The sequence below is a fragment of the Nonomuraea sp. B10E15 genome, assembly GCF_039871615.1.
Lineage (GTDB): Bacteria > Actinomycetota > Actinomycetes > Streptosporangiales > Streptosporangiaceae > Nonomuraea.
Window position 1 is genome coordinate 1 of the sequence record NZ_JBDPMB010000024.1, and the last position, 111787, is coordinate 111787.

A 111787-nucleotide genomic window follows, 5' to 3' on the forward strand; every position below is an offset into this window, starting at 1 on the left:
CCAGCCGGAGTCCCTGTTCGATCATGAGGACAGATGTACCCGCGATGGCCCCATCCGGCCAGCAGGTAGCAAATCACGGCGTGTCGCTGACCTGGGGAAACATAGGTATTGGCCGGTTAAGAGGGAGCAGAAGAAGGCACGGAATCCCTCCCGTGGCAAACATCAGCGGTGTTGCCGGCGGCCTCCATCGTTGGACGCTCGCGTTCGCCCGCGTAAGTGGTCAAATGCTGCCTATGGCATGAAGCGGCCACCCGCGTTGCCGCCCGACGTATAGCGACTTCATAGCCGCCTCATATCGCCTCTCGCTAGACAGGGCGGAACGGAGGAGTCCAGAGCGCAGGGAGGGCTCATGTTCGAGGCGTTGGGCATCAACGATGTCGCCGAAACGGTGTACCTCGCGATGCTCGAACATCCCCAGGCCGGAGTCGAAGACCTGATGCGGAACCTCGGCATGGAGGAACACCAGGTCCGTCAGGCCCTGGACGACCTGGCACGCATGTCCTTGTTGCGCATCTCCGGATCCGCCGGCGAGGTTCTCGTGCCCGTCAACCCCAAGACCGGGCTCGCTGCCCTGCTCGCCCGGCAGCAGACTGAGATCGCCAAGCGGCAGCAGGAGCTCGAGGAGAGCAGGGCCTCGCTCACGGCGCTGCTGGACGTGTACGCGGAGAGCCGAGTGCACACGTCCGCAACCGGGATCGACCGGCTCGAGGGCGTCGACACCGTCAGGGCAAGGCTCCGCGAGCTGTCCGAGACCTGCACATGGGAGGTCGCTTCCTTCATGTACGGCGGCGCCCAGCCGGAAGCGAGCATGGCCGCCAGCAGACCCCTGGACAGGGACGCGATCGACCGTGGGGTCCGGCTTCGCACCATCTATCTGGACAGCGTCCGTAACGACCCGGCGACCTGCGCCTACGCCCAGTGGCTCTGCGACATGGGAAGCGAGGTCCGCACGACCTCCGTGCTCCCCATGCGCATGCTCATCGTGGACCGGCGGATCGCGGTGGTGCCCGTCGACATGGAGAGGCCCTGCGCCGCTGCCGTGGAGGTCGCCAATCCTGGCCTGCTCACAGGGCTGGTCGCGCTGTTCAACTTCGCGTGGAAGAACGCGGTGCCGTTCGGCACACGGCGGCGGCGGCACGACGACGGGCGGACCGCACAGGAGAAGCAGGTCCTGAGACTCCTCGGCCTGGGCCACACGGACGAGATGGTCTCCAGGCGGCTCGGCGTGTCGGTCCGCACGGTCAGGCGCACCGTGTCCGCGCTGCAGGAAAGGCTCGACGCGAAGAGCAGATTCCAGGTCGGCGCGCGAGCCGTCGCCCTGGGCTGGATCGACCAGGACGACCTGGAGTAGGTCACCTGTCAGAGGACGATCGCCGACCGGATCACCCAGAGGACGTCCGGCGGCATGGCGACGGCCATCGTACGACGGCACAGTTGCTCGGCCGTGAAGCGGGCCGCGTACGGGTCCGCGGCGCGGAGATACACGACCAGGACGAGCAGGCCGTCCCGCGCCTCCATGAAGATGTGCTCCGTGCAGTCGTTACCGGCGGCTGAATCGGTGAGGGCGGCACGCAGGCCGGTTTCCGATGCTCGCCGGCCGGGCGTGTCCACCACGATGAGAACGCGGTACATGGTCAGGCTCTCAGAGCCGGTGGGCAACCGCGTCACGCCCTCAAAGAGAACATTCCCCCACCGCCTTCGGCAGTGGTCAATTCCTGCCACAGGCGAATCCTGTCCATGGCCGACCGGCTTGACGAGAAATGGACGGTTGCTGCCAGGCAGACACCTGCCAGTCACAGCACGCTGATTCGGGGGCGAGCTCTGGTAATAGTCAGAATGCGCCAGGAAACGCACGCAACGCCGGGACGACCGGTGAACGTGGTCAGCACGAATGATGCGGCTCGTATGGTGACCGCCCGGCAAAGGAGGTTCTGAATGACGGAGAAAGCTCCCCCTGATGTGGCGGAGAGCCGCCGGTCACTGCAAATTCTCCGGTACGCGTGCGTCCGCCTGCTGGAAATCTCGGCCGGCGCGCTGGTGAGGGTCGCCGACTCCCGGACCAAGGTGGCCCTCTCGCGCGATGTGTGGAGCCTCGCGCAGGCGGCCGACCACCTCGGCCGGCGGTTGCCCGGCCTTCGTTCCTCCGCTGAGGCGATGACGCCTGTCGCCGGATACGCCGAGTTCACCAACGGCTTGATCCGGATCGGCGATCCGGCGGAGCAGTACGACCTCCTGGTGTCGCAGGCGTTTCCCGAGCTGCGCGACGTCGTCTGCCTCTGTCAGGCCCGGCACGACCAGTTGGCGGACGAGGCTTCTGTGTCGTGTCTGAAGAGCGTGGCGGAGCAGTTGGACAAGCTCACCCCGCCGACCGGCGGCGCCACGTCCGGTGGGAGGGGAGAACTGGCGCGCGGCATCGAGGGCCTGGACCGGGACGAGCAGATCCCTCCGCCGCTGTCCGCACTGGAGTCGATTCCCCGCCGGCCGGGCCGGGAGGCCGGACTCGCCGAAGGCGCTTCCTCTGCTTCCGGACTCGTCCGGCACCTGCACGACATGATCTTCGGCATCGAGATCTGCGCTGCCGAGATCTGCGCGGCCCTCATCGCCCATCACCCCGAGGCTCCATGGGGCCTGCGGTACGACCTGGCCAAACAAGTTCGGGACGAAGGGCGTCATTTCGAGCTGATAGCCAACCGCATTTCCGAGCTCGGCGGCCAGATCGGCGACCATCCCATCAAATTCGACGTGTGGGACAAGTTCACCCTCGGCCGTACGCTGCCCGAACGCATCAACATCGAACAGCGCATGGGCGAGGGCATCGGCCTGGACGGCGGCATGGTGATCTACCGCGCCCTCAAGAAGATGGGCGACGAACGCACCGCCCTGCTCTTCGACTACATCAACGCGGACGAGGTCACCCATGTCGGCAACGGCAACCGCTGGCTCCGCGAACTGCTCGGCAGCGACGAAGCCGTCGCCGCCCTCGACGCGGAGACCCGCCGGCTCCTGGCCGCCGCGAACTGGCCCACCGTCAGCCCGATGCCGCTCAACGTCGAGGATCGTGTCCTGGCCGGCTTCACCGAAGCCGAACTGGCCGAGCTACGCCCCGGCACCTGAGTCGTGCGAAACTCCTTGCCCGTGGGCGGCGTGCGGGCACACCGCGCACGCCGACGTCAACGCGGCGATCAACATCCTCAGGGCAGGGCTTGCCCTTCGCAACGCTGCGTAAGCGGCCTAGCGAGAAGCCGCTCTCTTCTGGGAGCGGAGGAGTCACCACCCGACGAACAAGCACAGCCGGCATCGACAGCGACCCGGAAAAGACCGGGGAAGTCGCCCGGGAGCCCGCTAGCCGGCGGTCGGTGGAGCGTCGCGGGCGGGCGGCCGCGTGAGCCGCCCGAGTTCTTCGAGCGCGGTGACCAGGTCGGCGATCTGGTCGAGTGCGGCGAAGGCATGGCCGGCGCCGGCCGGGTCGACGCCTTCGAACAGTTCCAGCCCGACGAACGCGGCGGAGACCGCCCTGGCCAGCCCGGCGACGTCGACGAGTTCCGCGAGCAGGCTCCCGGCCAGCACCCGTACGAGCACCTGCTCGATCTCCTCGGTCCACAGCGCGAGCCCGGCGGCGGTGGCGGGGGCCAGCCGTGGCTGCGTCTGCGCGCCGGCCAGCAGTTGGGCCAGGACGGCGACGTGGCCGCCGTCGCGCTCCGCGGCGTGCAGGTCCCGGCCCAGCGCCAGGAGCTCGCCGAGGGTGCGCACGTCGTTCAGGCGGTCGCGGTGGGCGGCGACCCGCTGCTCGGCGCCGTGGCGGCAGGCGGCGGCCAGCAACTCGTCGACGCTGCCGAAATGGTAGAAGACCAGCGCCTGGTTGACCCCCGCCGCGGCGGCGACGGCACGCGCGGAGGTCTTGGCGATGCCCTGCTCGGTGAGCGTCGCGAGCGCGCCTTCGAGCAGTTTCGTCCGCGTGTCGTTGCTCATGCTCGCGCTTCCTCGCGGACCGGCCGCAGATCGGTGCGTACGCCATGGGCGGCCACGTCGATGTGCTCGGCCGTGAAGGAGCCCTCGTAGCCGAAGAGCGGCCCGAAGTAGCGGTTGGAGACGGTGACCTGGATGCGGAAGCGCCCCGCCTCGTCGTCGTACGATTCCCTGACCACGGCGTCGCCCCTGATCAGGGCCGGCACGCGGGCGTCGACCGGGCCCTCGCGGAAACGCTGCTCGCCGGAGCGGATGACCAGGGCGCCGCTCGGGTCCGCCCGGACGTGCAGGTCGGTGGCGAGGTGCTGGTGCGTGCCGAGGTAGTCGACGACGCAGCCGCGCTCTGGGCTGAAGATCATCGTGGCGTCGAAGCGTTGCGGCCGGCCGGGGAAGGCGAAGGTTCTGACGAAGGTGACCGTCTCGCGACCGAAGGAGTCGCGGTAGGGGACGTTCTCGATGGTGAAGGGGATGTCGCGGCCGCTGCGCGGCACCAGGATGTGCCGTGTGCCGCCCAGCGCCAGGAAGGGCCGCAGCCAGGCGCCTCCGTGCCAGACGCGATCCATCACGCCGCGGCCGACGCAGGCCTCGCCACTGCCGAGGCCGGCGGAGAAGCGCCGCTGGATGCGCGGGTGCAGCCGGTCGAAGCCGGCGCCCAGGGCCTGCTGGAAGATCGAGATCATGACCACCTCAAGGAGTTCAGGAGGGCGGGCGGGGTGGCGGCTCCGCTTCCGGGCGGGCGGCGCAGGCAGCGCCGGGCCGCCGGAGCGTCACGCGACGGCGGCAGCCAGAGCGCGGCGATCGCCACCGGCACGGCGGCCGGCGGCGCCACCGCCGCGGCGACTCCGATGGCCAGCGCGCGTGCCGCCACGCCGGCGAGCGCGTGCCGCAGCGACCGTTCGGGCGTGATGCCGCGCTCGCACCACAACCGCAGCCGGTCGAACGACCAGGCCGTGGCCCACCCCATGAGCGGGCGCAGGACGAGGCGGTCGGCGATCCGGCCGGGGCGCCCCCAGCGCGGCTCGTAGTCGTAGCCGGTGACGAAGCGGATGCCGTCCCCGCCGGGGAGGTAGCGCCAGTAGCCGCGGCCTCGCGCGATCGGTGAGAGGGGGTGCGGGGAGGCGAAGCGGAGAGCCGAGGTGCGGGTGCCGTCGGGGCGTCGCTTCTCTCCCGACGCGATGCCCGTTCCCGAGACGAGCAGGCCCGGCAGGAGGCGGACTCCGTACCTGAACCGCTGCGGCTCCCCCTCCGCGCGGGCCAGGTGGTCGATGTGGGTGAAGCGCAGGTCCCAGCGCTGGTGGTGTGCCGGATCCTGGGTGCGGTGCCAGAGCAGGTCCAGGTCGGCGCGTATGCGTGCCTCGACGTACAGCTGCATGGCCGCCTCCCCCTGTTTGAGCGATCGCTCAAAACCGAAGTGTACGATTTGAGCGCCCGCTCGAACAGGGGCGCGTCGCAAGCGCATGACCTTATCCGCTCGGTATGTGTCCCGATATGACCGAGTATTTCCACTAGTTACCGATCTAACGTGGAGGCCGGTTCCAGGGGGGACCGAACGAATCGGCACATCGAGGAGCAGGTCATGTTCGCAATCTCACGCCGCCCACTGCGGCGGTTCGCCGGCACAGGGGCAGCCGCTTTCCTGCTCTCAGCGGCAGTGGTCGGCTTGGCGCCCGCACCGGCCTCGGCACATTCCCTGTCCGACATCGTGCGCTCGTCGGAGGGATGCGGCTGGTCATCCGGGTCCTACACCAACCAGGACTCCCGCTCCGCCGTCAACCGCAACGGCTCCAGGTATGGCACGGTGTACCTGCTGTGGAGCGGCACGTACGGGGAGAACTGCGTGGTGACCCGCAAGGAGAGCTGGCACGGCACCCTCACCTGGACCAACGCCGAGCTCCACTACCGCAGCTCGGGCAGCGGCGCCGAGGGCGTCGTGCAGGACGAGGGCCAGTACGGCCACTACGCCGCGATCACCCAGAAGACCTCAGGGCACTGCGTACGGTTCCTCGGCTCGATCAGCAGCGGCGGCCACGGCGGCCCACTCGCCACGGGCAGCCGCGACGAGTGGGGCAACTGCGGCTGACGGCGCCGCGCGAACCGGGTCGTGGCTCAGCCGGCGGCGGGGACGAGCCCGACTCGGTAGGCGAGGACGACCGCCTGCACGCGGTCGCGCAGGTCGAGTTTCATCAGGATCCGTGACACGTAGGTTTTCACGGTCTCGACGGTGATGGACAGCTCCGCGGCGATCTCCGCGTTCGACAGGCCGCCGGCGATCTGTACGAGCACCTCGAGCTCGCGGGGGGTCAGCGCGCGTACGACCTCCTGCCTGGCCGGGTTGGCGGTGTCGGCGGGGCGCAGGCGGGCCGCGTAGTGGCCGATGAGGGTGCGGGTGACCGCGGGGGCCAGCAGGGACTCGCCGCGGACGATCATACGCACGCCGTTGACCAGCTCCGCCGGTCTGGCGTCCTTGAGCAGGAAGCCGGCGGCCCCGGCCCTGAGCGCTTCGTAGACGTACTCGTCGACGTTGAACGTGGTGACGACCAGCACCTTCACCGGAGCGGCGATGCCGGGCCCGGCCAGCTGCCTGGTGGCCTCGATGCCGTCGAGGACGGGCATCCGGATGTCCATCACGACGATGTCCGGGCGCAGCCGCCGCGCGGCCTCCACCGCGGCGCGGCCGTCGGCGGCCTCACCGACCACCTCCATGTCGGGCTGGGCGGAGAAGACGGTGACGTAGCCTGCCCGCACGAGCTCCTGGTCCTCGCAGATGAGCACCTTGATCGGGGTGTCGGTCATGCCTGGCTCCTGGTGGGGATGGAGGCGCGGACACGGAAAGCGCCGTCGGGGCCGCCTGCGGCGACCAGATCGCCATCGAGCGTGCGCAACCTCCGGCGCAGCCCGTCGAGACCGCGCCCGCCCGAGGGCAGCGCGGGGGCCGCGCCGGCGGGCCCGTCGCTGGTCACCTCGATCGCGATGCGGTCGGGATCGTGGTGCACCGTGACCCGGGTGGGCCGCCCTGTCGCGTGTTTCATCGCGTTGGTGAGCGCCTCCTGCACCACCCGGTAGGCGGCCAGCTCCACGTCCACGGCCCGGGGGCGCGGCTCGCCGTACTGGAACAGCTCGACGGGCTGGCCGGACGCGCGGGCCCGCTCGACGAGGTCGCCGATCCTGTCCAGCGTCGCCGCGCGGTCGTCCGCGGCGCCCGACTCGCCGGTCGCCTCCAGCACGCCGAGCAGGTGCCGCAGCTCCGTGAGAGCCCGCCGCCCGGTGTCGCCGATGGAGGCGAGCCCGGCCTCGGCCCGGTCGGGCGCCGCTCCGACCACCAGCTGTGCCGCGTCGGCCTGGACCACCATGGCGGTCACATGATGCGTGACCACGTCGTGCAGCTCACGGGCGATGCGTGCCCGCTCGGCGGCCTTGGCCACGTCCGCGGCGAGCCGCCGGCGTTCGGCCTCCTCCGCCTGCCGGCGGCGCATCCCCACGCCGGCCATCCAGATCACCACCAGCGTCAGGTAGAACGCGAGGAAATCCTGGACGCGAGTGGGCGACCCGAGGCTGCTCAGGACGACCGCCAGCGTGGCATAGCCGGCGCTCGCCGCCGCGGCGAGGCCGGGACGGAACCGCTCTTGGTGGGCTCCGGCCGCGTACACCGCCAGATAGAGCCCGATGCTGGCGAACGTCGGCGGGTAGGACAGCGCCTGGTGCGCGGCGAAGGCGGCGCCGATGACCGCCAGGCAGGCCGCGGGCCAGCGACGGCGCACGGCCAGCGGCGCGGACTGGGCCAGGACCAGCGCCACGGCCGGCGCGTCCGCCGGGCGTCGTGGCAGGTCGCCGAGCTGCGCCGCGATAGCGGACAGCGTGGGTACGAACGCCAGCAGCGTGAGCAGCACAGCCAGCGTGCCGTCCTTGGCGAACGTGGAGCGAGCACGCCAGAAGCCCGGCCAGGAGCGGACGGCGCTCGGGACGTTCGCGAACACCCGGCAAGACTAGCTGCGCCCACCGCCACCGGGCGCCAGAGTGCCGCGCCGGCCGTGGCGCCGGGCTCGCCCCGCGGCTCCGGCCCCGCACGCCTTCACGGCGGGTCGAGGGTCTTCGTGAGCCTGGTCAGCGCCTCGGTGATCCGCTCCGGCGTGAGACCGAGCACCGTGCGCTGGTAGCCGTACACCTCGGGGGCGAGGGGGGCGAGCAGGACGTCGGCCAGCGCGTCCATGCAGGGCGTGCCGGCGGCGGCCAGGAGGGCGCGCACGTGGGCGCGCCAGAAGCCGTATGCGCCCGTCTCGAAGCGGGAGCGGCCCACCTCTGAGCCGAGCACCAGGTGAGAGTGGTCCTCCAGCAGGTCCACCATGGCAGCGTAGAAGGCGGCCAGCCGCTCGGCGGGCGGCGCGCCCGGGCCCAGCGGCGGCTCGCCGCGCAGCAGGCGTTGCTGCAGGTCCCGCTCGTGCGCGTCGAGCAGGGCGACGGCGATCGAGGCCCTGTCGGGGTAGCGGCGATAGAGCGTGCCCCGGCCCACCCCGGCCTTCCTGGCGATGTCGTCCATCGTCACGTCCTCCGGGGACCGCTGCGAGAACAGCTGCGCGGCCGCCTCAAGGATCCGCGCCCGGTTTCGCGCGGCGTCGGCTCTCTCCATGCGTTCGATTGTATGTGGACACATCGTCCACTTATACTCAATCGGACACTGTGTCCAGTTCATGAGGAGAGATCATGCTGCTGCACCTGGACTCCAGCGCCCGCCGGGCGTCGTTCTCACGCGAGCTTTCCCGCCGGTACGCCGAGACCTGGCGCGCGGCGCACCCCCAGGCCGCGTACGTCCACCGCGACCTGGCCGCACACCCCGTGCCGCACATCGGCGAGGCGTGGACGGAGCTGTGCGACCACATCCTGAAGCACGAGATCACCGACATCGCGCGCTATCGGGAGGCCGTCCGCACACCCGCCCAGCGCCAGGCGTGGGCCGTCGTGGAGCCGCTGCTCCACGAGGTGGTCGCGGCCGACGTCATCCTCATCGGCACGCCGATGTACAACTACTCGATCCCCTCGACGCTCAAAGCCTGGCTCGACCAGATCACCTTTCCCCGGATGTCACTCGAAGGCCGCTCCTTCGTGGTGACGAGCGCGCGCGGCGGCGCGTACGGCCCCGGCACGCCCCGCGAGCCGTACGACCATCAGGAGCGCTACCTGCGCGACTTCTTCAAAGGCCACTTCCAGGTGGAGAACGCGACCTTCATCCACGCCGAACTGGTCAACGCCCGCCTCGACCCGGCGCTGGCGCACCTGCGCGAGCAGCACGAGAAGTCACTGGCCGCGGCACTCGAGGAGGCGGCCCGATGAACTGGCTGATCCTGATGCTGGCCGGTCTGATCGAAGTGGCCTGGTCACAGAGCATCAAGCCGACGCACAACTTCACCCGGCCACTGCCCACACTCATCTGCCTGGTCCTCATGGCCGCCGCCGTCTGGCTGCTGTCCCAGGCCATGAACACGCTGCCGGTCGGCACCGCGTACGCCGTCTTCACCGGTATCGGCGCCGTGGGGGCGATCACCCTGGGCATCGTCGTCAACGACGACCCCGTGTCGGCGGGAAGGATGGTGGCGCTCGCCCTGATAGTCGGCGGGATAGTGTTGGCCAGGGTCACCACGTGAAGCCGAGCAGGGACCTGGTTGACTGGGGCCGTCACCACGCGGTCGCTCCATACGGGGGATTTCCATGCGCACTGTCGAACCCCAGGTCTTCGTCGTCGCCCGTCCGTCGCTCGACTACGACGAGCTGGCCCGCTATCTCGCGGAGGTCGGCGGGGAGAGCTGGCTGGAGCGGCTCGACCGCGGCGACCTCGACGCACAGAACCTCGCCGAGTTCGCCGGCCGGCTCTGCTACCGCTCCTTCGAGCCAGGGCTCAATCCCAACGTGGTCCGGATCAGGAAAGATCAGGACGACTACCTGCGTAACATCCTGGCCAGCGCGCACGGCTCGGTCCTCGAGCACATCAGCTTCAGCTTCGTGCTGCACAACGTGAGCCGCGTCCTCACCCATGAGCTGGTCAGGCACCGTCCCGGCGTGGCGATCTCCCAGGAGTCGCTGCGGTTCGTACGCCTGGACGAGCTGCCGTTCTGGTTCCCCGAATGGGCGCAGGAGGACGACGAGCTGATGAAGCGGGCCACAGCCGTCCTGGAGCAGCTGGAGCAGTTCCAGCGGTGGATGGCCGGCCACTTCGGGCTCGACGAGGAGGGCGTGCCGTTCTCGGAGAAGAAGCACCGCACGTCGTTCATGCGCAGGTTCGCCCCCGAGGGCCTGGCGACCGGGCTGGTGTGGACCGCCAACGTGCGCACGCTGCGGCACACGATCGAGGCTCGCACCGCCGTCGGCGCGGAGGAGGAGATCCGCCTGCTGTTCCAGCGCATCGGTGAGCTCATGCGCGAGGAGGCGCCCGCCCTCTTCGGCGACTACGTGGTGGAGGACGGAGCCTGGGTGCCGGGCTGGCGCAAGGTCTGACCCGGCGGACGCCCCCCGGCTTCACCGAAGCTTCACGGTCCGGCGGGTACGCGCCACATGATGCTCCGGTTGGCTGTCCGGGTATGGACAACACCGGTGTGGTGCCTGCGGCTCCCCCTAAGGCGCAGATCCGTCCGCTGACCGATGGCAGAGGCAGCATGAGTACACAGCGCATTCTGGTCGTCGACGACGAGCCCAAGATCCGGATGACGCTCCGCGGCTATCTGGAGGCGGACGGCTTCGAAGTCCTGGAGGCTCCGGACGGGCCGCTCGGCCTCGCCTCGGTCGCACGCGAACAGCCCGACCTGGTCGTGCTGGACGTGATGCTGCCCGGCCTCGACGGGTTCGAGGTCCTGCGCCGGATCCGGGCGACCAGCCAGGTGCCGGTGATCCTGCTCACCGCCCGGACGGAGGAGGTCGACCGGATCATCGGCTTCACCGCGGGCAGCGACGACTACGTCACCAAGCCGTTCAGCGCCCGCGAACTCGCGCTGCGGGCGCGGGCCATCCTGCGCCGCGCCGAGATCCCCGATCAGGCCGCCGAGGACCGGGCCCTGCGCTTCGACGGCCTGGTCATCGACCCCGACGCCCGTACGGTCACCGTCGACGCCGGTCACACGCCGGAGCTGTCCGCGCTCGACTTCGACCTGCTGGTGGCGCTGGCCCGAGCCCCGGGCCGGGTGTTCACCCGCCGCGGGCTCATCGAGCACGTGTGGGGCCACGACTTCTTCGGCGACGAGCGCGTGGTGGACGTCCACATCCGCACGCTGCGGCGCGCGCTCGGCGACGACGCGAGCACCCCGCGGTTCGTGGGCACGGTGCGCGCCATCGGCTACCGCTTCCTGGCCCGCCCCGCCGGATGACTCCAGGAGAACCCGCGAGCGCGGGGGCGACACGCTGGGCGGCCCGCCTGGTGCGCCGGCTGCCGCCGCTGCCGCTGACCGTCCGCCTGGTGCTGTCCCACCTGGCGGTCCTGGTCGTGGCGCTCACGGCGATGAACGTCGCCGCCAGCGTCGTCGACGGCACCGGTGGTCAGACCTCCCCCGCCGCCGGGCGTACGGACTTCGAAAGGCTGCTCGCCGCGCTGGCCGCGCGGCGCGAGGGCGAGGTGGACCTCGAACTGCTCTGGCCCGCGCTGGCCGTCGGCATGGCCGCGGCACTCCTGCTGTCCCTCGTCTTCTCCCGGTTCCTGCTCCGGCCGCTGCGCCAGGTCAGGGCCGCGACCCACCGCCTGGCCGGCGGCGACTACGACGGCGTCCTCGACGTCCCCCGCGAGCCGGGGCTCGCCGCGCTGGTCGAGGACGTCAACCGGCTGGCGGCGGCGCTGGCCGACGTCGAACGGCGCCGCGCCCGCCTGGTCTCGGAGATCGCCCACGAGATGCGTACGCCCATCACCATCCTCAGCGGCCAGATCGAGGGCATGGCGGACGGCATCTTCACCCGCGACGACGCCATGTTCGCCTCCCTCACCGACGACCTGGCCCGGTTGCGGCGTCTCGCGGACGACCTGTCCACCCTGTCCAGGGCCGAGGAGGGGGCGTTCGCCCTCCAGGTCGCGCCCACCGACGTGGTCGCCCTGACCGGGCGGACCGCCGAACGGCTGCGCCCGCAGTTCGACGACGGCGGGGTCACGCTCGCCGTCGTGCCCCGTCCGCCGGTCACGGCCGTGCTCGACCCTGGCCGCATCGCCCAGATCCTGGTCAACCTGATGGGCAACGCCCTGCGTGCCTGCGATGCCGGCGACCGGGTGTCGGTCAGCGTGCGCACCGGACAGGCGCCGGCGCCGTACGTCGAGATCGCCGTCGAGGACGGCGGCATCGGCATCGACGAGCACGACCTCACGCGCATCTTCAACCGTTTCGAGCGGGTGGAGCACCCCGGCCGCCCGGCCCCCGCGGGCGGCAGCGGCATCGGCCTGACCATCGCCCGCGGGATCGCCCGCGCCCACGGCGGCGACCTCACCGCCGCCTCCGGGGGACCGGGCCGCGGGGCGACCTTCACCGTCCGTCTTCCCCTGCGGCAGGACGGGCCGGCCGGCCGCGGTTGATCTTCACGGTGGCTTCACGGTCCGCGTCGTACGGGCCACACGGCCCTCCGGTTGCATGCCGGACATGGATGGTCATCACCTCACCAGAGAACACCGTGCAGAAGCGGGGCCGTCGTGAAGGCGGTGGCGGCGCTCCTGTGCTCCCTCGCCGTCGCCTGGGTCATGGCGGCCCCCGCGTTCGCCGACGGAGCGGCCGACGGCGGGGACATCCACGTCGCGCAGTCCCTCGGCGACCGCGAGCTGACGGTGGTGATCCGCCGGATGGAGCCGGTGCCGGGTCCGCTCCACGTCGACGTGGTCGCGCACGCGGGCAGCCCGCCCGGCTCACTGGCGCTGCGGCTCGGTAAGGACGGCCGGCAGACGGGCGCGACCTCCGTACGGCTGGGCGCGCGGCCGGGCTTCTACCGCGCCGGCGCGCTCTCGGTGTCGGGCGCCGGCCTGTGGGAGCTGACGATCGACGACGGCACGCGGATCGCGACGATCCCGTTCGTCGTGCCCGCACAGGTGCTGTCGCCGCTGGAGCAGGCGACGAACGCGGGATTCGTCGGGGCGGGTGTGCTGATGATCGCGACGCTGGTGGTCGCGGTCCGCCGGCCGGGTATGACCGCGCTGGTGCCCGCCTCGGGCGCGGTGGCGGCGCTGGCCGTGGCGGTGACGGCGGTGATCCTTTCGTGGAGCGCACCGCCGCTCCCGCCGCCGGGCTCGCGGCTGGACCCGACCGCCGACAGCATCGCCGACCCGTACGGCGCCGCGCGCCTGGCCCCGGTGGACGGCTCGCGCCCGCCGGTGAACCTGGTCACGGACATGCGTGACGGGGCCCTGCGGCTGGCGCTGACCGACGGCTCGACCGGGCACCCCGTCGACGACCTGCTGCTGCACGACAGCGCGCTGATCCATTTGGTCGTCGTGTCCCCCGCGGGCAAGCTCTGGCATCTTCACCCGGTCCGTGTGGCGCCCGGTGACTACCGGGTGACGTTCGCCGCGCCGGAGAAGGGCCGCTACGCGGTCATAGCCGAGCTCGCCCGGCGCGGGGGCGGCAGGCAACAGCTCCGCACCACGATCACCCTCGATGCGGCGGGCGGCACGGCGCCGGCCACGGAGAACTTCCGCGTGGACCGCAGCATCGCCCCCGCGGGCTCGCCCAGCACCTTCAACGCGAGGTTCGGCACGCGCGACCTGCAGCCGTGGCTGGGGATGGCCGGCCACATGATCGTCGCCGGGCCCGTCGGCCACGGGATCGCGGACGCGCCCATCTGGGCTCACGTGCACGCGATGATTCCGAACCGGCCGGATCAGCCGGACGAGAGCGTCGCCGCGTTCGGACCCGACGTGCCGTTCACCTACACCTTTCCGCTGCCCGGCCGCTACCTCGTGTGGGTGCAGGCCGAGCGCGGCTACGCGGTGCGGACCGCGCCCATGACCGTGGAGGTACCCGAGCCAGGAAGGCCGGCATGATGCGCACGAAGACCAAGTTCGCCCTGGTGGCGGCGGCCGTGGCGATGATCGCGGCAGGCCTGCTGGTGGTCCCGCCCTGGCTGGCCGGCGCCGGTGGCACGACGATGACGGCCGCCACCGCCGCGTACACCGTGCGGTTGTCCACCGACGGGCCACGCGAGGGCCCCAACACGTTCGACCTCGATGTCACGACCAGGGACGGCGCATCCGCCGACCTGGACGACGTCACCCTCCAGCCCGTGATGCCCCAGATGGGCCACGCGTACCCGCCTGTCACGGCCGTACGGACCGGTCCTGGCCGCTACCGCGCGAAGGACACCGTCTTGGCGATGACCGGCTACTGGCGGCTCAACGTCACGCTGCGCAGCGCGAACGACGTTCAGCACGCCGCCTTCACCCTCCTGGTCCCATGAAAGGACGACCTATGGACATCAGCATGACCAGCACTCCAACGACCCGCAGGCCGGAAGCCGGCTCGAAAGGGCTGCCCGCGGCGGCCTTCGTCCTCGGCGGTGCGATGTTGTCGCTGACCGGGATGGTCTGGGACATCCAATGGCACTACGACGTCGGGCCCGACACCTTCTTCACCGCGCCACATCTCGTGCTGTATTCCGGCAGCACGATCGCCGGCATCGCCAGCCTGGTCGTGGTGCTGGCGACCACCATGGCCGAACGGCGTGGACGCCCGGTGGACCCCGCCGTCGGCGGCGCCGCGATCGGCGTGTTCGGCCGTACGTTCGCCGCTCCGATCGGCTACCTGGTCTCGGGCGTCGGCGCCGCGCTGTTCCTGGTCTACGGCCTTCTCGACGAGTGGTGGCATGGCCTGTACGGCTTCGACGCGGTGATCGAATCCCCTCCGCACATCGGGTTCCTGCTGGCCATCACGTTGACCATGGCCGGAGCGGTGATGGTGTCCGCCGCCGCCGTCGGCCGGAGGTGGGGGGCGATCACCGCGGTCATCGGGCTGGCGCTGCTCCTCGGGTTCGGCTCGATCGTGGTCGAAGGGCTGAGCGCCTTCGGCGTGAGCGTGGTCGACCTCCGTACGGCCGGGATGGCCTTCATGTCCGTGCTGATTCTCGTGGTGGGCGCACGCCTGGTCCGACGGGCGGCCGGCGCGATCGGCATCGCTTCGATCCTGGTCGCGCTCCAGGCGGCCTTCTGGTGGTTCTGCCCGTGGGCCACCCGGGTGTACGCGGACGCGATCGCCCAGCCCTTCCGCGACGACCCGAGCGGCGTGCCGGTGGGGCCCGCCCTGATACCGATGATCCTCCTGCCGGTCGCGGCCGTGGTGGGGCCGGTGCTGGCCCGTACCGACGACAGGCGTGCCGTGGGCTCCGCCATGGTTGCGGGTGGCGTGGGAGGGCTGGTCGTCACCGTCGCGGTGGCCGGGCAGTCCGCGCTGCTCCTGGGTGGCGGCACGCTCGACGAGCTCCCCGTGTTGCCGGCGACGGCTGCCGCCGGCACGGCGCTCGGCGTGGCCGCCGGTTTCCTCGGTGTCCGCTTCGCCGAGATCCTGCGGTTCCTCGCCCCGGCCAGGGAAGGGCGGTAGCGCCATGCGGAAGATCGTCATCGTGGTGCTCGGCGTCATCGGGCTCATGCTCACCTTGACAGCAACGGCACAGGCCGAAGAGCCGGTGAAGGCCGTACACACCGAACAGGTTCAGGCCGGGCCCTACCGGGTCACCGTCGGATTCAGCGTGTGGCCGCTGAAAGCCATGCAGTCGCTCGACTTCACGTTCATGCCCGACGGCGGCATCGACGGCAAGAGCGGCACGCTCACCGTGACCGGCCCCGACGGCGTCGGCCACGAGATGCCGCTCGTCCGCCACCCCGGCCGACGCGACGTGTGGGGCCTGGACGTCCAGTCGCTCGACGAGCAGGGCCAGTGGTCGTTCCGGTTCGCCGTCGACGGCCCGAAAGGACGGGGAGCCGGCGAGCTGACGCTCGACCTGCTGGAGCAGCCCGGCCCACCACTGGGCATCAGCTGGACCATCAGCACCGGACCGCTGCTCGGCCTGGTCGCCCTGATCGTCGTCGGATGGCGGCGCGTCCGCCCGCGCGAATCGGCGGCAGCCTGAAAGCGCGCGGTGCACGCGGAACACCGGTCCGCGTGCACCGCGCGCTTCCGGCTGTCAGCCGAGGGAGGTGACGATGCCGGCCAGCACCTCGGGCATGGAGAGGAACGGCGAATGGGAGGCGTCGAGCGTGACGACGGAGGTCGGGTTGCCGGGGAAGGCCGCGTCGGCCTCGGCGACGAACTTCGCCTGCAGGGCTGGAGTGATCGCCCTGTCCCTGGTGCACGTGACGTACGTGCGCCGCACCGAACCCCAGCCGTCGCGGGTCAGGGTGGTCGTGCCGAGCATGATGCCGGCCGGACCATCGGGCGTCAGCAGGCCGGTGGCGGCGTCGGCGAGGGCACGGTCCACGTCACCGTAGAACGCCTCGTAGAGCCGCTGGCGGTAGACCGGGTCGTCCGTGGCGAAGTCCAGCCGGATCGCCCCTGTCCGGGCGGGGTCGCCCTGCACCAACGGCACGGCCAAGCCGTCTGCGGCCTCCGGCATCTGCGAGTACGCCGCCGCCGGCACGCCGGACGCCGGCATGTACGCGGCCACGTACACCGCGTGCGCGACCAGCTCGGGCCGCTGCTCGGCCACGCGCGTCAGCACGGGGCCGGCCGCGCTGTGGGCCACCACCGTGACCGGCTCGCCGCCGCCGATCTGCTTGAGCTGCGACGTCAGCAACCCGGCCGCGTCGTCGAGGGTCACGTTCGCCACGGGCGAGACCTCCGTGCCGACGGCCTCTGGATCGTAGGGCTGCTCGGTGAACCAGCGGGGCCGGCGGGCGTACAGCCCGTGCCCCGCCATGTCCACCGCGACGGCCAGGCGGCCGGCGGCCACCACGTGGGGGACGACTTCGCTCCAGCACCAGGATCCGTGCCAGAAACCGTGAACGAACAGCAGCGTGGAGGTGGCGGGCATGGATGCTCCCTGGTGGTAGGGCGACGGATACGAGATGCCGGGTGGCCGAGACGCGTGCACCGGATCAGGGCGCGAGCCTGACGGGCAGGGCGCGGTACCCGTTCGAGACGAACGACTCCAGCGGCGGCAACGCGCCGGGCTCGGCGGCCAGGGCGAGATCGGGATAACGCTCGAACAGGGCGGGCAGCGCGATCCCGGCCTCCAGCCTGGCCAGCGGCGAGCCGAGGCAGCGATGCACGCCGTAGCCGAAGGCCAGGTGGTCCTTGACCGGGCGGGTGACGTCGAACCGGCCGGCGTCCGGCCCGTGCACGAGCGGGTCACGCCCGGCGGCGCCGTAGCAGGCGAGGACGGCCTCGCCCGCCCGCAGCGTGACGCCGTCGCCGACGTCGATGTCCTCGACGGCGAAGCGCAGCGGCATGTTCGGCACGGGCGCCTGGTGGCGCAGCGTCTCCTCGATCACGTCGTCCCAGGTGGCGCCCCCGCCGCGGACGAGGGCGAGCTGGCCCGGGTCGGTGAGCAGCGCGACGACGGTGTTGCCGAGCAGGTTGGCGGTGGTCTCGTGGCCCGCGCTCACGAACAACGCCAGCGTGTCCACCAGCTCTTCCTCCGGCAGCGGCGAGGTGTCGTCGCGGGCGGCGATCAGGGCCGAGGAGAGATCGTCACCGGGTCGTTCGCGCTTCTCCGCCACCAGGTCCCTGAGAATCCGCTGCAGGCGCGGAAAGGCCGCGGCGCTCTCCTCGGGGGCCTTCCCCACGTTGAACAGCAGGTCCACGCAGCGGGACACCTCCACGCGGGTGGCCTCGTCGGCGATGCCGAACAGCTCGCAGATCACCTTGATCGGCAGCTGGTGGGTGTAGCGGTCGCGTAAGTCAACGGGACCGTCCGCAGGCAGGCCGGCCAGGTCGTCCAGCAGGTCGCCGGTGATCGCCTCGATGCGTGGCCGCAGCGCGGTGACGCGGCGCGCGGTGAAGGCGCCGGCGATCAGCCCGCGCAACCGGCGATGGTCGGGCCCGTACGCCGTGAGCATGTTACGCACGGCCACCCATGGAAACAGCGGCCAGTCCGTGGGGATCTCACCCCTGATCCAGGCCGGCCAGTGCTGGTAGGCGTCCTTGGACACGCGCGGATCGACGAGCAGGCGCCTGAGAAGCCCTTGGTCGCTCACCGCCCAGGCCCGCACACCGCCGGGCATCTCGACGCGGGTGACCGGGCCGAGCGCGCGAATGCGTTCGGCCTCGCCGAGGACGTCGCTACCGCTGGGATCGATGACGAAGGGATCGTTGTCCATGCTTTCCTCCGGAGATTTCGGAAGCGGGCCGCACGGCCACGCAGGAAGCCGGCCACGCCCAGCCGGTTAGAACGACATTCTGATAAGCGTGCCGTTTCATTTCGGCCAGACGCTGGTTCGAGTAAACCCTGCGAATGGCGGCTTCCTCCCGCGCGTGTGACGTAGAACACTCATGCCCTCGCCATGAAATGCGAGAATCATGTGGCGCATGCGACCGGGACCGTGAAGTTTTCGTGAAGCGGTCAGGCGCTGAGGCTGCATGTTCTTTCGCGAGAAGAGACGCTTCACGAAAGCTTCACGGCGTACCCCGCATATGACACACGATCCTTTAGTTCCATTTCGAAGCGTAGGCCGGGAATTCGACTTCGAAAGGCTGGCGAATGGAACGCAGGAGTTTTCTCAGGACATCGGCCGCCGCGACGGGCGCCGCCGCGCTCGGATCGCTGGCGACGCCCGCGGCGTGGGCCGCGTCCCGACCGAAGCGCGAAGGGCCGCTGCGGGTCCAGATCCTGATGTTCGAGGGGGTGGAGGTGCAGGACTTCGCGGGCCCGCTCGAAGTGCTGGGTCTCGTGCAGTCCGGCGGCGGGCCGATGCGGGTCGCCCTGGTGAAGCCGGGCGCGCCCGGTCAGGTGACCGCGGCTCTCGGCCTCACGGTCGACGTCGCGACGGCGTGGAACCCGACGGCCGCCGACGTGCTCGTCGTGCCCGGTGGCGGCGGCATCGGCAACCGTCCCGGCATCAACACTTTGATCAAGGACAGGCAGGTCCTCGCGAACGTCGTACGGGCGCACAAGGCAGGGGTGATCATGACCGGTGTCTGCAGCGGAGTCATGCTGCTCTCGGCCGCCGGCCTGACCCGGGGCCGCCCGTGCACGACCCACAGCGCCTCCAAGGCCGAACTCGCCGCCCAGGGCGGAAAGGTCATCAACGCCCGCGTGGTCGACGACGGCGACCTCATCACCTCCGGCGGGATCACCTCCGGTCTCGACCTGGGGCTCTGGCTGGTCACCCGCGAACTGGGCGCCGACATCAGCATCCAGGTCGAAGCCGCGATGGAGTACGAACAGCGCGGCGTGGTCTGGCGACGCTCCTGACGGTGCGGCGGGCCAGCGGCACGGCGCTCGCCGAGAGAGCGGTCCGAGCCGGCTCAGCCGCCGCCGGGCAGGCGGTCGAGCGTGCGGGTGAGGGCGGCGCGGCCGGCGCGCAGAGCGGCGGCGGGGTCGGTCCCGGCCTGGCCTTGCCAGCGGAGCTGGACCATGGTGGTGCCATGGCGCACGCCCACGGCGACGTGCGCGACCCCGTCGAGCGGGGTGGGACGGCCCAGCAGGTCGGTGCGGCGCTGCAGGTCAGGGCCGCTGATGGCGAAGGTTCTCATTTCACCCTTCCACGGCCCCCGGTTGAACGGCTGCAGGACGGGTTCGATGCTGAACAGCATCCCGCTGCCGGCATGGCAGGGCACGATCTCGCCGTCGTCGTCCGGGAAGCCGCCTCCTTCCCAGCTGAGCGGCTGGGCGCGCGCCTGTTCGGCGGCCTGCTCGTCGGGCAGGAACAGCACGTCCTCGCGGACGGAGACCTCGCCGATCAGGCGGCGGGTGACGGCGGGCGCGCCATCGTAGGCGATCTGCTCGTGGGAGCTGTCCACGCAGGCCAGTTCGTGCGAGTGGAGCGAGTTCTCCGGACTGGTCCACGTCGTCATGGTCCTGCCGTACGCCGACGGCGGGGGCAGGGCCGCGGCGATCTCGGCGGCAGCCGACCGCGTCGTGGCAGCGGCGGGTGCCGGCCCGGCGCGGTCGCCGCCCACGGCGGCCAGCACCGACGCCGCCGTCACGGTGCCCCGGAGCAGCGGGCGCCGGTCCGGTTCGATGCCCGGTTCGAACGGCCAGGCCCATGTGACCTCGGCCAGCAGCCCGCCACGCGCGGCCACGATCGTCGCGCCGGCACCCGAGTCGCCGTGCTCCGTCCAGTATTCGGAGGTGACCAGGGCCTGCACGCCGTGCCACCCCCAGCGGTCGAAGTCCGTCACGTCCCTGAGCCTGTCGTCGTCGGAGTGGCCGCACTCCTCGGTGCCGCGGCGGGCCGCGGCCACCCCGCGGGCCGCCTCCTCCGGCGAGGTGATCCAGAATCTCGCCGCCAGCGGCTCGTCCATCTCCGGGAGGAGCAACCTGCCGCTGTAGGCGGGCACGCCTTCGGGCGGCAGCCGCGCGTCGATGCTCTCCGGCCAGCACCACGGCAGGAGAGGGGTGCCCGGGGTCGTGACATAGGGGGCGTAGGTGACGTCGCCGTCCACGTAGTGGCGCAGGCGCGCGGCGATCTCCTCGACCGAGGCCACCGCCCGCTGCGGCATCGGCAGGACGGGCGTCCTCAGCTGGTCGAAGGCGCCGAGGGCGAATAAAAGGGTGACAGCCGCGACCGCGATACGCAGCCCCCGGCGCCTGGCAAGATCCACATCTGGTACGACGCCGCGCACCCGGCAGTGGTTGGCCTGGGTGCCCTCCTTCGCGATCGCCGGGAAGGTTCGCGGTCGCGATGAGAGCCGTCACCGGCGTGGGGCTCACCCGGCGGCGGGCGCCACCGGTTGCCTGAGCATCGTCCTGGGCCGAGGATCGGTGAAATCGCTCAGGTAGATCTCGTGGTGCAGCCCGTGGGGCACCAGACCATGCCCAGCCATGAACGCTTCCATCACGTCGAGGGACGCCTTCTCCTCGCTGTAGGGCCCCTCGTGGAGCAACTCCACGCACTCGCCTTCGGTGAAGGTGACGACCTGCACGCGGTCGACGGCCGCACCGGACGCGCGGGCCTGCTCGCGCGCCGCCTCGGCCGTCCCCGGCTCGGGTACGTCGGTCAGCGGCAGCGTCAGATGCCACCGCCACTGATCACGCGGCACCTCCAGCGGCGGCCGGGAGGTGTCCTCCACCCACCAGCGTCCCTCCAGCGGCCCCGCCGGGCCGCCCATGGCGGAGGCCACGGCGTACAGGGCGCCGATGGCGGAGACGTGCTCGGCGCCTCCGGGCTCTCCCATCCCGGTGACGTTCAGGCAGGTGACGGGTCCGCAGTGGACCACTTTCGGTGTCACGGCTCCTCCAGAGGAATCATCAGATGGGTGATCAGCCGATCGGGCGGGGTGGTCGCCGGGTCGGACACGTACACCTCGCGGATCGGGCCTCGGACGGGGCAGAGCCGCTCGGCGCACCAGGACAGCAGCGCGTACGCGGTCAGCCCGATCTGGTCGTAGGGACCGACGTGCGTGGCGCGGGCGAACCGGCCGCCTGGCAGCACGTCGAGCTCGGCCCCCGCCACCCGTTCCTCGCTGACCAGGGCGACGGTGATGGTGACGGGCTCGCCGAAGTCGAGCGGGAACAGGCCGATGAGCTCGGGAGCGGCGTCCGGCGGCCGGGCCCGCAGCAGGCCGGCGATGGCGGCCGAGGTGGCCGCGCCGATCTGTGACGGGTCCGCCGCCGCCGTCGTGAGCACCGCCACGCGCCGCGCCGGTTCTGTGACCACCGTGACCGGGGTGGACGGCAGGCCTTCCGCCATGACGCGCTCCAGGGCGGCCAGCGTCGACCGGCGCCTGGCCAGCTCGGCTTCCAGCCGCTCGTGCACCTCCTCCAGGACGCCGGACGTGCCGGACAGCACCTGCGCGATGACGGCGAGCGGGACGTCGAGCGAGCGCAGCAGCCCGATCGACAGCGCGTCACGCGCCTGCTCGTGCCGGAAGTAGCGATAGCCGGTGTGCTCGTCGACGTACGCGGGCACCAGCAGCCCGAGCTGGGCGTAGTGCCGCAGCTGTTTGACGCTCAGCCGGCTGAGCCTGGCGAACTGCCCGATCGGCAGCAGTTCCTCGTCCATGCCCCCAAGCATGGTGTCTCCCCTTGTGGGAGGGTCCACCCGGGCGGGGCGGGTGGTCGGCCTGCGCCGGCACGGCGGGTCGGCGCAGGAGCGGCCGGACCGGTGGTCAGCCGGCGCTTCCTGGGGCGGGTACGGCGTGTTCGGCGGCGCGGCTGACCTGCTCCCAGCCGGCCCAGGTCTCCATCCGCCGGCGGGAGATGTCGAAGGCCAGGTCGTAGACCATGCTGCCGAGCAGCAGCCGCAGCGGCGGGTCCGCGCTGTCGACCAGCTTCATCAGCGCTTCGGCGGCCAGCCGCGGCTCGCTGTCGATCGACCCCTCGGCCCACTGTTTCTCCAGCTCGGCGCGCAACGGGCCGTACTCGGGCGCGGGCGACGTCGTCGTCATGCTGGTGTAGAGGCCGGTCCAGTAGCCGCCGGGCTGGACGATGCTGAGCTTGACGCCGAACGGCGCGGCCTCCATCGCCAGCGCCTCGCTCATGCCCTCCAGCGCGAACTTGCTCGCGCTGTACATCCCCGTGCTGGGGAAGCCGCCCAGGGCGCCGATGCTGGAGATCTGCACGATGTGGCCCGAGGCCTGGGCACGCAGGTGGGGCAGGACGGCCTGGCAGACCCACATCGCCCCGAAGAGATTGACCTCCAGCTGGGCGCGCGCCTCGGCCTCGGTGAACTCCTCGATCATGCCCGAGGACATGGTCCCGGCGTTGTTCACCACGATGTCGAGCCGGCCGAAGTGCCCGACGGCGGTGTCGACGGCGGCGAACACCTCGTCGCGATCGGTCACGTCGAGGGGCAGGGTGAGGAGCCGGTCTCCGTAGCGTTCGTCGAAGTCGTGGCGCGCGATGGTCCGGGCGGCGGCGGCCACGCGGTCGCCGCGCTCCAGCGCCGCGAGGGTGAACGCCCGGCCCAGGCCGCGGCTGGCTCCCGTGATGAACCAGGTGCGGGTGGTGACGGTTTCCGGGGTGTGCATGGGCGGAACTCCGATCGGGGTTGTGTGCTCCGTACGATACGAGACGATCCGTCTCGTCTTGCGAGGACAGTACAGGCTCCCCTCTCGCCGAGTCAATACGGACCGTCTCGTCTCTATTTGTTAGGTTGACGGCATGACGACGCAGCGCAAGTCGCCCTCTCCTGCGCCCCGCCGGAACGAGGCCTCCCGGCGGGCCATCCTCGCCGCAGCCTTCGAGCTGGTGCAGGAGGTGGGATACGCCAAGCTGAGCATCGAGGGCATCGCGGCGCGAGCCGGTGTCGGCAAGCAGACGATCTACCGCTGGTGGCCTTCCAAAGGGGCGGTCCTCTTCGACGCCTTCCTCATGCTCAGCGAGCAGCCGGACGGCGAAGCGAGCGCCCTGCCCGACACCGGCGATCTCGAGGCGGACCTGAAGGCGGTGCTCAGAGCCACGATCGAAGAGCTCAACGATCCGCGCTACGACGAGCCGATGCGCGCCCTCAACACGGAGATCACCCACGATCCCGCGCTCGCCGCCCTCTACGCCGAACGGCTGGACGGCCCGATGAGAGAGCTGAAGAAGGGGCGGCTGCGCAGCGCCCAGCGGGCCGGGCAACTGGCCGAGGACCTCGACCTCGACGTGGCCGTCGACATGATCTGGGGGCCGCTGCTCAACCGCTGGCTCCAGCGCGCCGGAGGGCTGACCCCCGGCTATGCCGACAGCGTCGTCGAGACCGCCCTCAACGGGCTGCGCCCGCGTCGCTGAGTCGTACGCCGTCCGGGACGGGCTCGGCGAGCGGATGGAAGCCGCCGACAGGGTAAGGTCGTCGGCGCGCCAACGTCCGGAGCGAGACGTGAGGTCGGCGGCGCGTCGACGACACGACCGAGGCGGCCGATGACCAGCACCGCACACGAGTCCCTGCCGGGGGCCGAGGGCCGGTTACTGGTGCCCTCGTTGATGTTCATCGCCCTGGTCGTCGCAGTGGTGGGCAGCCTGGGGGCACCGCTGATCACCGAGGTGGCGGGTGAGTTCGATGTCTCGCTTGCCGCCGCGCAGTGGACGCTCACCGCCCCGCTCCTGGTGGGGGCGGTCGCCACCCCCGTGCTCGGGCGTCTTGGCGCCGGGCCGCGCAGGCGCCGGGTCGTCCTTTTCACTCTCGCCGTGGTGGTGGCCGGCAGCCTGCTGACCGTGGTGCCGCCCTCGTTCGGCTGGCTGCTGGCCGGGCGGGTCGCCCAGGGCGCCGGCCTCGGCCTGCCCGCGTTGATGATGGGCGTGGCCCGCGACCACCTGCCGGGGCAACGCTCCGGCGCGGCGATCGCGCTGCTGTCGGTGGCGTCCACCGCCGGCATCGGCATCGGCTACCCGCTGGCCGGGCTCCTCACCTCCGTCGCCGGGCTGCGGGTGGCGTACGGGCTCGGCCTGCTGATCACCGCGACCGCGCTGGCCACCGCCTGGTGGGCGGTGCCGCAGCCGCCTCCTGGCCGGTCGGCGGCCGTCGACGTGCCCGCGGCCGCGCTCCTCAGCGCCGGTCTCGTCGCCCTGTCCCTGGCGATCAGCCAGACCACCCTGTGGACCGGGTACCCGGCGCTCGCCGCCGCGCTGCCGGTCGCCGCGGCCGTGCTGCTCACCGCCTGGGTGCTGCGCGAACGCCGGTGCGCCGCCCCGCTGGTGGACCTGTCCCTCCTGCGGCACCCCGCCGTGGCCGGCGCCAACGTGATCATGCTTTTCGGCGGGGTCGGCATGTATCTACTGCTCTCCCTGGTCACCCGCTACGTGCAGACACCCGAGCCGGCCGGGTACGGCTTCGGCGTGGACGTCTTCGTCGCCGGCCTGGTGCTCGTGCCGTTCTCGGTGCTGGGCTTCGCGGGCGGCAAGCTGGTGCCCCGGCTGCGCGGGCGGGTCCAGGTCATGACGGTCCTGGCCGGCGGTGGCGGCGTGGTCCTGGCGGCGCTCGTGGTGTTCGCGCTGGCCCGCGGCCAGCTGTGGCTGGCGTTCGCCGTGATGGGCCTGCTCGGGGTGGGCGTCGGCGTCTTCTCCGCCGCGATGGCGGCCACGATCCTGGCCGCCGTCCCGCCGGAGGAGACCTCCAGCGCGATGAGCGTCAACCAGGTCGTGCGCAGCGTCGGCTTCTCCATCGGCAGCGCGCTCGCCGGGCTGGTGCTCGCCGCCCACACCGGCGCCGGCGCCACCTTCCCCGCCGAGACCGGCTACACCACCGCCGCCTGGGCGGGGACGGCCGCGATGGCGTCGGCGATCCTGATCAGCCTGGTGCTACGGCGTGCCGCCAGAGCCCGCCCGACCTGACAAAGACGCCCGCGAAAAGACCTGCATTCGCATGACCATGCGGCTCGGAATGCATCCCAAGAAGGACGGCCGCACCTCGCGCGGGCCAAAGGCACGCTCTTCGGTATTTATTTGATCCTAAGGTGTGCAACCGTTTGAGCGAGACGAACGCCTGACGGCGTCGGCATCGGAGCGCTAAAGTTTGGCCAAATGCTTCTCACGGAGGTTGCTGAATGAGCACACGCGCGGATCTTCGTACACCTTGGGGGTTGGGGCGGATAACGGTGAACGGCCCCGAAGAAGGTCCGTGGTACGAAAGAGCAATCCTCGACCCCGCGACCCAGGTCAGTCGCTTCTACAACGCGAACGGGGAAATCCTTCCGCTCCAGATGGGTACGACTGTCACGAAATCCAAGGGAGGAGGCGGGGACGGCTCGGGTGGTGCTGCCGAGGTCGCCGACGACAGCCAGAACGACAGCTGATCAGGCGGGAAGATGGCGATCTCGTCCAACGTGATCCTGGTGATCACATCGCCGGAAGACGTCACCGCGAACCGGGTCATCGAAGCATTGAATGAGCGGCAGGCACGCGTCGCGCGTGTAGACCCGGCCGACATCGGTTCCGGCCTCATGTTCGGCGCATGCATGGGAGATGGCCGGACGCAGTGGGAAGGACGTCTCCGGACACCGAGCCGAGACATCGCCATGGGCGAGATCGGGGCGGTGTACTACCGCCGCCCCACCCCATACGCCGCCCGCTTCTCCCACCTGCCCCGGCAGGCTCGGGACTTCGCCGCCACCGAGGCTCGACACGGGCTCGGCGGGATTCTGAACAGTCTTCACAACGCTACATATGTCAACCACCCTGTCTCCGTCACCCGCGCGGACTACAAGCCTGCTCAGCTGCGCATGGCCGCTCAAAAGGGCCTATCCACTCCGGTCACTCTGATCACCAATGATCTGGCGCAGGCTCGTAAGTTCGCCACTGAATACAGTCCCGTCATCTATAAATCCTTCCGGGGAGCGCCGAGTCCGGCAGAGGGCAATACGGCCGCTATATGGACGCAGCGCATCGGAGCAGAGGACCTTGACGATTCGGTTTCTCTGACCGCCCACATGTTCCAGCGGGAGGTGAACAAGACAGCGGACGCCAGGGTGACCGTGGTTGGGCGATCAGTATTCGCGAGCCGGATCACCACGCCTGACGGAGCTCTCGACTGGCGGCGCGGCAATTGGGATGAGCTGGTTCACGAACCCATCGCCGTTCCCGAAACTGTCACGAGGGCGCTGCATGCCTATCTCGACGGCTTCGAGCTGGCATTCGGATGTTTCGATTTCGCTCTGGAGCCTGTTGACACGCACGATCCCGCGTCGGAGGGGTGGACGTTCATCGAGTGCAACCCGAACGGGCAGTGGGGATGGTTGCCTGACTCCGATGCGATAGCGCACGCCTTCGCTGACGTGCTCACGGAAGGATGGTGGCGATGAGCGACACGGCCACGGAACTACGGCTCGCCCTGGCCGCCCGCCTAGGGTCGGCAGGTTGGCGTGAGGCACTGCGGAGGGTGCCCCGCGAGCCGTTTCTCGGTGAGGCCGTATATCGCGCTGATGGGAATCGTGCCGATCGGTGGGTCCCCGTCCGGCGGGCGGAGATGGGTCAGGACGACTGGCTGAGCCTGGCCTACGCCGACCAGACGTGGGTCACCCAGGTCGGCGGGATTCTCGCGGAGAACGCCCCTGACGTCGTGGTCGGGCAGCCGGGTTCTTCCTCCACGCTTCCGAGTCTGGTCGTGCTGATGCTGGAGGCGGCTCGCATCAGTGAGGGTGACAAGGTCCTGGAGATCGGCACCGGTACCGGCTACTCGACGTCTTTGATGTGCGCGCGGCTCGGCGAGAAGGCGGTGACCACGGTCGAATACGATCCCATGGTGGCGGCCAGGGCCGAGAAGGCGATCTCTGCTGTCGGATACGCCCCCACGTGCGTGGTGGGAGACGGTATGAACGGCTACGCCGCGAACGCCGCATACGACAAGGTGATTTCTACATGTTCGGTGAGGGTCATCCCGCTGCCGTGGCTGTGGCAGGTTCGAAGCGGTGGGACCATTACCACCCCGATGTGGGGCTGGATGGGCGGGGTCGCCTTCGCGCATCTCACCGTGGCGGACGACGGTACGGCCAGTGGCCGCTTTCTGGAGGACGATCTATGCTTCATGGCCGCCCGCACCCACCTGGCACCGCCGCGCCCGCCGATCATCACCGGCATCGGCCAGGCCCGCCCGTCAAGGATCGACCCTGCGATCCTCCGGAATGACACGGCCCTGTGGGTGGCCCAGCTCGCCGCTCCCCAGGCGCAGTGTTCCTGGGGTGAGGACACCACCATCCTGCTCGATGTGGGCACAGGATCACGGGCTGACACAAAGCCGGCTCCCGCAGGCGGCTGGACGGTCTACCAGCACGGCCCGCTCCGGCTCTGGGACGCGGTCGAGGAGGCGATTCTGACGTGGCAGGGCGCGGGCAGCCCGCACCAGTCCGGCTTCGGTCTCACGGTCAGTACGGACAGTCAGCGCGTGTGGCTGGGGACGCCTGGCGGGCCTGACTGGCGGCTTCCCGCATAGGCCCATGGGCCGGCTGTGCTCGGCGAGCCCTCGACCTGGCCGAGCTGGAGGCGAGGGCGGAGGGACATGACCGTGGGTGGGGACACCGTTCGTGACCCGCGGGAACTCCAGCTTCTCCGCGTCGGCGGAGCCCGCGGCCACCGTGTAGACGACGAGCCGGACGTCGCAGCCCGGGACGGCGAGCACGTCGCAGTCGCACGTCACGCCTCAGGGCCGCGCTCGCCCTGCCCCGGAGCCGGCGGCTCCTAGCCCTCGATGATCCGGTCGAGCCAGTCGCCCAGCAGCTGGCTCTCGGAAGGGCTGAGGACCTTCAGGTCTCCGAGGGCGGCCTTCAGGGTGATGGCGCCGGCCACGACATCGCCCCCGGCCCGCGCGGAGCCGGCCCGCGCGGAACCGGGGGCCGGGGCGGGCTCGGTGATCGCGTGGATGACGGCTTCGCGGACGATGCGGGCGGCCTCCATGTCGCGGTCGGCCTCAGGCGTGGCGATCAGGGCCAGCGCGGTGCCACGGCCGGCCGCGTGGATCACGCGTGCCGCCCGCTCCTCCGGGACGCGGAGCCGGCCGGCCAGGGCGACGCGGTGCACCAGCCCGGCGAGGATCTCCGCGGCCTGCTTGGCCCCCTCCGGCTCGGCGCCCGGTCGTGAGCTGCCGTAGATCAGGGAGTAGAGGGCGGGCTCGGCGAGACCGAATCCGATGTGCGCGTCCCAGCCGCGCCGCAGGTCGTCCACGGGATCTCCGCTGGGCGTGATGCGGCGCTTCTCCGCGATGTACGACGTGAGCCCCCGGCTGGCCACGGCGTCCAGCAGGCCCTGCTTGTCGCCGAACAGCCGGTAGAGGATGGGCGCCTGCACGCCGGCGGCCTTGCAGACAGCCCTGGTCGAGACGGCGTCCCTGCCTTCACGCGCCAGCAGGTCCGCTGCGGCGTCGAGGATCGTGTCCCGCTTGCTCGAGCTAGCCATGTAGCGATGCTAACAGGCGTTCACCCTTACCGATAAAACATGTGCTAACAGCATCTTGTTATCGACTTCGAAACAGTGCTAACTTGATTTTGTTAGCAGTTGAGCAAGGGGAATGTTCATGGACACCGCATCACGTACCGCCATCGTCACCGGAGGCTCGCGGGGGATCGGCCGCGCCGTGGCCGCCAGGCTCGCCGCGTCGGGCCAGGACGTCGCCGTCCTCTACGCCTCCGACGCCAAAGAGGCGGACGCCGCCGTCGGCGAGATCGAGGCGGCCGGCGCCCGCGGGATCGCGCTCCAGGCCGACGTGGCCGACGAGGACGCGATCGCCGGCGCCTTCGACACCGTCGAGCAGCGCCTCGGCCCCATCGACGTCGTCGTCAACGCAGCGGGGATCATGGCGCTGCAACCGATCCGGGAGCTGGACCTGGCCCAGCTGGACCGGCAGTTGCGCACCAACGTGCGGGGCACGTTCGTCACGGCCAAGGAGGCCGCCCGCCGGATCCGACCCGGCGGCGCCTTCGTCGCCTTCTCCACCAGCGTCACCCGCCTGCACCTGCCGGCCTACGGCGCGTACGCCGCGACCAAGGGCGCGGTGGAGGCGCTCATCCCGATCCTCGCCAGGGAAATGGGCGACCGCGACGTCACGGTCAACGCGGTCGCGCCCGGCCCCACGGCCACGGAGCTGTTCTTCGAAGGCAAGTCCCAGCAGATCATCGACCGGATCGCCGGCCTGAGCCCGATGAACCGGCTCGGCACCCCGGACGACATCGCGGAGCTCGTCGCCTTCCTCGCCGGGCCCGGCCGCTGGATCAACGGCCAGATCGTGTTCGCCAACGGCGGCGCCGCCTGACGTCGCACGCAGCCATCGAGAAGGGACCACCACCGTGGAGACGCACATCAGGACCGCAGCTCAGCACGCCGTGGACCGGCAGGACACCGGCCGGTTCGTCACCTACACCGCCATCGCGGCCGTGGTGGCCGCGGTAGCCGCCTACACCAGCACCGCCCTGGGCCTGGAGGCCTGGGTCATGTTCGCGGGCTGGGTGGCGTGGTTCACCCGGCCGACCTCGGTCCGCCTCGGCATCCACGCCGTCATCTGCCTGTGGCTCGGCATGGCGCTCGCCGTGCTGGGGCACACGATCGTGGGGCTGGCCACGCCTTTCGCCGGCGCCCTGGCGCTGCCGCTCGGGGTCTTCGTCCTGGCCTCCGTCGCGGTCGGCCTGCGTACGACACCCGTCGTCAACAACATGCTCGCGTGGTTCGTGGGCCTGGTCACCTTCTTCGCCGCGGAGCCCGAGCACGTGCTCCCCGGGCTGCTCACCCTGGTCGCGGGCACCGCTCTGGGGGCCGTCGCCGGCTTCACCTGCCAGCGGCTGCAGCACCGGTTCGCCACGTAGCGGCCGCAGCCGGGGGGCGGCGTGCCGTCCCCGGCTCGCCGTGCCTGACCGACATGAAGGACGGATCAGCCATGCTCCTCATCCCACGTACCGGGGGGCGCCTCAGAGCCGCCGCCGCTCTCCTCTGCGTCATGACCACGCTGCCCGGCTGCGCCCCACCGGAGCCCGGCACCGCGCAGAACAGCGCCTCGCGGAACGGGGCCACTCAGGGCACCACGGCTCGGGTCACGCGCGGGCTCGTCCCCGGCGAGGTCACCGAGATCGCCCGCGGCCTGGCCATGCCCTGGGGCCTGGCGTTCCTGCCGGACGGCTCCGCCCTGGTGTCCGAACGGGCCTCGGCCCGGATCCTGCACCTCCGGCAGGGCCGCAACCCCACGCCGGTCGGCACGGTGCCCGGCGTCGAGGTGAGCTCCGAGGGCGGCCTCCTCGGACTGGCCGTCTCGCCGTCGTTCGAGCGGGACCGCACCGTGTACGCGTACGCGTCCGCCTCGCCCACCAACCGCGTCGTCGCCCTGCGTCTGGCCCCTGACCTGCGCTCCCTGCGCCAGGAGCGGGTGATCCTCGAAGGCATCGAGACCGCCGACCGCCATCACGGCGGGCGCCTGCGCTTCGGGCCCGACGGCAACCTCTGGATCGGCACCGGAGACGCCTTCTCCCCCGAGAACGCGGCCGACGACGAGTCGCTGAACGGCAAGATCCTGCGGATCCGCCCCGACGGGTCCATACCGCCGGACAACCCCTCGGGCACCGCTATCTACTCCAGCGGCCACCGCAACGTGCAGGGCATCGCGTTCGGCCCCGACGGCACCGCGTACGCGTCCGAACTCGGTCACCGGACCTGGGACGAGCTGAACGTGCTGCGCCCGGGACGCGACTACGGATGGCCCGAGTCGGAAGGGCGGGAGGGCTCTCACGGCGAACGCCCGATCTTCACCGTTCATCCCGACGACGCCTCGCCGTCCGGCATCGCCATCGCGGGCGGAGCGGTGTGGATGGGCGCGCTCGGCGGGCAGCGGCTCTGGCGCCTGCCCGTGGACGGACCCCGAGCGGCCGGCGACCCGGTCGCCTACTTCGCCCAGCGTTACGGCCGGATCCGCACGGTGGAGGCGGCACCCGACGGCTCCCTGTGGATCACGACCTCGAACACCGACGAAGCGACGTGGGGCGGCACCGATCCCCGGCCGGGCGACGATCGCATCCTGCGCGTCGAGCTCGTCCGCCCCGCCTCCTGACCCTTGACCAAGAACGGAGAACAAGCCATGTCCACCGTCCTCATCACCGGCGCCGCCACCGGCATCGGGAACCTCACCGCCCAGGCGCTCACCCGGGCCGGGCACACCGTGTGGGCCAGCATGCTCGATCCGTACGGGCGGAACGACGTCCACCGCCGTGAACTGCTCGACGTCACCGCCGAGTACGACGGCGCCCTGCGCGTCATCGAGCTGGACGTCACCTCGCAGGAGTCGGCCGACGCGGCGGTGGCCACCGTGCTGCGCGGCGGCGGCGACTTCGACGTCGTGATCCAGAACGCGGGCCACCTGTACGTCGGATACACCGAGGCGTTCACCGCCGACGACGTCACCCGGCTCCTCGACGTCAACGTCATCGGCGCCCACCGGGTGAACCGGGCGGTCCTGCCCCATCTGCGCGGCCGCGGCGGCGGCACCCTGCTGTACGTCGGCAGCACCATCATCGTCACCACGCCGCCCTTCCTCGGCCCGTACGCGGCGTCCAAGGCGGCGTTCGACACCCTGGCGGTGGCCACGTCGTACGAGGCGAACCCGTTCGGCATCGAGACCTGCATCGTCATGCCCGGCGCGATCACCAAGGGCACCCAGCACTTCCCCAACGCCACCCGAGCCGGCGACACGACGGTCGCGGCCGCCTACGCCGAGCTCGACCCGATGGTGGCGCGCAACGAGGAGGTGACCTCCGCGCTGTTCGTGCCCGGGGTCGACCCGAGCCCGGTCGGGGTCGCCGAGGAGATCACCCGGATCCTGGCCCTGCCGCACGGCGCCAAGCCGTTCCGCAGCGTCGTCGACTACACCGAGTCCGGCGTGGACGCGGTCAACGAGGTCGCTCGCGGCACGCGCGAGGGTTTCGTGCACCGCATGGGGTTCGGCGAGCTGCTGACCCCGCGGCCACAGCGGAGCACCGGCACCGAATCCGAGTGACAACCCGCATCGCTCGGCAGGGTCGATGAGTCCACCCATGCTGGGCGGCGGACGTCCTCTGGCGAGTGCTCACGCGGCAGGGGCCGTGCCGAACAGCGGAAACGTCTGGGAAACACGCCCGCCGCGACGATACCGGCCATGAGAGAAACGCTAAGACACCGGGGAAGGTCCGCGACGCGGCGGGCCGCCGTGGCGTCGGCCGGCGTGGCGAGCGCTCTGCTGCTCTCGGGCTGGGCCTTGCCGATGCAGAGCCCTGCCGCGCCCCAGCCGGCCCAGGCGCCCGCCGTCCGAGCCGCCGCGTCCCTGGCGGACGCCTGCACCCCCGGGCAGCCGCCGGAGTCGCCGGAGCTCAAGCCCACCACACCCGAGACGCTGGAACAGGTCTACTACTGCATCCTCGCCAACTCCTACGCGGGTCCGGCGATGGACCATCGGGACCTGCTGGCGGTCGCCTTCACCGCCTTCGCCGAGGAGCTTCACCGGCGCGGCATGGACCAGGCGAACGCCACCACGCCTCCCATGAGCGGCGACCGCGACCGCGACTGGCAGGCGTTCGTCGACGTCTACGAGCGGGTGAAGGCGGACGGCGACACGCAGCAGGCGCTCGCCGCGGCGGTGGTGAACGGCATGGTCGCCAGCCTCGACGACAACCACGCCAAGTGGCGGCGCCCTGAGCGGGACGAGGACGGGCCACGCGGACTCGGCATCTCGGTGTCGGGAGCGCGCAGGACGAACCTCGATCCGGCCGCCACCGAGCCGCTGTTCGTGACCGAGGTGGTCGAGAACAGCGCGGCCGCCAAGGGTGGCGTGCGTCCCGGCGACGTGATCGTCTCGGTCGACGGCGCGCCGCCCTTCCTCGGCGGAACGCTCTCCGAGGGCGTCATCACCCGGCTGAACGCTACCGACGGCGAGCCGGTACGGCTCACGCTGCGGGACCCGGTGAGCGGGCGCGAGCGTAGGGTGTCGGTCGAGTTCGGGCCCCTCGACCCGCCGCCGCTGAAGGCGTCGGGCAAGCTGGTGGACGGCGACGTCGCCTACGTCGAGCTCCCCGGGTTCTACCGGGGTTCGGCCGACGACACGCTGGCGGAGGTGCAGCGGCTGCGGGCGGGCAAGGAACTCCGCGGGCTGGTCCTGGACCTGCGCGGGAACATCGGCGGAGGAACAGACGAGGTCACCCGGCTGCTCGGGGGCTTCGCCCACGGCAAGATCACCAGCTACCAGTGCGACGTCCACGACGAGTGCACCGCCAGCCGCACCGACGACAGCGTGCCGCTGCTGGGCCTTCCCCTCGTCGTGCTGGTCGACCGCGCCTGCGTCTCCGCCTGCGACGACTTCAGCGCCGCGGTCAAGGGGCTGGGCATCGCCCCGCTGGTCGGCACCCGCACCGCGGGCTTCGTGGCCGGCTCGCCGGTGACGTACCCGCTGAACGACGGCAGTGTGCTGGCGATGCCGTCGCTGCACCATCGCGGACCGCATCGGGAACTGATCAACGCCATCGGCGTCCCCGCCGACCACCAGGCCCCGATGACTCCCCGCGATCTGTCCACAGGCCGCGATCCCGCGCTCGCCAAGGCGCTCGCTCTGCTGAAATGAGGCCGCTGCTCAGCAAGCGCAGGTGTCGAGTACTGGCTTCTTCCGGGGTCAGGTGAGCCGGGCGAGGGCCTCTTCTGCGGTCAGGCCGCCCGCGGTGGCCAGGGCCAGGTTGGCCAGGGAGGCACGGTGGGCGTCGTCGTCGGCCGCGGCGACGCAGTCGGAGATCACGTGCACGGTGAAGCCGAGGTCGGTGCCGTGCCGGGCGGTCTGCTCGACGGTGAGGTTGGTCGCCACCCCGGTGATCAGGAGCGTGGTGATGCCGCGTGCGGTCAGCCTCTCGGGCAGGCCGTTGCCCGCCAGCCCGGAGAGCCGCTGGTTGTCCACGACGGCGCCCTGACCGGCCTGCGCGGTCATTTCCTGGATGATCCGCGTTCCGGCGGCGTCGGGCCGGAACGCGGCCTGCGCGTCGCCGACCGACCGCATGAACGGGGTGTTGCGGACGAGCGCGCCTTCGTCGTCGGGCACCGTGAAGCGGGTGAAGACGATGGGCACGCCGCGCGCCATGGCCGCCTCGTGGAACGCCGCGGCCCGGCCGACGACGCCGCTGCGCTCGACGGGCTCGGCGAGCATCCCGCCGAAGAACCCGTCCGGTTTGATCACGTTGACCTGCCAGTGCAGGGCCAGGACCGCGGTGGCGCCGAGCAAGAGAGACATGATCAGATTCTGCCCCGCCACCGGCCGGACCGGACAGGTTTCCGCTGGAACCGGTGCTTCATGCTCCGGCGGGCGCGGAGGCGGTGGACGCGCGGTAGACCATGGACACGGGCAGGACGACGTCCTCCGGCGACGTGGACGCGATGCGTTCGAGGAGCAACCGGACGGCGGCCGCCCCGGCGTCGGAGAACGGCATGTGGACGGTCGTCAGCGGCGGGATGGTCCTGGCGGCCACCGGATGGTCGTCACAGCCGACGACCGAGCAGTCATCGGGGACGGAGAGCCCGCGCTCGTGCAGCGCGTTGAGCACGCCGACCGCCATGAGGTCGTTCTGGACGTAGATCGCGGTGATGCCGCGCGCCCGGTCGAGCAGCCGGTGGGTGGCGGCGTAACCGCCCTCGACCTCCCATGCGCCGTCCTCGACGAGGAGAGGGTCGTAGGGCAGGCCGTGCTCGGCCAGCACCTCGCGGTAGACGGCGGTGCGCTGCCGCGCGCTGTGCCGCTGCTGGAAGCCGGTCACCATGGCTATCCGGCGGTGGCCGAGCGAGAGCAGGTGGCGGATCGGCAGCGCCGCGGTGCCCGCGGACTCGGGGGTGACGGTCGGGACGCCGCCGCCGGCGATGTCGTGCAGGCTGACGGCGGGAGGCCCGGCACGCAGCAGCCGCCCGACCTCCTCGTCCTCCTCGGTGGCCGGCGCGTTCATGATGATGCCGTCGACCCGGCGCTCCATCAGCACGCGCAGGTAACGCACGCAGTCGGAGCCGTCCGGCTCGAGGCTGCTGAGGATCACGCTGAGGCCGTGCCTGCGTGCTTCGCGCTCGACGCCGACGAGGGACAGCGCCGGGGTCGCGTTGCTGAAGTCGACGGTGATCACGCCGAGGGTCAGGGAGCTGCGTGACTGCAGGCTGCGGGCCAGCGCGTTGGGGACGTAGCCGATCTCCTCGGCGGCCTCGATGATGCGTTGCCGGGTGGCGGGGGCGACGGCGCCCTTGCCGTTGAGCACCTTGCTCACCGTCTGGAAGCTCACGTTGGCACGCGCGGCGACGTCCCTGAGCGAGGCCACGAGGGGTCACCTCCCGAAGGCGAACGTTCGCATGTGGTGGCGAGACACCACTGCCGGACAGCGACATTCTGCCACATCGCCAGGTCCGGACGGCTGGTGTTGTGGGGGTTGACGGAGGCAGGTGGGGTGACACAGCATAGGCGAACGTTCGCCTAACGATGCGAACGCGCTCGCCCTGTTTGTTCATCGCTCCCGCATCGGTCCCGGCGGGAAGGAGAGGACCTCCATGACGACGTTCGGCCGTCGGCGATTCCTCGGGCTGTCCGGTGCCGCTCTCGCGGGCGCCTTCGGCGTCGCCGGGTGCACCCGCAGCTCGGAGCAGGAGGCCGCCACGGCGGCCGGAGGCGGCGTGCTGCGCTGGTGGGATCACTTCCAGCCGCTGAAACCGCTGCACGAACGCATCTTCGCCGAGTACGGCAAGGCCAACCCGGGCGTCCGGGTGGAGCACGAGGTGTACAACCCGAACGAGATGGGCCAGGCGCTGCAACTGGCGTTCAAGAGCGACCAGATCGCCGACGTGCACACGATCGCCGGCCTCGGATCGTCCGAGGCGTCCCTCGTCGCGAGCGGCTGGTTCGCACCGCTGGCGGGACAGGAGGCGATCCGCGCGAAGCTTCCCGCCGACACCCTGCTCGAAGGGCTGCACGTCTTCGACGGCAAGCTCTACACCTTCCCCTTCTTCACCGCCCGGCAGTACGCCACGCTCAACTGGTTCAACCGCGAGCTGGTCGAGAAGGCCGGCGGCGACCCCGACAACGGCCCGGCGACCTGGGACGAGTTCCGCTCCCTCGCCGCGCGGATCACCAAGGACGGCGGCGGGCAGGCGTACGGCTGGATCCAGGGCCTGCAGTTCCACGAACGGCTGCAGAGCCACGTGATCGAGCTGGCGATGTCCGCCGGCGCCCCGCTCGCCATGACCCCGGGGGCGAACGAGATGGGCCTGGTGGACCCGCGGACCGGCGACTACGCCTACGCGGGCGACCCGTTCGTCCAGACGCTGGAGTTCCTGCTGTCCCTGGTCCGCGACAAGGTCGTGTTCCCCGCGTCGACCTCGCTGGACGCCAGAACCGCCCGGGCCAGGTGGGCCACCGGGGTGGCGGGCATGTTCTTCGACGGGTCATGGAACATCGGCGTCGTCAACGGGCAGTTCAAGCAGTTCCTCGGCAAGGTCGGCGTCGGTCCCGTCCCGTCGCCGGACGGCAGGCCGGTCCTCTACGGCGCGCCAGCCCCCGGCCAGCTGTTCGTGTCCAGCCAGTCCGAGCACGTGGAGGCGGCCTCCGAACTGCTCGCGCGCTTCACCGGCCCCGAGTTCTACAAGGCGCTGGCCACGTACATGGACCAGGTGCCCCTCGACCTGGAGGCCGTGGCGACGGCGGACGTGCACCCCACCTACAAGCGGGCGGTCGAGCTGTTCGGCCAGGCCGTACGGCTCGCGCCCAGCCCCATCGTCCGCAACCCCGCCGTCGCGCAGGTGCTGACCGAGATGAAGGAGCCGCGGCCCACGCTCGGCGAGATCACCCAGGGCATCCTCAGCGGCGAGCTCACCGACATCCGCAAGACCCTGCGCGAGCACACCGGCAAGCTCGCCGCCGAGCGGGAGCGCGCCACGCGGGCCGTCGCCAAGAAGGGCGTGAAGGTGAGCCTGGACGACTGGAAGTTCCCGAACTGGCGGGCGGGCCAGGACTACACGGCTGAGATGTACCGGACGTCATGAGCAGCGTGACACGACAGGCCCCGGCCCGCCGCCGGAGGCTCGCCGCCAGGATCTGGTCGGAGCGGTGGGCCTACGCCTTCCTGCTGCCCACCCTGCTGTTGTTCGGCGCGTACACGGTCTGGCCGATCATCTCCAGCCTGTACTACTCGATGCTCGACTGGAACGGGCTGGGCGCCGAGCGGCCGTTCGTCGGCCTGGACAACTACCGTGAGGCGTTCGGTGACCCGCTGTTCTGGAAGTCGCTCGGCATCACCCTGACGATCATCGGGGTGACCGTGCCGCTGCGGGTGGGACTGAGCCTGCTGATCGCGCTCGTCCTCAACAACCCGAGGCTGCCGCTCGCCAAGCTGTTCAGGACGGCCCTGTTCGTGCCCGCGGTGACGACCACGGCGATCATCGGGGTCGTGATGGGGTTCATCTTCGACCCCGCCGGAGGCCCGGTGAACCAGCTGCTGCTCGACCTCGGGATCGTCGACCAGCCGGTCGACTTCCTCGGCGACCCCGCGTCCTCCCTGTGGACGGTGATGGGCGTCCACATGTGGAAGTGGTTCGGCATCACGCTCGTCTACTGGCTCGCCGCGCTCCAGACGATCCCCACCACGGTCCATGAGGCCGCCAGGACAGACGGCGCAGGGAGCTGGGCGGCGCTGCGCCACGTGACGCTGCCGCTGCTCAGGCCCTTCCTCATCATCATCCTGCTCCTCACCGCCATCGAGACCATGCAGATCTTCGACCTGGTGCTGACGATGACCAACGGCGGGCCGTTCTTCTCCACCCTCGCCACGGAGGTCTACATCTACCAGCAGGCCTTCGCCACCTCCACGCCCCGGCTCGGCTACGGGGCGGCGCTCGGCGTGCTGTTCGGGCTCGTCACGCTCGCCTTCGCCGCGCTCCAGGCCGCCGGCATCCGCTACGCCAACCGCGTCAGGAGCAGCCAGTGAGCGCCCCCCGTGGCCGCCGGGCCACCCGCCGCCGTCTCGGGATCTGGGCACAGGTGGCCGTGCTCGCCGTCATCTGCGCGGTGTGGATCTATCCGCTGCTCTGGATCGTCTCCGCCTCCCTGAAGGACTCGCTGGGCGTCTTCTCCGGAGGGCTCGGCCTGATCCCCGACGCGTTCCACTTCGAGAACTACGCACGTGCCTGGCGGGACGCCGACTTCGGGCTCTACACCGTGAACAGCGTGGTCATCACCCTGGGCACGGTCGCGCTGGTCGTGCTGCGCTGCGCCCTGGCCGGCTACGTCATCGCCCGCAGGACCTTCATCGGCAGGCGCGCGGTCGTCGCCGTGCTGGTCGCGACCCTGTTCGCGCCGCACGGGCTGACCATCATCCCGGTGGTCGAGCTCAGCGACCTCATGGGGCTGCTGAACTCCCGCACCGGCATCGTCCTCGCCCTCGCGGGCACCGGCCACGTCGCCGCCGTCCTGCTGTACGCCGGCTATTTCAGCCGCGTCCCGCGCGAGCTCGAAGAGGCGGCGATCATGGACGGCGCCGGCTTCCTGCGGACGTTCTTCCGGGTCATGCTGCCGCTCGCCGGGCCGGTCACCGCGACGGTGGGCGTCATGACGTTCCTGGCCGCCTGGAACAACTTCTTCCTGCCGCTGGTGTTCACCTTCAGCCGCCCGGACCTTCGTACGCTCTCGGTGGGCATGCTCGCCTTCCGCGGCACCAACTCCACCGACTGGTCCGGCCTGGCCGCCGCGGGCACCATCTCGCTGATCCCGCTGCTCCTCGTCTTCCTCGCGCTCCAGCGTTACTTCGTCGAAGGCATCGCCGGGGCCGTGAAGTCCTGACGCGCCCACCCTCGAATGAGAGCCATGAACCGACCGAACATCCTGCTCATCTGCACCGACCAGCAGCGCTTCGACGCGATGGGCGCCTACGGCAACGACGAGATCGACACGCCCAACCTCGACCGGCTGGCGGAGCAGGGCGTGCTGTTCGACAACTGCTACGTGCAGTCGCCGGTCTGCGGCCCGTCCCGCGCCAGCCTGATGTCGGGCCGGTACGTCCACGCGCACGGCGCCTGGGCGAACGGCGTCGGGCTGCCCGCGCACGAGCGCCTGTTCTCGCGCGCCCTGGCCGACCACGGCTACGACTGCGGCCTGGCCGGGAAGTTCCACATCGGCGGCGCGTGCTTCGGCGGCCGTCTCGAACCGCGGCTGGACGACGGCTTCCGCGTGTTCCGGTGGGCGCACGACCCCTATCCCGGATCGTCCGAGAACGCCTACCACCGGTGGCTGCGGGCCGTACGGCCGGACCTGTACGAGACCGCCGCCCGGGCCGGATCAGGGACCGGCTTCGACACGCTCCCGACGGAGTTCCACTACAGCCGGTGGATCGGCGACGAGACCGTCGACTACCTGCGGCGCTCGCGCGACGCGGACAAGCCGTTCTTCTTCGTGGCCAACTTCTTCGACCCGCACCACGCGTTCGGCGCGCCGCAGGAGTACGTCGACCGTTACCGCGGCAAGACCCTGCGCGGCCCGGTCACCCGTGACGGCGAGCTGGCCGGCAAGCCGCCCGTGCTGACCGAGGCCTCGCACCGCTCCTACGCCGGCCACGCCCGCGGCTACACCGAATACACCGAGTCCGAGCTGCACGACGTCAGGGTCAGCTATTACGCGATGGTGAGCCTCGTCGACGACGAGGTCGGCAGGATCCTCGCCGCGCTCGAGGAGGAGGGCCTGGCCGAGGACACGCTGGTCGTCTTCACCAGCGACCACGGCGAGATGCTCGGAGACCACCAGCTCATGTTGAAGGGCCCGATGATGTACGAGTGCGCCGTCCGGGTCCCGCTCGTCATGCGCTGGCCGGCCGGGTTGCCCGCCGGTGCGCGCCGGGCCGAGCTGGTCCAGTGGATCGACCTGGCCACGACGTTCCTCGCGGCCGCGGGCGCGCCGCCGCTCCCCCGCGGGCAGGGGCTCAACCTCCTGCCGCTGGCCCGCGGCGAGCGGGACGCGCCGGTCAGGGACTGGGCGCTGTGCGAATACCGCAACAGCGGCCACCCGTACGACGAGCCCGTGCTCACCACGATGCTCAGGCACGACCGCTGGAAGCTCGTCGTCTACCACGGCGCGCCGTCCACGACCCGGGCCCGCTCCGGCGAGCTGTACGACCTGGGGGCCGACCCGGCGGAGCTGGACAACCTGTGGGACGACCCGGCCCACGCGGTGACCCGGGCCGGGCTGCAGGAGCTGCTGCTCGACGTCCTGGTCGCGACCGAGGACCGCAGCCAGCCGCGGGAGGCGCACTGGTGACGGCCGGCCTGCGGTCGGCCCTGGGGGCTCATGCGGCGCGCTTGGCGACGCGCTCGATGGCCTTGACGGCGGCGCCGGGCTGGTCGGTGTGGATGTAGTGGCCGCTCTTGGCGGCCGTGCTCAGCCTGCTCCTGCTGGAGATCGCGAGCCACTTGCGCTGGCCGGCGCTCCACGCCTTCTCCAGGCGCTTGCCGTAGGTGGGGATGGCCGCGAGGTACGGCCGGCCGTGCTTGATCACCTCGACCGGGATCTTGCCGGCGGAGCGGACCTTGCCGTCGGCGATGACGAGCTTCTCGGGGTTCTGGCCGGCGAAGATGGCGAGTTGCTGGGCGCGCACCTGGGCCGCCGGGCCCTTGGCCGACTTGGGGATCACCCGGGCGATGTCGGCGCGCATGGTGGAGGGGGTGGCGTCCATGAGCACCAGGCCCTTGACCCGGTCCTTGTGACCGGGGGCGTAGCGGGCGGCGATGAGCCCGCCGAGCGAGTGGCCGGCCAGCACGACCGGGCGGTCACCGGCGACCTGGTCGAGCACGCCGGTGAGGATCTTTCCGGTGCTCGCGAAGTCCTGCGGGCCCTGCGGCTTGTCGCTGGCGCCCGCGCCGAGCCGGTCGTAGGAGCAGACCCGGTTCTTCCCGCTCAGCGTCTTCTGCAGCGCGGCCATCTTGGTCAGGTCGTCGCCGCCGCCGTGCATCAGCACGATGACGGGCCTGCCGTCGGCCGCCGCACCCGAGCAGGACACGTTCACCCTCTTGCCGGCGACCTCGATCTTCTTGGTCCCGGAGACCAGGTCGGCCTCGATCTGCCGCTCCACGGCGGCGAAGGGGTCCCAGTCCTGCGCCATCGCGCCTCCGCAGGTGACGACTCCCGCGCCGATCACGGTGGTGCACAGGGCGGCCACAACGGATGCCTTGATACCGAACATGACGTCCTCCAGGGAGAGAGCGAGTAGGGGGAGCGGCTTCGAGCGCCGCGGCTACGTCGGTAACGCTACGGATCGGGCAGGTGCCGAGGCGTCCCCGTACGGTGGACATTCGCCGGTAGCTCGCACGGGGGACAAGCCCGCGGCGGCGACGCCTGTCCCCCGTGCGAGCTACCCGGGAGTGTCCACCGGGCGGGGACGACTCCAGGGCGCCGGATCTCTAACGTTGTGCGCACAGCCGCGGCGTTCCGGTCGCGCACGCTCGTGAAGGAGTCGCCATGCGACCGTTGAAGCGGCCCGTGGCCGCCTGCGACCGCTGCCCCATCCCGATCCGGCACAGCGCCAGGGTCGAGACGAGCGCTAGGCTTCCCCGATGATCCATCTCCGGCGGATCGCGGACCTGTGGCGGCGGTGCGACGTCACGCTCCGGGATCTTCCGTTGGCGCTGCTGCTGTTCGCCGGCTCCCTCCTGCCGGAGTTCCAGGGCCACGGAACCCAGATCGGCGTCCTGCCGACCCGCGACTATGACGCGCTGGCCGTCCTGGTGGTCGCGCTGGAGTGCCTCCCGCTCACCGTGCGCCGCCGGTGGCCGGGCGTCTGCATCGTCCTGGTGTCGCTCGGCTTCTCCCTCGACCAGCTTCTCGGCGTCCACGCGATGGCGGGCACCGCCCTGCCGATCGCGCTCGTCAGCGTGGGCGCCCATCTGGAGCGCCACCGCCGCGCCACCGCGATCCTCCTGTCCGTCGCGTTCGTGCCGCTCATCGTCGCGCTCGACCAGCTCGGCTCGGGCGAGCCGCTGGCGGACATCGTGCTGCTCTACGTGGTGCTGGTCCTCGCCTGGGCCATCGGGTCCTGGCTGCGTTCCGCCCGCGCCGCCGAGGCCGAACGGCGCCGCCACGTCGCCGCGGCCACCCGCGCCGCCGAACGCACCCGCATCGCCCGCGAGCTGCACGACGTCGTGACCCACCACGTGACGGCGATGGTCGTCCAGGCCGAGGCCGCACGCTACCTGACCGCCGCACCCGAACGCCTCGACGCGACCCTGAGCGCCGTCACCGACACCGGCCGGCGCGCCATCACCGACCTGCGGCACCTGCTCGACCTGCTCAACCCCGACCACGACACCGACGGCCGGACTCCCTCCGCCGGCGACCTGCACGGCCTCATCGAGCAGACCCGCCAGGCCGGGCAGCCGGTCGAGTTCGACGAGGAGGGCGCGCCGCCGGAGTCGGCGGGCAGCGCCGAGTTCGTGGCCTACCGGGTCGTGCAGGAAGCTCTGACCAACGCTCTCAAGTACGCCCACGGCAGCCGCACCGAAGTGCGCGTACGCCATGCCCAGAAGGAGATCAGCGTGGAGATCAGCACCGACGGTTCCGGATCGCGCACCCGCTCCCCCGGCGGCAGCGGGCGGGGCCTGGCCGGGCTCCGCGACCGGGTCGACGCCCTGGGCGGCGAGTTCGACGCGGGCCCGCGCCCCGACGGCGGCTTCCTCGTACGGGCCCGCGTCCCCGCCGGGAGCCCGTCGTGACCGCGCCGGTCAGGGTCCTGGTCTGCGACGACCAGGCGCTGATCCGCACCGGGTTCTCGACCATCATCGACGCGCAGCCCGACCTCGAGGTGGTGGGCGAGTGCGGGGACGGCCGCGCCGCGGTCGAGCTCACCCGCCAGGTGAACCCCGACATCGTCGTGATGGACGTGCGCATGCCGGTGCTCGACGGCATCGAGGCGACCCGCCAGCTGGCCGGCGCCGGGGTCTCGCAGCCCGTCAAGGTGCTCGTGGTGACGACGTTCAACCTCGACGAGTACGTCTACGAGGCGCTGCGCGCCGGGGCCAGCGGGTTCCTGCTCAAGGACGCCCCGCCCCAGCAGTTGCTGCACGGCATCCGCACCGTCGCCTCGGGAGCCGCGCTGCTGGCCCCCGAGGTCACCCGGCAACTCGTCGGCAGGTACGCGGCGCGGATCCGCCCCGCCGAGAGCACGCCGGACGAACCCGCGCTGACCCCGCGCGAGCTGGAAGTCCTGCGCCTCATCGCCGACGGCCTGTCCAACAGCGAGATCGCCGCGTCGTTGGTGATCAGCCAGGAGACCGTCAAGACGTACGTGTCGCGCATCCTCACCAAGCTCGACCTGCGCGACCGCGTCCAGGCGGTGGTCTACGCCTACCGCAGGGGGCTCGTGACCTGAGTTCACCCGGCGTCGAGCACGGTCATGACGTCGAGGTGGAGCCCGCCGACCGAGACGAGCGCCGGATGGCCGGAGGGGGCCGCACCAGCCGGGCCGGTCAGGCGCCCGAGGGCAGCCAGGTGCGGATCTGGTCCATCAGCGGGACGGGCGCGTCGTACTGCATCAGGTGGCCGGCGCCGTCGATCAGCGCCAGGTCGGCGCCGGGGATCAGGGCCTGCAGCCGGTGGCCGATGTCGCTGGAGAGCCAGGTGTCCTGGGCGCCCCACAGGATGCGTACGGGGATGCCGATGCGGCCAAGCTCGCGCTCGTTCTCTTCGAGGAAACGTTCGTCGTAGCCGGCGATCTGCCGGTAGAAGGCCGGCTGGCCGTCGTCCCCCGTCCAGGGCTGCACCAGCTCGTCGAGGTCGGCGTCGCGCAGGCCGCGGTGGCTGGCGCCCTGGATGTAGGCGCGCAGGATCGCCTCGTGGATGTAGGCCGGCAGCCGGCCGAGCAGGTCGGGGTGCTCTCCGACGTACGTGAAGAACGGCGAACCGGAGGGCGGGATGGCGACGACGTCGACGAGCATGAGCGAACTGTAGGGAACGCCGCCGTGCAGATGGGCCCGGAGCGAGACGGCTCCGCCGAAGTCGTGCGCGATCACGTGTGGCCGGTCGAGGCCCCAGTGCCCGAGCAGGGCCGCGAAGGCCTCGGCCTGCACGCCGAAGTCGACCGCATGCCCGGCTTGTTTCGACGACCGGCCGTAGCCCGGCATGTCCCACAGGTGAACGGTGAAGTCACGGCTCAACGCCTCGGCGAAGGGCCGCCACACCCGCGACGAGAACGGGGTGCCGTGACAGAACACCACGTCGGGGCCGGATCCCGCCCGCCCCCAGGCGATCTGCCGTCCCTGCCAGTCGAAACGCTCAGTCAGCTTCATGCCCACCCACCCTAGTAATCGCCTCGGCCTCGCGGCCAACCGGCGTCCTGGTCACGAATGCTCTGACCAGCCGGCCAGCGGCACGGCCGGGCGTCCGTCCCCCCGATCTCACCCTCAGAGCCCTTGAACCATCACGGGAAGGATCATTAGCCTCGATCCGGCCGGTTCGACTCTCGCAGGATGGCCGTCTGGGGCGCCCAGCGCTGGTTTCCACGCATTGGAGGCACGGTGAAGATCCCCGCGATCGACCACATCTCGGCCGGATACGACCCCGACCCCGCGCTGTCGATGTCGTTGCACGCCGACGCCTACACCGATCCGCAGTGGTTCGACGTCGACCAGCGCGCGATCTTCGCTCGTACGTGGCAGTGGTTGTGCCACGTCGAGAAGCTCCGGGAGCCCGGCAGCTATGTGACGGGCACGGTGGCCGGCCTGCCCGTCGTCGCCGTCCGGGACGAGGCCGGCACGCTGCGGGCCTTCTACAACGTGTGCAAGCACCGGGCGCACGAACTGCTGTCCGGCGCCGGAGTCCGGCGCAGCATCGTGTGCCCCTACCACGCCTGGACCTTCGAGCTCAGCGGCCGGTTGCGGCGCGCGCGCAACACCGGCGGCATGCCGGGCTTCGACACCTCCACGGTGCGCCTGGACCAGATCCAGGTCACCGCGTTCGGCGGCATGGTCTATGTCAACCTCGACCCCGAGGCGGCCCCTCTGCTGGAGCGGGCGGCGGGCCTCCATGCGGAGATCGAGGCGAGGGCGCCGGACGTGGCCGGCCTGACCCTGGCCCGCCGGCTCACCTACGACATCGCCTCCAACTGGAAGAACGTCGTCGACAACTTCCTGGAGTGCTACCACTGCCACGTCGCTCACAAGGACTTCGTGTCCCTGGTCGACATGAGCACGTACAAGGTCACCACCCACGGGATCTACTCCAGCCACATGGCGAGGGCCGGCACATCGGAGAACTCCGCCTACGACGTGTCGGGCGCGACGGTCACCGAGCACGCGGTCTGGTGGTTGTGGCCCAACACCTGCCTGCTGCGCTATCCCGGCCGGGGAAACTTCATGGTGTTGCAGATCATCCCTGACGGTCCGGACCGGACCCGCGAGGTCTGGGACTTCTACCTGGAAAGCGCGGAGCCTGACGAAGCCGAACTGGACAGCATCCGCTACATCGACGAGGTCCTTCAGGTGGAGGACATCGCCCTGGTGGAGAGCGTGCAGCGCGGCATGCGCACCCCGGCCTTCACCCAAGGGAAGATCGTTTACGACCCCGGCGAGTCCGGGTTGTCAGAGCACGCCGTTCACCACTTCCACGGCCTCGTTCTCGACGCCTACCGGCACGAGCTCGAACGTTCCTGACCCTCCGGTTCTCGCAGCAGCTAGCTCGGCGGGGGCGGCACCGGCGTGGCGGCGAGCGCCTGGGCGACGGCGTACAGGTTGGACGCCATGGCGCGGGCGGTCTTGTGCGACCACTCGCGGCCCTGCTCGGAGTCCATGTAGTCGGGCCCGGGACCAGGGCCGAGATGCCAGTAGGTCCAGGACTGGCCGGGGATCGTGTAGCCGATGTCGATCAGCGCGCCGGAGATCTCGCTGATCACGTGGTGTGCGCCGTCCTGATCGAGCGGCTCGGCGTGATCAGGATCAACTGGGCCCGCGACGATCCCCGGCAACACGCGGCCTTCAAGGCGCTCAACGCCCACACCTCATCCGACGCCGAGGTCCGTGCCCTGCGGAACCAGCTCCAGCCCGACGAGCCCGCGAGCTTCGTCATCACCGACGCGCGCGGGAACCCGGACACGTGGGGACGGGTGCCGCGCACCTTCATCCGCTTCGCCCGGAACCGGTTCCTTCCCCCCGAGCTGCAGGACCGGTGGATCGCCGAGGCGGACCGGCTCACCCCCGGCAACCCCTTCGACGTGCACACCGTGGACGTCCCGCACTTCGCGCCGCGCTCCCAGGAGGTCGTCGACATCCTGCACGGCCTCGCCACACGCTCTTGACCTCAAGTTTAGTTGAGCTTCTAGCATCCTCGACGAGGAGAGGAGCTCAACGTGACGACATTGGTGACGGGTGCCACCGGGAACACCGGCCGGCACGTAGTGGCGGAACTGCTCCGCCGGGGAGAGCGCGTACGAGCGCTGACACGCGACCCGGGCGCGGCAGCGGGAAGGTTACCGGCCGAGGCGGAGCTGGTGGAGGGCACGCACACGGCGCCGGAGAAGCTGGACGCCGCCCTCGACGGCGTCAGCCGGCTGCACATCACGGTGACCCCGGGCCTCGCCGACGCCGGCTCCGAGCTGGTACGTCGCGCGGTCGACGCCGGCGTCCGGCGCATCACCGTGGTCTGGGGCGGCGCCGTCGGCCCTGTCGAGCAGGCCGTGGCGGAATCGGGTGTGGAGTGGACGCGCCTCGAACCCCAGGAGTTCATGTCCAACACGCTGGACTGGATCGGGTCCGTACGGGCCGAAGGGGTCGTGCGCGAGCCGTACGACACGCCCAGCGCGCTCGTCCACGAGGCGGACATAGCGGCGGTGGCGGCGGTCGCGCTGCTCGACGACGGACACGCGGGACGTGCCTACAACCTCACCGGACCGGAGAGGCTGACCATGCGCGAGCGGATCGCGGCGTTGTCCCGGGCGGTCGGCCGCGACATCGTTCTCGTCCCGATCACGCATGAACAGGCCGTCGAGAGGCTGATGGCCACCGGAGTGTCCCGCGAGGACGCCGACTATGTCGTCGGCTGGTACGCCGCTCCCGACGAGGTCGCCACGACCGTCGACGACACCGTCGAGCGCGTGCTCGGCCGCCCGGCGCGCACGTTCGCCCAGTGGGTGGCCGAGCACGCGGACCGCTTCAAGGAACCGGCGCGCTGAACAGCGCACCGAGCCGGCGCCTCGAGCATCCTTGGACAACGCGATGCTCGATGCGCCGGCTCCGTCACTCGGTGGCCGGCCGCCCGCCCTCCGGCGGCGCCCATCTCATGGTGAACAGCTCGTATCCAGGGGCCTGGCCTGTCAGCGGCCCCGCCGGTGCGGCCCGCAGGCCGTCGAGCGCGATGGCGACGATGCGCTCGCGCGCGTTCAGCGCGGCGTCGTACAGCTCCGTCCGGCCCTGGCGCTGCAACTGCTCCTGAAGGGGGGACTTCGAGAGCTGTTCGATGAGCAGTTCGAGGTCGACCGCGGTCACCCCGGCGCGGAGCACCCCGGCCCTGCGCGCGCGTTCGACGAGCTCGGCCACCGCGCGATCGCCCCGCTCCGCCAGCTCGGCCATCTCGTCGGAGACGTCGAAGGTGCCGGCGACCGGCGCCAGCGATCCCGGGCCCGACCGGATGGACGCCATCGCGTAGTGGATCAGGCCCTCCCACGGGTCGCCCATGGCCAGGCCCTCGTTCGCCGCGTCGAGGTATTCCCGCAGGGCGATCAGGCACAACCGCTGGAACAGCTCCCGTTTCGTACGGTAGCGCCGGTAGAGCGAGCCCACTCCGACGCCCGCCCGAGCCGCGATCGCCGCCACCGACGCGTGGGCGCCGTCCACCGCCAGGACCTCGCGGGCCGCTTTCAGCAGCGCCCGGTCGTTTCTGGCGACCTCCTCGCTGCGCCATGAACGCGTACGTGTCATGGCGGCAGTCTACCCATTTGCGGAGTGATTCGCTCCGCGTCTATGGTTCAGTGCGGAGCGAATCGCTCCGCACTGAAGGAGGCACCCATGGCCAAGGGCACATCGGACATCGAGGACAGCGAGCCGGCGCCCCGGCGCGGCCGGCTGCCCCGGCCCCTCCGGCCGTTCCGCACGGGTCACTACCGGCTCCTCGCGACGTCGCTCGCCCTGAGCCTGGCCGGCAGCGGCATGTGGGCGGTCACGGTGGCGTGGCAGGTGATCGCTTTGGGGGCCGGCCCGTCCGAGCTCTCCCTGATCGCCGCCGCGAGCGGCATCGGACTGGTCGGTACGGCCCTGCTGGGAGGCGTCGTCGCCGACCGAGCGTCCCGGCGGCGCATCATCCTGATGACCCAGATCGCCAAGGCGGTGGCCATCGGCTCGGCCACGGTCACCGGCTTCATGGGCCTGCTCACCCCGGCGCAGCTCATCGCGGTCGCCGCGGTCCTCGGGATCGCGGACGGGTTCTTCTATCCCGCCTACTCGGCGCTCGTTCCCGCCGCGGTCGCCGAGGACGATCTGCTCGCGGCCAACGGGATCGAGAGCATGTTGAGGCCGACGCTGATGCACGTGGCCGGGCCCGCCGCAGCCAGCGCGCTGATCAGCCTCTTCGCACCGAGCATGGCCATGGCGGGAATCGCCGGCGCGCATCTCCTCGCCGCGGCGTGCGCGATCGGCATGCGCCGTTTCGAGCCGCGCACGACGACAGGACGCGGACCGGAGGCGCGCGCGACCACCGAACCCGAGACACGCGCGGCCGCCGGACCCGGGCCGGGGAAGACCTCCCGCCTGGCGCGCGCAGGTGGTCACGTCCGGTCGGCGGCGGGCGACCTCCGCACCGGGTTCGCCTACCTTCTCTCGACGCCGTGGCTGATCGCGACGCTCGCGTTCGCCGTCACGTTCGTCCTGCTCACCAACGGGCCTGTCCAGGTCCTGCTGCCGTTCGTCGTCCGCGACCAGGGAATGGGCGGGCCGCAGGAGTTCGCTCTCGCCCTCGCCTTCCGAGGTCTCGGCGGGGTGGTCGGCTCGCTCGCGATGTCCGCGCTGCCCCTCCCCCGCCGTTACCTGTCGGTCATGCTGCTGGCCTGGGCCGCGGGCTGCCTTCCGCTCCTGGCTCTCGGGTCGACCGACCAGCTGTGGATCATGATGGCCGCGCTCTTCGTCCACGGCACCCTGACCTCCGGCGCGATGGTCATCTGGGGGACGCTCCTGCAACGCCGGGTGCCGGCCGCCATGCTCGGCCGGGTCTCCAGCCTCGACTTCTTCGTCTCGCTCAGCACGGCTCCCCTGTCGATGGCCCTGGCCGGGCCGGCGGCGGCCGCCTGGGGAAACCAGTGGATCTTCCTGGTGGCGGGCGTCGTCCCCATGGGGGTCGCCGTACTGGCCGTCACGCTCGCCCGCCTCCCGCGCGACGAGATCGATCAGCCGCTCGGCCGTGCGAGGTGACCGTCCGCAGAGGCGCGGGGCGCTCAACCAGGAGTGCCGCCCGTCAGGTCCGTGCCGTCGCGCAGCTCGCCGCCGCCCTCTGGGCGTCACGGGCGCTGCTGAGCGCGCTCCCGGACACGCGCGAAGATCCGAAATCCGCCTAGACTGGGCATCGGCATTTCTCGCCTGTAGAAGGATTGATCATGGCTGACGAGAGCCTGAGTGAACACAAACTCCAGCCGCACGTGCCCCACACGGCACGGATCTGGAACTACTGGTTGGGCGGCAAGGACCATTTCCCCGTGGATCGGGAGGTCGGTGACCGGGTCAAGAAGATCTTCCCGGTGGTGGTCGAGCTCGCGCAGGCCGACCGGCTGTTCCTGGGGCGGGCCGTACGCTTCCTGACCGCCGAGGCGGGCATCCGGCAGTTCCTCGACATCGGCACCGGGCTGCCCACCCAGGACAACACGCACGAGGTCGCGCAGGAGATCGCTCCCGAGACGCGGGTCGTGTACGTCGACAACGATCCGCTGGTGCTGGTGCACGCGCGAGCCCTGTTGACCAGTTCGGAGGAGGGCGCCACCTCCTACATCGACGCCGACGCGCGTGACCCGTCCTTCATCCTGCGCGAAGCGGCCAAGACGCTGGACTTCTCCCAGCCGGTGGCGATCATGCTGCTGGGCATCATGCACTTCATCAACGACGACGACGAGCTGCAGCGCATCATCGACGAGCTGATGGCCGCGGTGCCGTCCGGGAGCTACGTGGCGGTGGCCAACACCACCACGGCGGTCAACGGCGAGACCACGGCCGAGGCGGTGCGCGTGTGGAACATCGACGCCCAGCCGAAGCTGAAGCTGCGCACCCCTGAGCGGATCGCCGAGTTCTTCTCGGGCTACGACATGGTGGAGCCGGGCTGGGTCTCCTGCTCGCGGTGGCGTCCCGAGCCGGAGTGGGACGGCAGCCTGCCGGTCGAGGTCGACCAGTGGTGCGGGGTCGTCCGCAAGGCGTAGCCACCGCCCGTCCTTCATCGGGCGACGAGGAAGGGGCCAAGCTCAGCTCACCGGCATACCCGCGCCATACCGGGTGCTCCTACTTTTGGCGGCGTGTCTCTCAACAGATTATGGACGAGGACGTCAGCCGCGTTGGCTCTGGCCGCTCCGCTGCTCGTGCTGGGTCCGCCGGCCGCCGCGGACTCCCTTTCGGATGTGGAGTTCTTCGGCAGGTGGAGCGACGGCGCCTGGGAAGTGGGGCCGCGGTTCTCCTACGCCCACGCGGGCCTCGAGAGCGTGCAGAGCGCCGTCAAGGCCGGCGACTACGCCCTGGCCAAGCGGAGGTTGCTCGACTACTACCGCGCGCGTCCGGCCGCGTCGGCGGGCCGCTTCTCGCACACCGCCTGGCCGGGCGTCCTGGAGTTGACACCCGACCACATCTGGACGCTGGACACCGGCGAAACCTACATCACGACGCTGACGGTCGGCCCTGAGGAGACGACGGTCACGGCCGACGTGACGGGCAGCGTCACCGGCGGGAGAACCGGGTTCTTCCTGATGAGCCGGTACAAGGACGCGGTCGTCGCGCGCTTCAACAGCGAGTCGAAGGGGTCGGGCAAGCCCACGCTGCGCCTGACGCTGGCCGACGGCTCGGTGAAGACCCTCCACCCGTCGCACGACACCTACATCTGGGCGGGCAACCCCGACACCGCGTACGGCGACAAGTACCTGATGCAGGTCAGCGACCAGGGCACGGGCCCGTTCAGCGCGGCGACGCGCAAGGCGTACCTGCAGTTCGACCTCGCCGGCCTGCCCGAGGTGACGAAAGCGGAGCTGTCGCTGACCGGCTCGGCCGACGCGAAGAAGGACGTCATGCTCTACGGCAACGGCGACACCTTCACCGAGGCCTCCCGCACCTGGTCCAACACCGTGCAGTACACCTACTCCTGGCAGGGCGACCCGGGAGGTTTCGACTGGAAGCAGCCGGCGGGGGCCGACAAGGAATATCTGGTGCAGCTGCCCCGCTTCTTCTTCGCCGGGCCGCTGGCGGTGGCCTACCGGGAGACCGGTGACGAGAAGCACGCGAAGGCACTCATCGGCCTGATGACCGACTTCGTCAAGGACGCCGACGCCTACGATTCCGACGAGGGGGCGGGATCGTACCCGAACAGCCTGTCCGTGGCGCGCCGCGTGCAGAACTGGATCGCGGCGTACGAGATCCTGCGCACGAGCCCGTCGCTGACGCCCGAGGCCAACACCGAGATCCTCAGGGCACTGAACAGATCCGGTGTGCACCTCGAGGAGAGCGAGCAGGGCGCCCCCAACTGGAAGCAGACCCAGAAGGTCGCGCTGCTGCACACCGCCGTGTACTTCCCGGAGTTCTTCAGGGCGCCGAAGTGGCGCGCCAACGCGGTCGCCTCTCTGGAGGGACAGCTCCACGACTCCACCCATCCCGACGGGGGCTACTGGGAGGCGACGGACGGCTACGCCCGCGCCTACGCCTCCCAGTACGTGGACACCGCCCTGTTCATGCGGGAGCACGGGATGGAGTTCAGCAGCACGACCAGGGCCAGGCTCCGCAAGCTGGCCCGGTTCCTCATGGACCAGACCTTCCCGAACGGCTACGGCCCTGTGTACGGCGACAGCGAGCCCAGGGACCAGCGCTCGACCCTCAGAAGGCTGGGAGAGCTGCTCGGCGACGAGGAGCTGATCCATGTCGGCACCTCCGGAGCCTCGGGGCGGGAGCCCGCGCACACCTCGTCGCTGTATCCCGACACCCGCGTGGCGGTGTCCAGGTCCGGCTGGGCGGCCGAGGATTCCTACCTGCGGCTCAACGCGGATCGCGGCAACCACAGCCATGCTGACGAGCTGGCGATCACCGCCTACGCGTACGGCAGGCCGCTGCTGCCCGACATGGGGACGTTCAACTACAGCTCGGACCCGCGCGCGCAGTGGCTGCGGAAGAGCACGGAGGCACACAACACCATCGAGATCGACGACCAGGCGCAGGACTCGAAGGCCGCCGGGGCGATCACCCACTGGATCTCCAACCCTGCCTTCGACCTGATCGGCGCGCACACCGAGGCTTCCGAGGGGGCGCTGCACGAACGGTCGGTCCTGTCGCTGCCGTCGGGCCTGTGGGTGGTCTCCGACCGGTTGAAGCCCTCGGACGGCGCGGCGCACCGCTACGAGCAGAACTGGCACTTCGCCTCGGAGGCGAACCCCTCGCTCAGGTCCGGGCAGAAGGCGGCGGCCACGGCCTTCGGCGACGGCGCGAACATCAGCGTCGTGCCCGCCGACCCGGGCAAGCTCTCCGCCTCGTTGAGGGACGGCTCCTACGCCCCGGCCATGTACCGGGTGGAGGACGCGAGATACGCGTCCTATGTCAAGACGGCCGCGGGCAGGACGACCTTCGACACCCTCCTGCTGCCGTCCCGGGGAGCGGCGGACCCCTCCGTGGCGGTGGAGCGCATCCCGGTCGGCTCCACCCCGACGCACCAGGCGACCGCGCTGGGCCTGGGGCTCGGCGAGCGGGGCGACGCGGTCTACTACAAGTCATGGACGACGCCGGCATCGCGCTCGTTCGGGTCGTACACCTTCGACGGGAAGCTGCTCTACGCCCACACCGGCACCGCGGGCCGGTCGATCGTGATGGTCGACGGCACGTCGATCGAACGTGACGGCGAGAGCCTCGTCACGTCGCCGGAGCCGGTGAAGGACCTGGCCGTGCGGGTCGGCGCGGACGGCACCGTACGCGTCGACGGCAGCGAACTGACGGCGAGCGTCGATCCGGCGAGGGCCATCGCGATCGCCGCACCGGACGCCGCCGAGGTCGTGCTGAACGGCACGCCGGTGCCCTTCCACCGGGACGGCCGGCTCATCTACGCGGCGGCGGCAGCCTGATCAGCCACCGCACTTCCCTCGTGGCCGCCGTCATGGCGGCCACGAGCTCGGACTGGTGCTGCCCGCCAGGGTCGCCGGACGGGCGAGGTCATGTGGGGCGCCGGCGGGCCTGCTTCTGTTCGCGGACGATCGCGCCGGTGTCCGCGACGGGGCCCAGGTGCCCGAGCTTGTCTGGATTGACCAACGAGCGGATGGTCTGGATGCGTTCGTCGAGGATGTCGAGGGCCCAGGCGGTGATGATCCTGCCGTCGCGGTCGCGGACGATCGCGCCCGGCTGGCCGTTGACCTCGCGCGGCTCCACCACGGCGCCGATCTGGGTGATGAACGACGGCACGGCGGCGGCCAGAACCCTGATGACCTTGTCCGTGCCGGTGACGCGGCGCGGCCCACCGACCTTGCCGCCGCCGTCGTTGACCAGCTGAACGTCGGCGGCGAGCAGCTCGCGCAACCGGTCGACGTCCCCTTCCTTGAGCGCGTCGAAGAAACGTCCGGCGAGCTCCTCGCGCTTCCTCCGGTCGGCCTCGAACCGGGGCTGCCCCTCCTGCATGTGACGGCGTGCCCGCGACACGAGCTGCCGGCAGGCCGCCTCAGAACGGCCCACCGCCGAGGCGACCTCCGCGAACTCGAACCTGAACACGTCCCTGAGCACGAAGACGGCTCGTTCGAGCGGGCTGAGCCGCTCCAGCAGGAGCAGCGCCGCCATCGACACCGAGTCGGCCAGTTCCGCGGAGCGTTCCGGGTCGTCGTAGGGGTCGGCGAGCAGCGGTTCCGGGACCCACGGCCCGACGTACTCCTCCCGGCGGACGCGGGCGGAACGCAGGACGTCGATCGAGAGCCTGGTGACCGTCGCCGACAGGAACGCCTTGGTGGATCGCGGCTGCGACGAGGAGGTCGCGAAGCGCAGCCAGGTCTCCTGGACGGCGTCCTCGGCCTCGGTCACGCTGCCCAGGATCCGGTAAGAGATCGAGAACAGCAGCGGTCGCAGCTCCTCGAATTCCTGCTCTCGCGTCATCATGATCCACTTCGTGCTCGGCTTCGGCGTGGGGCCTCGTACATGAGACGAGAGGGCCGGCCCGATCTGTGACATCGCAGCGTGGGGCCGCTCACCAGTGTCACAGCCGCGCGGGCTACATCGTCCCAGAGGGCATGACGAACACGGAAGGGACCTCGGTGTTGATCACCGGAGGCAACAAGGGACTCGGTTTCGAAGCGGCCCGGCGGCTCGGCGAGCGGGGCTGGACGGTCTTTCTCGGCTCGCGTGACGAAGGGCGGGGACGGGAGGCCGCCGCCAGGCTCACCGCCGGTGGCGCGAACGTGGTCATGGTTCCGCTGGACGTGACCTCGGACACGTCGGTGGACGACGCCGTACGGCTCGTCAGGAAGCACACCGACCGGCTGGACGTGCTGATCAACAACGCCGGCGCGCCGGGAAGGATCATCGCGCCGGCGGACGCGACAGCCGAGGAGATTCATTCCGTCTACGACACCAACGTGTACGGACCGGTCAGGGTCACGCACGCGTTCCTCCCCTTGCTGAGGGCGGCGGACCATCCGCGGGTGGTGATGGTGTCCAGCGGCGGCGGTTCCTTCGGGGTCGTGACCGACCCGGAGCAGCCCGTGTCGAAGATGCACGAGCTCGCCTACAGCTCGTCGAAGGCGGCACTGAACATGATCACCGTCCGGTACGCCCAGGCGCTCCCGCAGATCAAGTTCAACGTCGCCACTCCCGGAGAGGTGGCCAACCGCAAGTTCGCCGCGACCGACATGAACCGTCACACCGGCGAGCTGACGGTCACCGAGGGCACCGACTCGATCGTCAGGCTCGCGACGGTCGGGCCCGACGGGCCGACCGGGATCTTCGTCGATCGTCTCGGCCCTGTGGCCTGGTGAGGGCGGCGCGCCGGCGCGGGCGGGCGGAAGGCGCCGGTGGCTGAGCGTTTCCCGGATTCGTGATACATCCGAGAAAGTTTCAGACGCAACGATATTCGGTAGCCTGTCGCCATGACCGCCGATGTTCCCGATACCCCGCGCGCGACCGACCGCCCCGGCGACACCTCGCCCTTCGCCCTCGGCCTGCTCCTGCGCCAGGCGCACTGGCGGGCCGGCACGGTGATGGCGGAGGCGCTCCGGCCGCTCGGCATCGAGTTGCGGCACTTCGCCGTGCTGATCGTGCTGATGAACCGCGGGCCCACGGTTCAGCGCGACCTGGCGGCGGCGACAGGGTCGGACAAGGCCGGAATCATGCGGGTCGTGGACGACCTGGAGCGCAAAGGGCTGGCCGTGCGCAAGGCGGTTCCCGGCGACCGGCGGGTGCGGGCGGTGGAGATCACCCCGCAGGGCGTCGAGCTGTTCGACGCCGCCCACGTGGCGGCGGAGCCGCAGGCCGAGCGGCTGGTCGCCGATCTGGAGCCCGGCGAGGCCGAGCAGTTGAAGGAGTTGCTGACCCGGATCGCCTATCCCGGGGGCACGTGAGCACCGCCCGCATATCGTATTGAATGAGACCGTATCGTTTGATACCATCATAGATGTAACCAAGAGAGCCGAGGGAGCGGCGATCATGGATGTCTACGAAACGGTCACGAGCCGGCGGGCGGTGCGCGGCTTCACCGACCAGCCCGTCCCGATGGAGGCGCTCAGGCGCGTGTTGTCAGCCGCCGCCTGGGCGCCGTCCGGGTCGAACCTCCAGCCCTGGCACGTCTACGTGGTGACCGGCGAGCCACTGGCCGAGATCAAGAGGCGCGCCGGCGAGCGCCTGGCCGCCGGCGACCCCTGGGACGAGCGGGAGTACGAGATGTACCCTCCCGCACTGAAGTCCCCCTACCGCGAGCGCCGATCCGCCTTCGGCCGCGAACGCTACGGCGCGCTCGGGATCGGACGCGACGACTGGGAGGCGCGCCAGCGGGCCGCGGCCGAGAACTGGGACTGCTTCGGCGCGCCCGCCGCCCTGTTCTGCTACATCGACCGCGACATGGGCCGGCCGCAATGGGCCGACGTCGGCATGTACCTGCAGACCGTCATGCTGCTGCTCCGGGCCGAAGGGCTGCACAGTTGCCCGCAGATGGCCTGGTCGGTCTATCGCGAGACCGTCGCGGAGGTCCTGCACCCTCCGGACGGGCTCATCCTCTTCTGCGGCGTCTCCATCGGCTTCGAGGACGTCACGGTCGATCACGTCCGCACGGGCCGCGCGCCGCTCGAGGAGACGGTCACGTTCGTCGGGGGCTCCAGCGCGCCGCCACGGCCGATCCGCGCGTACGAGCAGCTCAGGGCAGCGCACATCCGCTGCAGCGAGCCGCGCCGAGGCCGGCCCGGCCTGCCCGGGCAAATCCCATCACACCACTTGGAGAGAGATGACCGGCCACTTCCTGCTCGGCGGCGACCTGACGGTCGGGCGGCTCGGCCTCGGCGCCATGCGCCTGCCCCAGTCCCGTCCGGGTGAGCCGGCCCGCGATCCCGGGACCGGCCGCGCCGTCCTGCGCCGCGCCGTCGAGCTCGGCGTCGACCACATCGACACGGCCGGCTTCTACCGCAGCCAGGACGGCTCCGTACACGCCAACACCCTGATCCGCGAAGCCCTCGCCCCCTACCCGGACGACCTCGTCATCGCCACCAAAGTGGGCCCCGTCCCCGGTCCCGGCGGTCTCGGCGAGGGCAGCTCCGCCGATCTGCGGCCTCAGGTGGAGGCCGACCTGCGGAGTCTCGGCCTCGACCGCCTCGACCTGGTCTACCTCCGCATCGGCACCACGACAACGCCCCAGGGCGAATCGCTCGCCGAACGCTTCGAGACGCTCGCCGCCCTGCGCGAAGAAGGCCTGATCCGCCACCTGGGCGTCAGCAACGTCGACGCCCACCACCTCGCCGAGGCCCGCGCGATCGCTCCCGTCGCAGCCGTCCAGAACCACTTCAACATCGCCGGCCGCGACGACGCGGCCCTCCTGGACACCTGCGCCCAGGCCGGCATCGCCTTCGTCCCCTTCTTCCCTCTCGGGGGTGGAAAGACCGAGATCGACCATTCCGCCGTGGCCAAGGTCGCCGGACGCCACAACGCCACCGTCCACCAGATCGCCCTCGCCTGGCTCCTGGCCAGGTCCCCCGCGATTCTGGCCATCCCCGGCACAGGCTCGGTGGCCCACCTGGAAGCCAACCTCGCCGCCCGAGCCATCACCCTCACCGAGGAGGACCTCGCCGACCTCACCTGACGCCCAGGACGTTCTTCAGCGGCACGGCGCTCACCGTGAACGGCAGCTCGGGATCATCCTGCTCCCACTTGTCGAACTGGCTGTTGGGCACCAGCAGCCGACCCCGGTGGATCACGGCGGCCGTGGGATACCTGAACGTCGCGTCCCGGTAGACCTTCGTGACACTCGCGCCCGAGGCACCGAGCCGCACAGTGACGATCTGGTTCTGGACGTTGCGGGTGATCAGCAACCGGTCCCCGCTCACGGGCGTGATGCTGTCTCCGGAGGAGAGCGGCCCGCCCTTCAGCGGGATCTCGGAGACGTCGCGGGTGGCGAGCCTGATCCGGTAGAGCTTCCCGGTGTTGGACTGGATGACGATCAGGCTCCGGCCGCCGCGGGCCGGCACGACCCCGTTGACGTTGAAGCCCTCCTGGTAGCGCACCACGGTGTCGTTGAAGTCGAGGAACCGCTCCGGGGTGCCCGGCCGCTCCGTCCTGACCAGTTCCGAGGCCGGGACGCGCCACAGGACGGGTGTGTGGGAGTCGGTGAAATAGGCGTTGCCGTCCGCGTCGAACTCCAGGTCGTTGACGAAGGTGCCCTCCCGCAGCCCGGTGTCGAAACGGCGGACCAGCGACCGGTCACGGGTGTCGTACACCCACATCTGCCCGGTCACGCCGCCCGCCACGTAGAGCCTGCCGCGATCGTCCAGCCTCAGCCCCTGCGCCATCGTGCGGCCGTCGGTCCCGCCCGGCAGGTAGACCTCCAGCCTGCGCACGCCGGGACGCCCGCGGTAGATGGTGCCGTCGCGGGCGCCGCTGACGTAGAAGAAGCCGCTCACCGGGTCGGCGCACACGCTCTCCGGAAAGACCTGCCCGCCTGGCACCACATAGGTGGAGGCCGGCATGTACTCCGCCGCGGCGGCGGACACGTCGCCGACGCCGGAAAGTGCGGCCAGGCCCACGGCGAGCACGGTGAGCACCGCTGCCCCGCGGCGTCGGAATGTCGGCATGTTCATCCTTGTCTTCTCCACATCGTGGTTCATGCGTGGCGAGGGCGATCAGCGCAGTGCGAAGGGCGGGGCGTGCTCCGGGCGAGGGCCGAAGGCGATCATCCGCGCGGGGATCCGCTTGAACCCGGGCACCCGGGCGAGGTAGATCGCGATCTTCGGGGCCCCGGAGCGCTTGCCCGCGAACGCGGGCGCGAAGAGGAGCCGGTGCAGAACGCGCTGCATGACCTGCACGAGGTGGGTGGGAAAGCGTCGCCTGCGGCGAACCCTGGCCAGGTCGTGGCCGTTCACGCGCCCCTCCAACAGCGGCTCGGCGAGGTACGTGGCGGCGGCCACCGCGTCCTGGATCGCGAGATTGATCCCCATCCCGCCCGCCGGCGACATGGCGTGGGCGGCGTCGCCGATCATCAGGAGGCCGGCCACGTGCCAGTCGCCCGCCAGCCGGTTCAGCCGGACGTCGAGCAGGTGCAGGTCGTCCATGGACGTGATCTCGTCCACCCGGTCGGCGTACTGGGGACGCAGCCGCGCCACCCGCTCGCGGAACCGCTCCACGCCCTCGGCCCGCAACCGGGGGTCGGCGCCCTTCTCGGTGAAGTACGCGATCTGGTAGTACTCCGGGCGCACGAACGTCAGCAGCACCTCCTTGCCCTGGAAGTCGGGCAGCAGTTCGGCGGCCGAGCCGCGTTCGTGCTCGAACCTGGGCAGGCGGAACCACCAGGTGTCGAACGGCACGGGAAACTCTCGCACGGCGAGCCCCGATTCGCGCCGCAGGATCGAGTGGCGCCCGTCGCAGCCCACCGTCAGGTCGGCCCGGATCTCGCCCATCACGCCGTCGCGGTCACGCGTGCGCACGCCGGCGACCCGGCCGTCCTCTCTGAGCACCCCGGTGACCTCGGTGTTCATCTTCATGGTGAAGGTCGGCTCGCGCCCGGCCGCCGCAACGAGAAAGTCGAGGAACTCCCACTGCGGGATCATCGCCACGTAGTTGTACGGGGCGGGCAGGGCGTCGAAGTCACCGAGCTCGATGCGGCTTCCGTCGGGGGCGGGCATGCCCAGGTTGCCGAGCTTGCTCTGGGGGATGGCGCGGAAGGCCTCCCCGAGACCCAGCTCGTCCATCAGCCGGACCGTCGAGGCGTGCACGGTGTCGCCGCGGAAGTCCCGGAGGAAGTCGCCGTGCTTCTCCAGCACCGTCACGCGCACGCCGGCCCTGGCCAGCAGCAGTCCCAGGATCAGCCCGGCAGGCCCGCCGCCCGCGATCAGGCAGGTCGTCCGTTCCATCGGCGGTCACCTTCCTGCGAGAAGTTCGATCACCGGGGCGAAGGTCTCCATCGAGGCTTCGAGCACGGTGATGTAGCTGAAGCCGAGCCGCTCGCGGTGTTCGCGGAGTTGCTCGGCGATGTGTGCCGCGGTGCCGATCAGAACCGCGGGGAGCCGCAGCAGCTCATCGACCGTGAGGTGTGGCGCCAGCTCCGGCAGCAGCCGCTCGGCGGCGGCACGCCGGTCCCCCGTGACGATCACGGTCCTGGCTCCCACGTTGAGCTCCACCGCGCGGGCCCGCGCGCCGAGCGCCGCCCGGATGAACGCCGCCCGCTCCGCGACTGTGCTCGGATCGGCGAGCGCGGGGCCGGCGGGCCCGGCCGCCATGCTGTTGTAGGCGATGATGTCCGCGTGCCGCGCGGCCAGCCGCAGCAGCCGGTCGCCGCGCCCGGCCACCAGCAGCGGCAGCCGGCCGGCCGGCCTCGGCCGGTACGCCGCGTCGCCCATGACCCGCCCGAGCCAGGTCACCGCGGCCTCGAGGTCGGCCAGCCGGTCGTGTGCGGTCGGCGTGGGCATCCGGGCCCGTCCGTACTCCTCGACGATCTGCCCGGCGCCGAGCCCGACCTCCAGCCGCCCGCCGGTGAGCCCGTCGGTGGTGGCGGCCTCGCGGGCGAGCAGCGCGGGGTTGTAGAACCCGGTGTTGAGCACGAACGTGGAGACCCGTGGCCGTCTGGTCACCTCGGCGGCCAGCAGCAGCGCCGGGAACGGGGCAGGCAGGTCGAGGTGGTCGCCCACCCCGATCACGTCGTAGCCGAGCCGTTCGGCGGCGCGGCACTTGACCGCCCATTCCGCGCGGGTGCCCGCAGCGTTCAGGTTCACCCCGAACCGGAACGGGCGCGTGTGGGTTTCCACGTGCTCGGTCTCCTTGTCGAGTTCTGACGGCCGCGGGCGTCCTGATGTGCTCCTGCCGGACGCCGGCGCGCGCGGAAGGCGGGAGCTCCCCGTCGTCAGGAGACCTTCTCGCAGATGCGGTAGGTCATCATCACGCAGATGCGGTGGAGCTGGCGGCACATGCCGAGGAAGTCCGCGTGCGGGGGCGCCGGAGGGCTGGGGTAGGCGTCGAGCCTGGCCGCGAACTCCGGGTCCAGCCCGCCGGCCCACGGGTCGGTGCAGCGGGCGTAGACCTCGTCGATGGGGACGCCTGCCTGGTGGGCGGTGCTCACCTCGTCCTGGAGGCGTTCGAGGTAGGCGAGCAGCGCGTCGATCGCCTGCGGCCCGTCGCCGATCGGGCCGTGGCCGGGGACGATGGTCTCCAGCTCGGGCAGGCCCGCCTTCAACGCGCGCAGCCCCTGGATGTAGGGCACGGGACCGCCCTGCAACATCATGTGCGCCGATCCGGCCGCGCACAGGTAGTTGCCGGTCCAGGCGGTACGCGCCGAGGGGACGTAGACGATCGTGTCGCCGGGGCCGTTGCCGGGACCGAAACGGTGCAGCTCGACGGTGGTGCCGCCCAGGTCGATCTCGGCGTGGGTGTCGAAGACGACGTCCGGCAGCCGCCAGGTGGTGAAGGCGTCGAATTCGGCCTCGGCGCCGTACATGTTCTTGGAGCGCATCTCCTTCTCGTAGGCCAGGTCGTGCATGTTGTCGCGGTTCTCCCGCGAGGTGATCACGGTCACGTCGTCGGGAAAGGCGATGTTCCCGAACGTGTGGTCGCCGTGGTAGGTCGTGTTGGCGAGGTAGCGCAGCGGCCGGCCGGTCACCTCTTTCGCCGCGCGCTGGACCTGCGCGCCGACCGCCGGGGTCACGCCGGAGTCGATGATAAGCGACGCCTTCGTGCCGGCGACGACGCCGTTGTTGTCCTTGGGCGGGACGGTGGCCATGAGCGCGTGCACGCCCGCGCCCAGTTCCCGCGCCCGGAATTCCAGGCCGACCGGGCTGAGGTTGGGGCCGTAGTAGTCCGGCGGGCGTTCCTTGGTCTCGCGGTCGAGCAGGTGGTGGGAGAGCTCGGACATGAACGGGACTCCTGTCCTCGTGGCCACCGCGGGCCGGTGGCGTACCCCTCAATATTAAGCAAACGATCGATTGATTTACAACCGAAGATCGAGAGGTCGCCCGGCACCCGCTCCGGCGTACCGGGCGACGAGCACGCCGGACGGCCGTACGAGCTGACTGGAGAACTCCAGAGGCCGGCGAGTCGAGGACCCGCGCGTGGCGTTCGGTCCCGGGCAGGCGCAGAGGCTCGGCGACCAGGCGGCCGACGGCGTGGCGAGGGTCGAAGGAGCCGAGCGGGTTCCGGGAGACGAGCTGGATGCGGGGGTGCAGGGGACGGCGGGCGCCAGGTGCGGGTTCAGGAGTCGGGGTGGGCCAGGAAGCGGCCGAAGCGGCCCTGGTGGTAGAGGAGCGGGCGGCCCGCGTGCCGCACGCCGGCCTCCGCGACCAGGCCGACGACCAGGAGATGGTCGCCAACCTCGACCCGCTCGTAGGGCAGGCAGATGAGGTGTGCGGAGACGTCGTGCAGCAGCGGGGCGCCCAGCGGTCCCGGCCGCCAGCGGGTGGGGGCGGCGAAACGGTCGATGTTCTTGCGGGCGAACCGGGCGGCCAGGCCGGCCTGGTCGCTGGCCAGGATGTTGACCGCGAAGTGGTCGGCGGCGCCGAGCTGCGGCCAGGTGGTGGAGGAGCGGTCCACGTAGAAGGAGACCAGGGGCGGGTCGAGGCTGACGGAGGAGAAGGAGGTGGCGGTGAGCCCGGCGGGGACACCGCCGTTCTGCGCGGTGATGATCACGACGCCGGCGGCGTGCACGGCGAGCGCCTGCCGGAACCGGTCGGCGGCCAGGGCGCGGTCGGGCAGGGTGTCGGTCATGCGAGTGGCTCCGTCCGGTACGCGCGGTCGCTGGGGTGGCCTGATGTCGGCGATGGATTGATCACGAGAGGGTTCCTCACGGGGAGAAGGCATGCTCACGCGGCGCCCCGGCGGTCGGTCCGGGGCGCGGGGTCGTCATGGTCGGCGAGGGCGTGGGCGTCGTCGGCCACGCCGGCGGCACGAAGAAGGCGGGCGGCGGGGCCCGCGGCTACATATCCGTGATCAACGACACTGGGCGCTGGCGACGTGGCCGAAGTCCACGTGGGAGCGCTTGGTCAGGAGGGGATCCTGCCTCATGTTGATGACGCTAAGCCGACATTCCGGATAAGTCAACATTTCCTACTAGTTTTGCCGGAAATCCCGGTGCGCCCCTAAGCGTCGAGGTAGCGCTGCACGTTGTCGCCGACCGCGGCGACGAGGTCCTCGAAGTCCATGGAGGCCAGCGGCTCCAGGCGGAGCAGGTAGCGGCCGACGATCACGCCGAGGCCCTGCCCGTGCACCAGGCCCGCCTTCACCTCGATGGCCGGGTCGTCGGGCCTGGCGGCCTTCAGTGCGGGTAGCACCTGGCGGTCGACCAGCCGCTGCACGGCCTCGGCGGCGTCGTCGCGGGTCATCGCGGCGCGGTGCAGCGCGGCCATGGCCTCGTTGCCGCCGCGCTCCCACGGCTCCAGCGCGGCGCGGGCGAAGCGGCGGCCGATCTCCCCGCGCGGCACGCCGGTCAGGTCGAGCGCGGCGAAGCCGGCCTGCGTGGTCAGCGCGAACAGGTCGGCCTTGCTGCCGTAGTAGCGCACCACCATCGCGGCGGTCACCCCGGCGTCGGCCGCGATGCCCCTGATCGTGGTCTTCTCGTAGCCGTCCTTGGCGAACCTGGCCCGCGCCGCCTCCAGGATCGCCCGCCGGGTCGGTGCCGACCGTTCGCTGAAGCGCGCCACCGGCGTCCAGGTCCCGTCGTCGTCCATGGCGTTGACAATATCAGCGCTCGTATGCATACGATCGTTTGCAAACATACGTTTACAGCATGGGAGTGATCGTGAAGGTTCTCCTCAGGGGCCTCGCGTACGTGGCCACCTTCGACGCCGAAGACCGCGAACTGACCGGCGCCGACATCCTCATCGACGGGCCCAGGATCGCCGCCATCGGCCACGGCCTGCCCGCCGACGGCGTCGACCGGGTCATCGACGGCACCGGGCTGCTCGCGCTCCCCGGGCTCATCAACGCCCACCAGCACCTGTACCAGGCCTCGATGCGCACCCTTCCCGCGCTGGAGCGCTCCGGCATGCCGCGCTTCCTCGGCCTGCAGAACGAGCTGGTGCTCCGGCGCTGGAAAGAGGGCAGGTTCGACGCCGGCGCCGTCGGCGCGACCGCCCGCGCCGCGCTCACCGAGTCCGTGCTCGGCGGCGTGACCACCGTCGCCGACCAGCACACGATCTTCCCGGGCGACGACCCGGAACCGTACGTCGAGGCCACCATCGAAGCCGCCACCGAGGTCGGCGTGCGCCTGCACGCGGGACGCGGCAGCGTGACCTTCTCCAAGGCCCGCGGCGGCATGGTCGACGACGTCTTCGCCGAACCGGTCGACGCCATCGTGCGGCACGCCGAACACCTCATCGCCGCCCACCACGACCCCGAGCCGTACGCGATGACGCGGATCGTGCTCGCCCCCTCCGGCGTGGTGTCGGACGTACCGGAGATCTTCGAGGCGTTCGCCGCGCTCGCGGCGGCGCACCCGGGCGTCCGGCTCCACACCCACCTGCACCACCACGAGGACACCCGCTTCGCCCAGGCCAGGTTCGGCTCGTCACCCTGGCGGATCCTGGCCGAGCACGGCTTCGCCAACGACCGGCTGTGGGTCGCCCACGCGGTCACGCCGCCGCCGGAGGAGATCGCCGAGTACGCGGCGGCGGGCATCGGCGTGGCCCACATCCCGGCCGCCGACCTCAAACTCGGCTGGGGCCTGGCCCCCGTACGCCGCTACCTCGACGAGGGCGTCACCCTCGGATTCGGCACGACGGGATCGATGACGAACGACGGCTCCAACCTCCTGGGCGACCTGCGCGTCGCCGCCCTCGCGCACCGCGCTCCGCGTACCGGTCCCGAGGAATGGCCCACCGTGAGAGAGCTGCTGGCGATGGCCACGCGCGGCTCCGCCGCCTGCCTCGGCCGCCCCGACCTCGGCTCGCTCGCCGTGGGCCGGGCCGCCGACGTCTCCTGCTGGGACCTGACCTCCGTCGACCGCGCCGGCGTGCACGATCCGCTGGCCGCGCTGCTGTTCACCGGCCTGAGCGACGCCGCCTCGCTGGTCCTGGTCAACGGCGCCGTGGTGGTGGAGGACGGCCGGGCGACGCGGACCGACGCGGACGCGACCGCACGCGAGGTGAACGCGCTCGTGGACGCGCGATGAACACGTTCGTGTGCGTCGTGGGCGCCGGCCCCGCCGGGCTGGTCACCGCCATCGGGCTGGCGCGCGCGGGAGTGCCCTTCGTGCTGCTGGACGCGGGCCACGGGCCGGTGACGGAGTCGCGCGGCCTGGTCGTGCACGCGGGCGCGCTGGAGGTGCTCGACGAGCTGGACGTGGCCGGCGACCTGCTGCGGGAAGGCACGCTGGTGCGCGACTTCCGCATCGCGGTACGCGGGCGCGCGCTCATGCGCATCCCGCTGGGCGAGGTGCCCTCGCGATTCCCGTACGTGCTGCTCGTGCCGCAGGCCACCACGGAGGCCGAGCTGTACGCTCGCCTCGCCGAGCTGGGACACACCCCCTTGTCCGGCCACCGCGTGACCGGCGCCCGCCAGGACGGCGACCACTACGAGATCACCGGCGAGGACCCCGGCGGCCGGCCGTTCACCGTCCGCGCCCGGCACCTCGTGGGCGCGGACGGCCTGCACAGCACCGTGCGCGACGCGATCGGCGTCGGCCTCCCCCGCCACACCTACGACACGGCGTTCCTCTCCGCCGACGTGGACATGCGCGACGGCCCCGACCCCGGCCTGGCCCACATCATGCCCAGCCGGCACGGCCTGCTGTTCCTGGCCCCGCTGCCCCGCGGCCGGTGGCGTCTGATCATCTCCGTACGCTCCCCCGGCGGCCGGCGCCCCGATCCGCCCTCGCGCGCCGAGGTGCAGGGCCACCTGCGGCAGCGGGGCCTGCCGCGGGCCACGATCACCACCGTGCACAAGAGCGCCGGGGTCCTGCTGCACCACGGCATCGCCGACGACTTCGGCCGCGGCCGGGCAGCCCTGGCCGGCGACGCGGCGCACGTGCACAGCCCGGCGGGCGGAATGGGCATGAACACCGGCATCCAGGACGCCCACGACCTGGCCGCCACCCTGGCCACGATCCACCGGGGCGAGGACGCGGCCACCGCGCTGGCCGGCTACCGGCGCCGCCGGATGGACGCGGCCCGGCAGGTCGTCGCCTTCACCGACCGCATCATGCGGCTGGTCACCCTCGACACCGTGGCCGTGCACGTGCTGCGGACGTCGGCATTCGCGCTGGCCGGGCTCGTACCGGCGATCCGTCGGCGGGTGGCCCTGATGGTGTCCTGCACCACCCGCACCCCGGCCCGCACCGGCGCGCCCGGGCTGCCGTCCGCCTGATCGGGATCACGCCGCGCCGGACGCGAGCAGGGTGCGGCAGGCGCGCAGTTGCCGGGGCATGCCGATGCCGACGAGGCCCACGGTGCGGCCCTCGCGGGAATAGGCGGCCACCAGGCGGCGCTCGGCCGTGCCGCCGTGCCCGACCTCCACCTCGCATCCGGCGCTGACCAGGCCGAACGCCTGGATCTTCAGGTCGTACTGGTCGGACCAGAAGTACGGGATGCCGGTCAGCGGGCGGCGGGCGTCCGGGGCGGCCAGCAGGTTGGCGGCGGCCAGGGCGCCCTGTTCGGCGGCGCTCGTACGGTGCTCGACGCGGATACGTCCGGCGTAGCGCGGGTGGTGCCAGGCGCAGACGTCTCCGGCCGCGTACACGGCGGGGACCGCCTGACCGTACGCGTCGCACTCCACCACGCCGCCGCTCAGGGGGATGGTGCTGCCGGACAGCCACGCCGTCGCCGGAACGGTGCCGACGCCGACCAGGACGGCGTCCGCGGCGATATGCGTGCCGTCGGTAAGCTCCGCGCCCGTCACCTCCCCCGCGGCGGAACCGGTCAGGGCCGCGATCGCGGTGCCGCAGCGGACGTGCACGCCGCGCTCCGCGTGCACCTCGGCCAGCATCCCGCCCAGCTCGGCCCCGAGCACGCCGGCCATCGGCGCGGGGCCGGGCTCGACCATGGTCACGTGCACGCCGAGACCGGCGGCCACGGCGGCGGCCTCCGCGCCGATGAAGCCCGCGCCGGCGACCAGCAGGCGCGCCCCCGGCTGGAGCCGGGCACGCAACGCGAGGGCGTCGTCGAGCGTGCGGAGGTAGTGCACACCGGCCAGGTCGTCGCCCGGCAGGCGGCGGGGCAGCACGCCGGTGGCGATGATCAGCGCGTCATAGCCGAGCGGGCCGCCAGAGGTCACGCGCAGCCTGCGCCCGTCGTGGTCCAAGCCGGTCGCGGCCACGCCGAGGCGCAGGTCGAGGTCGAGCGCGGCGAGCCGATCCCGCGGCCGCAACACGATCCGCTCCGGCGGCCACGCCCCGGACAGCACCTGCTTCGACAGCGGCGGCCGGTCGTAGGGAGCGCGGTGTTCCGCGCCGACGACGGTCAGCCTCCCCCTGTGGCCGTTGCGGCGCAGCGCCTCGGCCGCGGTGATGCCCGCGACCGAGGCGCCCACCACGACCACATGGTCGTGGACGGTCACGGCGCCTCCCGTACCGAGATGGCCATGGCCGGGCAGACCTGGGCGGCCTCGCGCACGGCGTCGTGCAGTCCGGGCGGCGGCGCCGGGTCGAGCAGGACCACGACGCCGTCCTCCGCACGCTGGTCGAACACGTCGGGCGCGATCAGCACGCACTGGCCGGCGGCGCAGCACAGGTCCTGGTCGACGCCGACCTCCATGCCGGCAGGCACGCCGCTCACCACGTCACCGGGAGGCGGTGCAGCCCGTACACGTTCGCGTCCTGCTTGAACGGCAGCTCGTCGAACGGCACGGCCGGCCTCAGGCCGGGGACGCGGCGGAACAGCGTGGTGTAGACGATCTCCAGCTCCAGCCGGGCCAGGTTCTGCCCCAGGCACTGGTGGATGCCGAAGCCGAAGGCGAGATGTCCGCGGGCGGAGCGGTGGACGTCGAGGGTGTCCGGGTCCTCGAAGGCGCGGGGGTCGCGGTTGGCCGACGAGGCGGCGGCGATGACGCCCTCTCCGGCGCGGATGAGCACGCCGTCCACCTCCATGTCCCGCGTCGCCACCCGGGAGGTGGCCTGGTCGACGATGGTGAAGTAGCGCAGCAGCTCCTCGACCGCGCCGGGCATGAGCGTCGGGTCCGCCTGAAGCTCGGCGAGCAGGTCCGGGTTCTCCAGGAGGGCGAGCGTCCCGAGCGAGATCATGTTCGCCGTGGTCTCGTGCCCGGCGATCAGCAGCGTGAGCGCCATCCCGGACATCGCCTCATGGTCGAACATGTCCGCTTCCTGGTATTTCACGACCAGGCGACTCAGCAGGTCATCGCCAGGGTCGCGAACCTTCTCGCCGACCAGCCGGTGCAGGAAGCGGCGCACCTCGCCCATCGCCGCCGCGCGCCGCTCGGCCGTGGTGCCCTTGTTGACGATCTCCGCCGTGCGGGCGTGGAAGAACCCTCGCTCGCCGTACGGCACGCCGAGCAGCTCGCAGATCACCAGCGACGGGACCGGCAAGGACAGCGCCTGCACCAGGTCCGCGGGGCGCGGCCCGGCCAGCAGCTCGTCGATCCGCCCGTCCACGATCTCCTGCACGCGGGGACGCATGCCCTGCACCCGCCTGACCGTGAACTCGGTGGTGACCATCCGCCGGTGGCTGTTGTGCTCCGGCGGGTCCATGGTCAGGATCGAGCCCCTGAGGTGCCGCCCGAACCCGGGCATGACCAGGGGGAAGCCGGGATGCGTACGGTCGGAGCTGACATGCGGGTTCGACAGCACGGCGCGTACGTTCGCGTGACCGGTGACCAGCCAGGCCGTCCTGCCGCCGGGGATCGAGACGCGGGTGACCGGCGCGCTCTCGCGGAGCTCGGCGTACCGGGGCGGCGGGTCGAACGGGCAGGCCCGTGGCATCGGGAAGTCCTCGCTCACGACGTGCCCCCCTTCAGGTACGCGTCGAGCCGCTCCATCGCCTCGATGGACCGGCCGACGCTCAGCTCGGCCATCATGCGCAGCAGCCACCGCAGCTCCTCCCCTTCCACGCCGGCGCGCCGGGCGGCCTCCACGTGCGTGCGGAAGGGCGTGCCGAGCGTCTGCTGGACGACGTCGGCGGCCACGCAGATCAGCGCGCGCTCGCGCGGCGTCAGGTACGGCCGCCCCCACCGCCGCCCGGCCTGATCGGTGGCGAAGGCGGCGAGCCCGGCGTCGGCGCCCTCCGGGTAGGCGGGAGGCTCCCACGCTTCCGGCGCGGGCAGATCTACGCCCTTCACCTCCGGGTGCGCGGCCTCGATCTCGGCCAGGCGGACGAACGCCCGCACCACGGCCGGGTAGCCCGCGTACGGCGCCAGGTGGCGCAGCACCTCCCTGACCGTCTGCCAGGAGGCCCCGCCCGCGGTGGTCAGCACCTTGAGATGCGTCTCGAACGGCAACCCGAGATTGCCGTCGCACACGTCGCTGGTGATCCAGGTGAACATCTTCTCCCGGATGCTCAGTCCTGGTACGGCCAGCATCGACTCGCCGACCTGCAACGCCATCGGAGCGAAGTCCGCGTCCAGCGAGGTGATCGGGTCAGTGGGCAGAGTGGTCATCGTCCATCTCGCTTTCGGGTCGCGGGCCGGGGGCGGGCTTCGTGCCGCCGGCCGCCGAAGGCCGGGTCCATGCCGAGCATCCGCAGGAAGAGCCGGTCGAGCAGGCGGTCGGGCAGCAGCCGGGGCAGCTTGGTGAGCAGCTTGGCGTGCCCGCCCGCGGGATATCGGGTCGCCGGGCGGGGCGCGGTCAGCGCGCGCAGGATCGCGCGGGCGATCACGTCGGGCGGGCTGCCGCGGTCGCTGCGCTCGGCGATCCGGTCGACGACCGCGCCGAACGACTCGCCGTACAGCTGCCTGCCCTGCTCGGGCAGGCCGTCGACGAGCCGCCGGGCGGCGGCGATCATCTTGCCCGGCGCCGCGGTCGCGGTCGCGCCGGGCTCGACCAGCACCACGTGGATCCCCCACGGGCGCAGCTCCATGCGCAGCGCGTCGGTGAGCGACACGAGCGCGTGTTTCGGCATGGTGACCGGGGCGATGTACGGCAGCGTGATCCGCCCGCCCTCGGAGCCCACGTTCACCAGCCGTCCGGCTCCCCTGCGCAACAACGGCAGGAAGGCCTGGGCCACCGCGAGCTGCCCGACGAGGTTGACCTCCAGCTCGCGCCGCAGGTCGTCCAGCGGGATCAGCTCCAGCGGGTACGGCGAGCCGGTGCCCGCGTTGTTCACCACGCCGGACAGCCCGCCGGAGCCCACGTGATCGGACACCGTCGCGACCGCCTCCGCGATCAGATGTCCGTCGGTGACGTCGAGCCGCAGCGGCAACGTCCTGCCCGGCGCCAGCGCCGCCACCTCCTGGGCCGCGGCGTCGCTCCTGACCCCGGCGAACACGGTGAACCCCACCCTGGCCAGCGCCAGCGTGGTCGTCCTGCCGATGCCCGACGAAGCGCCCGTGACGACCACGGCACCGCGATCCTTCATTCCGGCCACCCCCTGACCTCTCGTGATTACGGACCCCGACGGTAGGAGGAGCCGGCCGGGTCCCGAATCCGTCAACCGAACAGTGGGGATGCGGGAGGTCGCGGACCGTGGGCTAGGGTTCCGAGACATGCTGTACGGGCGCGACGCGGAGCTCCGCCGGATCCAGCACCTCATCGAGGCGGTCCGGGCGGGCGGCAGCGGAGCGCTCCTGCTGACCGGCGAGCCCGGCACGGGCAAGACCGCCCTCCTCGACCACTCCGCCGGCCGGGCGGAGGGCGTCCGCGTGCTGCGCGTCCACGGCGTCGAGAGCGAGGCCGACCTGCCCTTCGCCGCTCTGCACCAGCTCCTGCGCCCCCTGCTCCCAGGCGTTCGCGCGCTCCCTGGCCCGCAGGCCGCCGCGCTGTCCCGCGCCTTCGGCCTGGCCGGGCCCGGCGACGGCGGCCCGGCGGCGGAAGGCGCGGGCGGGCGGTTGCTGGTCTCGCTGGGCATGCTCACGTTGCTGGGCGACGCGGCCGAGGAAACCCCCGTGCTCTGCGTGGTGGACGACGCGCACTGGCTCGACGTGCCGTCCGCCGACGCGCTGGGGTTCGTGGGCCGGCGGCTGACCGGCGAGTCGATCGGGCTGCTGTTCGCGGTCCGCGACGGCCACCCCGCACGTTTCCCCGGGCTGCCCGAGCTGCCCGTGCGAGGGCTCGACCACGCCTCCGCCTCCGCCTTCCTCGCCGAGCGGCACCCGGAGCTGGCCGCGCACGTACGCGAGCGGATCGCCGCCGCGGCCGGCGGCAACCCCCTGGCCCTCGCCGACCTGCCCACGGCGCTCACCGCGGACCAGCGCACCGCCCACACCCCGCTGCTCGGCCCGCTGCCGATCCCCGACCACCTGCGCCGCCTGTACGCCGACCGCGTTCGCGACCTCCCCGCGGACACGGCCACGCTGCTGCTCGTGGCCGCAGCCGAGGACGGCGGCGAGCTCGCCGCCGTCCTCCGCGCGGCCGGCGAGCTGGGCGTACGCGCGCAGGCGCTGGACGCCGCGGAGAGGGCGGGCATCGTCACGATCGAGGACACCGCCGACGGCCGCCGCGTGGTGTTCCGCCACCCCCTCGTCAGGACCGCCGTCTACCACGACGCGCCCTTCAGCCGGCGGCTCGCCGTGCACCGGGCGCTGGCCAGAGCGCTCGATCCCGAACGCGGAGCCTGGCACCGCGCCGCCGCGGCGACGGGACCCGACGCCGAGGTGGCCCGCGACCTCGAACGCGGCGCCCTGCGCGCGCTGCGCCGCGGAGCTCCGGGCACCGCGGCAGTCGCGCTGGAGCGGGCGGCGTGGCTGACCGCCTCGGCTCCTGACCGGGCCGCCCTGCTCGTCTCCGCGGCGGAGGCCGCCGGCACGTCGGGCGACCCCGAGCTCGCCGAGGCGCTCGCCGGCCAGGCGGAGCGCGCCGGCGCCGGCCCGGAGGGCCGGGCCAGGCTCGGCCTGCTCCGCGCGAGCGCCGCCTTCGACCGCGGCTCCCCGGCCGACGTCCACCGCCTGCTGCTCGACCGCTCCGCGCCCATCGCGAGGACGCATCCGGAACTCGCCGCCACCATGCTGCTCGACGCCGTGAAGAACGGCTGGTTCCTCAACGACCCGGCACGTACGCGCTCGGCCTCCGAGGCGCTGGCCGCCGTCCCTCTCCCGCACGGCAGCCCGCTCACGCCTCTGGTCGGCACGGTGCTCGCCCTCGGCCAGGTCGTCGACGGCGCCGACCACCCGGTGGACGGCATGGAGAACGCCAGGCCGCCGCTCGGCGCGGTCACCCCCGAGACGCCCCTCGGCGCGATCATGACCGCGGCCGCCGCCATGGTGGGCGACGACGTGGGGCTGACCGACGTGGCGGGCGAGGCGGTGCGGGCCTGCCGGGCCGCGGGCCGCATCGGCTGGCTGCCCCTCGCGCTGCAGCTGCTCGCCTCGGCCGAACTGCTGTCCGGCCGCCACCACTTCGCCGCGGCCACCGCCGCCGAAGGGCTCGACCTGGCCGTGGAGCTGGGCCAGGACAACCGCGCCTGCCACTTCAGAGGGGTGCTCGCCTGGCTGGACGCGGTGGCGGGTGAGGAGGAGTCGTGCCGTGAACGGGCCATGCTCTGCCTGCGCCACGCCGAGGCGCAGCGCATCCCGCCGAGCGCCGCCATCGCCTCGTGGGCGCTGGGGCTGCTCGACCTCTCGCTCGGCCACGCCGACGAGGCGCTGGCCCACCTCCTGCCCCATGCCGCGGTGAGCGGCGGCCATCCGCTGATCGCCATCATGCAGACCCCCGACCTGGTCGAGGCCGCGGCCAGAGCGGGCAGGGCCGACCTGGCCCGGCCGCACCTGGCGCGCTACGCCGCCTGGTCGGCCAGGGTGCGCCGCGACTGGACACTGGCCGCGCTGCACCGCTGCTCCGCGCTGCTCGCCGACCACGACGACGCGGAAAACCACTTCGAACGGGCTCTCGAACTCCATGACCGCGCCGGGCTCTCCGGCCGGCCACGGGCCTTCGACCACGCTCGCACGCGTCTGGCCTACGGCGAGTGGCTGCGCCGCGCACGCCGCCGCGCCGACGCCCGCGAACCCCTGCAGGCCGCGTTCGAGGCCTTCGACCGGCTCGGCGCCACGGCGTGGGCGGAGCGCGCGAGCGCCGAACTCCGCGCCACCGGCCACGGCTCCAAGCCCGCCGCCACGGCCACGGCCGGACTGGCCGCGCTCACGCCCCAGGAGCTCCAGGTCGTGCGGATGGCGACCACCGGCGCCAGCAACAGGGAGATCGCCGCGCACCTGTTCCTCAGCCCTCGTACGGTCGCCTACCACCTCTACAAGGCCTTCCCCAAGCTGGGCGTGACCTCGCGGGTGGAACTGGCCGCCCTGCTCCACGACCGTCCCTCGGCCTGACGCGGAGGACTCGAATGGTCCGGATCCGTGGCTGACTACTGTGACGTCTGCCGATCGGCGCACTTCACTACCGACTATGCGGGGTCTCTTGTCTCGCCGGGGCGTGGGATGCTGGCGCGCAGAGTGTGTTTGCCGGCCACCGTGCGTTGGTGGCCGAGGATTTCGGGGGGCTGCCAGTGCACGTTGGTGGCCCAGTTCAGGCGTTCGAACAGGCTGATGAGGGCGGCGGAAGGGTCGATTTGTCGGCCGCTTCGGCCGTGCCGGGCGCAGTTGGGCTGGCTGTGGTGGCCGTTGTGCCAGCTTTCTCCGAAGGACAGCAGGGCCAGCGGCCACAGGTCGGTGGAGCGGTCGTGGCGGCGGGTGGTGTGCGGCCGCTCGCCGATCATGTGGCACAGGGAGTTGACGCTCCAGGTGACGTGTTGCAGCAGGGCGATGCGGACCAGGCCGGCCCAGATGAACGCGGTCAGCCCGCCGTACGGGCTGCCGCTGATCGCCCAGCCCGCCGCAAACGGCAGGAGCAGGGAGGCGGCGCACAAGGCGGGGAAGGCGCGTGAGATGCGCAGCATGGCCGGGTCGTTGCGCAGCAGGTCAGGGGCATACCGTGCGGCTGAGGTGGGTTCGCTGGAGAACAGCCAGCCCAGGTGGGCGTGGGCCAGGCCGCGCAGTTGCCCGCCAGGACCGGTGCCGTAGCGGTAGGGGGAGTGCGGGTCGCCGGGCTGGTCGGTGAAGGCGTGGTGGCGGCGGTGGACGGCCACCCAGTCGATGAGGTTGCCCTGGAAGCTCATCGATCCGGCCATGGCCAGGACGATGCGTAGCCAGGGGCGGGCGGTGAAGGAGCGGTGAGTCAGCAGCCGATGGAAGCCGACCGTCACTCCCAGCCCGGTCACGATGTAGAAGACGGCGGTCAGCAGCAGGTCGGTGAGGGTGATCCCCCTTCCCCACGCCAGCCAGATTCCGGCACCCAGCGCGATGAACGGCGCGATGACGATCGTGATCGTCAGTGCCACCTGCCCGGCATGGACATTGAGGCGCTGCTCGGCGTGCGGGAACGGAGATCGCCCGTCGTATGCCGGGGCCTGGGCGCCCACCCCGGTCACGCCACCATCGGCAGGCTGCGGTCCAGGCCGGTGATGTGCAGCAGCCGGGACATGAACGGGCGGGGCGCTTTCAGCGCCAAGGTGATGCCCATCGACCGGGCGCGGCGCTGGATGCCGACCAGGACGCCCACGCCGCCGGCGTCGCAGAAGGACACCTGCGACAGGTCGAGGATGAGCAGGCTCGTGCTGTAGTGCAGCGTGCTCAGCAGTTGACGGCGGAGCGCTGCGCTGGTGAAGATGTCGATCTCTCCGGACAGATGAACGGTGGTCGGCTTTGACCGGTCGGCCACGCCGAGTGGCGCGATGTCGATGACAGTTATGGCGGATTCCTTTGGAGAAGCTGGAATGGGATGAGATGCCTGCCGGCTGGAGATCGGTCCGCCGGAACGGGCGGGTCCTTCTACCGTCTGATCCGGTCGGCAGACGGAACGCGGGTTACGCCGGTGCTGATGGCCGTCTGGTAGGGAGGGCGGCTGCTGACCGGTGACTGACCCGCCCTCATTCTCCCAGCGGGCCGTGCCGTCGGCGGCCGTCCCGCTCAGAGGCGGAACGGGATCGGGCGGCAAACGCGCGCCTGTGAGAGCGTCGTCGACGCTCAAGCCGGCGGTGTCCTGGGCGGTGAGCTTGAGCGTGGCCTCAGCGGGACCGGCGGCGGTGTCCGGCGGGATGACCAGCAGGACGATCGGGTCGCCGGCCGCGAAGATGAGAGTGATCAGGCGCGGGTCGGTGTGGCGGAACCAGCCGACGCGGACCTGACGCCCGCGTGCCGGGATGCGGTGCGGGATGCTCTGCCACGCATCGCCATGCAGGCCGATGCGGAGCGTTACACGGCCAAGCAGCCGGTCGACGGCGGCGATGAGGCCGGGCAGTTCGGTGGCCGCGTCGCGGGAGTAGGGCCACCAGGCCCCGTCCACCACAGCTCGCCGATCCAGCACCGGATGGAGACCGAGCCGTAGCGCAGAATCGACCCGGGGGATCGCGGATGAGGTGGAGCTGAGCGGTGCGGGTGGAGAAAGAAGTGTCGGCGTCATGGTCGCCTGACCTGTCCGGGCCCCCGAAGAGGCCGGTGGTGGTTCGCCGGGGGCGACGCAGACCTGAGTGCCAACGCTCGAAAAGTCCTCGGTACGTTTATCTTACCTCCTACTTCCAGAATTTCCCAATTCTGGAAGTAGGCTGACCAGGTGGTTTCCGGAAACATGCCCTCAAGATCACGCAACCAGCCGGATCAGCTTCCAGAAACACGCCGCTACGCCCTGCCGAGCGAAGTCGACAAGGAAGCCGCCTTGGACGCCCTCATCATCGACCACTGACCAGAGCAACAAACCGGTGCGCAGCGGGTGCCGCGATGGTCACTTCCGTGTCCCAGCTTGATTGGAGGGCACCGCGTCCGCCCCGCAGGAGGCGAATGTGGAGGGCAGCCGCCTACAGCATTCGACCCTGGGCAGGAGGTCCCTTGCGGATTCTGGTGAAAGGAGCCGACCGTGCCGGAGAATGTCGCACTGATCATTCGATTCCACCTGATAAGCGGCGAAGACGTCTCCGTGATGAGCGGGGACTTCGACGGGGAACCGGAGGCGGTGGCGGCGATCGCCCGTGCCATGGACGAGCGGCGCGGCCTGGTGTTGATGCGAGCGAGATATGGCCGTGAGACCGAAGTGAACGGCGTGGTCATCAACCTCGCCAACGTGGTGTCGGCGCGTGTGTCGAAGACAGCCAGCGCCGAGGCGGGTCAGTACCTGTAGCGGCGGGCTGCCACGACACGCCCTGACAGTGGCCAGCCGGGCGATGTCCTCGGTGAACCTCTCACCGGAGCGCGAGCGTCGTCCGAAGATGAAGTCAGTGGCGGGGGAAGAGGGGGTGAGCCCGGCCATGGGCGAGGAGATCGTGGACCGGTCGGAGGGTTTCGGTGAGCGCCTGCTCGGCCTGCTGCTGGACAGGGCACGGCTGATGCCGCCGCAGCTGATCGCCCCGCTGATCGCGGAGGAAGTGGCCAGGGTTGGCGGCCGTGACGTCTCGATCCTGCTCCAGGACTACGCCCAAGAGCTGCTGGTGCCGCTTTCGGGCAGGAAGCTGCACATGGGCCAGCCCAAGCCGATGGCCGACTCCCCCGCCGGCCGGGCCTTCCTGAGCGCGGATGTCGTCGAGGTTGCGCAGGTCAGAGGCGTACGGATGTACCTGCCCCTGCTGGACGGAAGCGATCAGGTGGGGGTGATGGCCCTGACCCTGGACGCCGTCACCGACGACGACCGGCGCCTGCTACGCCGGCTCGCCGGTCTGGTCGCCGACATGCTGGTCACCAAGAACGCCTACACCGACCAGTTCTTCCTGACCCGGCGCCGGGAGCCGATGAGCGTGTCCGCGGAGATCCAATGGAGCCTGCTGCCGCCGCTGTCGATGTCCGTGCCGCAGATCGAGGTGGCCGGCATCCTGGAGCCCGCCTACCGCGTCGCCGGCGACAGCTTCGACTACGCCCTGAACGACAACATCCTGCAAGTGGCCGTGATCGACGCGATGGGCCACGGCCTGGACGCCGCCTCGATGGCGACCATCGCCATCGGCGCCTACCGGCATGCCCGGCGCGTGTTCATCAGCCTGGCGGAGAAGTACGCCTTCATGGACGATGCCATCTCCCGGCAGTTCGGGCCTGACCACTTCGTCACGGCGCAGCTGATGCAGGTGAACATCACCACCGGTGAGCTGGAGCTGGTCAACGCGGGACACCCCGCGCCGCTGCTGATCCGCGATGGCCGGGTCGCGCGCACGCTGGAGAGCGCGACGACGTTGCCCGTAGGCTTCGGCGGAGAGGAGCCCCGGATCGCAGTGCACATGCTCCAGCGGGACGACCGGGTGCTGTGCTACACCGACGGCATCATCGAGGAGCGCGTCGCCGGTGGCGAGCCGTTTGGTGAGGAACGCCTCATCCGCTGCGTCAAGCGCCTGGGGGAAGAAGCGTCGGAGGGAGTGCGGGCGGATCTGCGTCGGCTCTCCCACACGCTGAAGCAGGAACGGAGCGAACGCACCAGCGACGACGCCACCCTTTTCATGATCGAGTGGCACGGGGGCGCCGCCGACCACCTCGCGGTTGTTGACTGAGCGCCTCGACGTCGACCGAGTCCGCACCGGCCAGCACCGCCCACACGGACGGCGGACAGCAGCGCCTCGAACGGGCGGCCACGCGCGCGCTGGGCGATGTACGTTTCATGCGGCCGGTGGCGGCCCTTGCCGGAGGATGTCGCATCACCGCAGGTGAGATGGTGTCAATGGCCTGGCGCGTCAGCTCCGCGCGTACATCTTGATCGCCGCCCTGGTTGGGACGGCGGGCGAGCCTATACCGTCCGATCCGACGACGCCTCGCCTCTGGAGTCCCTCATGCCAGGTAAACGCTGGGCCGCCCCCGCACTGCTCGCCCTGACCCTGCCGCTGCTCGCCCCCGTGGGCGTGCTCACCCCACCGGTCGCCGCGGCGACGTCCGTCTCCGAGGTGCCGCTGGAGGAGATCAACACGGTCATCACCCAGGTCGCCTTCGGTTTACGCCGCCCCACCGCCATCGCCGCACCCGATGACGGGACGGACAGGCTGTTCGTCACCGAGAAGCGCGGGACCGTGCGGGTCTACCACCCGGACACCGGTCTCGGCCAGACCCCGATCATCGACATCACGGCGTCGGTGGACGAGTCCGGCAACGAGCGCGGGCTGCTCGGCATCGCCCTCTCTCCCGACTTCGCCGAGAGCCATGACGTGTACCTCGCCTACACGGCGCTGCCGGACGGCGCGGTGACCCTGGCACGGTACGGGCTGGACGACGCGAACCTCGAACCCCTGCTCTCCCAGGAGCACGCCGAGAACAGCAACCACAACGGCGGCCAGATCACCTTCGGCACCGACGGCAACCTGTACATGAGCATCGGCGACGGCGGCGGCTCAGGCGACCCCTTCGACTCCGGGCAGCGCGTGGACACCCTGCTGGGCAAGATCCTGCGCATCGACGTCAGCCGGAGCTGCGGCGACCTGGCCTACTGCGTACCCGAGGACAACCCGTTCGCCGGCGTCGCGGGCGCGCGCGAGGAGATCTGGATGTACGGCGGGCGCAACCCCTGGCGCTTCTCCGTCGACCCGGCGGACGGCTCGATGTGGATCGCCGACGTCGGCCAGGGCAGGTGGGAGGAGATCAACCACATCAAGCCCGGACGGCAGTCCGGCGCGAACCTCGGCTGGTCCTGCTACGAGGGGCTGGAGGTGTTCGACGAGACCCAGTGCGACTCCGGCGCCGACTACACCGAGCCGGTCTTCACCTACTCCCCGCACACCGGCGGCTGCGCGGTCATCGGCGGGCAGGTCTATCACGGCGAGGAGTTCGCCGACCTGGTCGGCGGCACCTACATCGCCACCGACTACTGCTCCTCCACCGTGTGGGCGCTGCGCGAGGACGGCGCGGGCGGCTATCACCAGGCCGAGATCGGCCAGACGCCGACGCAGGTCACCGCGTTCGGCGCCACGCCGGAGGGCGAGCTGTACGTCGTCAACGACCTTCCCGGGGGCCTGCACCGCGTCTCGTTCGAACGCGCGAAGCCGGCCTGCCTCATCGGGCACACCACGCAGACCTGGGGTGGCGGCATGACCGTCGACCTCACCATCACCAACACCGGCACCACCCCGATCAACGGGTGGACGCTGAGATTTCCCCTCTCGCGCGGGCAGACCGTCATCTCCGACTGGAACACCGACCTCACCCAGAGCGGCGACATCGTCACCGCGGTCAACGCCGCCCACAACGGCTCCATCGCCCCTGGCGGCAGCGTCACGCTGGGTTATCTCGTCAGCCACACGGGCGACACGTCCCTGCCGAGCAGGTTCTCCCTCAACAGGGACGCCTGCGCCGTCGACCGCTGACCGAGGCTCTGTGCAGTGGTATAACTACACTATGTGAGCGCGGCGCCCCGGCGCCGCCCAGCTGCGCCTCCCCATCTCCCTCCAAGGAGCAACCAGCATGCGCGCGACCCCCACGGCCACCGTCCCACCCTCCCCAGCCACCGGAATCTGAGGCCACCATAAGGCGCCCCCAAAACCGGGCGCCTTTCTCCTTTTGCACCCCGCACAACTGGCCACGCCACGCATTGTTTTTGTGCACCCGATTTACCGGTGCCGGCCTTTCGATGACTGCATTTACGCTCCCTTTACAAGGAGTGACATCTTCACTACGTTGAGTATGTCATTGCAGGTCAGAGGCGTTTGACCGTCTCGTGACAACGAAAGGACGACAGCCATGCGCACCCTTTCCCGCATTACCGGAACACTCATGATCGGCGCCGCGATAATCGCGGCGACGGCCGCCCCCGCGGGGGCCGCTCCCGCGATCCCCGGCAGCCCGTCCATTCAGCCGCCGAGCGCCACGTGTTTCGAGTTCCCCTACTTCGGCCCGAAGGGGCACGCGAACTTCGATTTCGGCAACGACATCATCAGGCTCCTCGACGAGCGCGGCGCCCGGGTGGAGGGCCTCGCCCCCATACAGGCCAAGCCCGGCAACAGGGGCATCTACATGCCCATCGGGTGGAAGCAGGACCACATCGACCCGTGCAACGGCGTCTACTACCCCGGCGGGTTCGTCATCAACGACGTCAGGAGCGGGCACAGGGTCGCCATCCACGACATCTACCTGCGCCCCGACGGCGCGCACGCTCAGGTCGAGATCGACGGCCGGCCCCAGGGCGAGCAGCTCGTGGCCACCTACCGGCTGTCGGAGTTCGCCCCGTACGTTCCCACGCCCCGGCCGCTCGAAGGCGGCATCGGGCCCAAGCACTGGCCGTTCTATGTCAGCCCCTACCTCAGCCGGACCGTCAGGCAGCTCACCGGCATCCCGCTGAACGAGGGCGCCTACCTGGCCAACCTCGACGCGGTCGTCCAGTACGTGCCGTAGGGCGACCTCCCCAGACCTGAGATCCGCCCGGCCGTGCCCGCGGGCACGGCCGGGTGCCGGCGAAACGAGAGACAGATGCAAGTGACCAGCGCGAGAAGCCGGTGGACGTGGGCCACCACCGGCGGCGCCGCCATAGCCATGCTGACGACCACGGTGCTGCTCGGCCCCTCCATGCGGCCGGGCACGGCGACCAGCCACTGGGACGCCCCCGCGACCACCCGGGACAAGCAGGTCGACGCGACCGACCTGTACGCCTTCATCAGCCCCGAACGCCAGGACACGGTCACGATCGTGGCCAACTACATCCCTTTCCAGGTGCCGAACAAGCCCTACCAGTTCGACACCGGCGCCCGCTACGAGGTGCACATCGACAACACCGGCACCGGCCGGGCCGCCGTCACCTACCGCTGGACGTTCACCACCAAGGGGCTGCCGGTGCCCTCCTTGGTCCGCAAGCACCAGGCGGGTCCGGCCGACGCCCTGGTCGAGCAGAGCTACACGCTGACCAGGCTGCGCGACAGCAAGTGGGAGACGCTCGTGCGCGACGGTTATGTCGCTCCCACCGACATGGGCGCCCTGGCCACGCCGAACTATCCGGAGCTGCGCCGCAAGGCCGTCCGTGACCTGCCGGGAGGGGGCAAGGTCTTCACCGGCACGGCCGCCGACCCGTTCTACTCCGACAACCACGCGGTCAACCTGCTCAGGTTCGGGCTGCCGTTCTTCCCGGTCAAGACCGGCGTGCCGCTCAACGTCAGCTCGCTGGCCCTGCAGATCCCCAAGTCGGAGCTGGCGCTCGGCGGCGACCCCGCGGCCAACCCCGTCATAGGCGTCTGGACCACCGCCTCCCGCAGGTCCAGCGGCGTGCTCGGCTCAGAGTCCGCCGGCTTCAAGCAGGTCTCGCGGCTGGGCAACCCCAACTTCAACGAGGTCATCATTCCGCTGAAGCAGCGCGACCGCTTCAACACGCTGCGGCCCGACGGCGACGAGAGCGGCGGGCTGGTCGTGCCCTCCACGCTCGACCCCGGCCAGGCCGAGGTCGTCGCGAAACAAGCCAAGGTCGCGGCGCCGCCGACCCCGCGCAAGGACCTGGAGGAGATCTACCTCACCGGCCTGACCACGCGGGGCGACGGGCCGATCGACCGGGACCTCAACTCCCACCTGCTGAACCGGGACGTCTCGCGCATCGCCAAGGCGGAGGAGCTGCGCCTCAACATGAGCACGCCCGTCGCCGCTGAGCCGGACAAGTACGGCCTGCTCAAGGGCGACGAGCAGGGCTACCCCAACGGCCGCCGCCTCATCGACGACGTCGTGACCGTCAACCTGCGCATGCTCCTGGGCGAGCCCGCGGGCCCCGGCGCTCCGGGCCTCATCGCCGAGGACAACCCGGCATTCCTGTACAAACCCATCTCCGGCAGCTTCCCCTACCTGGCGCTGCCCGTCACCGCCGTCTGAGCCCACACCGAGGACACCCGATCAGATGAGTCGTATACGGCGATCGTTGCCCCTGCTGGGATGCCTGCTGCTGGGATGCGTGCTGCTGGCCCTGTACGCCCCCGGCGGCGCCCTGCGCCGGGACGAACCAACGCCCAGGCAGGCGGGGTGGTCGCCGCACGACCTGGCCGGGTCCATCGAGGACGCCCAGAACCGCCTGCGCCGTCACCCGGACGACGCGGCGGCCTGGGCGGGCCTCGGCTTCCTGTACCTGGAGCAGGCCCGCCGCACCGCCGACGGCGCCTACCACGCCAAGGCCAAGGGCGCGTTCGAACGTTCGATGCGCCTGCCCACGGGCGACGGTGAGCCGTACATCGACGCCGTGATCGGCATGGGCGCGCTGGCCAACGCCGGGCACGACTTCGCCGGCGCGGTCCGATGGGCCGAACGGGCCCGCAAGGCCGCCCCCTACCGCTGGCCGCTCTACGGCGTGCTCACCGACGCCCACCTCGAACTCGGCCACTACCGCCAGGCCGAGAGCACGTTGCGGCACATGCTCGACGGCCGCCCCGACTTCGCCTCCTTCACCAGGGCCGCACGCCTGGAGCGGGTGCACGGGCGGCCGGGGCCCGCACGCGAACTGCTGCACCGCGCGTGCGCGATCGCCGGCGACCCCGCCGAGTACGCCTTCTGCCAGGGGCAACTCGGCGACCTGGCCTGGGAAACCGGTGACCCGCGCTCCGCGCTCGCCGCCTACGCCGAGGCGCTGGCCACCGATCCCGGGCACGTGCCCTCGCAGGTGGGCAAGGCCCGCGCACAGGCCGCGCTCGGCCACGTCGACCAGGCGCGGCGCGGCTACGCCGCCGTCGTCGCCCGGGCCCCGTCGTTCGTCGTCGAGTACGGCGAACTGCTCGAACACCTCGGCGACCGGGCGGGGGCCAGGCGTCAGTACGCCGTGTTCACCGCCCAGCACAAGCTCCTAGCCGCCGCCGGGAAGACCGACCACCTGGCCATGGGCACGTACGAAGCGGATCACGGCGATCCGGACACCGCGGTCCGGCACCTGCGGGCGGAGTGGAAACGGCGCCGGAGCATCGAGGTCGCCGACGCCCTGGGCTGGGCACTGCACCGGGCGGGCCGCCATGCCGAGGCCGCCACGTACGCCGCCCGCGCGGAAAGGCTCGGCGGGCACCACGCGCTGTTCGCCTACCACCGCGGCGAGATAGAGCAGGCGCTCGGGCACACCACCTCCGCCCGCGCCCACCTGACCAGGGCTCTGTCCATCAACCCGCACTTCTCCCCGGCTGGGGCCGCACGGGCGCGCAAGCTGCTGGCGGCGACGGCATGATCGTTCCACTGGCCGCCCCTCTGGTCTCCGCAGCGCTGGCCGCGCATCCGCTGGGCAACTTCAGCGTCAACCACTACGACGGACTGACGATTCACCGCGACCGGATCGAGCTCGTCTCGATTGTGGACAGCGCCGAGATCCCGACCCTGCAGCAGCCGGTACGCGGCCCCGTGGACGCCCACGCCCGTCGTGCCTGCGCTGGGCTGCGCGACACCGTCAGGGGCACTGTGGAGGGGCGGCCGCTGGCCTGGCGGGTCACCGAGGCGTCCTTCGCCTACCAGGCGGGGGCCGCGGGGCTGCGTACCAGCAGGCTGACGTGCCGCCTGACCGCGCCTTTGCGGGTGGACCGGCCGCTCACCCTCACCTTCGCCAACACCCACCGCGCCGGCACCGTGGGCTGGCGGGAGATCACGGCCCGGGGAGACGGCGTGCGGCTCAGCGCCTCCAGCGTGCCGGCGCACAGCGTGTCGGGCGGGTTGCGCGACTACCCCGCCGACCTGCTCAGTTCCCCGCTCGACGTACGCCGAGCGCGCGTCACGGTGGAGCCGGGTGCCGGAGACGCCGCAACGTCCGTGACCGTGCCGGGCGTGGACACCATCACCCGCTACACCGCTCTGCTGGCCGACCGGCTGAACACGCTGGTCGGCGCCGACCGGCTGACCGTGCCGCTCGGCATGCTGGCCCTGTTCCTGTCGCTGCTGCTCGGAGCCGTGCACGCGGCGATGCCCGGCCACGGCAAGACCGTCATGGCCGCCTACCTCGCCGGACGGGACAGACGTTTGCGGGACACGGTCGCCGTCGCGGCCACGGTCACCGCCACCCATACGGCGGGGGTGCTGGTCCTGGGCGTGCTCGTCACGCTCACCGCGTCGTTCACGGGGGAGGCGGTGCTGAGGTGGCTCGGGGTGGCCAGCGGCCTCATCATCGCCCTGATCGGCGCCGGCCTGCTCCGCTCCGCCCGCCGCCGCAGCCCCGTCCCCGTCCCCGTCCCCGACCCCGACCCCGACCACGGGCATGGTCACGGCCACGGGCAGGGGCGGCGGTCGGGTGGTGTGGTGGCGCTGGCCGTGGCCGGCGGGCTGGTGCCGAGCCCGTCTGCCCTGGTCGTCCTGCTCGGCGCGGTGGCGCTGGGACGTACCGTGTTTGGTGTCATGACCGTCGTCTGCTACGGGCTCGGCATGGCGTTCACGCTGCTGGCCGCCGCGCTCGCCCTGCGCAAGCTGGGTGACCTCACCCTGGTGGGACGGCTGCAGCGCCTGCGCCCCTACAGCGCCACCATGACCGCCGCGCTCGTCCTGCTCGTCGGCACGGGCGTCACCCTGCGCGCGGTCGCCGCCCTGGTGTGACCGTTCCACGCCGCCCGGCAGGCGAGCGCGAGGCGTTCACCAGGACGGCCTCAGCAGCGCCGCGAGGTCGTCCCATCGCGCCAGCAGCAGTCCCAGTACAGCGCCCAGCGTTCCGGCAGCCGCGCTGATCACCGGGTCGGCGGAGTCGTTCGCCAGCGATCCCACCAGCCCGAGCAGGGACACCGTGACGAGGATCAGGTTGCGCACCACGTGCGCCACGCCGACCGGTGTCTCGGAGGGGCCGAAGCAACGGCACGGCACCGGAGCGGGCCTGCGGGCGACCACGCCCACAGCCAGGGTGAAGCAGCCCAGCAGCACCGCCGCCAGCGCGAATCCCGCCGTCCCGGCCCAGCGTGGCGGCACCAGGACCAGCACGATCACCGCGGCCTCCCCCGCGGTGACGGCCACGGCGGCCATCGGGACGACCGCCCGGCCGATCACGGCCATCTCCCTGAGCGACTCGACGAACCCCTCCCACGCCCGACGGCCGCGGACCTTGCCCGCCAGGGCGAGCGCGAACACCGTGACCAGCAGCAGCCCGCTCGCCACCTCGACGTACCGCATGATCGGCTACCGTCCCTCTCGTGGCGGCAGGGACCTGATGACCGCCACCACATGAGAGGCGGGCAACAGGCCGAAGTGCCGGGAGTCCACGCTCCGGGGCGGGTTGTCACCGAGGACCGCGACGCGCCCGGCGGGCACCAGCCCGCCGCCCAGCACCGCGGGCAGGCGCTCGCCTTCGCAGGCGGCCAGCCGCTTGACCAGCAGCGGCGGAACGGGGTGCGGGTTGCGCACGATCACGACCTCGCCGGTCACGCCCCTGGTGCGCCGGGCCAGCAGCCGCTGGCCCGGGTGCAGGGTGGGTTCCATGCTGGCGCCCTCGACCGTGACCGTGACGAACCGCCCGCGCAGCCACACCAGGACGGCGACAGCGCCCAGCACGACTCCCACCACGTATCTCATGCGGTGTGCTCCGTGACGTAGCCCGCCGACTGCAGGGTGAACAGCCTGGCGTAAGGGCCCTCCCGGTCCATCAGTTCCTCGTGCCGCCCCTGCTCGGCCACCTGCCCCTCCTCCAGCACGACGATGAGGTCGGCGTCGCGCACGGTGTTGAGCCGGTGGGAGATGAGCAGGCTGGTACGCCCTGACCGGCCGGCGCGCATCCGGACGTGGATGTCGTGCTCGGCTTCGGGATCCAGCCCCGAGCTGGGCTCGTCGAGGATCATCAGGTCGGGCCGGTCGCGCAGCAGCGCGCGGGCGATGGCCATGCGCTGCCACTGCCCGCCCGACAGCTCGACCCCGGTGGACGCGGAGTCCTCGTCGCCGTCGCTGAAGAAGAGCCGGGTCAGCAGGGTGTCGTAGCCGCGCGGCAGCGCGACGAGCGTGTCGTGGACGCCGGCCCGCCGGGCGGCGGCCTGGATGTCGGGTTCGGAGCCGATCAGGGGAAGGTTCCCGAGGCCGATGTTCTCGGCGGCGGACAGGTCGTAGGCCATGTGGTCCTGGAAGACGGCGCTGATCCTGGCGCGCAGGTCGGCGGGGTCGCAGCGGCGCAGGTCCACCCCGTCCCACAGGATCGTGCCCTTGGTGGGGTCGTAGAACCGGCACAGCAGCTTGACCAGGGTGCTCTTGCCCGCTCCGTTCAGCCCGACGAGGGCGATGGTGCCGCCGTACGGGATGAACAGGTCGACGCCGCGCAGGATGTAGGGGTGGTCGTCGCCGTACCGGAACCACACGTCACGCAGTTCGATGCCGCGCCGCAGCGCCGGCAGCGGGGCGGTGGCCGTCGCGGGCAGGTCGGGCGGGGTGTGGGTGACGTCGAGGTAGTGGCCGAACATCCTCAGGCTCTGGGCCATCTGCGCGATCATGTGCACCATCGTGTTGAGCCCCAGCTGGGTGCCGGCCACCGCGCCGATGAACATCACCACGTCTCCCGCGCTGATCCTGCCTTCGCGCGCCGCCATTCCGGCCCACACCAGCCCACCGCCGGCGACCAGCGCGGCCAGCAGTTCGAGCGCGCCGTTCGTGGCCAGCCTGCGCAGGTCCAGGCCGCGCTGGGCGCGGTTGACGCCTCTGCGCTCGGCCAGCATCCGCTCGCGCAGGAAGCCGCCGATCCCGAACAGCCGGACCTCCTTGGCGGCCTGGACGCCGGTCAGCAGCTGGCCGTAGAAGAACTCCCTGCGCTGGGCGGGACTGGTCTGCCACATCATCGTCGTGTACTGCCTGGCCAGGCGTAGCTGGGCGGCGAGCGCGGGCGCGAGCGAGACCAGCACGATCACGGCCATCCACGGGTTGATCAGGGCCAGCGCCCCGAGGAACCCGGCGACCGTGAGCGCGGCCCTGCCGACGTCGAAAGCGGATCCGAGCAGCCCGTGGCAGTCGGTGGTGGACTGCTGGGCCAGGCGCAGCCGGTCCAGGAAGGCGGGGTCTTCGAAGTAGCGCAGCCCGGCGAACTTCCCGGTGGCGGTGAACAGCCGGTCGGTGGCGCGCAGGCCGACCGCCCTGCCGAGGGCGCCGTTGGCGTAGGTGGACAGGCTCGGCAGCACGCCTGCGGCCAGGCCGCTGGCGGCCAGCCCGAGCGCCGCGCCGAGCACGGAGCCGCGCTCGGTGGTCAGCGCGTCGAGCAGCGCTTTGGTGAACCAGGTCGTGGAGATGGGGACCGCGGCCTGGGCGAGGGTGGCGCCGACGTAGAGGATCACCGTCACGGGCGCGCTGCGCCAGGCCAGCCCCGTGACGGCGGCCAGGGCGCGCGGCCAGGACCGCTCAGCCACGCGCGGCGGTAAGGGCCAGCACGTCGGCCAGGTCATGTCCCGTCGCGAGCACCGTACGGCTGTCGTCGATGAGGAAGACCCGGGGGAAGGCAGCCACCTTGAACGCCGTGGCCATCGACCCGCCGTCCGGGCCGGCCGTGTCGACCATGGCGACCGGTTCGAGCAGTTCGCGCATCGGCCCGATCTCGTCGCGGAAGCCGGCGATCACGGCGATGACCTGGTCACGCGGCATCGTCGCGGCCAGCTCGGCGAACTTGGGGGCCAGTTCCTTGCAGGGCGCGCACGACGGGGAGAAGAAGCCGACCAGCGTACGCCCGCGCAGCCCGTGCTCCACCTCGAACTCCGCCACCGTCTCACCGGGCAGGAGCGAGGGCGGCGGGGCGCCGCCGGCCTGCTCGTACAGGCCGTTGAGGCGCTCGGTGTGTTCGCGCAACCTGCGGATGATGCCCAGGCCCAGCGCCAGGTTGAGGGCGCACAGCACGGCCAGCACCACCACGGCCGCCCACAGGGCGTAAACCATCACGATCTCCTCATCGCGGTACGGAGGGCCGGGCCTGATCAGAGGGCCCGGCCCGTGGATCACGACACCGGATCGGCGTCTAGCAGTACGACCAGCCGTTGCACCTGGTCCCCGTGTTGTAGGTGCAGCACCTGCGGTACTGGCACCGGCCGCCCATCACGGTGCGATATTCCTCCCAGCAACTGCTGGCGGCGGCCCTGACCTGGGGGACGAGCCGTTCGACGAGCCGATCGGTGAATCTGGTGAGAACCCGCATGACGTCCTGCTTTCTGTTCCCGGTCAGCAGCGGACCCAGCCGTTGCACCTGGTCCCGTTGATGTACTCGCAGCACCAGCGCTTGTAGCACTGCTGCGGCTTGTCGTCCCACTGCCAGTAGCACCCCAAGGCTGAGGCCTTGACCTGGGGGACGAGCCGTGCGACAAGGCGGTCGCAGAGTCCGTGTAAGGCGTTCATGAGCCCTCGCTTCCTGAAGAGGAGCCTTCGCCTGGCAGCCTCACCCGGGCATCTCAGCGATTTCTCAATGACTTCTCAATGCTGTTCCGAACACATGACAACCTGGGAGGAGTCGATCTCCCCTGACTACGCTGGAAAGCCATGTTGATTCGGTTGCTCGGACCGGTGGAGCTGGAGCGCGCGGATCAGACCAGTGCGGTGCGCCCTCCGCAGGCCGCGCTCGCACTCGCTGCCCTCGCCTGGGAGGTCGGCCGGGTCGTTCCCGTCGAGACGCTGCTGACCCGCATCTGGGGCGAACGGATCCCGTCCGGCGCGCGGAACACCCTGTACACGATCATCACCCACCTCCGCCACGAAGTGCTCGGCGACGACGGCGACGTGCTGCGCAAGCTCGGCGGCTACCTGCTCGACGTGGACGAGTCCGCCGTGGACCTGTCGCGGTTCCGCCGCCTCGCCGAGCGGGCGGCAGCCGTACCGGATCCCCGGCCGCCGCTGAGTGAGGCGCTGGCGCTGTGGCACGGTGACCCGCTGACAGGGCTGCCGGGCGAATGGGCCGAGCGGGCCCGCCGGCGGCTGCGGGACGAGCGGAAGGAGATCGTGCTGCGGTGGGCGCGTTCGGTGGCCGAAGCCGATCCGGGAGCCGCGGTGGCGGCGCTGTCGCCGCTGGCGGAGGAGTACCCGCTGGACGAGCTGGTCGCCGTCGCGCTGATCGAGGCGCTGCACGCGTCGGGGCGTACGGCCGAGGCGCTGACCTGCTTCGCCGGCGTGCGCCACACGCTCGCCGAGGAACTGGGCGTCGAACCAGGGACGGCGCTGCGCCAGGTCCATCGCATGTTGCTGCGGCAGGGCGAGGTGGCCGAGGCCGAACGTCCCGTACCCGCGCAGTTGCCCGTCCGCCTCGGGTGCTTCGTCGGCCGGAAGGCCGAGCTGGATGGGCTGGCCGCCGCCGGCGCCGTGTGCGTGATCTCGGGACCGCCGGGAGTGGGCAAGTCGTCGCTGGCGCTGCGCTGGGCCCACCTGCACCGCGACCGTTTCCCCGGCGGCCAGCTCTACGCCGACCTCGGCGCCCTCGACCCCGTCGGCGCACGCGCGGTCCTGCCCCGCTTCCTCGGCGCGCTCGGCGTCGCGGAGAGCCAGGTGCCCTCCGGCGTCGAGGCGCAGATCGGGCTCTACCGCAGTCTGGTGTCCGACCGCCGGGTGCTCGTCATGCTCGACGACGCCCGCGGCGCCGAGCAGGTCGCTCCGCTGCTGGCCACCGCGCCTGGGTCGCTGACGCTGATCACGAGCCGGTCCGAGCTGCCCTCGCTGTCGGTCACCGTCGGAGCGTCCCTCCTCCATCTGGGAGTCCTTTCTCGTGAGGAGGCCCGCGACCTGCTGGCCGCCCGGGTCGGTGAGGCCCGCCTGGCGGCCGAGCCCGAGGCCGTGGAGCTGATCATCGACAGGTGCGGGCGCCTGCCGCTGGCCCTGGCCATCGTGGCGGCGCGGATGGTACGGCGGAGCGAGCTGCCCCTGGCCGAGGTCGCCGCCGACCTCGAACGAGCGGAAACCGGCCTGGAACCGTTCGCCGACACCGACCCCGCGATCGACCTGCGCGTCGTGTTCGCCCGGTCCTACCGCGAGCTCACCGAGGAGGCGGCCGGCCTCTTCCGCCATCTCGGCAGGCAGGCCGGACCGGACTTTCCGGTGACCGCGGTGGCGAGCCTTGCCGCCCTGCCCGTGGAGCGTACGCGGAAGCTGATCGACCACCTCGACCGCGCCAACCTCGTCGACCACTCCGCCCGCGGCCGCGTGCGCCTGCACGACCTGCTGCGCGCGTACGCCGCCGAGCAGGCCCGCGCCACCGACAGCCGCACCGTGCGCCGGTCCGCCACCCGCCGCCTGCTGGACCACTACCTGCACTCGGCCTGCGCGGCCAGCGCCATCTGCTACCCGCACCGCGAACGCGTCAAGCCGGACCCGCCCGCCCCCGGCGTCGCCGTGGAGCACTTCGCCGGGCAGGGGGAGGCCCTGCGCTGGTACGCCGCCGAGTCGGTGGCGCTGCCCGCGGTGGTGTCGGAGGCGGCCGAGGCCGGGCTGGACCGGCACGCCTGGCAGCTGGCCTGGGGGTTCGGCGAGTTCATGCAGCGCCGCGGCCCCTGGGAGGAGATCCTGCACGTCGAGGCGGTGGCGCTGGGCGCCGCCGCGCGGCTCGGTGACCGCCTGGCGCAGGCCGGCAGTCACAGCCGCCTGGCCCGCGCCCGCGCCAAGCTCGGCCACGACGAGAAGGCGGTCACGCACTTCGACCAGGCCATCGAGCTCCACCGCGACCTCGGTGAGCCCGTCCTGGAGGCGCACCTGCACCTGGGCCTGACGGTCCCGGTCAGCCGGGTACGGCCCGGCGAGGAGCTCCGCCACGCGCTGCGGGCCCTGGAGCTCTTCGAGGAGGGCGGGGACACCATCGGCAAGGCCCGGGCGCTGAACAACGCCGGTTGGTGGCGCGCCCAGCTCGGTGAGTACGACCAGGCGCTCACCGACTGCAGCCATGCGCAGGCCATCCTGGCCGACCTCGGTTACGCCCAGGGCGAGGGGCATGCCTGGGACAGCATCGCCTACGTGCTGGACGCCATGGGCGACCACACGCGGGCGGTGGCCGGCTACGAGCGGGCGGCCGAGCTGTTCCAGGAGTGCGACGACCTCCACCCTGCCGCGCAGACGCTGGTCCGGCTCGGGGAGACGCACGCGGCGGCGGGCGATACGGCGGCCGCGCTGGACGCCTGGAAGCGGGCCGTGGAGTGCTACGACGCTCTCGGGGACACGCAGGCGGAGGCAGTCCGCGCCCGCTGCGCGGCGCTGGGCCGCCCCACGTGGCCGTGAGCGCGTGGTTCCCGCAGGGCGATCACCACTCGGCGAGGCCGCCGTCGTCGCGGCGCCAGACCGGGGAGCGCCAGCGGTGGCCGGTCTCGGCGGCGCGTTCGACGGCGGCGGCGTCGATCTCGATGCCGAGGCCGGGGCCGGTCAGCAGCGGCACGTGCCCGTCGGCGTACCTGAACACCGACGGGTCCACCAGGTAGTCGAGCAGGTCGGCGGGCTCGTTGTAGTGGATGCCGAGGCTCTGCTCCTGGATGAGCAGGTTCGGGGTGGCGAAGCCGGTCTGCAGGCTGGCGGCCAGGGCGATCGGGCCGAGCGGGCAGTGGGGGGCGAGGGCGGCGCCGTAGACCTCGGCCATGGCGGCGATACGCCGGGTCTCGGAGATGCCGCCCGCGTGCGAGACGTCCGGCTGGGCGACCGCGATCCCCGCCTCCAGCGCGGGGCGGAAATCCCACCGCGAGTACAGCCGCTCCCCCGCCGCGATCGGGATGGCGGTGGCCGAGGTGACCGCCGCCAGCTCGCCGGTGAGCTCGGGCACGACCGGCTCCTCCACGAAGAACGGCAGGTACGGCTCCAGCAGTGGCAGCACCCTGCGGGCCATGGGCAGGCTCAGCCGTCCGTGGAAGTCCAGCGCGATGTCGACCTCGTCGCCGACCGCGGCGCGCACCGACGCGAGCCGGTCCACGATCGCCCTGACGGAAGCCGCCGTGTCGATGGCGCGCAGGATGCCGGCGGCGTTCATCTTCAGCGCGGTGAACCCGGCCTCGACCAGCCCTGCCGCCGCGTCGGACGCCTCGGCGGGAGAGTCGCCGCCGACCCAGATGTAGACCCGGACGCGGTCTCTGACCGGCCCGCCGAGCAGCCGGTGCACCGGCACGCCGTAGGCCTTGCCGGCGATGTCCCACAGCGCCTGGTCGATGCCGGCGACCGCGCTGGACAACACCGGCCCGCCCCGGTAGAAGCCGCCCTTGGTGAGCACCTGCCAGTGGTCCTCGATGCGCAGGGGGTCGGCGCCGACCAGGTACTCGGACAGTTCCGCCACGGCCGCGGCCACCGTGGCCGCCCTGCCCTCGACCACCGGCTCGCCCCAGCCGGTGATGCCCTCGTCGGTGTCGACGCGCAGGAACAGCCAGCGGGGCGCCACCAGGTAGGTCGTGAGCGAGACGATGCGCATGGGTCCCTTTTCGATCAGTAGCGGCAAGACGGGTTCAGTCGGAGTCCTTCATGACGCTCCAGCCGCCGTCGACGGTCAGCGCGGCGCCGGTGACGAACGACGCCTCACTGCTGGCCAGGAACGCGATGGCGGCGGCGACCTCGTCCGGGCTGCCCAGCCGCCCGGCCGCCGTGGCGCGGGCGCTGCGTTCCCGGCCGGCCTCGTCGATGCCGTCCCACGCCCCGGTCAGGATGGGGCCGGGCACCACCGCGTTGGCGCGTACCTCGGGGCCGTACTCCACGGCGAGCTGCCTGGTCAGCGAGAGCAGCCCGCCCTTGGACGCGGCGTAGGCCGGGCGGCCGGGCAGGCCGAAGCCGGCGTGCACGCTGGAGACCGCCACGAGAGCGCCGCGTGCCCGCCGCAGCTCGCCGATGAACGCGCGCACGCCCAGGTAGAACCCGCCGAGGTTGACCGCGAGCTGGGCGTTCCAGTCGTCCGGCCCCACCTCGTCGGCTGGCCCCTTCCGCAGCACGTACGCGTTGCCGACGAGCACGTCCAGCCGCCCGAACCGGGACAGGACCAGCGTGCGCAGGTCGTCCCACGCCTGCGGCGAGGCCACGTCGCAGGCGGCGTACACGGCCCCGGGGACGCTGTCCGCCACGTCCCGGCCCGCCGCGTCGTCGATGTCGGCGACGACCACCGAGGCGCCCTCCGCCGCCAGCCGGCGGACCGTGGCGGCGCCGATGCCCCGCGCGCCACCCGTGACGACGGCCGCCTGCCCCGCGAACCTGCTCATCGGACGGTGACCTCCGCCGCCGACAGGTAGGACCCGCCGCTGGCCCGGCTGCCCTCCAGCCGCACGTAGCGGGCGTCCGCCGCGTCGAACGAGGCGCTCTTCTGCCGCGCGTCGGCCGCCCACGATCCGCCGGCGACCTCCGTGAACGTCCGGCCGTCTGTGCTGAGGTAGACCTTGTAGTCCAGGATCGTGCCGTTGAGGTTGCCGTCGAAGCGCGGCTGGTAGTCCAGCGCGCTGACCTGCCTGGTCTCGCCCAGGTTGAGGGTGATCGACTGGGGCAGCGGGTGCGGCGGCTGGTACTCCGAGTGCCAGTAGGTCGCGATGTCGTCGTCCACCGCCAGTTCGGGGCCGAAGCCTGCGTGGAAGCTGGTCGCGTACACCTTCGGCTCGACGCAGTCCTCGGTGACGGTGACCGGGATCTCCCGCTTCTCGCTGCCGATCGTCACGGTGACGGTGTGCTCGCCCGGCTCGGTGTCCCTGGGCGCGGTGACGGTCACGATCACGTTCTTCGCCTGGCCGGCGGGCACGTCGAGGGCGGCCTCGGCGGGGGTGGCGGTGAGCGGCTCGGACGCGCTCACGCGGACCGGCCGCGACAGCGGCGCCGCGGTGTTGTTGACGACCCTGGCCATCACGTCGGCGGTGCGCACGGCGAGCTCGCAGTGATCGAGGGCGAGCTTCGCCGGGACCACCGACTGCTGCTCGTCGCGGGCGGCCCCGATGAGCGCCCATCCGAACGGCTCGTCGGCGTAGTACGCGGCGCGGCAGTCCCGGTCCGCCGTGTGCGAGCGCCCGGCGTCGAAGGCCGCCTTGCAGTCCGAGACGTCCGGCATGTCGGTGTCGATCGCGGCTTTCAGCACATCCCCCCTGGCGAAGACGTACCCGCTGTGCCGGCGCGCCTGCGCGTCGCCGCGCTCGAAGTACGCGTCGGTGTAGGCGCGCGGCCCTGTCAGGTCCGCCCAGAACGCCTGCGGCTCGCAGCCGATGGCCTGGTCCTCCGCGGGTACGGCGCAGCGCCCGGCGCGGAAGTCGCCGCCGAGCACGGTGACGCCGTCCTCGCGGGCGAACCGATCGGCGAGCCAGGCGGCGGCCGGCGCGGGATCGCCGCCGGGGTGCGCGGCGACCAGCGGCACGCGCAGCGTGCCGTCCCGCCGCGCGGCCACCACGTAGGCCTGGTCCTCGTCCTGCACCCGTTCGAAGCCGCCGCGCGCGGCGGCGGTCATCGTGCCGGTGTTCAGGATGATCGCGTTCTCCCTGACCGCGCCGTCGGGCAGGAAGGCGGAGCGTTCACCCGCCACCTCGGCCCGGTAGCGCTGCCCGGTGGCCCGGCTCAGCGCGTTCGCCAGGTGGCGGGCGCCGGGGCCGAGGATCTCGGTGAGCAGCAGGGCGTCCGGCGCCGCGGGGGCCTTCTCGGCCAGCAGCCTGGCGAAGTTGTCCAGGTCTCTGGTGTCGCGGGCGTCCGCCTGGCGTACCGAGTCCTGCAGGTTGGCCTGCACCACCAGGACCTGGCCCGCCGGCGTGACGGGCAGCCGCCGCACCGCTGCCCCGGCGGCGGCCGGCCCGGCGGAGGCGGACCCGGCGGAGGCGGGCATCGTGAACAGGCCCGAGCAGAGCGCCACCGCGGCGGCGGCGTGGAACGTCCTTCTCATGATCAGCCTCACATGTCCTGCAGGGCCGGGTGGCCGGATTCGACGACGAACGATCTGCGCACCGACGCGGCGCCACCGGCCGTGGTGACCTTGTCCACCACCACGTAGTCGGTGGTCAGCGTGTCGGCGTCGGCCCGGCAGCGCACGTATCCGCGCTGGTTGTTGAAGAACTTCAGGTGGGGGTTGGAGGCCAGCCACTCCTGGCCTCCCGGCGTGTCGTCGGATCCGTCGCCGCCGGAGGTGATCGAGGTGCCGACGAACTCCACGCCCACGCTAGGCGAGCCGGGGTCGGCGTAGTCGGCCTTGAGCTCCGCGGCGCAGTTGACGTGGGCGTCGCCGGTGAGCACCACCGGGTTGGACACGCGGCGCTCGCCGATGCCGGTCCACAGCCGGTCGCGCGCGGCCGCGTAGCCGTCCCAGGTGTCGGGGTTGAGCTGCTGCAGCCCGGGGTCGGTGAGCCGGTCGAGCTGGAACATCATGACCTGGTTGGCCAGCAGGTTCCAGGTGCTCGACGAATCGGCGAGCCCTTTGAGCAGCCAGCGCTCCTGCTCCTCCCCCAGCATGGTGCGGGAGGGGTCGAGCCGCGCCCCGATGTCGATGGGGCTGCGGAACTGCCGCGCGTCCAGCACGAAGAAGCTCGCCAGCCGCCCGTAGCCGATCCGGTGGTGCATCGCCATGTCGGGCCCGACCGGCAGCGCGGAGGGACGCATCGGGTTGTTCTCGTAGAAGGCGCGGAACGCGGCGGCGCGGCGGCGCAGGAAGTTCTCCGGGGTCGCGCCGGTGGGCGACCGGTCGGCGCCCCAGTTGTCCTCCACGTCGTGGTCGTCGAGGGTGAAGAACCAGGGGGCGGCGGCGCGGGCGGCCTGCAGGTCGGGGTCGGTGGCGACGAGCGAGTGCCGCAGCCGGTACTGCGAGAGGGTCTGGACGAGCGCGCCGTGCGCGGGCGACAGCGGCGTGCCGCGCCTGCCTCCGGTGGCGCCGATCCCGTTCTCGTAGATGTAGTCGCCGAGGTGCCCGACGAGGTCGAGGTCCTGGGCCGCCATGTCGCGGTAGGCGGTGTAGAAGCCTGCGTCCCAGGCCTGGCAGGAGGCGAAGGCGAAGCTGACCGGCGCGGACGAGCGCGGGTCGGGCGCGGTCTTGGTACGGCCGACCGGGCTGTCGTCGGCGCCGGCGGTGAACCGGTACCAGTACGCCCGGCCGGGACGCAGGCCGTGCACCTCCACGTGCACGGCGTGCGCCAACTCCGGGCGCGCGGTCGCCACTCCTCTGCGGACGACCTTGCGCATCCCGTCGTCCTCGGCGACCTCCCAGCGCACCGGCACCTGGGTGCGCGGCATGCCGCCGAGCCCGTCGTCGGCGAGCGGCTGCGGGGCGAGCCTGGTCCACAGGACCACGCCGTCGGGCCGGGGATCTCCTGAGGCGACGCCGAGCGTGAACGGCGTGCCGGGCAGGGCGGGTGAGGAGTCGGTCCAGCCGCCGGGCACCTGGGCCACGGCGGCCAGCCCGGCCAGCCCTGCGGCGTAGGCGAGCATGCGCCGCCTGGAGGTCATGTGGGGGGTGGTCATAATGCGGCTTCGTCCTTTCCGGCCTGCGCGAGCAGGTCCCGCATGGCGGATTCTGCGGCGTCTGGATCGGCGCGGCGGACCGCGTCCAGGACCGCCCGGTGCGTGGCGGCGAACCCTGGGCGCTCGCCGCCGGCGTGCACCAGCCGGTCCCGCGCGTACAGCGCGGCGGCGATCACGATCTGGAGGCAGTCGAGCACCTCGTTGCGCGCGGCGGCGAGCAGCGTGCGGTGGAAGGCGATGTCCGCCTCGGTGTGCGCGACGGGGTCGGAGACGGTGTCGGCCATGCGGGCCAGCGCCGCCTCGAGGACGTCCAGGTCCTCGTCGGTGCGGCGCTGCGCGGCCAGCCGGGCGCCGGCCGGCTCCACCACGGCCCGGACCTCGGCGAGGTCGCGGAGCATCCGCTCGTCGCCGCGCTGGGTGAACCGCCACCGCAGGACGTCCGGATCGAGCATCGACCACTCGGCGCGGGGCCGGACGTACGTGCCGCGTTTCGGCCGCGCGTCCACGAGGCCCTTGGCCGCGAGGGTCTTCAGCGCCTCCCGCATCACCGTCTGGCTGACGCCGTAGTGCCTGGCCAGGGCGGTCGGGTCGAGCGTCCCCCCGGCGCCGGGATCGCCTCCGAGAATGCGCCGGCCGAGATCCTCGACGACCTCACCGTGCATGCCACGCCGTGGATAGCTCAAGGCCGCACATCCCTTCCGATCCCCTTATGAAGATGATAAAAGCATATTTTATGGTTATTTGGCCACGACGCTTGGGATCCCCCCTCCTCAGCCTGGCCGCGGTGGCGATGCTGCTCGTGAGCGCCTGCGGGGGCGGCGCCGCTCAAGCCGGACGGGATCCCGTCCGGCTCACCTTCTGGGCGTGGGTTCCAGGGATGGACAAGGCCGTCGAGCTGTTCAACCGCACCCACGACGACGTCCAGGTCACGCTGGACAACATCCCGCCGGGCCCGAAGGGCGGGTACGCGAAGATGCACGCCGCCGTGCTGGCCGGCGACGCCCCGTGCCTGGCCCAGATGGAATTCCAGGAGTTGCCGTCGTTCCTGCTCAACGTCGAGTTGATGGACCTCGGCCCTTATCTCACCGACGCCGACCGGGCCGACTTCCAGCGCAACACCTGGGACCTCGTGACGTACGAGGGCGGCACCTACGCCGTGCCCCAGGCGACCGGCCCGATGGCTCTCTACTACCGGGCCGACCTGTTCGACAAGTGGGGCATCGAGGTGCCGAAGACCTGGGCGGAGTACCGCGAGGCGGCCGTCCGGGTCCGCGAGGCCGACCCGGACGCGTACGTCACGAACTTCCCCGCCAACGACACCTCGCCCTTCATCAGCCTCGCCTGGCAGGCCGGCACGCCGTGGTTCGACACCCGCGGCGGCGTCTGGAACGCCAGGATGACCAGCCAGGAAACGCTGAAGGTGGCCGACTACTGGCAGGGCATGGTCAAGGACGGGCTGGTCAAGGTCAGCCCGCACTTCGCGCCAGGCTGGTACAAGGACCTCGCGTCCGGCCACCTGGTGGCGATCCCCCTCGCGCAGTGGGCCGAGGCCATCCTCGCGGCCAACGCGCCGGACACCGCCGGCAAGTGGCGGGCCGCGCCGCTGCCCCAGTGGGAGGCGGGCGGCAAGGCCTCCGCCAGCAACGGCGGCTCGTCCACCGCGCTGCTGCGCGGCTGCGAGCATCCCCGCGAGGCCGTCGAGTTCGCGTTGTGGATCAACCGCGACCCGCGCAGCGTCGCGATGCTGATCGAGAGCGGCTACGGCTGGCCCGCCGCGATCGACGGCATGTCCAGCCCGTCGCTGACCAAGCCCTCCGCGTTCCTCGGCGGGCAGCGTACCGACCAGCTGTTCACCGAATCCTCCAACCAGGTGCCGGGCGGCTGGGTGTGGTGGCCCGGCTACGAGGAGACCAGGCAGCGGCTCAACGACAGCTTCCCGCGGGCCGTCGCCGGCGAGGGCACCTTCGCGAGCGCGCTGCGGGCGGCGCAGACGCAGGTGGTCGAGCAACTGAGGGAGAAAGGGCTGAGGGCCCAATGAGGAAACGCACCGCCGCGGTGTTCCTGGCGCCGTTCGTACTGCTGTTCGCCGGGTTCTTCGTCGCACCCATCCTGTACGCGCTGGCGCAGAGCTTCACCGTCATCGAGCGCTCCGGCCTGCTCGGGCTGCGCGGCCAGAGCACGCGCTTCGCCGGCCTGGCCAACTACGGCAAGGCGCTGTCCGACCCGGGATTCGTGGAGAGCCTCGGCCGCATCCTGCTCTACGCGGCGATCATGGTGCCGCTGATGGTGGTCGGCTCCACGGTGCTGGCGCTGATCCTGGAGGCCGGCATGGCGCGCTGGCCGCGCTTCTTCCGCACCAGCTTCTTCCTGCCGTACGGCATCCCCGGCGTGATCGCCTCGATCATGTGGGGCTTCCTGTACGCGCCCGGCACGTCACCGTTCACCCCGGTGCTCAGCGCGTTCGGCATCGAGGTCGACCTGCTCGGACCGGGCACGGTGTTCTGGTCCGTCATGAACATCGTGGTGTGGTTGTTCGTCGGCTACAACATGCTGGTCGTGGTGGCCCAGCTGCAGTCGATCCCGCGCACGCTGTACGAGGCGGCCAGGATCGACGGCGCGGGACGGTGGGGCATCGCCTGGCGCATCCAGATCCCGCTGCTGCGTCCCGCGCTCGTGCTGATCACCGTGTTCACCATCATCGGCTCGCTGCAGCTGTTCAACGAGCCGCTGGTCCTGCTCCCGGTGTCCGGCGGCCTGTCCACCACCTACACGCCCACGCTGACCGCGTACCACGACGCGTTCAACGGCAACGACATGGCCCTGGCCGCCGCGGAGTCGATCATCCTGGCGCTGGTGACCGCCGTGCTGTCCTTCGGGTTCCTGCGCTTCGTGGGAAGGGGACGCCGTTGAGAACGATCAGCCTGCGCTGGCTCACCACCGTCCTGCTGCTGGTGCTGGCGGCGTACTTCCTGCTGCCGCTGTACTGGCTGATCGTGGCGGCCACCAAGAACACCGGCGACCTGATCAACTCCTCCCCGCTGTGGTTCGCCAACCCGCAGCTGTGGACCAACCTCGGCGACCTGTTCTCCTTCAGCGACGGGATCTACCTGCGGTGGATACTCAACTCGGTGATCTACTCCGGGCTCGGCGCGGCCGGCGCCACGCTCGTCGCCGCGTGCGCCGGCTACGCGATGGCCAAGTGCGAGTTCCGCGGCAGGGAGGCGCTGTTCAACGTCATCCTCGCCGGGGTGCTGCTGCCCACCACCGCCATCGGCCTGCCGCTGTTCCTGCTGATGTCGGACGTCGGCCTGGCCAACACCTACTGGGCGGTCCTGCTGCCCAGCCTGGTCAGCCCGTTCGGGGTCTACCTGTCGCGGGTGTACGCGGCCACGGTGCCGGACGACGTGCTGGACGCCGCCAGGGCGGACGGCGCCGGCGAATGGCGGATCTTCCTCACCATCGCCCTGAAGATCATGTCTCCGGCGCTGGTGACGATCTTCCTGTTCCAGTTCATCGGGATCTGGAACAACTACTTTCTGCCGCTGGTGATGCTGTCGGACAGCAGCCTCTACCCGCTCACCCTCGGCCTGACCAGCTGGCAGGGCTTCGCCGACCGGGAGCCGATCCTCCAGACGCTGGTGGTGGTCGGCTCGTTCGTGTCGGTCATTCCGCTGATCGTGTTGTCGGGGGCCCTCCAGCGGTTCTGGCGGGCCGGCCTGACCGAAGGGAGCGTACGCGAGTGATCCGCTTCGGCGGGGACTACAACCCCGAGCAGTGGCCGCGCCCGGTCTGGGCGGAGGACGCCGAGCTGATGCGCGACGCCGGCGTCAATTTCGTGACGCTCGGCATCTTCGCCTGGGCCCAGGTGGAGCCCGTCCCTGGCGACTACCGGTTCGCGTGGCTCGACGATGTCATGGACCTGCTGCACGACCACGGCGTGGCGGTGTGCCTGGCCACGATGACGGCCTCGCCGCCGCCGTGGCTGGGGCACCGCCACCCCGAGTCGCTGCCGGTCGACGCCGGCGGCGTGCGCCTGAGCTACGGGTCGCGCTGCCACATCTGCCCGTCGTCCACCGCCTACAGGGAGGCGGCGCGGTCCCTGGTCACCGAGCTCGCCCGGAGGTACGCGGGCCACCCGGCGCTGGCCGCCTGGCACATCGGCAACGAGTACGGCTGCCAGGTGCCCCGGTGCTACTGCGACCTTTGCGCCGAAGCCTTCCGCGACTGGCTGCGCCGCCGGTACGACACCCTCGACCAGCTCAACGAGGCGTGGACCACGACCTTCTGGAGCCAGCGCTACTCCGCGTGGGAGGAGATCCTCCCGCCCCGCCGCACCACCGGCATCCCCAACCCGGCGCACACGCTGGACTTCACCGCGTTCTGCTCCGACGCGCTGCTGGACTGCTACCGGCTCGAAGCGGACGTGGTACGCCAGGCCACGCCGGACGTGCCGGTCACCACCAACCTGTGCAACGTGGCCCCCACCACCGACTACCCGGCCTGGGCGGCGGAGATGGACGTGGTCAGCGGCGACTGCTATCCCGACCAGCGCGAGCCCGAGCCGCAGCTGCAGAGCGCGCTGTTCTTCGACGTGTGGCGCGGGCTCGGTGACGGCCGGCCGTGGTGGCTGCTGGAGCAGGCCACCTCCGCGGTCAACTGGATGGGCACCAACCCGGCCAAGAAGCCCGGCGGCATGCGGCTGGACAGCCTGCAGGCGGTGGCCCGCGGCGCGGACGCCGTGCTGTTCTTCCAGTGGCGCGCCTCACGCGGCGGCGCGGAGAAGTTCCACTCCGCCATGGTCCCGCACGCGGGCCCCGGCCATCCGCTGCACCAGGCGGTCCGCGACCTCGGCGGCGACCTGCGGTCGCTGGGCGCGGTCGGGGGATCGCGGGTGCGGGCCGAGACGGCGCTCGTGCTGGACTGGCGCAACTGGTGGGCGGTCGAGCAGGAGTCGCACCCGAGTGACCGGATCCGCATGATGGACCGGCTGCGCGACCACTACGAACCACTGTGGCGGCTCGGCGTCACCACCGACGTGGTGCGCCCCACCTCCGACCTGAGCGGCTACCGGCTGGTGGTGGTGCCCAACCTCTACCTGCTCTCGGCGGAGGCGGCGGCGAACCTGGCCGCGTACGTCGAGGGGGGCGGTCACCTGGTGGTGTCGTTCTTCTCCGGCATCGTCGACGAGAACGACCGGGTGTGGCTGGGGGGATATCCGGGGCCGCTGCGCGATCTGCTCGGCCTGTCGATCACCGAGTTCGACCCGCTGCACGCCGGGGCGAGCGTCCCGATCGTCGTGGACGGCTCGGAGTCGCCGGCCACGCTGTGGTCCGAGCGCATCGAGTTGGCGGGCGCCGAGGCGGTGGCCTCGTTCGGCGACGGATCCAACGCGGGTGGCCCGGCCGTCACCCGGCACGTCTACGGCTCAGGCGTCGCCTGGTATCTCGGCACCCGGCCGGACCCGGCGGTGATGCGGGAGCTGACCCGCCGCGCCGCCGCCGAGGCCGGCGTGACGCTGCCCGGCCTGCCGGAGGGCGTGGAGGCGGTCACCCGGGCCGGCGCGGATGGTGTGAGCCATCTGTTCCTGCTCAACCACGCCTTCGAGGAACGCCGCGTGCCGGTCCCCGGCGGCGGGAGCGTGCTGCTCGACGGCGAGCGGTCCGGCGATGTGCTCGTCCTGCCGCCTCGGGGGGTGGCCGTGCTGGCGGCCGGATGAAAGTTTCAGCGGCGGTTGACGGGGGGAAAGCGCTTTCCTACTGTGGCATCCGTTTCTGCTTTGCCCGGGCAAGGGACGCCGTACCCAACCCATTGGAGCAGCATGATGCGCCTCACCTCCGTCATCGCCTGCGCCGGCCTCTTGGCCGGCACGCTCGCCGTCGCACAACCCGCACACGCCGCACCCACCCGCTACGAGGCCGAGACCTCCCCCGCCGTCTGCAACGGCAGCATCGACAACAACCACTCCGGATATTCGGGCAGCGGGTTCTGCAACGGCGACAACGACACCGGCGGCTACGCCCAGTTCACCGTCAACGCCGCCACGGCCGGCACCACCACCCTCGCCATCCGCCACGCCAACGGCACCACCAGCGGCCGCCCCGCCGGCCTGATCGTCAACGGCGCCACCACCCAGACCGTCCCGTTCGCGGCCACCGGCGCCTGGACCACCTGGACCACCACGACACTGACCGTGCCGCTGAACGCGGGAAGCAACACCATCCGGCTCAGCCCCACCACCTCGAACGGCCTGCCCAACATCGACTACATCGACGTGGAGGCGGGCGGCACGACCGAGCCGCCCGCCGACACGTTGTACGTGGCGCCGGGCGGCAGCGACAGCGCGGCCGGGACGGAGTCGGACCCGACCACCCTCACCTCCGCGATCTCCCGCGTCGCCCCCGGCGGGACGATCTACATGCGCGGCGGCACCTACCGCTTCTCGCAGACGGTCACCATCCCGCAGGGCAACGACGGCACCTCCGGCGACCGCACCGAACTGTTCGCCCATCCAGGCGAGACGCCGGTGCTGAACTTCTCGGCCCAGAGCGAGGACTCGGCCAACCGCGGGCTGGCCGTGGGCGGGTCGTACTGGCACATCCGCGGCATCGTCGTCGAGCGCGCCGGTGACAACGGCATCCTGCTCGCCGGCAACAACAACATCATCGAGCGCACGGTGACGCGCTTCAACCGCGACTCGGGCCTGCAGCTCTCGCGCCTGGTCGCCGGGGCGCCCGCGGACCAGTGGCCCTCCGGCAACCTCGTCGTGAGCACGGTGTCGCACGACAACGCCGACTCCGACGGCGAGGACGCCGACGGCTTCGCCCCGAAGCTCACCGTCGGGCCCGGCAACGTCTTCCGCTACACGGTGTCCCACAACAACATCGACGACGGCTACGACCTGTTCACCAAGGACGACACCGGACCCATCGGCGCGGTGACCATCGAGGACTCCCTCGCCTACGACAACGGCACCCTGAGCGACGGCAGCCAGGCCGGCGACGGTGACCGCAACGGCTACAAGCTCGGCGGCGAGGACATCGGGGTCGACCACGTCATCCGGCGCAACATCGCCTACGAGAACGGCAAGCACGGGTTCACCTACAACCGCAACCTCGGCACGATGACGGTGTCGGGCAACGTCAGCATCGGCAACGAGGAACGCAACTTCAACTTCGACGGCGGCTCCTCGGTCTTCCGCGACAACACCTCGTGCGACAGCGGGTCGAACGACCGGATCATCGGTGACGCCGACGGCTCGAACCAGTTCTGGTCCGGCTCGAACGGGTCGCGCTGCTCGTCCTACAGCGGCTCGCTGAGCTGGTCGTTCGCCTCGGACGGCCGCCTCGTCGTGACCTTCGGCGGCAGGCAGGTGACGCCGTAACAGGCATCCCCGTGGCCGGCACGGCGGTGCCCTACCGGCCACGGGGGTCACTGGAGTGTGCTCCAGTCGCGCAGAGCTCTGGGGCCGTCGACCACCGTGTCGGCGTAGGTCTCGTCGGCGACGCGAATCTTCATGTACTGGGCGCCGGCGAACACCCAGTAGTCGTTCCGCTCTCCCGGCACGGGCATCGCCGCGTCGATCCCGTGCCTGAATGCGGGGTGCCGGTAGAACGTGCCGGCCCACCCGTCGAAGCCCGACGGCCCGAAGGCGACCTCGCCGCCGGGGCCCTCACCGGCCAGCCTGGTCCTGACGTACCGGTCACCCGCGAACACCCAGTACTGCTTCTGATCGTCCGGCGTGCGCATCACCGCGTCGATGCCGCCGCCGGCGAGCTCGCCGAAGGCGTCCGCCCAGTCGCGCAGCGGCCGCGGGCCCGTCACCAGCGTGTCGGCGTATCCTTTCTCGGCGCCGGCGATCCGCATGCGGAGGTACTGGCTGCCGGAGAAGACCCAGTACTCGTCCCGGGACCCGGGGACCCGGAGCGTCGCGTCGATCCGGTCACGGAAGCCCGGCAGGCTCTGGAACGTACCTTTCCACGCGTCGAGGTCCGAGGGCTCGGACAGGCGCTCGCCCACCGGGTAGCCCGAGGCCGACATGCGGGCCCGGAGGTAGCGGTCACCCGAGAACATCCAGTAATAGCCGGGGGCCTCGAGGTCGGGATCGTCCGGCACCGGCAGCACGGCGTCGGTGCGGGTCGGGTTCGTGGCCTTCGCCGCCGCGTCGGTGCCTGCCGGGTGCGCGGAGGTCCCGGCCGCGTCGGAGTCGGCGCCGGCTCCCGAGCGGCTCATCAGCGCGCCCGCTCCGACGGCCGCGGCGGCCAGGCCGGCCGCGGAAACCGCCGCCACGCCCAGCAGGCGGCGGCGCTGAACGGCGCCGGACAGCGAGAAGCGCTGCGTGTCCGGCGCCGTCGCGGCCAGGGGCCGCAGCATCTCGCTCGCCTGCTCGACGGAGGGACGATCGGCCGGGTTCTTCCGCAGCAACGCTTCGATGGAGGGACGCAACGGTCCCGCGCTGGCCGGGATGTCAGGTTCGTCGCGGATGACGGCGTTCAGCACGCCGACGGGCTCCGGACGGGCGAACGGGGAACGGCCGGACAGCAGCACGCACAGGGTGACGCCGAGCGAGAACAGATCGCTGGGCGGCCCCACAGGCAGGCCGCTCAACCGTTCGGGGGCGATGTACTCGAACGACCCCACCACGGCGCCGCTCGCGGTGAGCGACTCGCTCCCGGCCAGCGCCGCGATGCCGAAGTCGCAGAGGATCGCCCTGCCGTCGCGGCGCAGCAGGATGTTGCCCGGCTTGATGTCCCTGTGCAGCGCGCCGGCGGCGTGCACGGCCTCCAGAGCCGACAGCAGCTGCAGGCCGATCCCGGCGACGGCGGCGGGATCCATCGGCCCGTTGTCGGCGACGTGCTGCTTCAGCGAGGGCCCGTCCACGAACTCCATCACCAGCCACAACCGCTCGTCGTGGAAGACCAGGTCGTGGATGTTGACGACGTTGGGGTGGGAGATACGGGCGATGGCGTGCGCCTCCCTGCGCGCGCGGGCGGAGTGCTCCGCGCCCTTGTCGCCGGTTGCCCGCACATGCGTCTCCTTCACGGCGACCGTGCGGTTCAGGAGCTGGTCGGTCGCGCGCCACACGGTGCCCATGCCTCCGCTGCCGATGCGATCCAGCAGCACGTACCGGTCGGACAGCGCTAACGGCGTACGGTTATCAGCCACATGACCAACCTACTGATCGTCCGTGTTCCCGGTGCGGTGATCAGAGATCCGTATCAGCGCGAGCCGGCCGACCGGCTCGATCTGCTCCAGCTCGCCATGGTCAACCGGCTGGGGACGGCCCAGGCTGGCGACCGTGATCGAATTAGCGGAATTGCGCTGCTCCTCGACCGTGCGGAGGAGGCCGTCCAGCACCTGACGAGCGTGGCCGAGCTCCATCCCTATGACGAGCGCCCCGCGCCAGAGCACTCAACCATGGCAGCGGACGGCTCACGGGGACATCCATGGTGTTTGGCAGAATCGATGGGGTGTGCGTCCTTCAGTGCCTCTTCGTTACCGGCGGCACCCCGTACCGTGATATTGATGGGCGGCCGAGCTGAGCGCGCGACCCAAGGGGCGGGGTGTCTGACCTCGGTGGACCCAGAGTGGAACGGCGTCGTATTCCTGACGTCAGCTCGAAGATCGCCGGAAAAGTCCGGATTTCGCGAAGGGCTTCCATCAAGATGCGTGAGTCTGTCGTCGCCGTCTCCGCAGGAGTCGGACTGGCGCTTCTCCTGCTCGGCGGCCTCGTGGTGTCCATAGTGAAGTACACCCGCGCCCCGAACGTCGAGGAGCGCCCGCTCGCCATACCCACGACCGCGGATCTTTACCCGGCGGCCAGGCCGTTCACCAAACCGGAGAAGTGCGGCCTGGACGACGCCACCCTCGGGAAGCTGGTCCCCGGCGCCACCGACGATCCGGATGAGAATAGCTGCCTGTTCATGATCCCCCTCCGCGCCTCCGACGAATCTGGGCTGGACGGCCTGCTTCGGGTGGAATTTACGGCCGGCTCCCTTGCCGATGCCATGGACCACTACGACTTGGCGACCGATCAGGGGCGCCACAGCAGGCATGCCGTCGAGGGCACCTGGCAGCCGGTCATCGGGCTCGGCCACGAGGCGATGATCAGCTACGAAACAGACAGGACTTCCAGCGAGGCCGTGCTGCACTTCAGGTCAGGTGCGGTGTCCACGAAGGTGGAATACCAAATGACCCGCATCAAGGGTTATGCCGAGGAACCGCTCGGGGAGAAGCCCACCATGAACGGCGCTCTGGATGCCGCCTCCGAGGTGGCCGCGGCCATCGGCGCCAAGGTGGACGGCCCGGCGGTGGGCGCCAGGTCGGGTCGCCCCGAACCCGCCCTCACCGCGTCGGACCCGTGCGAGCTGGTCGGAGAGGCGGCTCTGCGGGCTGCCGGCGTCGATCCCGCCTCCCGCAGCGTCATGGGCGGACGCATGCGTGGTGTCACAGAGGGTTGCAGCTGGGGCTCTGCCTCAGACGACCGGTACACCTCCGCGGGAGTGTCCATCACGTCGTATCCCAACGGCCGCTATCGCGACGGAGCGGCGGAGGCGGACGGACAATTCATTCACTACTACCACGAATGGCGGAACGCCAGTGCCGCCTTCTACGCCCTGCGAGGTCCCGGCCAGAAAGCCATGGCCGACTACCGGATCGACACCAATGCGCCGCACGTGGGGACGCGCGGGGCGGCCAGGGTCGTGTTCACGGTCCGCAATCTCATGATCACGGTGTTCTACTCCGGCAACGCCGACGGCAAACCGCTCTCCGAGGAAGCCACGCTGAAACCAGCGCACGCCATCGCCGAGGCCGTAGCCGGCAAGTTACCGGCACGAGTGCCGGGGTGATCGGGCCGGAGCGGAATCCAGCCGGACCGGAGGCACGCACGTGACCGTTGACCTCATCCACCCCGCCTCCGGCGGCTCCCCCGCCTGCGCGGTTGAGGGCGCGCACGAGCCCGATCCGACCTCGGACAGGGCCGGCTCGCACAATCGTCACGGACCGGCTCACGCGAGATGCTGCACCTGGGTGAGCGGGAGCCGACTCGCCGGCGGCAGACCCACCGGCCCTCCGTCCACCAGGACAGGGCCGCCGTCGCGCGGCACGCGGACCTGCGGGACACGTGTGTTGAGGACCATGTCCTGGCGGGCCAGCCCTCGCGAGTCGCGAATCGGCAGGTAGCTCGCCCCGGCCGGCAGCGCACGCCGCGCGGCCGCGTCCTCCAGGGCCTCGCGGGCGACGAAGACGTGGGCCAGGCGCCGCGGCGCGTCGCCCATGGAGCCGAAGAACCGCCGGTACGCCCGCGGCTGACCCGCCCGCGTGGACGCCGCGCCGGACGCGCTCACGCCCCAGGCCACGAACCCCGACTTCACGACCAGCTCGGGCTTGGCGCCGAACCAGGCCGGGTGCCACAGAACGAGGTCGGCGACCTTGCCCGGAGCTATGCCGCCGATCTGGTCTGCCATCCCGTGCGCGATCGCGGGATTGATGGTGATCTTGGCGAGGTAGCGCAGGACCCGCTCGTTGTCGTGGCGGTCGTGACGCTCCGACACCGCCTTGGCGTGCGCCGCGAGCTGCCACGTGCGCCGGGCCGTCTCCCCGACGCGTCCCATCCCCATCGAGTCGGAGTTGACGATGCTGACCGCGCCGGCGTCGTGCAGCGCGTTCTCCGCCGCGATAGCGCTCGCCCGCACGCGGCTCCTGGTCACGTCGGCGTCTCCGGGCAGCAGCGCGTTCTGCCGGTGCACGGTCATCGTCATCGGGAACAGCTCCGCCACGGTGTTGACCGTGTACGGCAGCGTGGGCGTGGTCGAGGACGCCAGCACGTGCGGGTGGGAAAGGATCTCCAGCAGGTCGGGATGCCCGCCGCCGCCCTCGACGTGGTAGGCGTGCACCGTACGGCCCCGCGTCGCCTCGATCGTGTCGGACAGCAGGCCCGACTCGTTCAGCGAGTCGGTGTGCAGCGCCACCGGCAGGTCGGCGGCGTCGGCCACCGCGAGGCAGGTGTCCACGACGGCAGGCTGCGCGCCGAAATCCTCGTGCACCTTGAACCCACCCGCCCCGGCGAGGACGGCCGCCTCCAGCAGCGCGGGCCGCACCGACGAGCCGCGGGCCAGGAACGCCACGTTCACCGGCACCTCCCGCCAGGCCTCGATCATCAGGTCGAGGTTGCGCTTGGGGTTGACGCCGACGTCCCACACCCCGCCGAGGCCCATGCCGACCACGGTGGTCACCCCGGCGGAGAGCGCCACGTCGAGGAGCGCCGGGCTCGACAGGTGGACGTGGGAGTCGACCACGCCGGGGGTGACGATCATTCCCTCGGCGGGGATCATCGCCGTGTGCGGGCCGACCACGAGCTCGACGCCGTTCACTGCGTCGGGCGACCCGGCCCGGCCCAGCCCGGCGATCCTGCCGTCCTTGACGCCGATGTTGGTCTTGACCACGCCGAGCAGCGGGTCGAGGACGAGGGCGTTGGTGACGACGAGGTCCAGCTCCGAGCTGCGGGGGCCGCTGGTGAGCAGCAGTCCTTCCCGCACGGTCTTGCCGCAGCCGCCGAGCAGCTCGTCGCCGGCCTCGGTGTCGTCACGCTCGACCTCGACCACCAGCCCGGTGTCGGCCAGGCGCACCCGGTCGCCGGTGGCCGGGCCGTATACGGCCGCGTACGTCGCCCTGTCGAAGCTCATCCTTCGCCTCCAAGCGTGAGCCGGGGCGCGGTGGCCGTTCCTCCCAGCATGACCAGCCGCACGGTGATCGTCACCCCTGGCGGGAAACACAGGCTGCTGCCCGCCGGCACGTCCAGCCGGTGACCGCGCGCCGCCTCCCTGTCGAACGACAGCGCTGCGTTGACCTGCCAGAACGGATAGTGCGACGAGACGTGCACGTCGACGTCCGCGGTGTTGGTCACCTCGATCTCCATCCGGGCGCGGCCCGGCGCCGGTGCCGTCTGCTCCGCCGCCGGGAGGACGGCGCCCGGGTCCGCCGGATCCGGCTCCCGGCCCAGCGGGTCGTCGACGGCCACGAGCGCCGTCCCCGCCGGGAACAGCGCGTCCACCTCGACCCGGCGGACCAGCGCCGCGACACCGGGCCTGGCCTCCTCCGCGCGCACCGCGCCGCGGCCGGCCGCGATCACCGCCTCCATCGGCAGCCCGTCCCAGGCGGCCTCGAACACGGCGTCGGCGACCAGCGCCACGGCCTCGGGCGCGGACAGCTGAGCGCCCCTGTCGCGGCGGCGGCGGGCCAGCTCCGCCACGGTGAAGACGGTCAGGCGGTCGTGCTCCGCCGGAGTCAGATGCATTGGTCCCTCTACCAGTCGCGGACGAGTTCCATGGTCGAGCAGTGAATGCCACCGCCGTTCTTCAGGATCTCGTCGTAGGGCACCGGTACGATCTCCACGCCCTCGGCGACCAGCCGGTCGGCGGTGCGCACACAGTGCGCGGGAAACAGCAGCCGCCGCGGCCGGACCGTGAGCGAGTTGCAGGCGTACTGCTCCTCCGGGTGAGGCGAGACGACCTTGATGCCGAGGCTGTCCAGCCGGGCCAGGAACTCGTACGGTAGGCGGTGGGTGTTGGCCAGCGCCAGGTCCTCGCCGACCATGTGAAACTGCCCGTCCACGTGGATCGTATAGCCCGGCAGCGGCACGGTCACCAGCTCGATGCCGAGTGGTTCGAGGATCCCGGCGAGCTGCCGCGCGCCCTCGGGGTTACACCGGATCGACAGGCCGAACACCGCCAGGTCGCGCCGGAGCTTGACGAACGTGCCGCCCTCCGCGAGCCCCGCACCGATGATCGTGCCGAGGATCGGCATGCCGAGCCCGGCGATCGTCCTGGTCACCGACGCCTCCTCGCCGCGCCGCATCCGCGGGGCCAGGCGGGTGACGACGGCGCCGCCCGGCACGGTCAGCATCGGGTCGCGGGTGAAGACGGACTTGGTGTGGTCGGGCAGCTCGGGCGCCTCGACGACCTCGACGTCCTCGGCCCGCAGCGCGGCCACCAGCGCCGCGTGCTGCTCCATCACCAGTTCCATGTTCGGCGCCTTGTCACCGCGCCAGTACCACCGCCGTCCGGGATCGACCAGCGCTCCGGCGCGCGGGTCCCACGCGTCGGCGGTGATCGCGGCCAGGCCGCTGCTCGGACGGCGTACCAGCACCGTGCGCAGACGGCTCACCTCGTCCGCGGCGCCCCAGCGGCGGCCCCAGTAGCGCTCCAGCTCGGCCGGGTCCTGGAAGGGCGGCTCCGGCTCGGGGCCGACCAGCTTGTGGTAGTAGTGCTCGGGCTGCGCGCCGTCGTCGGCGATCGTGCTCATGGTCGAGTCCTTTCCGTACGTCACAGCTCCGCGACGCGGAGCCGCTTGGCCGCCACGGCGGCGAACAAGGTGATCAGCGAGAACACGCACAACATCGCCGCGACCGGCCACAGGCTCTCCCCTGTCGCGGCCAGCAGCGCGGTCGCGCCCAGCGGCACGAACCCGCTGATGGCCCCGGACACGTTGTACGACAGGCCCACGCCGGAGTAGCGCACCTCCCGGGTGAACATCTCGCTGAGCAGCTGCCCGCACGCGGCATAGCTGACCGACACCAGCACCACGCCGAGCACCAGCCCGGCCGCGACGCCCGCCGCGCTGCCCAGGCCGACCAGCCAGAAGATCGGGAACGCCGCCACGGCGGAGGCCGCCGCCCCCCAGACGGCCACCGGTCCCGGCCCGACGCGGTCGGCGATCCGGCCGAACGCCGGGTAGAGACACAGGTTGATGAAGGATCCGAGGGTGGCCGCGTTGAGCAGCACGGTACGGTCGATGCCCACGGTGTCCGAGCCGTAGTTGACGAGGAACGTGCCGCACAGGTAATAGCCGCCGATGCCGACGAACGACACCGCGATACCGGCGATCAGGCGCCCGCCGCTGGTGCGGACCAGTTCGACGAGCGGCCGCTTGGCGGCACGCTGCTGGGTCAGCATCTCCTGGAACACCGGCGACTCGTCCACCCTGCTGCGAACCCAGAGCGCGATCAGCAGCAGCGGGAAGCCCAGCAGGAAGGGAATGCGCCAGCCCCAGGACTCGAACTGCGCGTCCGGCAGGACGCTGACCAGCGCGAACACGGCCGTGGCCGTCAAGGAGCCGACCGGGGAGCCCATCTGCGGCATGACGCCGTAGATGCCGCGCTTCTCCTTTGGCGCGTGCTCGACCGCCAACGTCGCGGCGCCGCTCCACTCGCCGCCGACGGACAGGCCCTGCAGCA

Annotated in this window: 107 protein-coding genes (1 of these 107 cut by a window edge); 56 read left to right on the top strand and 51 right to left on the bottom strand. The window is 71.4% G+C overall.

Annotated elements, in window-relative coordinates; all coding sequences use genetic code 11:
• Positions 1-349 precede the first annotated feature (349 nt).
• Positions 350-1351, top strand: a complete 1002-nt coding sequence (locus ABGB14_RS41150; protein WP_347649294.1) for a LuxR C-terminal-related transcriptional regulator — start codon at positions 350-352, stop codon at positions 1349-1351.
• An 8-nt stretch (positions 1352-1359) separates the two neighbouring features.
• Here ABGB14_RS41150 and ABGB14_RS41155 read toward each other — a convergent pair whose 3' ends face one another.
• Positions 1360-1668, bottom strand: a complete 309-nt coding sequence (locus tag ABGB14_RS41155) for a hypothetical protein (protein ID WP_347649295.1) — start codon at positions 1666-1668, stop codon at positions 1360-1362.
• A gap of 267 nt (positions 1669-1935) precedes the next feature.
• On the opposite strand from ABGB14_RS41155, the gene ABGB14_RS41160 reads away from it, so the two are divergent.
• Positions 1936-3114, top strand: a complete 1179-nt coding sequence (locus ABGB14_RS41160) for a DUF455 family protein (RefSeq protein WP_347649296.1) — start codon at positions 1936-1938, stop codon at positions 3112-3114.
• Positions 3115-3342: 228 nt separating this feature from the next.
• Here the strand turns inward: ABGB14_RS41160 and ABGB14_RS41165 are convergent, their stop codons facing one another.
• The 3 genes from ABGB14_RS41165 to ABGB14_RS41175 are packed head-to-tail and all read right to left on the bottom strand — an operon-like array spanning position 3343 to position 5338.
• Positions 3343-3969: a TetR/AcrR family transcriptional regulator gene (locus ABGB14_RS41165; protein ID WP_347649297.1), complete on the bottom strand. Its 627-nt coding sequence runs from the start codon at positions 3967-3969 to the stop codon at positions 3343-3345.
• Complete coding sequence (locus ABGB14_RS41170; RefSeq protein ID WP_347649298.1) at positions 3966-4646, bottom strand: DUF4166 domain-containing protein; 681 nt, start codon at positions 4644-4646, stop codon at positions 3966-3968. Before ABGB14_RS41170 ends, ABGB14_RS41165 begins: the two co-directional genes overlap by 4 nt.
• Entirely contained in the window at positions 4643-5338 is a 696-nt protein-coding gene (locus ABGB14_RS41175) for a hypothetical protein (RefSeq protein WP_347649299.1), read from the bottom strand. Before ABGB14_RS41175 ends, ABGB14_RS41170 begins: the two co-directional genes overlap by 4 nt.
• A gap of 204 nt (positions 5339-5542) precedes the next feature.
• Here ABGB14_RS41175 and ABGB14_RS41180 point away from each other — a divergent pair, with 204 nt between their 5' ends.
• Positions 5543-6046 (top strand): hypothetical protein, encoded by a 504-nt coding sequence (locus ABGB14_RS41180; protein WP_347649300.1) that lies wholly within the window; start codon positions 5543-5545, stop codon positions 6044-6046.
• 26 nt (positions 6047-6072) lie between these two features.
• Here ABGB14_RS41180 and ABGB14_RS41185 read toward each other — a convergent pair whose 3' ends face one another.
• The 3 genes from ABGB14_RS41185 to ABGB14_RS41195 all read right to left on the bottom strand — a co-directional run bounded on the left by ABGB14_RS41185 (position 6073) and on the right by ABGB14_RS41195 (position 8590).
• The gene (locus tag ABGB14_RS41185) at positions 6073-6759 is read right to left on the bottom strand and encodes a response regulator transcription factor (protein WP_347649301.1); all 687 of its coding nucleotides are present in this window, start codon (positions 6757-6759) and stop codon (positions 6073-6075) included.
• Entirely contained in the window at positions 6756-7940 is a 1185-nt protein-coding gene (locus ABGB14_RS41190; RefSeq protein ID WP_347649302.1) for a histidine kinase, read from the bottom strand. Before ABGB14_RS41190 ends, ABGB14_RS41185 begins: the two co-directional genes overlap by 4 nt.
• Before the next feature lie 95 nt (positions 7941-8035).
• Positions 8036-8590 (bottom strand): helix-turn-helix domain-containing protein, encoded by a 555-nt coding sequence (locus ABGB14_RS41195; RefSeq protein ID WP_347649303.1) that lies wholly within the window; start codon positions 8588-8590, stop codon positions 8036-8038.
• 74 nt (positions 8591-8664) lie between these two features.
• Between ABGB14_RS41195 and ABGB14_RS41200 the strand changes: the two genes are divergently transcribed.
• The 9 genes from ABGB14_RS41200 to ABGB14_RS41240 all read left to right on the top strand — a co-directional run bounded on the left by ABGB14_RS41200 (position 8665) and on the right by ABGB14_RS41240 (position 16029).
• Positions 8665-9291, top strand: a complete 627-nt coding sequence (locus tag ABGB14_RS41200; RefSeq protein WP_347649304.1) for an NAD(P)H-dependent oxidoreductase — start codon at positions 8665-8667, stop codon at positions 9289-9291.
• The gene (locus ABGB14_RS41205) at positions 9288-9602 is read left to right on the top strand and encodes a multidrug efflux SMR transporter (RefSeq protein WP_347649305.1); all 315 of its coding nucleotides are present in this window, start codon (positions 9288-9290) and stop codon (positions 9600-9602) included. The genes ABGB14_RS41200 and ABGB14_RS41205 overlap by 4 nt, the downstream gene beginning before the upstream one ends.
• Before the next feature lie 64 nt (positions 9603-9666).
• Entirely contained in the window at positions 9667-10449 is a 783-nt protein-coding gene (thyX, locus tag ABGB14_RS41210) for an FAD-dependent thymidylate synthase (RefSeq protein WP_132331865.1), read from the top strand.
• Between the two features lie 158 nt (positions 10450-10607).
• On the top strand, positions 10608-11312 hold the full coding sequence (locus ABGB14_RS41215) for a response regulator transcription factor (protein ID WP_347649306.1): 705 nt from the start codon (positions 10608-10610) through the stop codon (positions 11310-11312).
• Positions 11309-12496, top strand: coding sequence for a HAMP domain-containing sensor histidine kinase (locus ABGB14_RS41220; RefSeq protein ID WP_347649307.1), 1188 nt, complete (start codon positions 11309-11311; stop codon positions 12494-12496). The genes ABGB14_RS41215 and ABGB14_RS41220 overlap by 4 nt, the downstream gene beginning before the upstream one ends.
• 114 nt (positions 12497-12610) lie before the next feature.
• Positions 12611-13951, top strand: a complete 1341-nt coding sequence (locus ABGB14_RS41225; protein ID WP_347649308.1) for a hypothetical protein — start codon at positions 12611-12613, stop codon at positions 13949-13951.
• Entirely contained in the window at positions 13948-14364 is a 417-nt protein-coding gene (locus tag ABGB14_RS41230) for a FixH family protein (protein WP_347649309.1), read from the top strand. Before ABGB14_RS41225 ends, ABGB14_RS41230 begins: the two co-directional genes overlap by 4 nt.
• A 23-nt stretch (positions 14365-14387) precedes the next feature.
• On the top strand, positions 14388-15500 hold the full coding sequence (locus ABGB14_RS41235; protein WP_347649310.1) for a hypothetical protein: 1113 nt from the start codon (positions 14388-14390) through the stop codon (positions 15498-15500).
• A 4-nt stretch (positions 15501-15504) separates the two neighbouring features.
• Complete coding sequence (locus tag ABGB14_RS41240; protein ID WP_347649311.1) at positions 15505-16029, top strand: hypothetical protein; 525 nt, start codon at positions 15505-15507, stop codon at positions 16027-16029.
• 54 nt (positions 16030-16083) lie between these two features.
• On the opposite strand, the gene ABGB14_RS41245 is transcribed toward ABGB14_RS41240, so the two are convergent.
• Both ABGB14_RS41245 and ABGB14_RS41250 read right to left on the bottom strand, forming a co-directional pair.
• Positions 16084-16929, bottom strand: a complete 846-nt coding sequence (locus ABGB14_RS41245) for an alpha/beta fold hydrolase (protein WP_347649312.1) — start codon at positions 16927-16929, stop codon at positions 16084-16086.
• 64 nt (positions 16930-16993) lie between these two features.
• The gene (locus tag ABGB14_RS41250) at positions 16994-18217 is read right to left on the bottom strand and encodes a cytochrome P450 (RefSeq protein ID WP_347649313.1); all 1224 of its coding nucleotides are present in this window, start codon (positions 18215-18217) and stop codon (positions 16994-16996) included.
• Between the two features lie 380 nt (positions 18218-18597).
• On the opposite strand from ABGB14_RS41250, the gene ABGB14_RS41255 reads away from it, so the two are divergent.
• Positions 18598-19311, top strand: coding sequence for a DJ-1/PfpI family protein (locus ABGB14_RS41255; protein ID WP_347649314.1), 714 nt, complete (start codon positions 18598-18600; stop codon positions 19309-19311).
• A gap of 53 nt (positions 19312-19364) precedes the next feature.
• Here ABGB14_RS41255 and ABGB14_RS41260 read toward each other — a convergent pair whose 3' ends face one another.
• From ABGB14_RS41260 to ABGB14_RS41275, 4 genes are all read right to left on the bottom strand, one after another.
• Positions 19365-20663, bottom strand: coding sequence for a hypothetical protein (locus ABGB14_RS41260; RefSeq protein ID WP_347649315.1), 1299 nt, complete (start codon positions 20661-20663; stop codon positions 19365-19367).
• A gap of 105 nt (positions 20664-20768) precedes the next feature.
• The gene (locus ABGB14_RS41265) at positions 20769-21290 is read right to left on the bottom strand and encodes a hypothetical protein (protein ID WP_347649316.1); all 522 of its coding nucleotides are present in this window, start codon (positions 21288-21290) and stop codon (positions 20769-20771) included.
• A complete protein-coding gene (locus ABGB14_RS41270) occupies positions 21287-22075 on the bottom strand; it encodes a MerR family transcriptional regulator (RefSeq protein ID WP_347649317.1) in 789 nt (262 codons plus the stop codon). The genes ABGB14_RS41265 and ABGB14_RS41270 overlap by 4 nt, the downstream gene beginning before the upstream one ends.
• A gap of 94 nt (positions 22076-22169) precedes the next feature.
• Positions 22170-23030, bottom strand: coding sequence for an SDR family oxidoreductase (locus tag ABGB14_RS41275; RefSeq protein ID WP_347649318.1), 861 nt, complete (start codon positions 23028-23030; stop codon positions 22170-22172).
• Between the two features lie 133 nt (positions 23031-23163).
• Between ABGB14_RS41275 and ABGB14_RS41280 the strand changes: the two genes are divergently transcribed.
• The 5 genes from ABGB14_RS41280 (at position 23164) to tgmC (ending at position 27907) form a co-directional block, all read left to right on the top strand.
• Positions 23164-23775 (top strand): TetR/AcrR family transcriptional regulator, encoded by a 612-nt coding sequence (locus ABGB14_RS41280; RefSeq protein ID WP_347649319.1) that lies wholly within the window; start codon positions 23164-23166, stop codon positions 23773-23775.
• A 129-nt stretch (positions 23776-23904) separates the two neighbouring features.
• Positions 23905-25314, top strand: a complete 1410-nt coding sequence (locus ABGB14_RS41285) for an MFS transporter (protein WP_347649320.1) — start codon at positions 23905-23907, stop codon at positions 25312-25314.
• 212 nt (positions 25315-25526) lie between these two features.
• Positions 25527-25775: a putative ATP-grasp-modified RiPP gene (tgmA, locus tag ABGB14_RS41290; protein ID WP_347649321.1), complete on the top strand. Its 249-nt coding sequence runs from the start codon at positions 25527-25529 to the stop codon at positions 25773-25775.
• 12 nt (positions 25776-25787) lie between these two features.
• Positions 25788-26780 carry an ATP-grasp ribosomal peptide maturase gene (gene tgmB, locus ABGB14_RS41295; protein WP_347649322.1) on the top strand — a complete coding sequence of 331 codons (993 nt, stop codon included), beginning with the start codon at positions 25788-25790 and terminating at the stop codon, positions 26778-26780.
• A complete protein-coding gene (gene tgmC / locus ABGB14_RS41300; RefSeq protein ID WP_347649323.1) occupies positions 26777-27907 on the top strand; it encodes an ATP-grasp peptide maturase system methyltransferase in 1131 nt (376 codons plus the stop codon). The genes tgmB and tgmC overlap by 4 nt, the downstream gene beginning before the upstream one ends.
• Positions 27908-28152: 245 nt before the next feature.
• On the opposite strand, the gene ABGB14_RS41305 is transcribed toward tgmC, so the two are convergent.
• Positions 28153-28866: a TetR/AcrR family transcriptional regulator gene (locus ABGB14_RS41305; RefSeq protein ID WP_347649324.1), complete on the bottom strand. Its 714-nt coding sequence runs from the start codon at positions 28864-28866 to the stop codon at positions 28153-28155.
• 118 nt (positions 28867-28984) lie between these two features.
• Between ABGB14_RS41305 and ABGB14_RS41310 the strand changes: the two genes are divergently transcribed.
• The 5 genes from ABGB14_RS41310 to ABGB14_RS41330 all read left to right on the top strand — a co-directional run bounded on the left by ABGB14_RS41310 (position 28985) and on the right by ABGB14_RS41330 (position 34033).
• Positions 28985-29719 carry an SDR family oxidoreductase gene (locus ABGB14_RS41310; protein WP_347649325.1) on the top strand — a complete coding sequence of 245 codons (735 nt, stop codon included), beginning with the start codon at positions 28985-28987 and terminating at the stop codon, positions 29717-29719.
• Between the two features lie 34 nt (positions 29720-29753).
• On the top strand, positions 29754-30266 hold the full coding sequence (locus ABGB14_RS41315; protein WP_347649326.1) for a DUF1097 domain-containing protein: 513 nt from the start codon (positions 29754-29756) through the stop codon (positions 30264-30266).
• Positions 30267-30397: 131 nt separating this feature from the next.
• Positions 30398-31498 (top strand): PQQ-dependent sugar dehydrogenase, encoded by a 1101-nt coding sequence (locus tag ABGB14_RS41320; RefSeq protein ID WP_347649327.1) that lies wholly within the window; start codon positions 30398-30400, stop codon positions 31496-31498.
• A gap of 27 nt (positions 31499-31525) precedes the next feature.
• Positions 31526-32440, top strand: a complete 915-nt coding sequence (locus tag ABGB14_RS41325; RefSeq protein ID WP_347649328.1) for an SDR family NAD(P)-dependent oxidoreductase — start codon at positions 31526-31528, stop codon at positions 32438-32440.
• A gap of 138 nt (positions 32441-32578) precedes the next feature.
• Entirely contained in the window at positions 32579-34033 is a 1455-nt protein-coding gene (locus ABGB14_RS41330; RefSeq protein WP_347649329.1) for a S41 family peptidase, read from the top strand.
• Between the two features lie 48 nt (positions 34034-34081).
• On the opposite strand, the gene ABGB14_RS41335 is transcribed toward ABGB14_RS41330, so the two are convergent.
• Both ABGB14_RS41335 and ABGB14_RS41340 read right to left on the bottom strand, forming a co-directional pair.
• On the bottom strand, positions 34082-34687 hold the full coding sequence (locus tag ABGB14_RS41335; protein WP_347649330.1) for a cysteine hydrolase: 606 nt from the start codon (positions 34685-34687) through the stop codon (positions 34082-34084).
• A 58-nt stretch (positions 34688-34745) separates the two neighbouring features.
• The gene (locus ABGB14_RS41340; RefSeq protein ID WP_347649331.1) at positions 34746-35750 is read right to left on the bottom strand and encodes a LacI family DNA-binding transcriptional regulator; all 1005 of its coding nucleotides are present in this window, start codon (positions 35748-35750) and stop codon (positions 34746-34748) included.
• Positions 35751-35976: 226 nt separating this feature from the next.
• Here ABGB14_RS41340 and ABGB14_RS41345 point away from each other — a divergent pair, with 226 nt between their 5' ends.
• Genes ABGB14_RS41345 through ABGB14_RS41360 form a run of 4 tightly spaced genes read left to right on the top strand, consistent with a single transcriptional unit; the run spans position 35977 to position 40723 of the window.
• Positions 35977-37464 (top strand): extracellular solute-binding protein, encoded by a 1488-nt coding sequence (locus ABGB14_RS41345; RefSeq protein WP_347649332.1) that lies wholly within the window; start codon positions 35977-35979, stop codon positions 37462-37464.
• A 5-nt stretch (positions 37465-37469) separates the two neighbouring features.
• Positions 37470-38405, top strand: a complete 936-nt coding sequence (locus ABGB14_RS41350) for a sugar ABC transporter permease (RefSeq protein ID WP_347649333.1) — start codon at positions 37470-37472, stop codon at positions 38403-38405.
• Positions 38402-39256 (top strand): carbohydrate ABC transporter permease, encoded by an 855-nt coding sequence (locus ABGB14_RS41355; RefSeq protein WP_347649334.1) that lies wholly within the window; start codon positions 38402-38404, stop codon positions 39254-39256. The genes ABGB14_RS41350 and ABGB14_RS41355 overlap by 4 nt, the downstream gene beginning before the upstream one ends.
• Before the next feature lie 24 nt (positions 39257-39280).
• On the top strand, positions 39281-40723 hold the full coding sequence (locus ABGB14_RS41360; RefSeq protein WP_347649335.1) for a sulfatase-like hydrolase/transferase: 1443 nt from the start codon (positions 39281-39283) through the stop codon (positions 40721-40723).
• Positions 40724-40751: 28 nt separating this feature from the next.
• Here ABGB14_RS41360 and ABGB14_RS41365 read toward each other — a convergent pair whose 3' ends face one another.
• The gene (locus tag ABGB14_RS41365) at positions 40752-41645 is read right to left on the bottom strand and encodes an alpha/beta hydrolase (RefSeq protein WP_347649336.1); all 894 of its coding nucleotides are present in this window, start codon (positions 41643-41645) and stop codon (positions 40752-40754) included.
• A gap of 370 nt (positions 41646-42015) precedes the next feature.
• Here ABGB14_RS41365 and ABGB14_RS41370 point away from each other — a divergent pair, with 370 nt between their 5' ends.
• Positions 42016-43170 (top strand): histidine kinase, encoded by a 1155-nt coding sequence (locus tag ABGB14_RS41370; RefSeq protein ID WP_347649337.1) that lies wholly within the window; start codon positions 42016-42018, stop codon positions 43168-43170.
• Positions 43167-43826, top strand: coding sequence for a response regulator transcription factor (locus ABGB14_RS41375; protein WP_347649338.1), 660 nt, complete (start codon positions 43167-43169; stop codon positions 43824-43826). The genes ABGB14_RS41370 and ABGB14_RS41375 overlap by 4 nt, the downstream gene beginning before the upstream one ends.
• Before the next feature lie 97 nt (positions 43827-43923).
• Here the strand turns inward: ABGB14_RS41375 and ABGB14_RS41380 are convergent, their stop codons facing one another.
• A complete protein-coding gene (locus ABGB14_RS41380) occupies positions 43924-44742 on the bottom strand; it encodes an alpha/beta hydrolase (RefSeq protein WP_347649339.1) in 819 nt (272 codons plus the stop codon).
• Between the two features lie 228 nt (positions 44743-44970).
• Between ABGB14_RS41380 and ABGB14_RS41385 the strand changes: the two genes are divergently transcribed.
• Positions 44971-46104, top strand: coding sequence for a ring-hydroxylating oxygenase subunit alpha (locus tag ABGB14_RS41385; protein ID WP_347649340.1), 1134 nt, complete (start codon positions 44971-44973; stop codon positions 46102-46104).
• A gap of 20 nt (positions 46105-46124) precedes the next feature.
• On the opposite strand, the gene ABGB14_RS41390 is transcribed toward ABGB14_RS41385, so the two are convergent.
• Positions 46125-46343 (bottom strand): hypothetical protein, encoded by a 219-nt coding sequence (locus tag ABGB14_RS41390; RefSeq protein WP_347649341.1) that lies wholly within the window; start codon positions 46341-46343, stop codon positions 46125-46127.
• Positions 46344-46346: 3 nt separating this feature from the next.
• Between ABGB14_RS41390 and ABGB14_RS41395 the strand changes: the two genes are divergently transcribed.
• Together ABGB14_RS41395 and ABGB14_RS41400 are read left to right on the top strand one after the other, a co-directional pair.
• Positions 46347-46745 (top strand): hypothetical protein, encoded by a 399-nt coding sequence (locus ABGB14_RS41395; protein ID WP_347649342.1) that lies wholly within the window; start codon positions 46347-46349, stop codon positions 46743-46745.
• 51 nt (positions 46746-46796) lie between these two features.
• Positions 46797-47618 carry an NmrA family NAD(P)-binding protein gene (locus tag ABGB14_RS41400; RefSeq protein WP_347649343.1) on the top strand — a complete coding sequence of 274 codons (822 nt, stop codon included), beginning with the start codon at positions 46797-46799 and terminating at the stop codon, positions 47616-47618.
• A 64-nt stretch (positions 47619-47682) separates the two neighbouring features.
• Here the strand turns inward: ABGB14_RS41400 and ABGB14_RS41405 are convergent, their stop codons facing one another.
• Entirely contained in the window at positions 47683-48363 is a 681-nt protein-coding gene (locus ABGB14_RS41405) for a TetR family transcriptional regulator (RefSeq protein ID WP_347649344.1), read from the bottom strand.
• Between the two features lie 87 nt (positions 48364-48450).
• Here ABGB14_RS41405 and ABGB14_RS41410 point away from each other — a divergent pair, with 87 nt between their 5' ends.
• From ABGB14_RS41410 to ABGB14_RS41420, 3 genes are all read left to right on the top strand, one after another.
• The gene (locus ABGB14_RS41410) at positions 48451-49845 is read left to right on the top strand and encodes an MFS transporter (protein ID WP_347649345.1); all 1395 of its coding nucleotides are present in this window, start codon (positions 48451-48453) and stop codon (positions 49843-49845) included.
• A 182-nt stretch (positions 49846-50027) separates the two neighbouring features.
• Positions 50028-50837: an SAM-dependent methyltransferase gene (locus ABGB14_RS41415; protein ID WP_347649346.1), complete on the top strand. Its 810-nt coding sequence runs from the start codon at positions 50028-50030 to the stop codon at positions 50835-50837.
• A gap of 93 nt (positions 50838-50930) precedes the next feature.
• Entirely contained in the window at positions 50931-53720 is a 2790-nt protein-coding gene (locus ABGB14_RS41420) for a heparinase II/III family protein (protein ID WP_347649347.1), read from the top strand.
• Between the two features lie 88 nt (positions 53721-53808).
• Here the strand turns inward: ABGB14_RS41420 and ABGB14_RS41425 are convergent, their stop codons facing one another.
• Positions 53809-54735 carry an RNA polymerase sigma-70 factor gene (locus ABGB14_RS41425; RefSeq protein ID WP_347649348.1) on the bottom strand — a complete coding sequence of 309 codons (927 nt, stop codon included), beginning with the start codon at positions 54733-54735 and terminating at the stop codon, positions 53809-53811.
• Between the two features lie 131 nt (positions 54736-54866).
• On the opposite strand from ABGB14_RS41425, the gene ABGB14_RS41430 reads away from it, so the two are divergent.
• The 4 genes from ABGB14_RS41430 to ABGB14_RS41445 all read left to right on the top strand — a co-directional run bounded on the left by ABGB14_RS41430 (position 54867) and on the right by ABGB14_RS41445 (position 57916).
• A complete protein-coding gene (locus ABGB14_RS41430) occupies positions 54867-55610 on the top strand; it encodes an SDR family oxidoreductase (RefSeq protein ID WP_347649349.1) in 744 nt (247 codons plus the stop codon).
• 111 nt (positions 55611-55721) lie between these two features.
• Entirely contained in the window at positions 55722-56192 is a 471-nt protein-coding gene (locus ABGB14_RS41435) for a MarR family winged helix-turn-helix transcriptional regulator (protein ID WP_347649350.1), read from the top strand.
• A gap of 85 nt (positions 56193-56277) precedes the next feature.
• Positions 56278-57156, top strand: a complete 879-nt coding sequence (locus ABGB14_RS41440; protein ID WP_347649351.1) for a nitroreductase — start codon at positions 56278-56280, stop codon at positions 57154-57156.
• A complete protein-coding gene (locus tag ABGB14_RS41445) occupies positions 57068-57916 on the top strand; it encodes an oxidoreductase (protein WP_347649352.1) in 849 nt (282 codons plus the stop codon). Before ABGB14_RS41440 ends, ABGB14_RS41445 begins: the two co-directional genes overlap by 89 nt.
• Here the strand turns inward: ABGB14_RS41445 and ABGB14_RS41450 are convergent.
• From ABGB14_RS41450 to ABGB14_RS41475, 6 genes are all read right to left on the bottom strand, one after another.
• The gene (locus tag ABGB14_RS41450) at positions 57909-58904 is read right to left on the bottom strand and encodes a hypothetical protein (protein ID WP_347649353.1); all 996 of its coding nucleotides are present in this window, start codon (positions 58902-58904) and stop codon (positions 57909-57911) included. The genes ABGB14_RS41445 and ABGB14_RS41450 overlap by 8 nt on opposite strands.
• Positions 58905-58952: 48 nt before the next feature.
• Positions 58953-60179: an FAD-dependent oxidoreductase gene (locus ABGB14_RS41455; RefSeq protein ID WP_347649354.1), complete on the bottom strand. Its 1227-nt coding sequence runs from the start codon at positions 60177-60179 to the stop codon at positions 58953-58955.
• Positions 60180-60185: 6 nt separating this feature from the next.
• Positions 60186-61070 carry a TIGR03621 family F420-dependent LLM class oxidoreductase gene (locus ABGB14_RS41460; protein ID WP_347649355.1) on the bottom strand — a complete coding sequence of 295 codons (885 nt, stop codon included), beginning with the start codon at positions 61068-61070 and terminating at the stop codon, positions 60186-60188.
• A gap of 95 nt (positions 61071-61165) precedes the next feature.
• The gene (locus ABGB14_RS41465; protein WP_347649356.1) at positions 61166-62170 is read right to left on the bottom strand and encodes an MBL fold metallo-hydrolase; all 1005 of its coding nucleotides are present in this window, start codon (positions 62168-62170) and stop codon (positions 61166-61168) included.
• A gap of 335 nt (positions 62171-62505) precedes the next feature.
• Positions 62506-63018 carry a flavin reductase family protein gene (locus ABGB14_RS41470; protein WP_347649357.1) on the bottom strand — a complete coding sequence of 171 codons (513 nt, stop codon included), beginning with the start codon at positions 63016-63018 and terminating at the stop codon, positions 62506-62508.
• A 371-nt stretch (positions 63019-63389) separates the two neighbouring features.
• Positions 63390-63977: a TetR family transcriptional regulator gene (locus tag ABGB14_RS41475; RefSeq protein ID WP_347649358.1), complete on the bottom strand. Its 588-nt coding sequence runs from the start codon at positions 63975-63977 to the stop codon at positions 63390-63392.
• A gap of 59 nt (positions 63978-64036) precedes the next feature.
• On the opposite strand from ABGB14_RS41475, the gene ABGB14_RS41480 reads away from it, so the two are divergent.
• Complete coding sequence (locus tag ABGB14_RS41480) at positions 64037-65419, top strand: amidohydrolase family protein (protein WP_347649359.1); 1383 nt, start codon at positions 64037-64039, stop codon at positions 65417-65419.
• Positions 65416-66612: an NAD(P)/FAD-dependent oxidoreductase gene (locus ABGB14_RS41485; protein WP_347649360.1), complete on the top strand. Its 1197-nt coding sequence runs from the start codon at positions 65416-65418 to the stop codon at positions 66610-66612. Before ABGB14_RS41480 ends, ABGB14_RS41485 begins: the two co-directional genes overlap by 4 nt.
• A gap of 6 nt (positions 66613-66618) precedes the next feature.
• Here ABGB14_RS41485 and ABGB14_RS41490 read toward each other — a convergent pair whose 3' ends face one another.
• Genes ABGB14_RS41490 through ABGB14_RS41510 form a run of 5 tightly spaced genes read right to left on the bottom strand, consistent with a single transcriptional unit; the run spans position 66619 to position 70769 of the window.
• Positions 66619-67800 carry an FAD-dependent oxidoreductase gene (locus ABGB14_RS41490; protein WP_347649361.1) on the bottom strand — a complete coding sequence of 394 codons (1182 nt, stop codon included), beginning with the start codon at positions 67798-67800 and terminating at the stop codon, positions 66619-66621.
• A complete protein-coding gene (locus tag ABGB14_RS41495; RefSeq protein WP_347649417.1) occupies positions 67797-67997 on the bottom strand; it encodes a ferredoxin in 201 nt (66 codons plus the stop codon). Before ABGB14_RS41495 ends, ABGB14_RS41490 begins: the two co-directional genes overlap by 4 nt.
• A 17-nt stretch (positions 67998-68014) precedes the next feature.
• Positions 68015-69196, bottom strand: coding sequence for a cytochrome P450 (locus tag ABGB14_RS41500; RefSeq protein WP_347649362.1), 1182 nt, complete (start codon positions 69194-69196; stop codon positions 68015-68017).
• Positions 69193-69852 carry a carboxymuconolactone decarboxylase family protein gene (locus ABGB14_RS41505; protein WP_347649363.1) on the bottom strand — a complete coding sequence of 220 codons (660 nt, stop codon included), beginning with the start codon at positions 69850-69852 and terminating at the stop codon, positions 69193-69195. The genes ABGB14_RS41500 and ABGB14_RS41505 overlap by 4 nt, the downstream gene beginning before the upstream one ends.
• Entirely contained in the window at positions 69849-70769 is a 921-nt protein-coding gene (locus tag ABGB14_RS41510) for an SDR family NAD(P)-dependent oxidoreductase (protein WP_347649364.1), read from the bottom strand. Before ABGB14_RS41510 ends, ABGB14_RS41505 begins: the two co-directional genes overlap by 4 nt.
• Positions 70770-70896: 127 nt before the next feature.
• On the opposite strand from ABGB14_RS41510, the gene ABGB14_RS41515 reads away from it, so the two are divergent.
• The gene (locus ABGB14_RS41515) at positions 70897-73671 is read left to right on the top strand and encodes an AAA family ATPase (RefSeq protein ID WP_347649365.1); all 2775 of its coding nucleotides are present in this window, start codon (positions 70897-70899) and stop codon (positions 73669-73671) included.
• A gap of 74 nt (positions 73672-73745) precedes the next feature.
• Here ABGB14_RS41515 and ABGB14_RS41520 read toward each other — a convergent pair whose 3' ends face one another.
• Positions 73746-74768, bottom strand: coding sequence for a fatty acid desaturase (locus tag ABGB14_RS41520; protein WP_347649366.1), 1023 nt, complete (start codon positions 74766-74768; stop codon positions 73746-73748).
• Positions 74765-75799, bottom strand: coding sequence for an STAS domain-containing protein (locus ABGB14_RS41525; protein ID WP_347649367.1), 1035 nt, complete (start codon positions 75797-75799; stop codon positions 74765-74767). Before ABGB14_RS41525 ends, ABGB14_RS41520 begins: the two co-directional genes overlap by 4 nt.
• A 450-nt stretch (positions 75800-76249) precedes the next feature.
• Between ABGB14_RS41525 and ABGB14_RS41530 the strand changes: the two genes are divergently transcribed.
• From ABGB14_RS41530 to ABGB14_RS41560, 7 genes are all read left to right on the top strand, one after another.
• Positions 76250-76510 (top strand): hypothetical protein, encoded by a 261-nt coding sequence (locus ABGB14_RS41530; RefSeq protein WP_347649368.1) that lies wholly within the window; start codon positions 76250-76252, stop codon positions 76508-76510.
• A gap of 97 nt (positions 76511-76607) precedes the next feature.
• The gene (locus tag ABGB14_RS41535) at positions 76608-77861 is read left to right on the top strand and encodes a PP2C family protein-serine/threonine phosphatase (RefSeq protein ID WP_347649369.1); all 1254 of its coding nucleotides are present in this window, start codon (positions 76608-76610) and stop codon (positions 77859-77861) included.
• Positions 77862-78137: 276 nt separating this feature from the next.
• On the top strand, positions 78138-79658 hold the full coding sequence (locus ABGB14_RS41540) for a PQQ-dependent sugar dehydrogenase (protein ID WP_347649370.1): 1521 nt from the start codon (positions 78138-78140) through the stop codon (positions 79656-79658).
• Between the two features lie 373 nt (positions 79659-80031).
• Positions 80032-80682, top strand: coding sequence for a hypothetical protein (locus tag ABGB14_RS41545; protein WP_347649371.1), 651 nt, complete (start codon positions 80032-80034; stop codon positions 80680-80682).
• Positions 80683-80757: 75 nt separating this feature from the next.
• Positions 80758-82134 carry a DUF4331 domain-containing protein gene (locus ABGB14_RS41550; RefSeq protein WP_347649372.1) on the top strand — a complete coding sequence of 459 codons (1377 nt, stop codon included), beginning with the start codon at positions 80758-80760 and terminating at the stop codon, positions 82132-82134.
• Positions 82135-82180: 46 nt separating this feature from the next.
• Complete coding sequence (locus ABGB14_RS41555; protein ID WP_347649373.1) at positions 82181-83461, top strand: tetratricopeptide repeat protein; 1281 nt, start codon at positions 82181-82183, stop codon at positions 83459-83461.
• On the top strand, positions 83458-84807 hold the full coding sequence (locus ABGB14_RS41560) for a High-affinity nickel-transporter (RefSeq protein WP_347649374.1): 1350 nt from the start codon (positions 83458-83460) through the stop codon (positions 84805-84807). The genes ABGB14_RS41555 and ABGB14_RS41560 overlap by 4 nt, the downstream gene beginning before the upstream one ends.
• Before the next feature lie 36 nt (positions 84808-84843).
• On the opposite strand, the gene ABGB14_RS41565 is transcribed toward ABGB14_RS41560, so the two are convergent.
• The 6 genes from ABGB14_RS41565 to ABGB14_RS41590 all read right to left on the bottom strand — a co-directional run bounded on the left by ABGB14_RS41565 (position 84844) and on the right by ABGB14_RS41590 (position 88548).
• On the bottom strand, positions 84844-85371 hold the full coding sequence (locus ABGB14_RS41565; RefSeq protein WP_347649375.1) for a MauE/DoxX family redox-associated membrane protein: 528 nt from the start codon (positions 85369-85371) through the stop codon (positions 84844-84846).
• A 6-nt stretch (positions 85372-85377) separates the two neighbouring features.
• Positions 85378-85770 (bottom strand): S26 family signal peptidase, encoded by a 393-nt coding sequence (locus ABGB14_RS41570; protein WP_347649376.1) that lies wholly within the window; start codon positions 85768-85770, stop codon positions 85378-85380.
• Positions 85767-87575 carry an ABC transporter ATP-binding protein gene (locus ABGB14_RS41575; protein ID WP_347649377.1) on the bottom strand — a complete coding sequence of 603 codons (1809 nt, stop codon included), beginning with the start codon at positions 87573-87575 and terminating at the stop codon, positions 85767-85769. The genes ABGB14_RS41570 and ABGB14_RS41575 overlap by 4 nt, the downstream gene beginning before the upstream one ends.
• Positions 87568-88095 (bottom strand): thioredoxin domain-containing protein, encoded by a 528-nt coding sequence (locus tag ABGB14_RS41580; RefSeq protein ID WP_347649378.1) that lies wholly within the window; start codon positions 88093-88095, stop codon positions 87568-87570. The genes ABGB14_RS41575 and ABGB14_RS41580 overlap by 8 nt, the downstream gene beginning before the upstream one ends.
• Before the next feature lie 79 nt (positions 88096-88174).
• On the bottom strand, positions 88175-88351 hold the full coding sequence (locus ABGB14_RS41585) for a hypothetical protein (RefSeq protein WP_347649379.1): 177 nt from the start codon (positions 88349-88351) through the stop codon (positions 88175-88177).
• A gap of 23 nt (positions 88352-88374) precedes the next feature.
• Positions 88375-88548 (bottom strand): hypothetical protein, encoded by a 174-nt coding sequence (locus ABGB14_RS41590; protein WP_347649380.1) that lies wholly within the window; start codon positions 88546-88548, stop codon positions 88375-88377.
• 141 nt (positions 88549-88689) lie between these two features.
• Here ABGB14_RS41590 and ABGB14_RS41595 point away from each other — a divergent pair, with 141 nt between their 5' ends.
• The gene (locus tag ABGB14_RS41595; protein WP_347649381.1) at positions 88690-91401 is read left to right on the top strand and encodes a BTAD domain-containing putative transcriptional regulator; all 2712 of its coding nucleotides are present in this window, start codon (positions 88690-88692) and stop codon (positions 91399-91401) included.
• 22 nt (positions 91402-91423) lie between these two features.
• Here ABGB14_RS41595 and dgoD read toward each other — a convergent pair whose 3' ends face one another.
• Genes dgoD through ABGB14_RS41620 form a run of 5 tightly spaced genes read right to left on the bottom strand, consistent with a single transcriptional unit; the run spans position 91424 to position 97238 of the window.
• Positions 91424-92569, bottom strand: a complete 1146-nt coding sequence (gene dgoD, locus ABGB14_RS41600; RefSeq protein ID WP_347649382.1) for a galactonate dehydratase — start codon at positions 92567-92569, stop codon at positions 91424-91426.
• A 34-nt stretch (positions 92570-92603) separates the two neighbouring features.
• A complete protein-coding gene (locus ABGB14_RS41605) occupies positions 92604-93344 on the bottom strand; it encodes an SDR family oxidoreductase (protein ID WP_347649383.1) in 741 nt (246 codons plus the stop codon).
• Positions 93341-94990 (bottom strand): discoidin domain-containing protein, encoded by a 1650-nt coding sequence (locus ABGB14_RS41610; protein WP_347649384.1) that lies wholly within the window; start codon positions 94988-94990, stop codon positions 93341-93343. The genes ABGB14_RS41605 and ABGB14_RS41610 overlap by 4 nt, the downstream gene beginning before the upstream one ends.
• Positions 94991-94998: 8 nt before the next feature.
• Complete coding sequence (locus tag ABGB14_RS41615; RefSeq protein ID WP_347649385.1) at positions 94999-96555, bottom strand: alkaline phosphatase D family protein; 1557 nt, start codon at positions 96553-96555, stop codon at positions 94999-95001.
• The gene (locus tag ABGB14_RS41620; protein ID WP_347649386.1) at positions 96552-97238 is read right to left on the bottom strand and encodes a FadR/GntR family transcriptional regulator; all 687 of its coding nucleotides are present in this window, start codon (positions 97236-97238) and stop codon (positions 96552-96554) included. The genes ABGB14_RS41615 and ABGB14_RS41620 overlap by 4 nt, the downstream gene beginning before the upstream one ends.
• Positions 97239-97345: 107 nt before the next feature.
• Between ABGB14_RS41620 and ABGB14_RS41625 the strand changes: the two genes are divergently transcribed.
• The 5 genes from ABGB14_RS41625 (at position 97346) to ABGB14_RS41645 (ending at position 103936) form a co-directional block, all read left to right on the top strand.
• Complete coding sequence (locus ABGB14_RS41625; protein ID WP_347649418.1) at positions 97346-98593, top strand: extracellular solute-binding protein; 1248 nt, start codon at positions 97346-97348, stop codon at positions 98591-98593.
• The gene (locus tag ABGB14_RS41630; RefSeq protein ID WP_347649387.1) at positions 98590-99465 is read left to right on the top strand and encodes a sugar ABC transporter permease; all 876 of its coding nucleotides are present in this window, start codon (positions 98590-98592) and stop codon (positions 99463-99465) included. Before ABGB14_RS41625 ends, ABGB14_RS41630 begins: the two co-directional genes overlap by 4 nt.
• Entirely contained in the window at positions 99462-100298 is an 837-nt protein-coding gene (locus tag ABGB14_RS41635) for a carbohydrate ABC transporter permease (protein ID WP_347649388.1), read from the top strand. Before ABGB14_RS41630 ends, ABGB14_RS41635 begins: the two co-directional genes overlap by 4 nt.
• Positions 100295-102271 carry a beta-galactosidase gene (locus tag ABGB14_RS41640; protein WP_347649389.1) on the top strand — a complete coding sequence of 659 codons (1977 nt, stop codon included), beginning with the start codon at positions 100295-100297 and terminating at the stop codon, positions 102269-102271. The genes ABGB14_RS41635 and ABGB14_RS41640 overlap by 4 nt, the downstream gene beginning before the upstream one ends.
• A 105-nt stretch (positions 102272-102376) precedes the next feature.
• The gene (locus ABGB14_RS41645; RefSeq protein WP_347649419.1) at positions 102377-103936 is read left to right on the top strand and encodes a CBM35 domain-containing protein; all 1560 of its coding nucleotides are present in this window, start codon (positions 102377-102379) and stop codon (positions 103934-103936) included.
• Positions 103937-103983: 47 nt separating this feature from the next.
• Here ABGB14_RS41645 and ABGB14_RS41650 read toward each other — a convergent pair whose 3' ends face one another.
• A complete protein-coding gene (locus ABGB14_RS41650; protein WP_347649390.1) occupies positions 103984-105717 on the bottom strand; it encodes a protein kinase in 1734 nt (577 codons plus the stop codon).
• Positions 105718-105726: 9 nt separating this feature from the next.
• A complete protein-coding gene (locus ABGB14_RS41655; RefSeq protein WP_347649391.1) occupies positions 105727-105963 on the bottom strand; it encodes a hypothetical protein in 237 nt (78 codons plus the stop codon).
• 176 nt (positions 105964-106139) lie between these two features.
• On the opposite strand from ABGB14_RS41655, the gene ABGB14_RS41660 reads away from it, so the two are divergent.
• Positions 106140-107402 (top strand): hypothetical protein, encoded by a 1263-nt coding sequence (locus tag ABGB14_RS41660; RefSeq protein WP_347649392.1) that lies wholly within the window; start codon positions 106140-106142, stop codon positions 107400-107402.
• A 159-nt stretch (positions 107403-107561) separates the two neighbouring features.
• Here the strand turns inward: ABGB14_RS41660 and ABGB14_RS41665 are convergent, their stop codons facing one another.
• The 4 genes in view from ABGB14_RS41665 to ABGB14_RS41680 are tightly spaced (at most 20 nt apart) and all read right to left on the bottom strand, a layout consistent with a single transcriptional unit that may run on beyond the window.
• Positions 107562-109238: an urease subunit alpha gene (locus tag ABGB14_RS41665; RefSeq protein WP_347649393.1), complete on the bottom strand. Its 1677-nt coding sequence runs from the start codon at positions 109236-109238 to the stop codon at positions 107562-107564.
• On the bottom strand, positions 109235-109849 hold the full coding sequence (locus tag ABGB14_RS41670) for an urease subunit gamma (RefSeq protein ID WP_347649394.1): 615 nt from the start codon (positions 109847-109849) through the stop codon (positions 109235-109237). The genes ABGB14_RS41665 and ABGB14_RS41670 overlap by 4 nt, the downstream gene beginning before the upstream one ends.
• 8 nt (positions 109850-109857) lie before the next feature.
• Positions 109858-110856 carry an arginine deiminase-related protein gene (locus tag ABGB14_RS41675; RefSeq protein WP_347649395.1) on the bottom strand — a complete coding sequence of 333 codons (999 nt, stop codon included), beginning with the start codon at positions 110854-110856 and terminating at the stop codon, positions 109858-109860.
• A 20-nt stretch (positions 110857-110876) separates the two neighbouring features.
• Positions 110877-111787 carry the 3' portion of an MFS transporter gene (locus ABGB14_RS41680; RefSeq protein ID WP_347649396.1) on the bottom strand. It continues 379 nt past the right edge of the window, so the window shows 911 of its 1290 coding nt (coding positions 380-1290); its start codon lies beyond the right edge, outside the window; it ends in the stop codon at positions 110877-110879.

What these genes read in the sequence shown, in the direction of transcription:
- ABGB14_RS41235 (WP_347649310.1), top strand. Translation starts at nt 14,388, where the DNA reads ATGACCAGCACTCCAACGACCCGCAGGCCGGAAGCCGGCTCGAAAGGG.
- ABGB14_RS41345 (WP_347649332.1), top strand. Translation starts at nt 35,977, where the DNA reads ATGACGACGTTCGGCCGTCGGCGATTCCTCGGGCTGTCCGGTGCCGCT.
- ABGB14_RS41180 (WP_347649300.1), top strand. Translation starts at nt 5,543, where the DNA reads ATGTTCGCAATCTCACGCCGCCCACTGCGGCGGTTCGCCGGCACAGGG.
- ABGB14_RS41495 (WP_347649417.1), bottom strand. Translation starts at nt 67,997, where the DNA reads ATGGAGGTCGGCGTCGACCAGGACCTGTGCTGCGCCGCCGGCCAGTGC.
- ABGB14_RS41525 (WP_347649367.1), bottom strand. Translation starts at nt 75,799, where the DNA reads ATGACGCCGACACTTCTTTCTCCACCCGCACCGCTCAGCTCCACCTCA.
- ABGB14_RS41240 (WP_347649311.1), top strand. Translation starts at nt 15,505, where the DNA reads ATGCGGAAGATCGTCATCGTGGTGCTCGGCGTCATCGGGCTCATGCTC.
- ABGB14_RS41275 (WP_347649318.1), bottom strand. Translation starts at nt 23,030, where the DNA reads ATGCACACCCCGGAAACCGTCACCACCCGCACCTGGTTCATCACGGGA.
- ABGB14_RS41370 (WP_347649337.1), top strand. Translation starts at nt 42,016, where the DNA reads ATGATCCATCTCCGGCGGATCGCGGACCTGTGGCGGCGGTGCGACGTC.
- ABGB14_RS41165 (WP_347649297.1), bottom strand. Translation starts at nt 3,969, where the DNA reads ATGAGCAACGACACGCGGACGAAACTGCTCGAAGGCGCGCTCGCGACG.
- ABGB14_RS41435 (WP_347649350.1), top strand. Translation starts at nt 55,722, where the DNA reads ATGACCGCCGATGTTCCCGATACCCCGCGCGCGACCGACCGCCCCGGC.
- ABGB14_RS41515 (WP_347649365.1), top strand. Translation starts at nt 70,897, where the DNA reads ATGCTGTACGGGCGCGACGCGGAGCTCCGCCGGATCCAGCACCTCATC.
- ABGB14_RS41485 (WP_347649360.1), top strand. Translation starts at nt 65,416, where the DNA reads ATGAACACGTTCGTGTGCGTCGTGGGCGCCGGCCCCGCCGGGCTGGTC.
- ABGB14_RS41325 (WP_347649328.1), top strand. Translation starts at nt 31,526, where the DNA reads ATGTCCACCGTCCTCATCACCGGCGCCGCCACCGGCATCGGGAACCTC.
- ABGB14_RS41595 (WP_347649381.1), top strand. Translation starts at nt 88,690, where the DNA reads ATGTTGATTCGGTTGCTCGGACCGGTGGAGCTGGAGCGCGCGGATCAG.
- ABGB14_RS41440 (WP_347649351.1), top strand. Translation starts at nt 56,278, where the DNA reads ATGGATGTCTACGAAACGGTCACGAGCCGGCGGGCGGTGCGCGGCTTC.
- ABGB14_RS41330 (WP_347649329.1), top strand. Translation starts at nt 32,579, where the DNA reads ATGAGAGAAACGCTAAGACACCGGGGAAGGTCCGCGACGCGGCGGGCC.
- ABGB14_RS41285 (WP_347649320.1), top strand. Translation starts at nt 23,905, where the DNA reads ATGACCAGCACCGCACACGAGTCCCTGCCGGGGGCCGAGGGCCGGTTA.
- ABGB14_RS41250 (WP_347649313.1), bottom strand. Translation starts at nt 18,217, where the DNA reads ATGGACAACGATCCCTTCGTCATCGATCCCAGCGGTAGCGACGTCCTC.
- ABGB14_RS41585 (WP_347649379.1), bottom strand. Translation starts at nt 88,351, where the DNA reads ATGCGGGTTCTCACCAGATTCACCGATCGGCTCGTCGAACGGCTCGTC.
- ABGB14_RS41185 (WP_347649301.1), bottom strand. Translation starts at nt 6,759, where the DNA reads ATGACCGACACCCCGATCAAGGTGCTCATCTGCGAGGACCAGGAGCTC.
- ABGB14_RS41605 (WP_347649383.1), bottom strand. Translation starts at nt 93,344, where the DNA reads ATGAGCAGGTTCGCGGGGCAGGCGGCCGTCGTCACGGGTGGCGCGCGG.
- ABGB14_RS41195 (WP_347649303.1), bottom strand. Translation starts at nt 8,590, where the DNA reads ATGGAGAGAGCCGACGCCGCGCGAAACCGGGCGCGGATCCTTGAGGCG.
- ABGB14_RS41205 (WP_347649305.1), top strand. Translation starts at nt 9,288, where the DNA reads ATGAACTGGCTGATCCTGATGCTGGCCGGTCTGATCGAAGTGGCCTGG.
- ABGB14_RS41320 (WP_347649327.1), top strand. Translation starts at nt 30,398, where the DNA reads ATGACCACGCTGCCCGGCTGCGCCCCACCGGAGCCCGGCACCGCGCAG.
- ABGB14_RS41475 (WP_347649358.1), bottom strand. Translation starts at nt 63,977, where the DNA reads ATGGACGACGACGGGACCTGGACGCCGGTGGCGCGCTTCAGCGAACGG.
- ABGB14_RS41380 (WP_347649339.1), bottom strand. Translation starts at nt 44,742, where the DNA reads ATGAAGCTGACTGAGCGTTTCGACTGGCAGGGACGGCAGATCGCCTGG.
- ABGB14_RS41450 (WP_347649353.1), bottom strand. Translation starts at nt 58,904, where the DNA reads ATGCCGACATTCCGACGCCGCGGGGCAGCGGTGCTCACCGTGCTCGCC.
- ABGB14_RS41230 (WP_347649309.1), top strand. Translation starts at nt 13,948, where the DNA reads ATGATGCGCACGAAGACCAAGTTCGCCCTGGTGGCGGCGGCCGTGGCG.
- thyX (WP_132331865.1), top strand. Translation starts at nt 9,667, where the DNA reads ATGCGCACTGTCGAACCCCAGGTCTTCGTCGTCGCCCGTCCGTCGCTC.
- ABGB14_RS41630 (WP_347649387.1), top strand. Translation starts at nt 98,590, where the DNA reads ATGAGGAAACGCACCGCCGCGGTGTTCCTGGCGCCGTTCGTACTGCTG.
- ABGB14_RS41540 (WP_347649370.1), top strand. Translation starts at nt 78,138, where the DNA reads ATGCCAGGTAAACGCTGGGCCGCCCCCGCACTGCTCGCCCTGACCCTG.
- ABGB14_RS41220 (WP_347649307.1), top strand. Translation starts at nt 11,309, where the DNA reads ATGACTCCAGGAGAACCCGCGAGCGCGGGGGCGACACGCTGGGCGGCC.
- ABGB14_RS41170 (WP_347649298.1), bottom strand. Translation starts at nt 4,646, where the DNA reads ATGATCTCGATCTTCCAGCAGGCCCTGGGCGCCGGCTTCGACCGGCTG.
- ABGB14_RS41465 (WP_347649356.1), bottom strand. Translation starts at nt 62,170, where the DNA reads ATGTCCGAGCTCTCCCACCACCTGCTCGACCGCGAGACCAAGGAACGC.
- ABGB14_RS41615 (WP_347649385.1), bottom strand. Translation starts at nt 96,555, where the DNA reads ATGACCACCCCCCACATGACCTCCAGGCGGCGCATGCTCGCCTACGCC.
- ABGB14_RS41430 (WP_347649349.1), top strand. Translation starts at nt 54,867, where the DNA reads ATGACGAACACGGAAGGGACCTCGGTGTTGATCACCGGAGGCAACAAG.
- ABGB14_RS41570 (WP_347649376.1), bottom strand. Translation starts at nt 85,770, where the DNA reads ATGAGATACGTGGTGGGAGTCGTGCTGGGCGCTGTCGCCGTCCTGGTG.
- ABGB14_RS41405 (WP_347649344.1), bottom strand. Translation starts at nt 48,363, where the DNA reads ATGACACGTACGCGTTCATGGCGCAGCGAGGAGGTCGCCAGAAACGAC.
- ABGB14_RS41255 (WP_347649314.1), top strand. Translation starts at nt 18,598, where the DNA reads ATGGAACGCAGGAGTTTTCTCAGGACATCGGCCGCCGCGACGGGCGCC.
- ABGB14_RS41670 (WP_347649394.1), bottom strand. Translation starts at nt 109,849, where the DNA reads ATGCATCTGACTCCGGCGGAGCACGACCGCCTGACCGTCTTCACCGTG.
- ABGB14_RS41665 (WP_347649393.1), bottom strand. Translation starts at nt 109,238, where the DNA reads ATGAGCTTCGACAGGGCGACGTACGCGGCCGTATACGGCCCGGCCACC.
- ABGB14_RS41550 (WP_347649372.1), top strand. Translation starts at nt 80,758, where the DNA reads ATGCAAGTGACCAGCGCGAGAAGCCGGTGGACGTGGGCCACCACCGGC.
- ABGB14_RS41160 (WP_347649296.1), top strand. Translation starts at nt 1,936, where the DNA reads ATGACGGAGAAAGCTCCCCCTGATGTGGCGGAGAGCCGCCGGTCACTG.
- ABGB14_RS41360 (WP_347649335.1), top strand. Translation starts at nt 39,281, where the DNA reads ATGAACCGACCGAACATCCTGCTCATCTGCACCGACCAGCAGCGCTTC.
- ABGB14_RS41645 (WP_347649419.1), top strand. Translation starts at nt 102,377, where the DNA reads ATGCGCCTCACCTCCGTCATCGCCTGCGCCGGCCTCTTGGCCGGCACG.
- ABGB14_RS41150 (WP_347649294.1), top strand. Translation starts at nt 350, where the DNA reads ATGTTCGAGGCGTTGGGCATCAACGATGTCGCCGAAACGGTGTACCTC.
- ABGB14_RS41305 (WP_347649324.1), bottom strand. Translation starts at nt 28,866, where the DNA reads ATGGCTAGCTCGAGCAAGCGGGACACGATCCTCGACGCCGCAGCGGAC.
- tgmA (WP_347649321.1), top strand. Translation starts at nt 25,527, where the DNA reads ATGAGCACACGCGCGGATCTTCGTACACCTTGGGGGTTGGGGCGGATA.
- ABGB14_RS41560 (WP_347649374.1), top strand. Translation starts at nt 83,458, where the DNA reads ATGATCGTTCCACTGGCCGCCCCTCTGGTCTCCGCAGCGCTGGCCGCG.
- ABGB14_RS41425 (WP_347649348.1), bottom strand. Translation starts at nt 54,735, where the DNA reads ATGATGACGCGAGAGCAGGAATTCGAGGAGCTGCGACCGCTGCTGTTC.
- ABGB14_RS41455 (WP_347649354.1), bottom strand. Translation starts at nt 60,179, where the DNA reads ATGGAACGGACGACCTGCCTGATCGCGGGCGGCGGGCCTGCCGGGCTG.
- ABGB14_RS41675 (WP_347649395.1), bottom strand. Translation starts at nt 110,856, where the DNA reads ATGAGCACGATCGCCGACGACGGCGCGCAGCCCGAGCACTACTACCAC.
- ABGB14_RS41610 (WP_347649384.1), bottom strand. Translation starts at nt 94,990, where the DNA reads ATGAGAAGGACGTTCCACGCCGCCGCCGCGGTGGCGCTCTGCTCGGGC.
- tgmB (WP_347649322.1), top strand. Translation starts at nt 25,788, where the DNA reads ATGGCGATCTCGTCCAACGTGATCCTGGTGATCACATCGCCGGAAGAC.
- ABGB14_RS41590 (WP_347649380.1), bottom strand. Translation starts at nt 88,548, where the DNA reads ATGAACGCCTTACACGGACTCTGCGACCGCCTTGTCGCACGGCTCGTC.
- dgoD (WP_347649382.1), bottom strand. Translation starts at nt 92,569, where the DNA reads ATGCGCATCGTCTCGCTCACGACCTACCTGGTGGCGCCCCGCTGGCTG.
- ABGB14_RS41625 (WP_347649418.1), top strand. Translation starts at nt 97,346, where the DNA reads ATGCTGCTCGTGAGCGCCTGCGGGGGCGGCGCCGCTCAAGCCGGACGG.
- ABGB14_RS41410 (WP_347649345.1), top strand. Translation starts at nt 48,451, where the DNA reads ATGGCCAAGGGCACATCGGACATCGAGGACAGCGAGCCGGCGCCCCGG.
- tgmC (WP_347649323.1), top strand. Translation starts at nt 26,777, where the DNA reads ATGAGCGACACGGCCACGGAACTACGGCTCGCCCTGGCCGCCCGCCTA.
- ABGB14_RS41335 (WP_347649330.1), bottom strand. Translation starts at nt 34,687, where the DNA reads ATGTCTCTCTTGCTCGGCGCCACCGCGGTCCTGGCCCTGCACTGGCAG.
- ABGB14_RS41270 (WP_347649317.1), bottom strand. Translation starts at nt 22,075, where the DNA reads ATGCTTGGGGGCATGGACGAGGAACTGCTGCCGATCGGGCAGTTCGCC.
- ABGB14_RS41175 (WP_347649299.1), bottom strand. Translation starts at nt 5,338, where the DNA reads ATGCAGCTGTACGTCGAGGCACGCATACGCGCCGACCTGGACCTGCTC.
- ABGB14_RS41200 (WP_347649304.1), top strand. Translation starts at nt 8,665, where the DNA reads ATGCTGCTGCACCTGGACTCCAGCGCCCGCCGGGCGTCGTTCTCACGC.
- ABGB14_RS41505 (WP_347649363.1), bottom strand. Translation starts at nt 69,852, where the DNA reads ATGACCACTCTGCCCACTGACCCGATCACCTCGCTGGACGCGGACTTC.
- ABGB14_RS41415 (WP_347649346.1), top strand. Translation starts at nt 50,028, where the DNA reads ATGGCTGACGAGAGCCTGAGTGAACACAAACTCCAGCCGCACGTGCCC.
- ABGB14_RS41445 (WP_347649352.1), top strand. Translation starts at nt 57,068, where the DNA reads ATGACCGGCCACTTCCTGCTCGGCGGCGACCTGACGGTCGGGCGGCTC.
- ABGB14_RS41245 (WP_347649312.1), bottom strand. Translation starts at nt 16,929, where the DNA reads ATGCCCGCCACCTCCACGCTGCTGTTCGTTCACGGTTTCTGGCACGGA.
- ABGB14_RS41480 (WP_347649359.1), top strand. Translation starts at nt 64,037, where the DNA reads ATGGGAGTGATCGTGAAGGTTCTCCTCAGGGGCCTCGCGTACGTGGCC.
- ABGB14_RS41470 (WP_347649357.1), bottom strand. Translation starts at nt 63,018, where the DNA reads ATGACCGACACCCTGCCCGACCGCGCCCTGGCCGCCGACCGGTTCCGG.
- ABGB14_RS41510 (WP_347649364.1), bottom strand. Translation starts at nt 70,769, where the DNA reads ATGAAGGATCGCGGTGCCGTGGTCGTCACGGGCGCTTCGTCGGGCATC.
- ABGB14_RS41580 (WP_347649378.1), bottom strand. Translation starts at nt 88,095, where the DNA reads ATGGTTTACGCCCTGTGGGCGGCCGTGGTGGTGCTGGCCGTGCTGTGC.
- ABGB14_RS41215 (WP_347649306.1), top strand. Translation starts at nt 10,608, where the DNA reads ATGAGTACACAGCGCATTCTGGTCGTCGACGACGAGCCCAAGATCCGG.
- ABGB14_RS41280 (WP_347649319.1), top strand. Translation starts at nt 23,164, where the DNA reads ATGACGACGCAGCGCAAGTCGCCCTCTCCTGCGCCCCGCCGGAACGAG.
- ABGB14_RS41565 (WP_347649375.1), bottom strand. Translation starts at nt 85,371, where the DNA reads ATGCGGTACGTCGAGGTGGCGAGCGGGCTGCTGCTGGTCACGGTGTTC.
- ABGB14_RS41545 (WP_347649371.1), top strand. Translation starts at nt 80,032, where the DNA reads ATGCGCACCCTTTCCCGCATTACCGGAACACTCATGATCGGCGCCGCG.
- ABGB14_RS41310 (WP_347649325.1), top strand. Translation starts at nt 28,985, where the DNA reads ATGGACACCGCATCACGTACCGCCATCGTCACCGGAGGCTCGCGGGGG.
- ABGB14_RS41365 (WP_347649336.1), bottom strand. Translation starts at nt 41,645, where the DNA reads ATGTTCGGTATCAAGGCATCCGTTGTGGCCGCCCTGTGCACCACCGTG.